The 115,343-nt window shown below is 42.6% G+C and carries 91 protein-coding genes and 1 tRNA gene (1 of these 92 running past the window's edge); 47 read left to right on the forward strand and 45 right to left on the reverse strand.

The features are described 5' to 3' along the window. Window positions 1–126: 126 nt before the first annotated feature. From P2W82_RS22920 to P2W82_RS22935, 4 genes are read right to left on the reverse strand one after another with little or no spacing between them, the layout of a single operon-like run. A complete protein-coding gene (locus P2W82_RS22920) occupies window positions 127–1,242 on the reverse strand; it encodes an NADH-quinone oxidoreductase subunit D (protein WP_336518291.1) in 1,116 nt (371 codons plus the stop codon). 52 nt (window positions 1,243–1,294) lie between these two features. Beyond that, on the reverse strand, window positions 1,295–1,750 hold the full coding sequence (locus P2W82_RS22925; protein WP_336518292.1) for an NADH-quinone oxidoreductase subunit C: 456 nt from the start codon (window positions 1,748–1,750) through the stop codon (window positions 1,295–1,297). A gap of 23 nt (window positions 1,751–1,773) precedes the next feature. Further along, on the reverse strand, window positions 1,774–2,322 hold the full coding sequence (locus tag P2W82_RS22930; RefSeq protein ID WP_336518293.1) for an NADH-quinone oxidoreductase subunit B: 549 nt from the start codon (window positions 2,320–2,322) through the stop codon (window positions 1,774–1,776). A 28-nt stretch (window positions 2,323–2,350) separates the two neighbouring features. Then, entirely contained in the window at window positions 2,351–2,701 is a 351-nt protein-coding gene (locus P2W82_RS22935) for an NADH-quinone oxidoreductase subunit A (RefSeq protein WP_336518294.1), read from the reverse strand. A gap of 138 nt (window positions 2,702–2,839) precedes the next feature. Between P2W82_RS22935 and P2W82_RS22940 the strand changes: the two genes are divergently transcribed. Next, on the forward strand, window positions 2,840–3,940 hold the full coding sequence (locus P2W82_RS22940) for an aminotransferase class I/II-fold pyridoxal phosphate-dependent enzyme (RefSeq protein WP_336518295.1): 1,101 nt from the start codon (window positions 2,840–2,842) through the stop codon (window positions 3,938–3,940). Window positions 3,941–4,089: 149 nt separating this feature from the next. On the opposite strand, the gene P2W82_RS22945 is transcribed toward P2W82_RS22940, so the two are convergent. The 3 genes from P2W82_RS22945 to P2W82_RS22955 form a co-directional block, all read right to left on the reverse strand. Further along, window positions 4,090–6,381 carry a family 20 glycosylhydrolase gene (locus P2W82_RS22945; protein ID WP_336518296.1) on the reverse strand — a complete coding sequence of 764 codons (2,292 nt, stop codon included), beginning with the start codon at window positions 6,379–6,381 and terminating at the stop codon, window positions 4,090–4,092. Window positions 6,382–6,453: 72 nt separating this feature from the next. After that, window positions 6,454–6,897, reverse strand: coding sequence for a DinB family protein (locus P2W82_RS22950; protein WP_336518297.1), 444 nt, complete (start codon window positions 6,895–6,897; stop codon window positions 6,454–6,456). A 29-nt stretch (window positions 6,898–6,926) separates the two neighbouring features. After that, a complete protein-coding gene (locus P2W82_RS22955) occupies window positions 6,927–7,280 on the reverse strand; it encodes a hypothetical protein (RefSeq protein WP_336518298.1) in 354 nt (117 codons plus the stop codon). Between the two features lie 452 nt (window positions 7,281–7,732). Here P2W82_RS22955 and P2W82_RS22960 point away from each other — a divergent pair, with 452 nt between their 5' ends. Next, window positions 7,733–9,061: a Xaa-Pro dipeptidase gene (locus tag P2W82_RS22960; RefSeq protein WP_336518299.1), complete on the forward strand. Its 1,329-nt coding sequence runs from the start codon at window positions 7,733–7,735 to the stop codon at window positions 9,059–9,061. A 253-nt stretch (window positions 9,062–9,314) separates the two neighbouring features. On the opposite strand, the gene P2W82_RS22965 is transcribed toward P2W82_RS22960, so the two are convergent. Together P2W82_RS22965 and P2W82_RS22970 are read right to left on the reverse strand one after the other, a co-directional pair. After that, window positions 9,315–9,749: a VOC family protein gene (locus P2W82_RS22965; RefSeq protein WP_336518300.1), complete on the reverse strand. Its 435-nt coding sequence runs from the start codon at window positions 9,747–9,749 to the stop codon at window positions 9,315–9,317. Window positions 9,750–9,954: 205 nt separating this feature from the next. After that, window positions 9,955–10,878, reverse strand: coding sequence for an alpha/beta hydrolase (locus tag P2W82_RS22970; protein WP_336518301.1), 924 nt, complete (start codon window positions 10,876–10,878; stop codon window positions 9,955–9,957). A 99-nt stretch (window positions 10,879–10,977) separates the two neighbouring features. Between P2W82_RS22970 and P2W82_RS22975 the strand changes: the two genes are divergently transcribed. Genes P2W82_RS22975 through P2W82_RS22985 form a run of 3 tightly spaced genes read left to right on the forward strand, consistent with a single transcriptional unit; the run spans window position 10,978 to window position 12,515 of the window. Next, complete coding sequence (locus tag P2W82_RS22975) at window positions 10,978–11,628, forward strand: SGNH/GDSL hydrolase family protein (RefSeq protein ID WP_336518302.1); 651 nt, start codon at window positions 10,978–10,980, stop codon at window positions 11,626–11,628. A gap of 3 nt (window positions 11,629–11,631) precedes the next feature. After that, entirely contained in the window at window positions 11,632–12,012 is a 381-nt protein-coding gene (locus tag P2W82_RS22980; protein WP_336518303.1) for an SRPBCC domain-containing protein, read from the forward strand. 5 nt (window positions 12,013–12,017) lie between these two features. Further along, entirely contained in the window at window positions 12,018–12,515 is a 498-nt protein-coding gene (locus P2W82_RS22985) for a hypothetical protein (RefSeq protein ID WP_336518304.1), read from the forward strand. A gap of 296 nt (window positions 12,516–12,811) precedes the next feature. On the opposite strand, the gene P2W82_RS22990 is transcribed toward P2W82_RS22985, so the two are convergent. Together P2W82_RS22990 and P2W82_RS22995 are read right to left on the reverse strand one after the other, a co-directional pair. Further along, complete coding sequence (locus P2W82_RS22990; protein ID WP_336518305.1) at window positions 12,812–13,693, reverse strand: alpha/beta fold hydrolase; 882 nt, start codon at window positions 13,691–13,693, stop codon at window positions 12,812–12,814. A 378-nt stretch (window positions 13,694–14,071) separates the two neighbouring features. Next, window positions 14,072–15,754: a glucosidase family protein gene (locus P2W82_RS22995; protein WP_336518306.1), complete on the reverse strand. Its 1,683-nt coding sequence runs from the start codon at window positions 15,752–15,754 to the stop codon at window positions 14,072–14,074. A gap of 352 nt (window positions 15,755–16,106) precedes the next feature. Between P2W82_RS22995 and P2W82_RS23000 the strand changes: the two genes are divergently transcribed. The 5 genes from P2W82_RS23000 (at window position 16,107) to P2W82_RS23020 (ending at window position 23,945) form a co-directional block, all read left to right on the forward strand. Then, complete coding sequence (locus P2W82_RS23000; protein WP_336518307.1) at window positions 16,107–17,558, forward strand: gluconokinase; 1,452 nt, start codon at window positions 16,107–16,109, stop codon at window positions 17,556–17,558. 575 nt (window positions 17,559–18,133) lie between these two features. Then, complete coding sequence (locus P2W82_RS23005; RefSeq protein ID WP_336518308.1) at window positions 18,134–18,925, forward strand: hypothetical protein; 792 nt, start codon at window positions 18,134–18,136, stop codon at window positions 18,923–18,925. Window positions 18,926–19,157: 232 nt separating this feature from the next. Beyond that, window positions 19,158–19,940, forward strand: a complete 783-nt coding sequence (locus P2W82_RS23010; RefSeq protein ID WP_336518309.1) for a hypothetical protein — start codon at window positions 19,158–19,160, stop codon at window positions 19,938–19,940. A 238-nt stretch (window positions 19,941–20,178) separates the two neighbouring features. Continuing rightward, window positions 20,179–23,241: a sensor histidine kinase gene (locus P2W82_RS23015; RefSeq protein ID WP_336518310.1), complete on the forward strand. Its 3,063-nt coding sequence runs from the start codon at window positions 20,179–20,181 to the stop codon at window positions 23,239–23,241. A gap of 56 nt (window positions 23,242–23,297) precedes the next feature. After that, window positions 23,298–23,945, forward strand: a complete 648-nt coding sequence (locus P2W82_RS23020; protein ID WP_336518311.1) for a response regulator transcription factor — start codon at window positions 23,298–23,300, stop codon at window positions 23,943–23,945. A 316-nt stretch (window positions 23,946–24,261) separates the two neighbouring features. On the opposite strand, the gene P2W82_RS23025 is transcribed toward P2W82_RS23020, so the two are convergent. Together P2W82_RS23025 and P2W82_RS23030 are read right to left on the reverse strand one after the other, a co-directional pair. Continuing rightward, a complete protein-coding gene (locus tag P2W82_RS23025; RefSeq protein WP_336518312.1) occupies window positions 24,262–25,428 on the reverse strand; it encodes an FG-GAP-like repeat-containing protein in 1,167 nt (388 codons plus the stop codon). 20 nt (window positions 25,429–25,448) lie between these two features. Continuing rightward, complete coding sequence (locus P2W82_RS23030; RefSeq protein WP_336518313.1) at window positions 25,449–25,652, reverse strand: hypothetical protein; 204 nt, start codon at window positions 25,650–25,652, stop codon at window positions 25,449–25,451. A 111-nt stretch (window positions 25,653–25,763) separates the two neighbouring features. Here P2W82_RS23030 and P2W82_RS23035 point away from each other — a divergent pair, with 111 nt between their 5' ends. Continuing rightward, window positions 25,764–26,147: a VOC family protein gene (locus tag P2W82_RS23035; protein ID WP_336518314.1), complete on the forward strand. Its 384-nt coding sequence runs from the start codon at window positions 25,764–25,766 to the stop codon at window positions 26,145–26,147. A 344-nt stretch (window positions 26,148–26,491) separates the two neighbouring features. Here P2W82_RS23035 and P2W82_RS23040 read toward each other — a convergent pair whose 3' ends face one another. Further along, on the reverse strand, window positions 26,492–27,388 hold the full coding sequence (locus P2W82_RS23040; protein ID WP_336518315.1) for a Nif3-like dinuclear metal center hexameric protein: 897 nt from the start codon (window positions 27,386–27,388) through the stop codon (window positions 26,492–26,494). 1,231 nt (window positions 27,389–28,619) lie between these two features. Here P2W82_RS23040 and P2W82_RS23045 point away from each other — a divergent pair. The 6 genes from P2W82_RS23045 to P2W82_RS23070 all read left to right on the forward strand — a co-directional run bounded on the left by P2W82_RS23045 (window position 28,620) and on the right by P2W82_RS23070 (window position 38,926). Next, window positions 28,620–29,582, forward strand: a complete 963-nt coding sequence (locus P2W82_RS23045) for an FHA domain-containing protein (RefSeq protein ID WP_336518316.1) — start codon at window positions 28,620–28,622, stop codon at window positions 29,580–29,582. Between the two features lie 99 nt (window positions 29,583–29,681). Further along, window positions 29,682–31,070 carry a PP2C family protein-serine/threonine phosphatase gene (locus tag P2W82_RS23050; protein WP_336518317.1) on the forward strand — a complete coding sequence of 463 codons (1,389 nt, stop codon included), beginning with the start codon at window positions 29,682–29,684 and terminating at the stop codon, window positions 31,068–31,070. A 5-nt stretch (window positions 31,071–31,075) separates the two neighbouring features. Next, entirely contained in the window at window positions 31,076–32,896 is a 1,821-nt protein-coding gene (locus tag P2W82_RS23055) for a serine/threonine-protein kinase (protein ID WP_336518318.1), read from the forward strand. Between the two features lie 16 nt (window positions 32,897–32,912). Beyond that, on the forward strand, window positions 32,913–36,926 hold the full coding sequence (locus tag P2W82_RS23060; RefSeq protein ID WP_336518319.1) for an FtsW/RodA/SpoVE family cell cycle protein: 4,014 nt from the start codon (window positions 32,913–32,915) through the stop codon (window positions 36,924–36,926). A 23-nt stretch (window positions 36,927–36,949) separates the two neighbouring features. Next, window positions 36,950–38,011 (forward strand): FHA domain-containing protein, encoded by a 1,062-nt coding sequence (locus P2W82_RS23065; RefSeq protein ID WP_336518320.1) that lies wholly within the window; start codon window positions 36,950–36,952, stop codon window positions 38,009–38,011. Window positions 38,012–38,353: 342 nt separating this feature from the next. Further along, window positions 38,354–38,926, forward strand: coding sequence for a DUF4136 domain-containing protein (locus P2W82_RS23070; protein ID WP_336518321.1), 573 nt, complete (start codon window positions 38,354–38,356; stop codon window positions 38,924–38,926). Window positions 38,927–39,016: 90 nt separating this feature from the next. Here the strand turns inward: P2W82_RS23070 and P2W82_RS23075 are convergent, their stop codons facing one another. Next, window positions 39,017–39,991 (reverse strand): GlxA family transcriptional regulator, encoded by a 975-nt coding sequence (locus tag P2W82_RS23075; protein ID WP_336518322.1) that lies wholly within the window; start codon window positions 39,989–39,991, stop codon window positions 39,017–39,019. Between the two features lie 131 nt (window positions 39,992–40,122). Here P2W82_RS23075 and P2W82_RS23080 point away from each other — a divergent pair, with 131 nt between their 5' ends. The 7 genes from P2W82_RS23080 (at window position 40,123) to P2W82_RS23110 (ending at window position 44,846) form a co-directional block, all read left to right on the forward strand. Then, on the forward strand, window positions 40,123–40,530 hold the full coding sequence (locus P2W82_RS23080; protein ID WP_336518323.1) for a VOC family protein: 408 nt from the start codon (window positions 40,123–40,125) through the stop codon (window positions 40,528–40,530). Between the two features lie 21 nt (window positions 40,531–40,551). Further along, a complete protein-coding gene (locus P2W82_RS23085; protein WP_336518324.1) occupies window positions 40,552–40,971 on the forward strand; it encodes a DoxX family protein in 420 nt (139 codons plus the stop codon). After that, window positions 40,968–41,375: a DUF4440 domain-containing protein gene (locus P2W82_RS23090; RefSeq protein WP_336518325.1), complete on the forward strand. Its 408-nt coding sequence runs from the start codon at window positions 40,968–40,970 to the stop codon at window positions 41,373–41,375. Before P2W82_RS23085 ends, P2W82_RS23090 begins: the two co-directional genes overlap by 4 nt. 28 nt (window positions 41,376–41,403) lie before the next feature. Then, window positions 41,404–41,877, forward strand: coding sequence for an iron chaperone (locus P2W82_RS23095; RefSeq protein WP_336518326.1), 474 nt, complete (start codon window positions 41,404–41,406; stop codon window positions 41,875–41,877). A gap of 361 nt (window positions 41,878–42,238) precedes the next feature. Next, complete coding sequence (locus P2W82_RS23100) at window positions 42,239–43,243, forward strand: aspartyl protease family protein (protein WP_336518327.1); 1,005 nt, start codon at window positions 42,239–42,241, stop codon at window positions 43,241–43,243. A 35-nt stretch (window positions 43,244–43,278) separates the two neighbouring features. Beyond that, window positions 43,279–44,685 (forward strand): early set domain-containing protein, encoded by a 1,407-nt coding sequence (locus P2W82_RS23105; RefSeq protein WP_336518328.1) that lies wholly within the window; start codon window positions 43,279–43,281, stop codon window positions 44,683–44,685. Between the two features lie 88 nt (window positions 44,686–44,773). After that, window positions 44,774–44,846, forward strand: a tRNA-Gly gene (locus P2W82_RS23110). Between the two features lie 152 nt (window positions 44,847–44,998). Here the strand turns inward: P2W82_RS23110 and P2W82_RS23115 are convergent. Beyond that, window positions 44,999–45,475, reverse strand: a complete 477-nt coding sequence (locus P2W82_RS23115; protein WP_336518329.1) for a DUF6265 family protein — start codon at window positions 45,473–45,475, stop codon at window positions 44,999–45,001. Window positions 45,476–45,500: 25 nt separating this feature from the next. Beyond that, window positions 45,501–46,820, reverse strand: a complete 1,320-nt coding sequence (locus tag P2W82_RS23120; protein ID WP_336518330.1) for an NAD(P)/FAD-dependent oxidoreductase — start codon at window positions 46,818–46,820, stop codon at window positions 45,501–45,503. 167 nt (window positions 46,821–46,987) lie between these two features. Here P2W82_RS23120 and P2W82_RS23125 point away from each other — a divergent pair, with 167 nt between their 5' ends. Then, the gene (locus tag P2W82_RS23125; RefSeq protein WP_336518331.1) at window positions 46,988–47,416 is read left to right on the forward strand and encodes a hypothetical protein; all 429 of its coding nucleotides are present in this window, start codon (window positions 46,988–46,990) and stop codon (window positions 47,414–47,416) included. A gap of 8 nt (window positions 47,417–47,424) precedes the next feature. On the opposite strand, the gene P2W82_RS23130 is transcribed toward P2W82_RS23125, so the two are convergent. The 7 genes from P2W82_RS23130 to P2W82_RS23160 all read right to left on the reverse strand — a co-directional run bounded on the left by P2W82_RS23130 (window position 47,425) and on the right by P2W82_RS23160 (window position 58,894). Then, window positions 47,425–49,293: a M61 family metallopeptidase gene (locus P2W82_RS23130; RefSeq protein ID WP_336518332.1), complete on the reverse strand. Its 1,869-nt coding sequence runs from the start codon at window positions 49,291–49,293 to the stop codon at window positions 47,425–47,427. A gap of 268 nt (window positions 49,294–49,561) precedes the next feature. Continuing rightward, the gene (locus P2W82_RS23135) at window positions 49,562–51,646 is read right to left on the reverse strand and encodes a carboxy terminal-processing peptidase (protein ID WP_336518333.1); all 2,085 of its coding nucleotides are present in this window, start codon (window positions 51,644–51,646) and stop codon (window positions 49,562–49,564) included. Between the two features lie 138 nt (window positions 51,647–51,784). Continuing rightward, complete coding sequence (gene pgl, locus P2W82_RS23140) at window positions 51,785–52,513, reverse strand: 6-phosphogluconolactonase (RefSeq protein ID WP_336518334.1); 729 nt, start codon at window positions 52,511–52,513, stop codon at window positions 51,785–51,787. Between the two features lie 2 nt (window positions 52,514–52,515). Next, on the reverse strand, window positions 52,516–54,024 hold the full coding sequence (zwf, locus tag P2W82_RS23145; RefSeq protein ID WP_336518335.1) for a glucose-6-phosphate dehydrogenase: 1,509 nt from the start codon (window positions 54,022–54,024) through the stop codon (window positions 52,516–52,518). Window positions 54,025–54,063: 39 nt separating this feature from the next. Beyond that, window positions 54,064–55,491: an NADP-dependent phosphogluconate dehydrogenase gene (gndA, locus tag P2W82_RS23150; protein ID WP_336518336.1), complete on the reverse strand. Its 1,428-nt coding sequence runs from the start codon at window positions 55,489–55,491 to the stop codon at window positions 54,064–54,066. A 208-nt stretch (window positions 55,492–55,699) separates the two neighbouring features. After that, window positions 55,700–56,146: an RpiB/LacA/LacB family sugar-phosphate isomerase gene (locus tag P2W82_RS23155; RefSeq protein ID WP_336518337.1), complete on the reverse strand. Its 447-nt coding sequence runs from the start codon at window positions 56,144–56,146 to the stop codon at window positions 55,700–55,702. Between the two features lie 96 nt (window positions 56,147–56,242). Continuing rightward, the gene (locus P2W82_RS23160; protein WP_336518338.1) at window positions 56,243–58,894 is read right to left on the reverse strand and encodes an MGH1-like glycoside hydrolase domain-containing protein; all 2,652 of its coding nucleotides are present in this window, start codon (window positions 58,892–58,894) and stop codon (window positions 56,243–56,245) included. Between the two features lie 237 nt (window positions 58,895–59,131). On the opposite strand from P2W82_RS23160, the gene P2W82_RS23165 reads away from it, so the two are divergent. Then, a complete protein-coding gene (locus P2W82_RS23165; protein ID WP_336518339.1) occupies window positions 59,132–62,566 on the forward strand; it encodes a transglutaminase family protein in 3,435 nt (1,144 codons plus the stop codon). Window positions 62,567–62,775: 209 nt separating this feature from the next. Here the strand turns inward: P2W82_RS23165 and P2W82_RS23170 are convergent, their stop codons facing one another. The 8 genes from P2W82_RS23170 to P2W82_RS23205 form a co-directional block, all read right to left on the reverse strand. After that, on the reverse strand, window positions 62,776–63,915 hold the full coding sequence (locus P2W82_RS23170) for a zinc-binding metallopeptidase family protein (RefSeq protein ID WP_336518340.1): 1,140 nt from the start codon (window positions 63,913–63,915) through the stop codon (window positions 62,776–62,778). A 124-nt stretch (window positions 63,916–64,039) separates the two neighbouring features. Further along, the gene (locus P2W82_RS23175) at window positions 64,040–64,918 is read right to left on the reverse strand and encodes a transglutaminase family protein (RefSeq protein WP_336518341.1); all 879 of its coding nucleotides are present in this window, start codon (window positions 64,916–64,918) and stop codon (window positions 64,040–64,042) included. A 7-nt stretch (window positions 64,919–64,925) separates the two neighbouring features. Then, entirely contained in the window at window positions 64,926–67,478 is a 2,553-nt protein-coding gene (locus P2W82_RS23180; RefSeq protein ID WP_336518342.1) for a circularly permuted type 2 ATP-grasp protein, read from the reverse strand. A gap of 146 nt (window positions 67,479–67,624) precedes the next feature. Next, window positions 67,625–68,221 (reverse strand): mobile mystery protein B, encoded by a 597-nt coding sequence (locus tag P2W82_RS23185; RefSeq protein ID WP_336518343.1) that lies wholly within the window; start codon window positions 68,219–68,221, stop codon window positions 67,625–67,627. Further along, complete coding sequence (locus tag P2W82_RS23190; protein ID WP_336518344.1) at window positions 68,212–68,670, reverse strand: mobile mystery protein A; 459 nt, start codon at window positions 68,668–68,670, stop codon at window positions 68,212–68,214. Before P2W82_RS23190 ends, P2W82_RS23185 begins: the two co-directional genes overlap by 10 nt. A 185-nt stretch (window positions 68,671–68,855) precedes the next feature. After that, window positions 68,856–72,032 carry an efflux RND transporter permease subunit gene (locus P2W82_RS23195; RefSeq protein WP_336518345.1) on the reverse strand — a complete coding sequence of 1,059 codons (3,177 nt, stop codon included), beginning with the start codon at window positions 72,030–72,032 and terminating at the stop codon, window positions 68,856–68,858. A gap of 36 nt (window positions 72,033–72,068) precedes the next feature. Beyond that, window positions 72,069–73,244, reverse strand: coding sequence for an efflux RND transporter periplasmic adaptor subunit (locus tag P2W82_RS23200; RefSeq protein WP_336518346.1), 1,176 nt, complete (start codon window positions 73,242–73,244; stop codon window positions 72,069–72,071). A 20-nt stretch (window positions 73,245–73,264) separates the two neighbouring features. Continuing rightward, window positions 73,265–74,614 carry a TolC family protein gene (locus P2W82_RS23205; protein WP_336518347.1) on the reverse strand — a complete coding sequence of 450 codons (1,350 nt, stop codon included), beginning with the start codon at window positions 74,612–74,614 and terminating at the stop codon, window positions 73,265–73,267. Between the two features lie 484 nt (window positions 74,615–75,098). Between P2W82_RS23205 and P2W82_RS23210 the strand changes: the two genes are divergently transcribed. The 6 genes from P2W82_RS23210 (at window position 75,099) to P2W82_RS23235 (ending at window position 86,437) form a co-directional block, all read left to right on the forward strand. Continuing rightward, entirely contained in the window at window positions 75,099–77,495 is a 2,397-nt protein-coding gene (locus tag P2W82_RS23210; protein WP_336518348.1) for an ABC transporter permease, read from the forward strand. Window positions 77,496–77,881: 386 nt separating this feature from the next. Continuing rightward, on the forward strand, window positions 77,882–78,856 hold the full coding sequence (locus tag P2W82_RS23215) for a carboxylesterase family protein (protein ID WP_336518349.1): 975 nt from the start codon (window positions 77,882–77,884) through the stop codon (window positions 78,854–78,856). A 238-nt stretch (window positions 78,857–79,094) separates the two neighbouring features. Continuing rightward, window positions 79,095–81,515: an FtsX-like permease family protein gene (locus P2W82_RS23220; RefSeq protein WP_336518350.1), complete on the forward strand. Its 2,421-nt coding sequence runs from the start codon at window positions 79,095–79,097 to the stop codon at window positions 81,513–81,515. A gap of 460 nt (window positions 81,516–81,975) precedes the next feature. Further along, window positions 81,976–83,361, forward strand: coding sequence for a phosphatase PAP2 family protein (locus P2W82_RS23225; RefSeq protein ID WP_336518351.1), 1,386 nt, complete (start codon window positions 81,976–81,978; stop codon window positions 83,359–83,361). 218 nt (window positions 83,362–83,579) lie between these two features. Further along, window positions 83,580–84,881, forward strand: coding sequence for a hypothetical protein (locus P2W82_RS23230; protein ID WP_336518352.1), 1,302 nt, complete (start codon window positions 83,580–83,582; stop codon window positions 84,879–84,881). Further along, window positions 84,878–86,437 (forward strand): NAD(P)/FAD-dependent oxidoreductase, encoded by a 1,560-nt coding sequence (locus tag P2W82_RS23235; RefSeq protein ID WP_336518353.1) that lies wholly within the window; start codon window positions 84,878–84,880, stop codon window positions 86,435–86,437. The genes P2W82_RS23230 and P2W82_RS23235 overlap by 4 nt, the downstream gene beginning before the upstream one ends. A 45-nt stretch (window positions 86,438–86,482) precedes the next feature. On the opposite strand, the gene P2W82_RS23240 is transcribed toward P2W82_RS23235, so the two are convergent. From P2W82_RS23240 to P2W82_RS23255, 4 genes are all read right to left on the reverse strand, one after another. Further along, window positions 86,483–87,151: an FAD-binding oxidoreductase gene (locus P2W82_RS23240; RefSeq protein WP_336518354.1), complete on the reverse strand. Its 669-nt coding sequence runs from the start codon at window positions 87,149–87,151 to the stop codon at window positions 86,483–86,485. 12 nt (window positions 87,152–87,163) lie between these two features. Continuing rightward, the gene (locus tag P2W82_RS23245) at window positions 87,164–87,523 is read right to left on the reverse strand and encodes a cupin domain-containing protein (RefSeq protein ID WP_336518355.1); all 360 of its coding nucleotides are present in this window, start codon (window positions 87,521–87,523) and stop codon (window positions 87,164–87,166) included. A gap of 110 nt (window positions 87,524–87,633) precedes the next feature. Continuing rightward, window positions 87,634–88,257: an alpha/beta hydrolase gene (locus P2W82_RS23250; protein ID WP_336518356.1), complete on the reverse strand. Its 624-nt coding sequence runs from the start codon at window positions 88,255–88,257 to the stop codon at window positions 87,634–87,636. A 10-nt stretch (window positions 88,258–88,267) separates the two neighbouring features. After that, complete coding sequence (locus P2W82_RS23255; protein ID WP_336518357.1) at window positions 88,268–89,206, reverse strand: ring-cleaving dioxygenase; 939 nt, start codon at window positions 89,204–89,206, stop codon at window positions 88,268–88,270. A gap of 422 nt (window positions 89,207–89,628) precedes the next feature. On the opposite strand from P2W82_RS23255, the gene P2W82_RS23260 reads away from it, so the two are divergent. After that, window positions 89,629–90,072 (forward strand): hypothetical protein, encoded by a 444-nt coding sequence (locus tag P2W82_RS23260; protein ID WP_336518358.1) that lies wholly within the window; start codon window positions 89,629–89,631, stop codon window positions 90,070–90,072. A 201-nt stretch (window positions 90,073–90,273) separates the two neighbouring features. On the opposite strand, the gene P2W82_RS23265 is transcribed toward P2W82_RS23260, so the two are convergent. Both P2W82_RS23265 and P2W82_RS23270 read right to left on the reverse strand, forming a co-directional pair. Continuing rightward, window positions 90,274–91,530, reverse strand: a complete 1,257-nt coding sequence (locus P2W82_RS23265) for a YeiH family protein (RefSeq protein ID WP_336518359.1) — start codon at window positions 91,528–91,530, stop codon at window positions 90,274–90,276. 9 nt (window positions 91,531–91,539) lie between these two features. Next, on the reverse strand, window positions 91,540–92,988 hold the full coding sequence (locus P2W82_RS23270) for a phytoene desaturase family protein (protein ID WP_336518360.1): 1,449 nt from the start codon (window positions 92,986–92,988) through the stop codon (window positions 91,540–91,542). 774 nt (window positions 92,989–93,762) lie between these two features. Between P2W82_RS23270 and P2W82_RS23275 the strand changes: the two genes are divergently transcribed. The 5 genes from P2W82_RS23275 to P2W82_RS23295 all read left to right on the forward strand — a co-directional run bounded on the left by P2W82_RS23275 (window position 93,763) and on the right by P2W82_RS23295 (window position 97,534). Continuing rightward, entirely contained in the window at window positions 93,763–94,557 is a 795-nt protein-coding gene (locus P2W82_RS23275; protein WP_336518361.1) for an MBL fold metallo-hydrolase, read from the forward strand. A 378-nt stretch (window positions 94,558–94,935) separates the two neighbouring features. Further along, window positions 94,936–95,712, forward strand: coding sequence for an alpha/beta hydrolase (locus tag P2W82_RS23280; RefSeq protein WP_336518362.1), 777 nt, complete (start codon window positions 94,936–94,938; stop codon window positions 95,710–95,712). A 25-nt stretch (window positions 95,713–95,737) separates the two neighbouring features. Continuing rightward, window positions 95,738–96,154 (forward strand): OsmC family protein, encoded by a 417-nt coding sequence (locus P2W82_RS23285; protein WP_336518363.1) that lies wholly within the window; start codon window positions 95,738–95,740, stop codon window positions 96,152–96,154. Between the two features lie 95 nt (window positions 96,155–96,249). Next, window positions 96,250–97,233: an alpha/beta hydrolase gene (locus P2W82_RS23290; protein WP_336518364.1), complete on the forward strand. Its 984-nt coding sequence runs from the start codon at window positions 96,250–96,252 to the stop codon at window positions 97,231–97,233. A gap of 46 nt (window positions 97,234–97,279) precedes the next feature. Further along, on the forward strand, window positions 97,280–97,534 hold the full coding sequence (locus P2W82_RS23295; RefSeq protein ID WP_336518365.1) for a hypothetical protein: 255 nt from the start codon (window positions 97,280–97,282) through the stop codon (window positions 97,532–97,534). A 107-nt stretch (window positions 97,535–97,641) separates the two neighbouring features. Here the strand turns inward: P2W82_RS23295 and P2W82_RS23300 are convergent, their stop codons facing one another. The 4 genes from P2W82_RS23300 to P2W82_RS23315 all read right to left on the reverse strand — a co-directional run bounded on the left by P2W82_RS23300 (window position 97,642) and on the right by P2W82_RS23315 (window position 103,155). After that, window positions 97,642–98,043 carry a hypothetical protein gene (locus tag P2W82_RS23300; RefSeq protein ID WP_336518366.1) on the reverse strand — a complete coding sequence of 134 codons (402 nt, stop codon included), beginning with the start codon at window positions 98,041–98,043 and terminating at the stop codon, window positions 97,642–97,644. A 109-nt stretch (window positions 98,044–98,152) separates the two neighbouring features. Then, on the reverse strand, window positions 98,153–99,943 hold the full coding sequence (locus P2W82_RS23305; RefSeq protein ID WP_336518367.1) for a DUF6377 domain-containing protein: 1,791 nt from the start codon (window positions 99,941–99,943) through the stop codon (window positions 98,153–98,155). Further along, entirely contained in the window at window positions 99,943–101,340 is a 1,398-nt protein-coding gene (locus P2W82_RS23310) for a sigma-54-dependent transcriptional regulator (RefSeq protein WP_336518368.1), read from the reverse strand. Before P2W82_RS23310 ends, P2W82_RS23305 begins: the two co-directional genes overlap by 1 nt. 123 nt (window positions 101,341–101,463) lie before the next feature. Continuing rightward, window positions 101,464–103,155 (reverse strand): sigma-54 interaction domain-containing protein, encoded by a 1,692-nt coding sequence (locus P2W82_RS23315; protein ID WP_336518369.1) that lies wholly within the window; start codon window positions 103,153–103,155, stop codon window positions 101,464–101,466. A gap of 183 nt (window positions 103,156–103,338) precedes the next feature. Between P2W82_RS23315 and P2W82_RS23320 the strand changes: the two genes are divergently transcribed. From P2W82_RS23320 to P2W82_RS23335, 4 genes are all read left to right on the forward strand, one after another. Further along, a complete protein-coding gene (locus P2W82_RS23320) occupies window positions 103,339–104,259 on the forward strand; it encodes a helix-turn-helix transcriptional regulator (RefSeq protein ID WP_336518370.1) in 921 nt (306 codons plus the stop codon). A 133-nt stretch (window positions 104,260–104,392) separates the two neighbouring features. After that, window positions 104,393–104,833 (forward strand): DMT family transporter, encoded by a 441-nt coding sequence (locus tag P2W82_RS23325; protein ID WP_336518371.1) that lies wholly within the window; start codon window positions 104,393–104,395, stop codon window positions 104,831–104,833. A gap of 65 nt (window positions 104,834–104,898) precedes the next feature. Further along, window positions 104,899–107,172 (forward strand): tetratricopeptide repeat-containing sensor histidine kinase, encoded by a 2,274-nt coding sequence (locus P2W82_RS23330; protein ID WP_336518372.1) that lies wholly within the window; start codon window positions 104,899–104,901, stop codon window positions 107,170–107,172. A gap of 89 nt (window positions 107,173–107,261) precedes the next feature. Then, complete coding sequence (locus P2W82_RS23335; RefSeq protein ID WP_336518373.1) at window positions 107,262–107,681, forward strand: hypothetical protein; 420 nt, start codon at window positions 107,262–107,264, stop codon at window positions 107,679–107,681. Window positions 107,682–107,786: 105 nt separating this feature from the next. Here the strand turns inward: P2W82_RS23335 and P2W82_RS23340 are convergent, their stop codons facing one another. Beyond that, window positions 107,787–108,071 (reverse strand): hypothetical protein, encoded by a 285-nt coding sequence (locus tag P2W82_RS23340; RefSeq protein WP_336518374.1) that lies wholly within the window; start codon window positions 108,069–108,071, stop codon window positions 107,787–107,789. A 25-nt stretch (window positions 108,072–108,096) separates the two neighbouring features. Further along, on the reverse strand, window positions 108,097–108,423 hold the full coding sequence (locus P2W82_RS23345; protein WP_336518375.1) for an MliC family protein: 327 nt from the start codon (window positions 108,421–108,423) through the stop codon (window positions 108,097–108,099). 377 nt (window positions 108,424–108,800) lie between these two features. Here P2W82_RS23345 and P2W82_RS23350 point away from each other — a divergent pair, with 377 nt between their 5' ends. Both P2W82_RS23350 and P2W82_RS23355 read left to right on the forward strand, forming a co-directional pair. Beyond that, window positions 108,801–109,706 carry an SMP-30/gluconolactonase/LRE family protein gene (locus tag P2W82_RS23350; RefSeq protein WP_336518376.1) on the forward strand — a complete coding sequence of 302 codons (906 nt, stop codon included), beginning with the start codon at window positions 108,801–108,803 and terminating at the stop codon, window positions 109,704–109,706. 3 nt (window positions 109,707–109,709) lie between these two features. Next, window positions 109,710–110,474, forward strand: coding sequence for an SDR family NAD(P)-dependent oxidoreductase (locus P2W82_RS23355; protein WP_336518377.1), 765 nt, complete (start codon window positions 109,710–109,712; stop codon window positions 110,472–110,474). Window positions 110,475–110,936: 462 nt separating this feature from the next. On the opposite strand, the gene P2W82_RS23360 is transcribed toward P2W82_RS23355, so the two are convergent. After that, window positions 110,937–111,638, reverse strand: a complete 702-nt coding sequence (locus P2W82_RS23360) for a hypothetical protein (protein WP_336518378.1) — start codon at window positions 111,636–111,638, stop codon at window positions 110,937–110,939. A gap of 695 nt (window positions 111,639–112,333) precedes the next feature. On the opposite strand from P2W82_RS23360, the gene P2W82_RS23365 reads away from it, so the two are divergent. The 3 genes from P2W82_RS23365 to P2W82_RS23375 all read left to right on the forward strand — a co-directional run. After that, the gene (locus tag P2W82_RS23365) at window positions 112,334–113,065 is read left to right on the forward strand and encodes an ImuA family protein (RefSeq protein WP_336518379.1); all 732 of its coding nucleotides are present in this window, start codon (window positions 112,334–112,336) and stop codon (window positions 113,063–113,065) included. A gap of 1 nt (window position 113,066) precedes the next feature. After that, window positions 113,067–114,569 (forward strand): Y-family DNA polymerase, encoded by a 1,503-nt coding sequence (locus tag P2W82_RS23370; protein ID WP_336518380.1) that lies wholly within the window; start codon window positions 113,067–113,069, stop codon window positions 114,567–114,569. Between the two features lie 263 nt (window positions 114,570–114,832). Next, a protein-coding gene (locus P2W82_RS23375; protein ID WP_336518381.1) for an error-prone DNA polymerase crosses the window boundary here: on the forward strand, window positions 114,833–115,343 show its 5' end (the start). The gene runs 2,714 nt beyond the window's last position; the window shows 511 of its 3,225 coding nt (coding positions 1–511); it begins with the start codon at window positions 114,833–114,835; its stop codon lies off the right edge, out of view.

A 115,343-nucleotide genomic window follows, 5' to 3' on the forward strand; every position in this document is an offset into this window, starting at 1 on the left:
CAAAATTGACGAAACCTTTAAAAAGGTTATCGTAATAATTGAGTCTGCTTCATGCAAGACTCTTGCAGCACCATGCCTTTTTACATTAAAACTTACTTCTTACTACTTACTGGCTGTTCAACGGCCTTACCTATCTATATCCGGTATCACCAAATCCAAACTCCCCATGATTGCCACAAGGTCTCCGATTTTATGTCCCCTTGAAATCTGGTCGAGGGTATTCAGGTTAGAGAATCCGGGTGAACGGAATTTTATACGATAGGGCGTACTGCCTCCATCACTCACTATAAATACTCCGAATTCGCCTCTGGCTGTCTCTATTCTTGAATAAAACTCACCCTTGGGTAACTTCAATACAGCTTTTGTTTTCGCCTGGAACTCACCTTCCGGAATATTATCAACCAGTTGTTCTACTATTGATAAAGATTGTCTCAGTTCGCGCATGCGTACCAGGTAGCGTGCATATGTGTCGCCGGCCGTTTCCAGCGGCTCTTCAAATTCCAGCTGATTATAAACTTCGTAAGGATACAATTTCCTGATATCACATGAAACGCCGCTACCCCTGGCCGTTGGTCCGCTGCATCCGAAGGAAATGGCGTCTTCTTTTGACAATATTCCGACGCCTACTGTTCTTGCCTTGAAAATCGCATTGTCGGTAACCATCTCATCATACTCATCAATTTTTGATCTGAATTCGCTGATGAATTCTTTTACACGATGTTGAAAATGGGGATGCAGATCAAACATAACACCGCCCGGCACCATATAATTCATCGTAAGCCTCGCACCGCAGGTTTCTTCCATGATGCTGTTGATGAGTTCTCTTTCACGAAAAGCATGAAAGAATGGCGTCAATGCACCAACATCCATCGCCAGCGCGCCCCACCACAATACATGTGATGCAATGCGGGTAAGTTCATCCATAAGTACACGTATCACCTGGGCACGTGGAGGAATTTCTATCTGCATGGCTTTCTCTACCACCATCGCACAACCATGATTATTGATATGTGATGAAAGATAATCCATCCTTGAAGTCACATAGATAAACTGCCTGTAGGAAAGGCTCTCACACATTTTCTCGATCGAACGATGTATATACCCAAGATGCGGCTCAACTTTTTTAATGACCTCTCCATTCAATGTGATGATCAGGTGCAACACCCCATGGGTAGCGGGATGCTGCGGACCCACATTGATGATCAGATCGCCTGTATCTGTTGTACCGACTTCTTCAAACATACATTTAACGCAGGACGTTCAACGTTAAACGTTAAACGTCGCAGCTTGCAATTTATAATTTGATCATGTTTACTGGATCTTCATAATCTTTTCTCAACGGAAACCCGACCCAGTCGTCGGGTAATATCAGTTTTCTCAGATCGGGATGATCTGTAAAATGAACACCAAACAATTCAAACACTTCACGCTCGTGAAAATCTGCTGTTTTCCAGATATCAACAACACTATCTATTACGGGAACATTTCTATCCAGTTTTGATTTGATCACCATGGTATGTCTGAATTCAGTTGAACTGAGATGATACACCATTGTAAGATGAGTTTTCCAATCAATACAGGTCAGGCAAAAAAGATAATCAAACCTGAAAAGAGCATTCCGTTTTAATTCGAATGCCAATGCGTGCCAGTCCTTACTGTCAACGAATAGATTCAGCCATTCTCCGCCCTCCTCTTCGGTGAGCGTCGGATAGATCAATAATAATTCTGATTTCAGTTCTTCCCTGGTCATGTTATAAATAAAAAATGCTGCAATCAGGGCAGCACAGTTTTGTTTTTCTCGTCAATGGAAATTTTTTCTCTTACAGCGCCCGATTTTATTTTCTGTTGCAGAGTAATAAGTGCGTGCAATAATGCTTCGGGTCTTGGAGGGCATCCCGCAATGTATACGTCCACCGGAATAATATGATCAGCACCTTTTACAACAGAATAAGTGTTGTAAAAAAACGGACCACCACTGGTAGCACAAGCCCCCATCGCCACAACATATTTTGGATCGGCCATCTGATCGTACAATCTTTTTAACACGGGCGCCATTTTATTTACGATCGTTCCTGCAATGATGATCACATCGGCCTGCCGCGGCGTAGCCCTTGCCACTTCAAATCCAAATCTCGACCAATCGTATTTTGGTGCGGCAGTGGACATCATTTCAATTGCACAACAACTGGTACCAAAAACCAACGGCCAGAGCGAGTTACTCCTCGCCCAGTTGATCACGTCATCCAAAGCCGTCACCAGCACACCGCCGCCTGGAGTCGGATGTACATCACCGGGAAATGGTTTGTTTTCTGTTGCCGTCATGATTACATAACGTTTTGGGATACACTGACTAGGTCCATTTAAGCGCACCTTTTTTGTGCGCATATAACAGACCAATAAATAATATGAAAAAGAAAATAATGATTTCAACCAATGCAATCCAGCCTACCTGTTTCACGGCCACCGCCCATGGATAGAGAAAGATCAACTCAACGTCAAAAATCAGGAAGATCAATGCAAAGAGGTAATATCCTACATTGAAGCGGACCCAGGTTTTTCCCTGCGTGGGAACACCACATTCATAAGGCTCCCCTTTCTGCTTATTCCGCGTCGCTTTTAATACAAACTTCGACGCAAAAATCGCGATCAGTGAAAAAACTACGGCGGCAATTATAAGTACAATCATTGATGCTGGTCCCATACAAAAAATTTAACCGTGCATCCGGATATTTAAAAAAACAGGAAAGTAATATACGATTTTCGTTACAAAATCGAATGAGCAATTGTGGTTTTGAAATCAAATTATTAACATATTGCCTTCGGAAATATATTTTCGCGTATGGGATATGATGATGGATTTCTGGATAAAAAGCTGAATGAACGGATTGAAGGAAATTTTCTTCGCCGCCTGACGCTATCTTCGGGACTTATTGATTTTTGTTCGAATGATTATTTAGGCATTGCAACAAACCACCTGATCAATAATTCTTTTACAGGCAGGGAAGCACATGGTTCGAAGGGAGCGCGGACCCTTGCTGGTAATTACACGCTTATCGAATTTACCGAAGCAGGAATAGCTCAGTTCCATAGGGCAGAAGCGGCATTGATCTTTAATTCTGGTTATAATGCAAATACGGGCCTGCTTTCAGCGGTGGCGCAAAGAGGTGATGTGATTTATTATGATGCGCTTTCACATGCTTCGATTCGTGATGGGGTACGGCTTTCATTTGCAGAATCTTTTTCTTTCAGGCATAACGATGTTAACGACCTGGAAGAAAAACTGAGATCACGTAATGCTTTTTCCGGGCAGATTTTTGTAGTTACCGAATCAGTTTTCTCAATGGATGGGGATATCGCGCCGATTAGCGAATTGATTTCGGTATGCATGAAATACGGGGCTCATTTGATAGTCGATGAAGCGCATGCTATCGGGGTAATCGGAGATAATGGAGAAGGTGTTGTTCAATCCCTGGGCAGGGAAAATGAGGTTTTCGCCCGGGTGTACACCTACGGAAAGGCGCCTGGCTGCCATGGTGCCGCAATAGCGGGTAGCACAAAATTGAAGTCATATCTTATTAATTTTTCGCGATCCTTTGTATACACCACAGCCCTTCCCGAATCTGCTGTAAAGGCTATCAGCGAGGCCTACTCGATTTTTCCCGTCTTGAAAACAGAGCGTAAACATCTGAGCGAAATGATCTGTCTGTTTCAGTCAGCCGATATGGGATTTGAAAAATTAAAAAGTACTACCCCAGTACAGGGCGTTATCGTTCCGGGAAATTCAGAAGTAAAAAAACTGGCAACCAGGTTGCAGGAAAACAGTCTCGATGTACGTCCCATACTTTATCCCAGCGTGCCAAAAGGAAAAGAGAGGTTAAGAATAAGCATACACAGTTTTAACACAAAAGAGCAGGTGAAGGCCCTGATTGGCTGGTTGTGAAAAAAACCGCCAGGTATCGGATACTTGCAAGTATCCGATACCTGGGAGGTTTTGCAAAAATTCGCACCTTAATCGGATTCTCCAAGTGAATAATCTTCCGGTAAAATGTATTTTTCTGCGGTAATCCCGGTTAAAAACACTTTGTTATTTCACTCAAACCACGAATCCGGAACTTTTTTGCGTGTCTTTGCGCCCGGCTCCTGAACCTCCAGGTTAAGCGTATATCCACCGCCACCTTCAATAAATTTCAATTCAAAAAAATGCATGCCTTTTTGCAATGCGATCTGCCCACTTTTCTCTTTCGCCGAATGCAATCCATCATTATCCACTACCACCTGGTTGGCTATTTTTAACACGGCACCGTCATCAGCAGTGAGATAGAAACTATATACGCCATCCTTCGGAACCCTGATCACCCCTGTGTACACCAATCCGAATACATCAGAATCAATACTGTCTGCATTCACTTCCCAGGATTTCTGGATCCATTGTTTTTTTGCATGTTCAATCTTCAACTCCGCAGCTGTCCTGGTACTGCCAGTAAAATAAAAAACATCAAGACCCGTATGACTTCGCTTAACCATAACCGCTGGAGTCAGATCCTGTTGTTTGAATTCAAGTGAATTCACATCACCACGAACCTTCCCATTGAAAGCCGCGATTTTGATATTTGTGTTTCTGGTAATCGTGAATGGCTTGTCCAGCACCGGAGATGAAGCATTAGGCGATTTCCCATCAGTAGTATATCGCAACACCAGGCCAGGCGCGGGAGGCTTCGGAGAAAATGTCGCAGACTTCACGAAAACATTTTCCTGGACAAGACCTTCAATATCCGGTAACCTGTATTTTGTCTTTAGTGCATCAAGTCTTTTGTATTGCATCATTACTCTCCTCTGAAAACCTTCATAGTCGTTATGTCTGTTTGTCCATAACACCTCCGGCAGAGCGAGCATTCTTGGCATCGTCATGTATTCCAGCCTGGCTTCGGTGGGGATCCATTCCGTCCATATATTGGCCTGCGCCCCGATGATATTTGCAGCCTGCTGTTCATTCAAACCAGCAGGTACAGGATTAAACTGGTATACATTCCGCATCGAATTCTGATCAGGTACCGCATCAAAATAAAGGGGATTACCGGGTGTCATGATCACCTTATTTCCATTCTTCGCTGCTTCCACCGGCGCTTTTGGTACCCAGCTGCGCCAGTACATAACATAGGCCGTAGAACTAACTCCTCCTTCAAGTATCTCGTCCCAACCGATCAGTTTTTTTCCATGGGCGTTGAAAAATTTTCCCATGCGCTTTACAAAATAACTTTGCAGCTCTTCAACACTTCCAATATTTTCCTTCTTCATAAAATCTGCGCAGCCTGCATAATCTTTCCAACTCGTTTTATTCACTTCGTCAGCACCGAGGTGTACATATTCATAGGGAAAGATGTCGAAAATTTCCTTGTACACATTTTCTGCAAATTCATAAGTCGTTTCCTTACATGGACAAATCGGAACAGTGAACGGCCCACCTTTCCATCCACCATCCGTACAGGATAAAAACGGATATAGTTGAATGGCTGCATCCATATGCCCGGGCATATCGATTTCGGGAATAATATCAATATGTCTTGCTGCTGCATATTGAACCAAAGAGCGCATTTCTTCCTGTGTATAGAATCCGCCGTAGCGCATTTGGCCATCAATGATTTTAATGAACCTTGGATCGATGTTCATGTCGGGATTATCCTGGTCCTTAGCCATGTTCATGCAGATCGTATCCTGGTTGTTGAATTTTCGCCATGCAGCTTTTTCTGTCAGCAACGGGTATCTCTTTATTTCGATTCGCCAGCCCTGGTCGTCGGTAAGGTGAAGATGAAACTTGTTGAATTTGTAGAGCGCAAGACGATCAACAAATATTCTGAGGTAATCCATAGAGAAAAAATGACGTGACACGTCAAGATGCATTCCGCGATACGCGTATACAGGATAATCTTTTATATATGCACAGGGAATCGATATTGATGCAGTCGATTTCCTTTCCTCCAGGAAAACGGGTGTAAGCTGTCTCAAAGATTGCAGCGCACGAAAAAGACCTGTGGGCGAAGATACCTTTATAATAATCCGACCGGTACTGATATCCAGCGAGTACCCTTCTTCATTTGCAATCGTCGGATCCGATTCGAATGAGATATAATTTGATTCTGGGTGAGCCGCACCAGGCGATTGCATTTTCAAATTAAGCAAAAGAATTTCTTTTAACTGCTGAATTTCATTTGAGAACACTTTTTGATCAGCAACCAACACCGTATTTGATGTAATATTAAAATGGCCCTTTCGCGGTATCAACTCCTGCGGATATGGAATCAACGGATACAGTGAAGAACTCTGGGCAAATGAGGAAGTAAACAGAATCGAACAAACAAATAGTGCAGCACAAACAATTTTCATATTGAAACATTTCAGTCGTGTTGCAAAGCTAATCTTTCAGAAAATGATCAACAGCGTTGAAACAAATAGCAGCTAATATTCGACGATTTGCCGGAGATGATGTTCAAGATGAGTAACATAATCATTGACCAGAAATTCAAGAGTTACGACTGAGCCATCTTTCATCACGCATCTTCTTTGAAGCATTTCCAAAGGAATGGTTCTTAACAACACCGCAAGGTACCTGTTATATGTTTCCCAGAAGGAGATCAACTGATTTGTATCTATCTGCTGATGATAACTGAATTCAACCCACTGATCCTGTTTGTACCAGATAGAAGGCTCGTTTTCAAACTGGACCCTGACAAAACGCTGGTGATTGTTTGTAGCACTATCGATCAGGTGGCCAAGAATTTCTTTCCTGCTCCATTTTTTTGCAGACGGTTTTTCAGAAAATTGAACGCGATCGATTTTCAAAAGCAATGGTGGGATGAATTCACATAAGTAAATGAGTCTATCTATAGTTTCGGCAATCATAGTAGCGAAAATAATTATTCCTGATTAGCTCAGTGTACACGTTTCTGTGCATCATCGACATTTTCATTTGCTGCTGCCACGATCCACTTCGTTGCTTTGTATTTTGGAAGAAGCCCATCCACTTTCATTTTAATCCATTTGGAAATGATCTCAAAAACGACAAAACCAATGATGATCGCAATCATCCATTCAAAGGCATGGAATGTCTGCTTATCGACGACTGTTTTTTTTGCTGTCAGACCCCAAAGATTTTTAATGCTGCGTGTAGTAAAAAAATTGCCTACCAGTTTTGTCGAAGCCATACCGATGATGAATCCGAGAAAATTACCGATAAAATTGCTATACAGGTAAGCGACGAATTTAGATGTGACGTTGGTTTTCATTTGATTCGGATTGGATAGTGTATAACGTTTGGGGCTGGATGAAATTGCAGATGGCAGTAAGTAGTAAGTAGCCCGCCTGCCGGCCGGCAGGTAAGTAGTAAGTAGGGAACAGCCAGCGCAAGCGGTGGGTAACGGTTTTTATTTAAAAACAGCTTTTCTTCAAAACAGCACGCAACAGATAATTTTAATCAACGATCACTTTCCGCAATATTATAAAAACAAAATAATCTTTGTTGCTGCGGTTTCCACTTTAAAGTTTTGATAGCCTTGATCTATTGCCCGTTCCCCTTTCTTTGACAATCGTAGAGACGCGATGCATCGCCTCTCTGCGATTGTCAACGACCAGAACAGGACATGCATGTTATTTAACTTAGTCTAACACACAAGAATTATAAACCGGCTGTTCCTGAACAACGAAAACCGACACTGGCAACCTCTGTGAACTGCAGACTATGAACTATCTTAGAATTCTTCAAAACTCACTTCAACATATGCGCATAAAAATTTTCTTCTTAGCCGTTTTTATTTTTCAATTTTTGAATTCTTTCGCACAACCCAGATACAAAGCAATCAAAGCTGGTAAACTGATCGATGTGGTCAGTGGAACCGTACTCACTAACCAGATTATCCTTATAGAAAGTGATACCATCGTGGACATCGGTCCATCCGTTAAAATTCCGTCTGATGCAGAAATTATTGACCTCAGCAAATCAACCGTGTTGCCTGGTCTGATTGATTGTCATACCCATCTGACCAGCGAACCCAGTGGTGACTATTATGCAGATCTTTTCAGAAAGACGCCGGTTGATTATGCCGTACTCGCACCAACTTTTGCGAAACGCACTTTGGAGGCCGGCTTCACCACATGCAGGGATGTTGGCGCCGCAGCATTCGTCGATGTCGCACTGAGAAATGCGATCAACGAGAAGAAAATTCCGGGCCCAAGAATTCTTGCTGCTACCATTTTTATTGGTTCTACCGGAAGTCATGGTGATATCAGTGGGTTTTCGCCTTATTTGCACTGGCAGATGCCGGAGAACATGAGCGGTGTAGCGAACGGTGTTGAAGGTGTTCGCAAACAGGTTCGGTATAATGTTAAGTATGGCGCTGATCTGATCAAGTTCGGAGCTGGAGCAGGCGTGCTGAGTGAAGAAGAAAGTGTCGGAGCTCCGCAATACACACAGGAAGAAATGAATGCTATTGTTGAAGAAGCTGCGATGTGGGGACGGAAAACATGTGCACATGCTCATGGAACCGAATCGATAAAAATGGCCGTAAAAGCCGGTGTCGCTTCTGTAGAACATGGATCTTTTCTTGATGATGAAGCCATCAGGATGATGCGGGAAAAAGGTACCTACCTGGTCGCTGATATTTACAACGACGACTATATCATGAGTGAATACAAAAGACTTGGCTATCCGGATAAAATTCTTGAAAAAGAAAGACTGGTCGGTAAAACGCAGAGAGAAAGCTTTGCAAAGGCTGTCAAAGCCGGAGTAAAAATCGCGTTCGGTACTGACGCTGGCGTATACCCGCACGGCTGGAACGCAAAACAATTCAAATACATGGTGCAATATGGTCTTACACCAATTCAGGCCATTCAGGCCGCAACTGTACAGGCTGCAGATTTGCTGGGCTGGACTGCAAAAGTAGGATCCATCAGCAAAGGAAAATATGCAGATATTATAGCCGTTCCATCAAACCCGCTGGACAATATACAGGTACTCGAGACTGTGAGTTTTGTGATGAAAGGAGGAGAAATAATATTAAGTAAGAAGTGAGAGGTAAGAGGTAAGAAGTGCTGGAGGTTTAGGATGTTTGACGAATGGCAGTCAACATTTTAAAAAAATAGGCTGTAAAAATCTTTCTTAAAATATATTTTTCTAACAGTTATTTTTTGCGAAACGAGCGCCAAATGTCTTTTGTAGGGAAAACGCATGCGTTTTCCCTACAAAAGACAAAAATGAATTTCATAATTTTGAAAGCATCAAGCGTTCGCAACTGCCGGCTGTTTCACCTCCCACCTCTTCCCTCTTACTTCTTACTTTCTTGGTAGCTCATCATCCAGTTAATCCCGAACTTATCTGTAAGCATTCCAAAATAATCACCCCAGAAAGTATTGTTTAATGGCATGGTTACTCTGCCACCAGCGGCAAGGCCGTTAAAGATTCTGTCGGCTTCTTCTTTTGAATCGGTACCAACGGAGATAGAGAAATTATTTCCCTGCGAAAAGTTTTTTGCCCATTCCCCACCGGTATCGCTACCCATCAACATGGTTTCTTTGCTTATCGGAAGGGAAACATGCATTATTTTTTCTCCGTCTGCCGTGGAAATCTCTTTTCCGCCTTCAGAGGGCATGTCCTTGTAGCGACCGATATAGGGAAATTCGCCGCCAAAAACGGATTTGTAAAAATTAAAAGCTTCTTCGCAATTACCATTAAACGTCAGATAAACATTTACGACTGTCATAATCCGGGATTTTCAGTTTAAAATAATTTCAGGAACTCCTTAAAGAATCAATGGGTGGCGCCTAAGGTAGTGGATTGATCAAACCAAAAAAATTCAGTTTTATAAGCGGAAGACGGATTGCCGGATGAAAAACTTCCATAATGTTTTTCTTACTGAAACGTATAGGCTGTATCGTTTTATCTTACGATCAAAGACGATAAAAAAATTACTGTACTATTTTCTCGTTCCACAAAAAAGAAGCAGCAAAATCACCTGCTTCATGCCAGCGACGTTTTGCTTTCGCTCCAAAAAGAAATGGATGAAACGGATTCTGAAGTTCATGTTTTAACGATGGATATGATTTAAGTGCATTTGGAATGCCCAGTTTGTCTGCTTCGCGATGAATAACCGCCGCACCATTGATCGGTCCCTGGAAATTGAACGGAACAATTTTATCTTTTTCGCCCTGTACACTAACTATCGGAATTTTTGCATTCTTCAGCCAGGTGGAATCAAATATGGCTCCCCAGAAATTAATCAACGCGCTGACATGATATGCATTGTACGGTTTTTTAGCTGATGCAGAATCACTGCGGCCGCCCATGGCTGCCAACCTGTTTTCGTCGGAGTATACAAACTGCATAGCAGCCATGCTTCCGGCTGAGTTTCCACCGAGCATAATTTTTGACGTATCAATGCCAAGTTCCGCAGCATTTATCTTGCAGTAACTGATCACCTGGTTTATATCTTCCATCGTTACAAAACATCCTTCAGCGAGGGTCCGAAAATCATTTTTTGGCAAACCCTTTCCTTTGCGATAGTTCATGGCAATCGACACATATCCGCGTTTGGCAAAATCATTACACCACAAAGGAATTCCGCGACTGGTTTTCTTACCAAGTTTGAAACCACCACCATGCAGCCAGATAATTACCGGGCGCTTTTTTTCATAATCATCTTCGGGCTGATAAATATCCATGAGGTAATCCCGATCCTTACCCTGTGGCATGTCCTTTGTTCCGTAGGATACATTTTTTTTCAGATCTACTTTAGCGAAAACCTTGTCCCTGTACCTGGCACCACCGGATTGAGCAAACATGCACAAGGGAAGTAAGAAATGGATCAGTAAAAAACAGGATCGTCTATTCATATTATCGGTTGAAATTAAAAGGTACGCAAATGTCGATGCTTCGGATGCGTATACAACTGATTCGATGATTTGGTTTAATTTGCTGTCAATTCAACACATATGAAAATAAGGCTTGTTCTCCTTTTTTTACTGCTACATGGTTTATATGCCGGTCAGGCACAGGAATCGAATAGATTTCAGAAGGAAGTCGCTGCTATAACTGCAGCAGATAGCAGCTATAAAAACCGCGAAGTAATTATTTTCACCGGAAGTTCGACCATCAGGATGTGGAAAACCCTCCATGAAGATTTTCGCGAATATCCGGTAATCAATCACGGCTTTGGTGGTTCTCAGATGACAGACCTGCTTTTTTTCGATGATGAGCTGATCCTTCAATATAAACCAAAGAAAATATTCATATACGAAGGAGATAATGACATCGCTTCTTCCAAAACAACAGCCCGGATACTCAGTTCTGCAGACAGTCTCGTAAAATCAATTCGTCAGAAATTTCCAAAAACTCCGCTGTATTTTATTTCAGCAAAGCCCAGTATCAGCCGCTGGAATCTGAAAGAAAAATATGTTGAATACAATTCTGCTTTGAAAGCTTTTGCAGCAAATCGGAAAAATGTTTTTTATGTTGATCTGTGGACACCGATGATCGATAAAAACGGGGTTGTGTTCCAGGATATTTTTATTGAAGATGGATTGCATATGAACCCAAAAGGCTATGCGATCTGGAAAAAAACAATTGCACCATATTTAAAATAGATCATGCCTAAAGAATATAAAAAATATTTCATCATACCGGGTACACCTGAAGAAGTGTACAATGCACTCACTAATCCATTGGCAATTCAACTCTGGACAGGCGAGCCGGCGGTGATGTCGACTGAACCGGGTTCAGAATTTTCGCTCTGGAGTGGAAGCATTGAAGGAAAGAACATTTCTTTTGAAGAAGGGAAAAAGATTGTGCAGCAATGGTATTTTGGCGACCAGGAAGAGGAATCCATTGTGACTATCAAATTGCATCCGCATGCGCAGGGAACTTCAGTGGAATTAAGGCAAACCAATATTCCTGATGAAGAATTTGACGATCTGGTAGAAGGATGGAATCAATCCTATTTTATGTCACTGGAAGAATTTTTTGAATAACGATTATGGATACATCCGTGCGCATTGCCACAGTGCATGAGATAAAGGAAGAATTGCAAACTATTCCTGCGCCAAAGCTGATCGAACTTTGTCTCCGTCTGTCAAGATTTAAAAAAGAAAATAAAGAGCTGCTCACTTTTCTACTCTTTGAAGCGCATGATCTTGAAGGCTATACGAAAGCTGTGCAGAAATCAATGGCTGATGGATTTGACGACATGAATAGCTCCAATCTTTATTTTGCCAAAAAAACCATCAGGAAAGTGTTGCGGATTGCCAACCGGCATATTCGTTTCACTGGTTCCAAACAGGTGGAAGTTGAGTTGCTTTTATATTTCTGTGAATTACTTTTTGATTCAGGCCTTCCGCTGAAAAAAAATAATGCGCTCTTTAATCTCTATAGCAATCAGCTCAAAAAAGCAGAAAAAACATCCAAAGCGCTTCACGAAGACCTGCAATATGAATATGCCAGGCAGATTGAAAAACTGAAAGCCGTTCAACGCTGACTAATCCCGGCCTCTCTCCCGCTTCGCCAAAGAGGGGAAGAAATGACGGGATACAATAATCCCAAAAGATTCTTCCTGTATTCCGTATTCTGCCTCCTCAATTTACGGCTAGCGATAACATATCCCCGTCACGATGTTTCTTTTGATGGTGTTTCGCCCTGCCTTTAAACGCTCCATAAACTTCATACACGTTGGTGAACACCCACAAATCTTCGTATCAACAAGGTTGTTGGTGTTCCCCGGGCATCTCTTCATCTGAAACCTCTGATCATAACGGGAACACCAACAACTATTTATTACAGTTCCAAAAGAAAACGGAGTATATCTTTTGCCGTCTGCTTGGGATCTTCCCAGTGTGGTGTGTGACCAACACCTTTGTAGATTATCAACTCGGCATTACTCAGCGAAGATCTCATCAGTTCCGCTTCCTCCTTTGTACTAACCTGGTCCTGCTCGCCGCGGATGATCAGCACCGGCTGATGAATAAATTCAATCAGGTTGGTAAAATCAGTCGCAGCAATCGATTTCATAGTTTGCTGCCATACATGCAATGGTACCTTCATACTTTCATCAACAAACTTTTCGAAATAAACTGAATCCACTTTTCTATAGATGCTACTCCTTTGAAATTCTTCTGCAAACTCACGTGTCACCGTTTTCATTCCAGCGATATAATCAGGCAGCTCCTCAGAAGCAGGACTTCGAGAAAAACTAACGAAGCCGTTCATCAGGACCAGCGCCCTTATTTTCTCAGGATGATCCAATGCAAACCTCTGAGCAATGATTGTCCCCATCGAATGGCCTACGATAACTGCTGAAGGAATGTTCAATTGCGTCATAAATGAAAAAAGGTCTTCTGAAAAATTTTCCATAGCATACCCTTTATCCGGCTTAAAGGAATCACCAAAACCACGCATGCTTATCGCATAGGCGTGCACGGTAGGTGGCAGTTCTCGCATCAACATTTCAAAGGATACTTTCGAATCTGTATATCCATGGATAAATATCACGGGAATTCCCAGGCTGCTCCCCTGCTCGTAATAATTCAACCGGACATTTCCGGCATTGATCCATTTGTTTGATTTCTTCACATCCGGCAGAGCAGAGTAACGGGATTGCGCATATATCCAACCTGTTTGCATCAACAACACCAGCGAGATAAAAATTTTCGATTTCATAGATTTATTTTTTCTTGTGACAGAGCAAAGTTGGAGAGATGACTGCTGGAAAAATCTAACCAAAGAGCAGGTTGCAGTCACCGAAAATGGGGAAATAAACGCTCAGGATGAAGAAGCCGGAAACCAGTCGGTAGCAGGTAGCAAGACCATGCTTTGATCAATTAATACATTGTGAGCATCCTCCGTGATGTTTACCAGCCCTGAAAGGGCGACATCCATCAGGGCGACATCCATCAGGGCGACATCCATCAGCCCAAAGAAATCAGACGTGCAGATAATTTTGATTCAACGATAAATTTTATCATTAATCGTAGGGACGCCATGCATGGGGCGTCTTTTAATTCAACAATAACGATTGCAAAGCATTCATCTGAAATATTATTTGTAACTCAAACCAATTTCCGCACCCCCTGCATTGATCATTTTGTATCGTGCATAAACACTTTCCCGCACTTTTCTTTTCTGGAATTTTACACGCTTACCATTAACTTCCAACTTCACGGGCTCTGCGCCATATGGTATCAAAAGATCCAGCAGACACTCTGCAACATTCCCACGAATATTCAACGTGATATGTTTCTGTGCTTCTTCATGGCGGAATGAATACTGAAACGATCCACCGCCAGCCGGATATTTTAAATTTACGTTCACACTGTCAACACCGGCAGCAATCCATCGCGGACTCAATTCTATCTTATTAAACAACCTTCCCTTGTCAACAACGCCAGCCAGACCTTCAATTAAAGCACTGTATACTGCCGCCTGTCCCCAGTTGTCAGGGATCCCTTCATCAACTTTTCCTTCAGGCGTAAAAGACACCGGCAGATCTCCATTGTACTTCTGCATCAGCGAATCAATCCGATGCAAAATATCAACTCCATATTGTTCATAGCCATGTTGCAAAGCCGCTTTTGCAAGCTCACCGGCAACAATGGTGTTTACACCTCCGTTCATATATGAACCAGGCAGGTAATCAGCAAAATGCGGAACCACAGCGGGATAAATTCCGTACCATTCCGCGAATGAACTATCGGCGGTAGATGTTTTCAAATATTGATACGCGCCGACAATCGATTGCGCCATGGCATCTGTCGGTAAGCCACGATTCACATCGTAAGGATTGGAGAGACTGATGACATGAGCCTGGTCCATCAGGAGGTAAGCAGGTTGTGGATCATCCGGAAGAAAATGTTTGTAGTATGCTCCATTCCATAACTTATCATTGGCACGTTTGCGTATATCCGTTGCGGTTTGATTCCACTGAACGGCCTTTGCTTTATTGCCAACCAATTCATTTAAATAACTCAACTGCCTGGTCGCTGCATATAATCCGCTGTTATCACCGTGCATAATTCCCATCGGTGTCGATGCATCGATATTGAAAATCCCTTTTTGTACATCTCCGCCCTCCTCAACATATTCCTTTCTTGGAAGTGGCAGCTGCATAAAATCCCAGGTATCTAATGTGTACCCTCTTTTTACAAGGCCATATTTTACTGACCAGCGTAAACTGTCCGTCATCATGTAATTGATTCCACGCTCCAATGACGGTAACCACTTTCTCACAAATGCTGTATCCCCGGTCGACTGGTAAACTGCGAAAACACCTTCAACGATCAGGTACTCAAGATCCGCCTCCACAGGAAGCCTGTGCATCTCAATACTATCTTCAGGATATTCCTTCCAATACTTCTGGTCGAAAAGATTTTTTCGTTTTGATATGCCACGAATATTCAGCGGATAATAATAGTCGTAATAAATTCCCTCTGGTGTTTGCCGCTCCATATAAAATTCAAGGAAACTGGTCATATCGGGATGGATGTATTTCATCGCTTTCATCACATGTACATGGTCCCTGATCCATTGAACAAATTCTGTCCTTTCCCGTCCTCCAAACTTTACGATTTTAATTCCTTTTTCTGAAGTCATTCGCTGCTCCAGTGCATTGAGCATCCATGAATATCTTCCTGCGCCGGCACTGAATGATGTTTTTTCCTGCGCCTTCACCTGCAGAATACATGTCAGGAATAAGACAAGAACTGAAGCAAGCCTGTTGATCATATGAGCAGTTTATATACTATAATAAGCATTTTTTTAAATTTCACTATCAGGTTGTGTAGAGAGGATATGGAATACAGGATACAGGAAATCGAAAACTGAAAGTGAAAAAAGTCAAATCTGTAAGTCCGGTCGGGGTTGATCGTAGAGAAGCGATGCATCGCGTCTCTACGATCAACAAAAAACGATGAACGAGAAACGACGAACCGGCTGTGAAAATGGAAACCGAAAACGGAAATCTGAAAAATGGCTGTTCTAACTATGAACTATGAACAATGAACTAACAACTATGAACCAGCAGTCTTTGACAACCACCAACTCCTGTGAACTGTAAACTCTTTCCTACATTTGATCCATGTCATACCACATCGGCGTAGATATCGGAACAACAGCAGTAAAAGTTGTCGGCTTTGATTTCGAAGGAAACGTTCTGGCCATTCACTCCGGCAGTTACGAAATGCAGCATCCCGAACCCGGATGGAGCGAGCAGAATCCGGAGGAAATATTTTTTGCGGTTGTCAGCAATATAAATGCAGTTTATCAACAATTATCACCCGCAGAACCTGTAGCTATTAGTTTCAGTGCAGCGATGCATAGCCTGATTGCTGTTGATGAAAAAGGCACGCCGCTGACGCAATGTATGATCTGGGCCGATAACCGCGCTGATGCAGTTGCCGAGCGCTTTAAACAATCCGGCATAGGAAAGGATTTCTATAAACGTTCAGGCGTTCCGATTCACCCGATGACGCCCCTCTGTAAAATTGTCTGGCTGAAAGAAAAGCAACCGGATGTGTTCGAGGCAACTTTCAAATTCATTGGTATTAAAGAGTATGTTTTATACAGACTCACCGGGAAATTCGTTTGTGATACTGCGATCGCTTCGGCAACAGGCTATCTTAACCTGGCAGAACTTCAATGGGATAAACATATACTGGACCATATCGGGCTGAGCGAAGAAAAACTTCCGCAACTGCTCGATGTAAAAGCGGTTGTGCATCTCAGTAAAACGGACGCCGGAAGCCTTCTGCAGATTCCTGAAAATACGGCGCTGGTTATGGGCGCCAGTGATGGCGCAGCAGCTAACCTGAGTATCGGTGTATTTGATGAGGATGTACTCGTGGTAACGATTGGTACAAGCTCGGCGGTAAGGTTGTTGAGCAATGAGTCGATTATAGACGACCAGATGCGCACATTCAGTTATCACGCAAGAGATGAATACTACATCAATGGCGGTGCATCCAACAATGGCGCAGTGGTATTGAACTGGTTGAAAAATGACCTTATTCAGTCTGGTTCCGAGATGGCACGTTTTCTCGATCAGGCCAGCGAGGTTCCGCCAGGATCAGACGGGTTGATTTTTCTTCCCTTTATTCTTGGTGAACGCGCACCGGTCTGGAATGCGCACGCGCATGCATCTTTTATAGGCCTTACTGTAACACATACCCGGGCCCATCTTATTCGGGCAGCACTGGAAGCAGTGATCTTTGCCACCTACAGTATCGGCAAAATTCTCCTGGAAAGAAAAAAGGTTCGTACCATTTACGCAACCGGAGGTTTTGCACGCAATCGTGATTGGGTACAAATGCTTTCAGATGTTTTTAACTTGCCGGTTATACTGAGCAGCTCCGAAGAAAGTTCCGCATGGGGGGCCGTACTCACCGGTATGCTCGCAACAGGAACGCCAATGCCATCTTCAGAAAAATTTTTCGAGATGTTAACCCCGGATGCAGAGCGACATAAAATTTATTCAGCTTCTTTTGACAAGTACGAGGCGTTGACGGATGCGATGAGGAAGTTTTTTGTTTAGTTGTTCGTTGATCGTTGATCGTTGTTCGTTGTTCGTTGATCGTTGTTAGTTGTTAGTTGTTAGTTGTTAGTTGAACAGCCGTGTCTATACTTGATTGTTTTCTTTGCAATAGCAGTATTGTATACCTCAAACGATAGCAATATATTTCAGGTTTTAATTGTAGAGACGCAATGCCTTGCGTCTCTACAATTAAAACGGTATAATGCTTCGTCTATAACAAGCGCCTGGTTTGTAAATACACCTTAAGTATTTACTCCTGCATTGCATTGAACAAATACGATGCGGACCTCCGATTACAAAATTCAGGTTGAACTATCTTATTAACATCGTATTATTTTACTCTTCAGTAGATTTTACTATTTCTCACCATTCCTTGTTCAGTTTTGACCTCTGGCTTTTCGTTTTTGGCTTTTGATTCCCTGAATCCCCGGAATCAGTGAGGTACCACACACTATCGGCGATGGAAAACACTTTCGCGGAAGAGCATCTTTGTGTTGTTAGACGATCAGCATAGATACTGAGATATGAGTCGCTTTATAATTGCTGAAAAAATTATCACCAATAAAAATTGTTTCATGAAAAAGTTATTATTCTATTCAAGCCTGTTTTTACTAACCCTGATATTTGGTTGCTCAAAAAATGATGACGATTACAACCCGCCTGTAAATGAAGAGCCGCTGATTGAATCCGAAGTTCTGAAGGCTGCCGGTAATGAATCCGCACTCGCCGCGAAAATTGATCAGTTTCGTTTGTTACTTGGAGACCCCGTCAATTCTGCACCCGGCGTTACGGAAGGACGCAGAGAAATCAACTGGGATGGCGTTCCTGCAAGCCTCACGAATAACAACAATTTCCCGGTTGATTTTTTTAATCTGACTGATCCTGCTGGCGCAAACGGCAGAAAGAGAGGTTTGGTTTATCTCAATACCGGATCACCACTTCGTTTGGATAGCAGCTCATTCGCAGAAATAGATCCCAGTTATGCAGACGAATTCATACCCTTCAGTAAAAAGAAAGCAATTATATCTGCAACATCGAATATTACTGAACTGCAGTTTAAACTCGCAGGCACAAACACCGCAGCATTCATAAAAGGATTTGGAATAGTGTTTCTCGATGTTGATGATGCCAACTCAACTTATGTGCAATTTTTCAACGGTACAAAAAGCCTCGGTCAGTTTAAAGCATCAACGGGCGCTTTCTCTTTTCTTGGAGTGAAATTTGACGAGGAAAAAATAACACATATCAAAATAGTGGCAGGCAATGGTGTTCTGGCAGCAGGTGTGAAAGATATCAGTGATGGAGGTAATAAAGATCTTGTAGCGTTTGATGATCTGTTTTACGATGAGCCGAAACAGAGTAATTAATAACAATGAAAGCCTTGCTAAACCCCTCAATGTCAGGCTGCGCAAATCCGCGCCCTCTGCGGGAGATAAAATTTTCAGTTTGGTTTTTTAATCGTTGAATTCAGCCCTGGCTTCTGCCGGGGTTTTTTCTATCCCCGAAATCGGGGACAGCTTTTATATTTCTGGTGATAGACAAATATGGCTCATCAACAGACATTCGCCGTTGATTTTAAAACCTCTAAAAACATCTGGTATGAAAATGAGCAATCTGTTGATCGTGGCTGTATTCAGTTTTTCATTTACGCTTTTTACTTCCTCGTGCAGCAAAGACAATGAAGACCCTCAGGATCAGAATTCGTATCGGTTATTCTCCAAAAGCGGCGATCTGACGAATACAATTGCCGAGTTTCGTTCGCTTGTGGGTGATCAGCTGAACACCACGCCAGGTGCCACCTCAGGCCGTCGCGAGATAAATTGGGATGGCATACCTGACAACCTGTTGAATGCAAAAATTCCTGATGACTTTTTTAACCCGACAGGACCAGGCGCTCCCGTACAAAACCAGCGCGGACTTGTGTACACCTCTGCAGGCCAATTCCAGGCGAGTAAGACGGGATTTTTCGAAGTAAATGAAGAAGCTGCAGGCGAGTTTCACTCGTTTAGCGGAAACAAAGTTTTTGCCAACATCAGCAGTAAAGTATGGGATGTTGAATTTCGTGTTGCAGGTCAAACACAACCTGCGAAAGTGAATGGCTTCGGAGTAGTTTTTTCCGATGTTGACATCGCCACGAGTACATCACTGGAGTTTTTTGACGGAAATACCAGTCTTGGAAAATTCTTCGTAATTCCACATGACGCCGGAAGCAGTTTTTCATTCCTGGGTATTCATTTCAACGCTCCAAGAATTTCCAGGATACGAGTTTCTCATGATGGGAAACTTGATGATGGGAATAAGGATATCAGCGCAGGCGGGCCATCAGACCTGGCAGTGATGGATGATTTCATTTACAGTGAACCTGTGAAAGTTGAACGTTGAACGTAGAACGTAGAACGTATGCCTAAGCTATAGCAATAGTGTTTCGAAAGTTATGGTTTTTCAAAGAGAGCATTCAGAACTTAAAGAATCAATTTTCAAAGCACAGAACTGAGTTTAATGAGTAGAGTCAGTTATTCAAATATACTTTTTGCTCAATCGGGACACAGATATTGATATCAGAAGCGTACGTTTTACCTTCAACGTTCCACCTTAAACCTTTAACTTACCTTTAGTTGCTATGCGGAAGCTGCTTACACTGTTTTGTCTGCTCAATGTTTCATTTGCATTTGCGCAGTCGCAGGCATTGTATTTCCGCAACCTGAATACTGATAATGGACTTTCAAATAATAAAGTCAATTGCATTCTACAGGATCGGCGCGGATTTATGTGGATCGGAACGGATGATGGTCTTAACCGCTATGATGGTTTTCGTTTTGAAGTATACAGACATGATGCTGCCGTTCCTTCAACCATTTCCGGCAATATCATAACAGATCTTCTGGAAGATAAAGATGGCGTAATTTGGATTGCAACCGCCGATGGAGGCCTTACCAGATTCGATTACAGAAAATCACCTGCCGAAAAATTTCGCCAGTTCAAACACAAAAGCAGTGATAGCAGCTCTATCCCCGGTAATATTGTCAATAGCATACTGGAAGATAAACTGGGCTATCTCTGGCTTGCAACCAGTGGCCAGGGCATTATACGTTTCAATAAATCCAAGGAAATTTTTGACGAGCCCGTCCGCAGCAGATCAAGAACAGTACTCGATCTTGAGCTTGATCATCTCGGCAGAATATGGGCCGGACGTCAGGGAGGTGGAATGATTACCATTGATCCACACAATTTTAAGACTGAAGAAGACGCCCGTTACGGAAACGTATACGCGAAACTTCCGCATATGGCGGTGGCGACCATATTTCGTGATAGTCGGAATATGTTGTGGCTCGGATCCTGGGATAAAGTAATCTATCAGCTCAACCCTGTAAACAAAACAGAAACAGTGATCACCCCGGAAAATCAACCCGGCAGTTATGATGGTGATGATCCACTTTCGTTTGCGGAAGACAGCCGTCAGCAGTTGTGGATCGGAGGCAAGCGAAATGGTTTGCATGTATACAATTACAACACTGGTACATTCAAGCATTACAAACATGATCCCGCCGCAGAAGGGACTATTGCAGGGAACATCGTGTACAAAGTATATATCGACAGATCGGGAATGATCTGGTTGGGGACGAATAAAGGATTAAGCATTCATGATCCCTCAGATCAACAGTTCACACAGCAATTTCTTCCTGCAGAAAAAGATGAAAATATCGCTGTGTATGATGTGATGAATAATAACTCCGAATCGCTTTGGCTGGGCACAAGTATGGGAATTTATGAAATGAATCGTGATGGACAATTCCGTAACATTCCCATGCAATTCAATGGTGAAGCACTGCACATCACAAATTTTCTTCAGCCTGATGAAAATACTTTATTCCTCGGCAGCCAGGTTTCACTATTTCTGTTTTCAAAAGAAAACGGAAAACTGCAAAGATTACCCAATACGGAGAAAGATGTGGTGATGAACAGGATCATCGAGTCGCGCGTAGTATCGATGATGATGGATACGCTGGACAATCATCCGGTGCTCATTACGCTTCCCTATGGACATTATTTAACTTATTATGACTTCACCTTAAAACAGTGGGTAAACCGACAGGATAGTATCCGGAGAATCATCAGTCGGTACAATATCCGCGATAACCTCTTAAGAAAACTTTACAAAACAAGTGACGGGAAGATCTGGGTAGCAACATCAAAAATGGGTCTGGGAGAATGGCAGCGGGGTGTTGATCCGAAATTTCATTACTACATCAACAATCCCGGCGACGAAAAAAGCATCAGCAATAATAATGTCTATGATATAGCAGAGGACAGATACGGAAACCTGTGGATCAGTACCTATGGTGGCGGGCTTCATTATTTCGATCTCCGCACCAGATCATTTCAACATATCCGGAACTCCGACAATCTTACTGAAGGTTTAAGAATTGATCTTTCAGGAAATGTTTGGGTGATTGCGAATGGCAACCTGCACAAATACGATCCGGTTCAAAAAACATATACGAGCTTTCACTTACCTGATATTGAAAAATCAGGTGGTGTACAAGGACAAATCTTTGCGGGAAAAAATGGAAAGATGATTGTGGCAGGCACGAATTATATTATTGCATTTCATCCTGATTCGATCCGGGAAGCAAATGTTCAACCAAAAGTGTTTCTGACTGACTTCAGCATATTCAATGAATCGAATAACCAGCGTCTGTACGAAAAAGAAATTGAGCTGAATTATAATCAGAATTTTTTCACGCTTGCATTTTCAGCGCCTTCGTTCCAGGCCGGAAAACCGGTTCACTATGCGCACAAGCTGGAAGGGGTAGACGAAGATTGGGTGGAGGATGGCACAAGGAATACGGTGAACTATACCAATCTTGATGGAGGGCATTACCGGTTTATGGTGAAAGCTTCCGTCAAGCCTGGTATATGGAGTACAGAAACCACTATAATTCCCATCAGGATCAATCCACCCTATTGGAAAACATTCTGGTTTTATGCCATCTGTGCTGCTTTTGTTTCATTCGCTATCTATGGAATCTATCTGTACAGGATCAATGAAATTATTCGTCGCCAGGATATCCGGAATAAAATTGCGCAGGACCTTCACGATAATGTCGGATCAACTTTGAGTTCGATTTCCGTGTACAGCCAGGTAGCAAAAATTTATAAGCAGCAACAAAAACAAGATCAGTTACAGGATACGCTTGAAAAGATTTCTTCAACTTCCAGTGAAATGATCTCGGAGATGAATGATATTGTGTGGGCAATTAATCCGCGCAACGACAATATGGAAACCATCCTCCAAAGGATGGATTCTTTCGCCCGGCCACTATTGGTAACAAAGGATATCTTTTTTCATTTTGATTTTGATCCCGATGTAAAGCATCTCAACCTGGAGATGACCAAACGCAAAAATTTCTATCTTATATTTAAGGAAGCAATCAATAACATTCTTAAATACTCCGAAGCACAAAACGTGTGGGTGGAAGTGAGACATGATCGCGATCTTGAACTGACCGTGAAGGATGATGGCAAAGGCATGGACCTGAACAGACCTACGCAGGCAAATCCCATGTCGGGCAATGGGTTACAGAATATGTACCGTCGCGCTGCTGAAATGAAAGGTGTGTGTATGATTGACTCCGGTCCCGGCCAAGGGATGACAATAAAACTACGTTTCTCCATCCCCTGATTTGGGGATTGTATACGATCCCGGAATTACTGACCTTTACCAGACAATCAAACATTATGGGACTTCGGATTGCCATTTTCGACGATAATAAGAATATAAGGGAGAGTATAAGCATGCTGTTGGCAACCGAACCCCAGTTTGATGTGGTGGGATCATTTAGTCATGTACTTGATTGCATAGATGATGTAAAGGCATGCAAGCCTGACATTGTGCTCATGGATATCGAAATGCCGGGAATGTCGGGAATTGATGCCGTGGCGCAGATCAAAAAAGAATTTCCGCACATACAGGTACTGATGCAGACGGTTTTTGAAGATGATGATCGTGTGTTTGATTCCATCTGCGCCGGGGCATCAGGATATATTCTGAAAAACTATTTAAACACTCGTCTTGTAGAAGCAATTAGTGAATTGCAATATGGTGGCTCGCCCATGAGTCCGTCTATTGCAAGAAAAGTGTTGAACAAGATGCAATCAGCAGCAAACGTGATTCGCCCACAGGAAGCCACCGATTATCAATTGACGCCTCGTGAAAAAGAAGTATTGAGTTGCCTGGTGAACGGATTAAGTTACAAGATGATTGTTGCAGAACTCAATATCAGTTACGAAACCGTGCGCTCGCACGTGAAGAAAATTTATGAGAAATTACATGTGGCCTCGCTGACGGAAGTGGTAGCGAAGGCGATACACCAGAGGATTGTTTAAACGGTAGTGGTTAAACAGCAGAATTAGCAGTAAGTAGTTAATGGTATCAAGTGAAAGTAAAAACTAATACCGATATTTTGCGTGCTCCATACGAAAAAGAAATTTCAAACCCTGATGTTGGAAACTCGTATAAGAGTGAGAATTTGGAGACCAACAATGTCGAAAATTTGCTCAGCCCTGATGGCGCAACAGACCATAAAATTGCTTTTAAATTCATTTAAGCTTTTCAAAAAAATTTCGCGAGCACTACATTCATTCGATATCCCACACCCGCAAACGCCGGTTGTCCTACTTACTACTTACTACTTACTACGTACTACTTACTTGATTTATTCCAATACACCTTCACATTCTTTGTCGCTCTTCCGGAAGCAACGATATCCGGTTTGCCATCTGCATTAAGATCAGCTACCTGGATATCTTCACAGGCAATTCCATTCTGATCGACCCAGGCGGTTATCCAGTTTCGGGTATCCTTTCCTGTGAGGTAATACATCCTGATACCTGTCTCGTTGGTTCCATTCGGGCCACGCCAGCCGGCAACGATCTGCTCTGATCCGGTACCAAGAAAATCTGCAACACCCAGCGCATGACCTTCTTTGATATTCGTGTCCAGCACTAATCTTTCCATTTTGTTTCCCGGGTGATACACAACGATATTGTTACCATGCATTGGCTCTACTGTTGCTACAAAATTTGCATTTCCACCTGCCTCTCCTACTTTAATTTCTCCTGCACCATGATCTATTCCTGAAAACATTTTTGCGTCATACCACTTTCTTCTCGGTATCGTATCGCCTATAAACCGCACCCCTTCTGCTGAAGCAATATAAATTCCCGTTGCCTGTTTGTTCTTTGCAGATATGTATGGATGAAAGTTGTGCGTCATATGATGCGATGAATCGAGAAGATACAAAGGCCAGTCGCTGTCTTTTTGAACAGGCACACTATAGGCAAGAAATTTTACACCCGCACCCTTGCCTGACACATTACCGCGCCCATGCAAGGGAAGTACAAGCAGAAAATACTTTCCATCATTTGCCTTTACCCACCGCATACGATGCACAGTTGGCTCATGCGCCAGCCTGATAGGCGTCCAGCTCTTCGTAAGATCAGCCGGACGTTGCAGATAAAAAACAGCACCAGACTCCTCGGCATTCGAAGTCTCTCCGGGATTCCATTGTGCACCTACAGCAACTTCTGCTTTTCCATCGCCATCAATATCGGCAGCAGCAATGCAGACATTATCATATTTTGTGAGATTTTCCGCCATCACCGTTTTCTTCCAGTCCGGATTGCGATACCAGACAATCTGTTTTTTATCGGCTAACAAAATATCGGTTCTGCCATCACCGTCCACATCCGCTAATGCCAGACCATAACCGATGCTGATACTGGAATCAATTGTCTGTGCTTTAAATGTTGGTCGTGGCTGCGCATTCATCAATGAACCAAGCCAGAAAATCAAAGGGAGGCAAAACATATCAATGTTGTTTTTGGTAATTAAAGTCTTTCCTGACCGGGATCTTCTGTCGAGTCCGATCTTCTGCGAACACGTTGTGGTGATTCGCTTTTGTTGAGATTCTCTTCCAGGATTTTCTTATCCTTCCGGTTAGCACGAAGAAACCAAATCAATCCAATAATAAATGCAATCATTACTACACCAATCATTATAATGGCCTTAAAATTCAGTCCCGATTCTTCCATCATCCCCGTTTTATGTGGTTCAACCGGCTAATTTCCGATTTCATCATGATTTCATACGGCATTGACGTGACAGCAACCGGATATTTTTACCTTTCCTTAAAATTATCATTTATGGACAGCAATACCAACAGTATCAACTGGTTTGAAATTCCAGTGAAAGACATGGCCAGAGCAAAACATTTTTATCAGACCATCTTTGGCATCCATATGGAGGAAATGGAAATGGGCGGAATGTTAATGGCAATGTTTCCATATAATAATGGTAGCGGGAAAGTGTCAGGCGCATTGGTGAAAAGCGATTATCAACATCCTTCACTTGATGGAACCCTGGTGTATCTGAATGCCAATCCTGCCATGGATGATATTATTGAAAGAATCAAAAATGAACATGGTGAAATCATCATGGATAAAACGCTGATCACTCCTGAGATTGGCTATATGGCTTATTTTTTAGATACGGAAGGAAACAGGATGGCGTTGCATTCTCAGCAGTAAGTAGAGAGTGGTAAGTAGTAAGTAGGGACAACTTTTTTTAGGACGTGACAGACAGCCGGCGCTTGTGTGAAAAATCAGAGATCTTTGTTAGTGTTCCAGTCAGAGTCAGATTATGATGATCATTGATACTTGGAACACCAACAGAAATGAAGATTGAACGCCTTTTTGTTTCGAATGATATTAATGCCCGGTTTTAGTAGAGACAACGCCTGCGTTGTCTCTACTAAAAACATCTACCAGGAATGTTTCCACCTTCGAATACTTGCTACTAAATCCTGCAAACTATTTCTCCTGCCCTGCCGGCCTGCAGGCGGGCTCCCCCACTCCCACCTTATGCCATTCTTCTACAACCACTGAAACGGATCCGGCGTAGGAATATGTTTCACCGGAACTCCCGGTGCTTTGCCCGGCAACCATCCAGCGAGCCATTCCATTCCCGGTTCTTCACTCACCGCGTGCCCCAATAAAATCAATGACATTTTTTTTCCCAGCGCTTCGGCATCGCGGATATATTCTGCAGTTTCCCATTCACGCAATTCACCACAAACAATGACATCCGGTTGTAAAGACTCTGCAGCGCTCATTTGCCGCTGACCACCCGGAGCTCCTGGTAATACCGCAATTTTTGAACAGGATTGTTTCTGATCACCAATTACCCGGAGATGTTTGATTTTTAATTTCGATTTGAAATCGGCCACCAGTTGCGCAAGATTTGTCGAAGGAATATTGATCAGCCCATTGCTTTGCGGATCATATTTTTCCCATCCCATTTTTTTCACAACGCCATACCTTACACTATCCGGCTTGAACGAGTGCAGGTAATCATGCAAACGCCAGACGGCAATTTTATTTTCATTCAATAACGCGAGCTTCTTCTGCGCAACATCATTATTTCCCGCCCAATCCAGCTCATCTGCATGATTATAAAATGTAGGTTCGTGCGCAATGATGAAATTTGATTTCAACGCGATCGATTGCCTTATAATATCGACAGTAGCGAACATTGTTGTAACAATTCCGGTTACCTGTTGATCTGCATTCCCGCTTTTCAATGTATCTACCGTCTGACTAAACGGCGCACCGGGAATTTCTTTATAAATGATATTCATGATGTCACCAACAGTAAATGATTTACTGTTGGAACGCAGTTGATCATCTTTTGCAATCGCTGGTATTGCAATTATTCCTGCCGTTGCATTCACGGAAAGATTTATCATCTGCCGACGGGTGAGGTTAGTCATGTTTTAGATTTCATTTGAAGTTAGTGTTTAAAATATTTAGGGAGAAATAAGCCTTCGGCTTCGATTAACAGCTGTAACGCAGAGTGCGTGGAGGAATACAAGCAGAGGATGCAGAGGAAAATCACCTTTTTGATTGGAGCTTGAATACAATTAAGAGCAGGAAACCAAAGGCATTTTCAATAAATGTTTTTTTTTTGATTGCCACTTTATTCTTCACCGCGAAACTCCGTGGGCTGTTCTCCGAGTCCTCCGTGTCCTGCATTTCAAATCTCGCCGCAGGCGATCATCACTTTGTAAATTCAATAGCAGAGATTTATTAGCTATTTGCACCAAAGAATTTCCTTCATTCACATTTTGTTTTGGAAATATTCTCCGAAACTCTCCGCGGGCTGTTTCTCCGCGTCCTCCGCGTCCTGCATTTCAAATCTCGCCGCAGGCGATCATCACTTTGTAAATTCAATAGCAGAGATCTATTAGCTATTTGCACCAAAGAATTTCCTTCATTCACATTTTGTTTTGGAAATATTCTCCGAAGCACTCCGCGGGCTGTTTCTCCGCGTCCTCCGTCCTGCATTTCAAATCTCGCCGCAGGCGATCATCACTTTGTAAATTCAATAGCAGAGATCTATTAGCTATTTGCACCAAAGAATTTCCTTCATTCACATTTTGTTTTGGAAATATTCTCCGAAACTCTCCGCGGGCTGTTTCTCCGCGTCCTCCGTGTCCTGCATTTCAAATCTCGCCGTAGGCGATCGTCAACATTGTCAATTGATTAGCAAATACCCAGTTATTTATTTTAATCAATAAATTTTTCTCATTCACACTTCATCTTTAAAACATTCTCCGCGCCCTCTGCGGGCTGCTCCTCCGCGATCTCCGCGCTATGGCTGTTTACAAAGGCCGCAGGCCCCACAACCACATTAACAAATTCTTCTCACTCTCATAAAGCACATTAACAATTGCCATCAGTCCGATAGCAAACAAGCATATCGTTTACGTGCAGGAGATGAATTCTTTAAAGTTTTGTTATTAGAAAAATGTGTTACAATAAAACATTCGTTTTGGAATTTATAGAAAGCAGAGGCTGCAAAAAAAGTATCCTGTGAAAATTGAAACTCTGATTCGTTAAGGAAAACCCAACAGCCGATCCTATACCATCTTTCTAAGAAAAACCAACTGTTTCTCCGGCCCGGAAGATTCGTTAATCTGATTAAGAAAAGAAAGATTTTTTATGAAACGAAAACCGGCAAATTTTTTTGAAAGCCTCAGGTCCTTTATCATTCCTGAAAACCGAATCCAGTCAGCGCCCGTTACAAATAAAGATATCCTCGAAGAACTGGTGGCGTGTTTTGATCATTCATGCCATACCGAACCCGTTGGAAGCTGTCTGATGTTCAACATGCATTATGTGATCATCCTCCATCCTGATATCTATGAACAACGACTTGCTTCTATGCCCGTCATTGTGAAGGAGACGGTGAAAGTTTTCTACAGCCGTATCCAGCAACTGCAGAAAAAGTACAGTGATATTTCACCGGTCTCCTCGCAATGGCATTTTCGTTTTGGTCCAGGAGCAGAATTTTTTCAGGACAAAATAAATCCGTCCGACATACGCGTGATCGGTATGCTCACCGGCGCAAAGCCAGGCGGGGCATCAATTTCAGAGCGTCAGTCTACCGCGCGCGTAACCATGAAAGTGAAGGCCACCAACGTCTTTGACAAAATGGATATCAATATAGACCTGCTCCGTCACATTCATTTTATTGAAAACGGACATTTCACTGTCAGGTACCAGCCAGATTTCAGTATCCCTTCTACAACTGCTCCTGCTATTGCAAGAACAATGTTGCAGGACCTTGCGAAAATTGAAATTTTCAATGCAGGAAGCAATCGATCTGATACCTATATTATGCGTGACAAAGAAATTGTGATCGCGCGAAAAGAAGACAGTAACACGGGATACAATAATTATTTACTTATCGATTCCGGTTTTGTTTCCAATCCTCATGCACGCATAAGATTCAACGACCGATCGGGACAGTTCCAGATCGCTTCTTTCAGCGGACAGGAAACCCGTGTAGACGAAACCGTTATCGAACGCAGTGAAGCAGGATCGCCGCAATGGATCGATCTGAAAGACAAATGCCAGATACTGCTCAACGGAATGATCACGCTCGATTTTAAAAAGTCTTAACAAAATGACGGATATCCTTCTTTCCATTGCCCTGTTCTCATTTGCTGCTGTACTCCTGATACGCCATTTTAAAAATTTACCCAGGTAAAAATTCGGCATATGCATTTCAACGGAAATACCCATCCGGGAAAAAGAAGAAAAGAAAACCAGGACGCCTATGGCTGCAAACTGTTGTGGGACCGGGACAAGGTTTTACTGATCGTGGTAGATGGAGTCGGTGGCTACGCAGGTGGTGAAAGGGCAGCAGAAATTGCCAGAGAATCGATAGAAGAATATATGATTTCTCCGAAAGGAGATTTGCTGACTATGCTTCGCGAAGCAGTTTTACACGCGAACAACCGCATTTTTGAAGAGAGAAAAATTAATCCTGAGTTTTTTGAGATGTGTTGTGTGCTGACAGCTGTGGTGACTGACATGCATGCCGGCTGTTTTCATTACGTACACGTAGGTGACACTAGGCTTTATCGCTTCAGGAATGGGTCTCTTCAAAAAATAACCAGGGATCATTCATTTGTGGGTATTCGTGAAGATGCAGGAGAACTGACTGAAGCGGAGGCAATGAAACATCCGCAACGCAACGAGATCCTTCGCGAAGCAGGCTCTACCATTCATCGGATGGATGATGAAGATTTTCTAGACTATGGAAGTGGAGATTTTATCTATGGTGATCAGCTGTTACTATGCAGTGACGGCCTTACAGATATGTTACCCGCAAGCCAGATAACGGAGGTTCTCAACACTCATCGCCCCGTTGGAGAAAAAGTGAATGAACTTATTCAGAAAGCCAACGAAATGGGCGGCTTTGACAATATCACAGTGGTGATGATCCGTCATAACCGGAAGACAGAAAAAAAACAAATGCCTAAGCCGCCAGCCGATGAAGCAAACAAAAAAGAAAAGTTCACTGAGATTACTGAAAATGAAAACAAATCAGTACTGAGTAAATTTTCAATGAAAAGGATCCTGCTTCGCTCAGCTTTATTGTTGATTTTTTTCGCGGGAACCAGCTGGTATTTTTTTGCATTTGAAGAAGAACCTGAGCAAGCAGTAATCACGCTACCACACCAGGAAATCAAGGTTCGCGACAGTGTAAGAGAAAATATGCTGTACACAATACGTAGCAGTCATCCGGCTTTGCCCGGACCTGTTGATTCCATGCGGAGTGATACGATACGGATCTCAGAAACAAAACACCTGGTCGATCTGCAAAAGCAGGCTGATAGTTCAAATGTGTTGTTGGTGGTTGTGCCGGCAAAAGCAAAACCAAAATTTCCGGCTGCATCTGTATCGGCAAACGAAGCTGACTCCGGATCAGTTGTAACCGTGAAGAATATTCATTTCCATGATTTCGAAACTGCCATCCAGCTTTCCGTACCCGTTACCATCCAACTGGAAAACGTTCTCTTCGATAATATAGCCAATCCTATAAAAAATAACCGACCCGGAACTAAGAATAAACAATTATTACTCACCCTTTCGAATCCTTAAATCCAATGGCTACGTCAGTGTTCAGAGATTATTTCAGGGGGTATGAGATTCTTGGAGAACTGGGCCGTGGTAACGCGCGGGTTCTCAAAGCCAGGCACACCGAAACAGGAAAACTGGTCGCTATAAAACATTTCAGCTTCAACTCTGATGAAGAATTGCTGCGTCGTTTTCAGCAGGAGTCTGCTATTATGAAATCCCTGCAACATCCCAATGTTGTAAAAATCATCGATGTTCAGCTGAATGCAGATCTTCCCTTTATCGTTATGGAACTGATTGAAGGTGGTGATCTCAGAAGTCTTTTAAAAACTTACGGTTCACTCAAAACGGAAGAAGTGGTATTGCTCGCGCGACATATGACAGACGCGCTGGAATTGATTCACTCTAATAACATCATACACCGGGATATCAAACCGGAAAATATCATGTACCGGAGAACGGAAAACGGCGAACTGCTTTTTCTGCTCACCGATTTCGGAATCGCTAAAGTGCGTGAACAGAGCGACAGGATTACCGTTACAGGAGCTTCCATGCTGACTTATGAATACGCATCCCCTGAGCAATTCAACCATGCAAAAAAAGTATCTACCCCGGCGGATTTCTATTCACTGGGCGTGGTACTGTATGAATGCATAACCGGTTCTGTACCCTTCGACTATCATGAAGAAGAGCTCCTGCCCTATATTCACAGGGTGCTGAGTTCTCCCGTACCCATTCCTTTTAAACCTGGTGGTCGCGGAATACCCAATGCGTTAAGACAATTGCTTCATGGCTTGCTCGAAAAAAGTACCCGTGAAAGAATTGCTGATGTAGCACTCATCAAGAATCTGCTTTACCAGGCTTCGATCGAAAATGAACAGGAAGTGTTGCCGGTATCCACATCATCATCTGTAAATAAAACAATTCCATTCACCCAACTGTCAGCAAAAACAATAAAATATCAGACGGAAAACAAAGTCCCGAAATCGAATGGTTCAAAAATTCTGAAGACATCATTGATCCTTTTCGCAGGAATGGTGGTTTTCTGGATATTAAAAGCAGGGCAGACCATACTCGGTTTTGAAATTGATAATGGCAGAAAACAAAACAGCGACATCACCTTACCTGCTTCGCAAAAAAAAGATGTACTGGCAGATGTAAATAAAAGTCTGGCATCATTAACACAGGGTGAAAACAATGGGCATGAAAACGACGCATCAAATCTTTACAACACCAGGTCCGCAAACCATCTGCCATTCGGAGCTTCTTCTCAACAGCCCGATGACAGCGGCATTCAGATGAACAATGACATTTATTATAATGACTTCGCAGATTCAGACGATACTATCTGGAAAAGTGAAGAAGCTGAATCAGAATTCCGCCTTGAAAATGGTAAGTATATTATCAAAGGAACTGCGGATACATTCACTTATCATTCTTCAGTGAAAATAAACCTGGATACAAAAAAAGATTTCAGCATAACTGCCACGGCAACCCGCATAGAAGGAGAAACATCGTATGGATATGGCCTGAATTTCTGCGGTGATACAGACCAGGACAGCTACCATGTTTTTTATATTTCCTCCAATGGATATTTCTCCATCCGATCGTGGGAAAAAGATCACTGGAACGTAATGGTCGACTGGACCAAATCAAATTTTATAAGGCCGGGACGCGAAATGAATACGCTCGGCATCGAAAAACACGACAACAATATCATTTTTCTGATCAATGATCAACCCGAGAAAATCATCCCTTTCCATGGTGCATTCGGAAATTATTTCGGATTTCGTGTGGATGGAAACCAAACTGTTGCATTTGATCAATTGCTTGTAAAAGGAAGTTTATAACCCTAAAGATTTTATCATGTCGGTAAGGGAAAGAAATAACAGGATTCACAACGGCCGTGAAGCATTCCTGATGCTCACAGGTTCCGCTGTCATACTAATGCTCTTATTCTACAGACTCTATCTCACGATCATACCATCGCTTGAACGTACGGAGTCTGAAATGCAGAAAAACAATGCAGTTCTGCTGGATGAAAACGTACAGCCGGAAACCATCTATCTCGCTTTAAAAAAAGGAAACTATTTCCGTGATGAAAATGATATGCGGCTGGTTTCCGATTCACTTGCTGCAAAATTGAAATCAGGACTTGAACTGCCAAACCTTGGCGCGCTTAATAAATCACAATTTCAGGTCCGTGTACCAGCAGTGACAGACTCATCAAAAACAGGGTCTTCTCTTCGTGAAAGATTACTTGCATCCAGGATCAGGCTTGGATTTGATTCCGCCCTTTTTGAATCAGAATTATATAGACCGATAACTCATCCTTCATCAGTAAAAATCGCGGATGGTGATAAATCGATCCGTGGAAACATCAGCGCGGGAAATAAAAGTCTGAATGGTGTATTGGTTCAATTGAAAGAACATTTTGGCGATCCGGCGCTGGATTCATCACGATTGCGCAACTGGTTTGCAAGAACCGGAGCAAATGGTGAATATGAGTTTACCGGTCTTCATACCGATTCGGGCTATAGCGTACTTCCGCTAAAACCTGGCTTTGAATTCGGTGCCAGGAAAGGCAGTGCCTGGTTAAAGAAAAATGCCAGTTACGACTTCAATGGAAAACCACATACAATCCCGCTTTTGGGAACTGCTGCTTATGGGCAAATCAGGGAGGATGGCGTATTCATGGTAAGAACACCGGAAAGTTTCCGCACCATCTATTGGCTGATTGCGGGCTCCCTGATCTTTTCTTTTTTTATCGCACAGCTTGTTGCTGTTTTTAGAAAACAGCAACCTGACCCGTTTTTATTACCCGTACTCCTTCTGTTATGCGGTATTTCCATTTTGCTGATGTTCAGTATCCAGGATCCCCTGGCTGATACGCTTTATGCATCACAGGTTCTGCAAGGCGTGATTGTTGGACTGTTTGCTTACAGCATTTTTTCTGCTGTCAACATCAGCCGTATGCACAGCAAATGGTGGTTTGATTTTCTGTTTAACTTCAAACAAAAGCAGACCTATGCCTTGCGTGGCTGGACCTGGCTCGCGCTTGCTGTCTTACTTTCTCTGGTGACATTATTTTTTGGAACCGGACCCGAAGGAAGTGGTGTTAAAGTAAATCTCCGTCTTGGACCACTGTTGTTTCAACCAGGAGAGATCACCAAATATCTGCTGCTGATTTTTCTCGCGGCATTTTTTGCATCAAACTTTGAAAAGCTCCGTAATTTTTCGGATATCCGTTGGCGTTTTTTAACCAGCTGGACAGTATTGATATCCATCGCTGCGATTCTTTTTATTTACCTGTTGATGGGTGATATGGGTCCGGCGCTCGTCGTGTGCTTTACGTTCCTGTTTTTCTATTGTATAGCGCGGGGGAATCTTCTGTTCACGTTGCTCACGGGACTCGTATATGGTGTTTTATTATGGTTAATGCCACCACTTGTAGCAACAGCTGCCTGCTTCGCCTGGGTGATTGTTATATCGTTTCTGCTTGGGCATATGAAATCCATGCGCTGGTACGGTTTCGCTGCGGTAATTGCTGATGCACCAGTAATCATCATGCTGGTAATTGCAGCATTCGTTTTTGGCGAACAGGTTCCCGGTATCGGCAGCAGGCTAGCCGATCGTAAGGCGATCTGGCAAAGTCCCTGGGACAATGATGTGTATGGTGGAGATCACGTAGCTCATAGTTACTGGACGATGGCTTCCGGTGGCCCTTCGGGAACAGGTATCGGTCGTGGCTACCCGAACACCATGCCGGCAGCGCATACCGATATGATCCTTCCTTCTATTGGCGAAGAACTGGGCTGGACCGGGCTGGTTGCCATATTCCTTTTATTTGGCATTCTTATTCATCGCATATTTCTTTTTGCAAGAAAATCGGGACATCCATTTTCATTTTATCTCTCCGCAGGGATCGGTATCGCATTAGGGCTACAGCTTCTTTTAATCGCAGGTGGTTCTATAGGGCTTCTTCCGCTCACAGGTATCACCGCACCATTCCTTAGCTACGGCAAAATATCGCTGATCATCAATCTTGCTGCGCTGGGTATAGTTGCAGGAATTTCTGCAAGACCGGGTAAACAAAAACAGCAGGAATTCATCAGCAAACATCATGATCCGGTTTTGATCACAGGAATCAGTTTCTTCCTGATTGGGATATTGATATTGTCAGTACAGTTATTTAGAATACAGATTTCATCACGGGATGAATTTCTTGCAAAGCCGTCGCGTGTCATCATGAAAAATGGATTGCCGATTTACAGCTACAATCCGAGGATTAACAAACTGATGAACCTGGTCGCTGCCGGAAATATCTATGACAGGAATGGAGTACTGGTAGCAACCAGTGAAAAACAGGATCTGATCAGGTCGCTGGATGCTCTACATAAAGCAGGTATCCCTGAAAAACAATTGGAAGAACTCAGCCATTCCCGAGTAAAAAGATATTATCCGTTTGAAGAAGATCTTTTTTATTGGACGGGGGACTATAATAGCAAAATTTTCTGGGGACAGAATAATGGCTATTTCGCCGAAGCCCGACATCTCACTGCGTTGCGTGGTTATGGCGTGAGCAGAATTAAAATTGATTCAGTCCATGTAAATTATCAACCCGACAGATTTACAAAACCATTTTTGCAGGGAAATCAGTTGCTGAGATATGATTTCGCATCGCTGGTCAATGGATTGAAACATCCTATCGATAGTACAAATCCTGATGTGATTGAAATCAGATCCAAAGACAGGAATATTCAGCTTGCCGTCGATGCCTCACTCCAAAAAGAAATACAGGACTCTCTACAGCAAAGCAGGTTCAACAACAAAAGGATGTCAGTTGTTGTACTCGATGCATCTACTGGTGATCTTCTGAGTTCAGCCATGAATCCCTTACCCAATCTGCAATCACCGGAGCTGATGGATCTTCCTGAACGTGAAAAATTATTACTCCCCACTCCGATTTCCGATCGTGATCCGGGAATGACATATGCCACTGCACCAGGATCGACTGTAAAAATTCTTACAGCGCTTGCAGGCCTCAACAAACTGGGAACAGATGCTGCCGCGGTGAAATACAATGATATCAGTCGCAATGAAATTTTTCGCGACAATCCAACCGAGCAGGAACCATTTGTGCCGAAAGTAAAATTTGTGGACATGCACGAAGCCATCGTGCATTCGAGTAATATCTTTTTCATCCGTCTCGCCAACGATTACGATCTCGAGGACCATATGGCGGCGTTGTACAAAGCCACAGGCATGAATCTGCATCAAACAGGAGGTTACAATTATCGTCCAACGGAAGATCATCAGCAGGAAGAAGCATCCTATGCGATATGGAGAAACGGTGCATTGAAGAAAGATCGTCGCGCATACCTTAATCCAGAATACAAAGGAAAAACGAAAAGATACCGCAGTGATTTTTCCGGTCTTGCCTGGGGACAAAGTGTTCTCACCTCAACCCCTGCATCGATGGCGCGTATGGCGGGAGCAATTGCCAACGAAGGAATGCTGATGCCGTCAAGATATACACTTGTCGAAGCGGGTCAGACCAATGTTCCTGCAAAAGGTGTGATGGTAGCGGCTGATTCATCGTATGCAGGCATCATCAAAAAATTCATGTACGAACAATCGAACGCAGGTAAACAAAAAATTAAGAGTGTTAAAGTAGCGGGTAAAACAGGCACACCTGAAAGGATCATTCGTGGTGAACGAATGTCGGATGGCTGGTATGTTTTCTTCGCGCCAACACCAGAGAAAAAATCAAATACAGTAGTATGTATCCGAATCGAAGAAGGTTTAAGTTCTGCCAATGCTGTGTTGGTTGCAAATACTGTAGCAGACATTCTTGCGAAAAGAAAATACATGGAATAACCAATTAAAATAAATCCTGGATCATGAAAAATATATTGGACGGACTAAAAAAAAGTTTTGGCTTCACTTCAGAAGAAGAACAAGTGAATGTGCCACCAGCGCCGGAAAAAGTGACAGTTGAAAAAAAGAGGGATGATGGAGTACCGGATATCATAAAGTATGGAACGCCTCCGGGGTCAACTCCCATTGATACTCCTGCTGCAGAAAAAACATCTGCTCCGTCAACAAATCGTGCTTCCGCATCTGTGAAGGAACCTGGTGCTTCATCCATCCCCGTTTCACACACTGTTTCCGCTTCTCCTTCTGTTTCTACTTTCTCCAGGCCAGCTGCATATGCAAAACGCGAGGAGCTGATCAGGTTTATCCTGAAAGGTTTGTTGCCTTATGTCGATGAGAAAACAAGGCCCATTGCTGGTCTCAGGGTATACTACAAAATATCAGATGCTTTGGAAATGCAGATCAGGAAAGTGGCGCTGCATCTTGATGAACCAGTAGTATTTCAACAGGAATATCTTGAAAGAAAATTACAGAATCATTTCATACCACTTGATCATGTTTGGTTGTATGAATATGCAGCAGTAAAAGACGACTTTCCTGAAAATATCTTTATCGAAAATGATTTTGGACTGGAAGTATTGCATCGTGGACAAGTTGGAACAGGTCCTTATCTAACCGCAAAGCTTACCATCTTGCGCGGACTGGCAGAGAAAAAAGTGTACCAGCTTAACCCCGCAGAGCAACTGAGATTTAATATTGGAAGATCAAAAAATCCAAAGTTGCCGTCAGGAAAGATTCAGCATAACGACATTGCATTTCTAGAGAAATCAGAGATAGCCGCCGAGAATGAACAGGGCAGATACAATCAGCACATCAGTCGCAATCACGCATATATCCGCTTCAATCCGCAATCGAATAAATACATGCTTTATCCTGACAACGGCGGCTTGCCTGAGAATGGCAATAAAGTCAAAATTCATTCCGGCGACAATATCAAGTGGTTATCAATCGCCAATGTTGGGCATGAGTTGCACAATGGAGATCAGATTGAGCTGGGAGGAGAAGCCTTAATACAGTTTAACGTTTAAAGTAGAACCTAAAACCAGGGCCAGGACGTAAAACGTTGAACGTTGAACGTGAGATGGTGTGATATGCTGATGAATTGTTAAATCCTACGAAACGCTTTAACTATTCATTTTGTTGAATGTCCATCACAGATGCAAACGTCAAACATTGAAGGTAAACACAGGCGCAAGTAGTGTAATTAACAATGAACAATAAAATCCAATAAAAGCTTTAACTGTTCATTTTGAATTACCATTATCGGAGGCTTACGTTAAACTTTTAACGTTAAACCTTTTGCCTTTTCGCTTTTCCTTAACCAATTTTTGTATCGTTTATCCGTCTAAGTAAGTATAAAACAAACAACAATGAAACAGTTAACAGCAATCTTATCCCTGGTTGTGGGTTTGATTTTTCTGAACAGCTGTTCAAGCGTTGCACATATAGAAAAAGACCCATCAGTAGATATGGGCAGATACAATTCCTTCACCTGGCTTGACACCCAGGAAGAAGGCGACAAGTATCTGAAGGATCTGACCAAACAGAACCTGCGTGCGGCGGTTGAAGCTGAACTGAACGACATCAACTGGAAAAAGGATAACCGAAAACCGGACGTCATTATCAAACATGATCTCCTCGTGGAAAAGAAAGTGAAACAAACAAGTGATCCGTTGTATTCACAGCCTTACATCCGTCGATACTATAATCCATACACGAGGCGATTCGGGTCTATATATTTTCCGTCTGAGTTCATGGGTTATGATTCACGACAGTATGATGTGAAAGAAGGAACATTGACGATCACGATGATTGATGCAAAAACCGATAAGGTAATCTGGCAGGGCTGGGTTACTGATGAACTGAAAAACCAGAATCCTACCAGTAAAGAAATCCAGGCCGGTGTAAAATCACTCTTTAAAAAATTCGATCCTAAGAGTTAACAGGTGGTGGTATATATCAAGGGCAAATGGGTAGCTCCCGTTTGCCTTTTTTTTTAGTTGGGAGGCAGGAGTTGGGAGCCCGCCTGCCACTCAAGCCACTTCCTTATTATACCTGTTCCTGTAATCAATCGGCGACATCGATGTTACTTTCTTAAATACTTCACGAAAAGCTTTCGTATCAGTATAACCAACTTCGTACATGACTTCATTCACCGTTTTTCTTCCTGTTTCAAGCTCCTTTTTTGCAGCCTCAATTTTTACTCTTTGCAGATATTCGAGAACGGTATTATGTGTTGCTTTTTTGAAACGTCTTTCAAATGTCCTTCTGCCGATTCCGAATTTTGAACACAGTTCATCGACGGTAATTTTCTCCTGGTAATTAGCTTCTATGAATTCCTGCACTTGTACAATTTCAGGATCGTTATGAATTTTTTGTCCTTTGAAAATTGTAAATGGCGACTGACTGACTCTTCCGATATCAAGTACAAAAAACTTTGACGCAAGTATCGCCATTTCACGACTGGTGTATTTTTCCACCAGATGCAATAATAAATTCCAGTAACTGTTGGCTCCGCCGCTGGTGTACAAACCCTTATTTTCCGTAACAATCTTATCATCGATCAGTTGCACCTCAGGAAATAATCTCCTGAACTCATTTGCAAAGAGCCAATGTGTTGAACATGTTTTTCCATCGAGTAATCCGGATGAAGCAAAAATGAAAGCACCAAGACACAAGCTCGCAACTTCACATCCCTGCTTATAATTCTGGATAATCCAGGGAACAAAATCTTTATTCAACCTAATAGCATTTTCCATATTGCCGCTGATGGCTGGAATGATGATCAGATCAGGTTTCCGTGCGTTGGCAATTGTTGCGTCTGTATGTATGGAGAATATTCCTTCAGCAACTTTCACTTCGGATCTCAATCCCACCATTTGTATATTGAACATGGGTTGCCTTCCGTCGCTTTTTAAAAATTCATTCACTGCCGAAAAGAGATAACGGGGATCAGCAACCGCTTCCACTACTGCTGTTTCGGGAACGAGAATGGCAATCTGTTTCATACTGCGATGCTATTTTTTGATGAATAAAGGTAAAAAGGTTTACTGTCGTAAACAACCCTCGCTATTGACGTAATTGCACAACTTAAATTTCATTTTGCGCGGATAGTTTTGTATCAGAAAATGGAACTGTTATGGTACAGGTCAACCCCTACCTCAATTTCAACGGAAAGTGTCGCGAAGCAATGGAGTTTTACAGGGATTGCCTGGGCGGGGAATTGTACCTCCATAAACTGGGAGAATCGCCGATGGCGGCGCAGATGTCGTCTGCTTCCGCAGATCGCATCCTGCACAGTCATCTCTTTAATGGGGCTTATACGCTGATGGCTTCTGATATGATGGGAACCAGGCTTGAACCTGGTAATTCTATAACGCTCTGCTTAAACTGCAGTTCCGATGCTGAGCTTTTCGAGTACTTCGCCAAACTCGGCGCTGGTGGAAAAATTATCCTGGATCTCCACCAGACTTTCTGGGGATCTACGTACGGTGAACTGAAAGACAAATTCGGAATGCAATGGATGCTTAGTCTTCAAAAAAGATAATAACCTTAAAAATTGAACATTATGAAACGAGATCGTATCATCTTCTGGATTACAACATCAATTATTTTCCTCTGGGAATCTGCTATGCCGGCTTTCACTTCAAATACGCAAATCGCAATTGACGGCATCCGGTCACTGGGATACCCTGATTATTTCCGGGTTTGGCTTACCATATTCAAAGTTGCAGGCGGACTCATACTCATTCTACCGGTTTTTAAAGGAAGAATAAAAGAATGGGCATACGCGGGCTTCACTTTTGATTTTCTTTTTGCATTTATTTCACACGCAGCAGTGAACGGATTTAATCCTTTATCGTTTTTCCCTTTAATCGTACTTGCAATTCTGGGCTTGTCGTACATTTTCTATCACCGCGCTTATGGAGTGCATGCAAAAACTGTTGTACCTTCTCGTAAAGCGCAAACAAATATCGCGTTAGCATGAGAAATCCGGAGCAGATTATACAATTATTGGATATAGAAAAAAAATTGTGGACCAACGATCCGGAATTTTATCACATGGCATTGCGTGAAGACGCGATTCTGGTGTTTAGGGAGACTGGTGTAATCGGACGTGATTTTGCGGTCGATGCGATTCGTAAAGAAAAAGCCGAAAACCGCGTCTGGGAAGAGGTTGCACTGGATGATGTTCAACATACCTGGATAACGGATGATGTTGTCGTTATCACCTATCGTGCTGCGGCAAAATGGAAAAATGAATTGCAATGGCATCATGCGCTGGCAAGTAGTGTTTACAACCGTAACCCGGAAGGATGGAAAATGGTCTTCCATCAGCAAACAACTATTGAAAAACCAACCGCTCCGGCTGAAGACGTTGAACTATCCTGAATTCATCTTATAAATATTTTAGTTAACTATGGCAACCTCCACCAAAACAAAAACGCCTGCAAAAAATGTTGCGGAAAAGAAATCTGCTTCAAAAAAGCCGGCAACAAAAAAAACCACAATTAAGAAATCTTCATTGCCTAAAGCACAACCGGTAAAACCCAAAGGGATAACTGTTGAAGACTATATACTCGCTCAACCACCGGATTCATTTAAAGCACTTACGGAAGTAAGAAAACGAATTAGGAAAGTGATTCCGAAAGCAGAAGAAGTCATCTGGTACAATATTCCCACTTATAAAATTGATGGCAAAGCACTATTGTGTTTTGCAGGTTTTAAACAGCATTGCAGTATTGTTACCATGAATCATGACGTAACAAAAATCCTCAAAGAAGATCTGAAAGATTTCAAAAAATCCGGCACAACTATTCACTTCACTTCTGCGAATGTTCCCACAGTGGCATTGATCAGTAAGATTGTTAATATCAGACTGAAGCAGGTGTGAGAATACAAAATACTGGATACAGGAAGAAAATACAGCGACAGAAACAGGAAGAAAAATCGAAAACTGGAAGAAATACTGAGGCAATAGTAAGAAGGCAATAGCTTGTCTGCCGCTAAGCAGGGCATTAGAAAACAGCCCTCTATTCAGCATTTCGTATTCTGTATTCTGCATTTTCCCAGTATTCTGTATGCGGCCTCACGCAACATTTCCCCCGACCTCAGGTCTTTTTAAAAATCGTCTTTCGATTTTCCGTTCAAAACTTTGCATCGCCATTCAATAAGTTCTGGCTTGCAGAATCTTTTGAATAGGCTTAGTTTGAATTGGATTTATTATCGGGCAGGGTCTGCGAATAAAACTGGAAATGGGATTGTTACACCTGATCAGGCGGGTAATGATTGTTGGATTTTTTGTATTTGTATATAAGCAAGCTGGAGCAATTGAGGAACCGGGAGAGCGATTAACTGTATACAATACCAATCTGTCAATCACCATTGACGCTCTTAAAATTAAGGGCGCTGCATCGAATGCAAACTCCTGTATAATCCCCTTCACGCTTGCGGGTAAATTAATTGTAGTTCAGGGCCGCGCTGATACCGTACAGGGAAATTTTATTCTTGATACAGGCGCACCTGACCTCGTTTTAAACAATACCTATTTCAGGAACTATATTGTAAGTACTTCCAATACGGAACAGGAAGCATCTATCACCGGCATCGGCGAACAATCAAAAAGAATTACGGTAAAACAATTTCAACTGGGCACGCTCTCCTACTCTAAAACATATGCGGATGTGTTAAGTCTCGGTCACCTGGAAGATGCGCGGGGACTGAAAATACTGGGTCTGCTGGGTATTTCTCTCTTCAAGGATTGCGAACTGATGATTGATTTTGAAAACAGGCAGATCCACCTTTACCGCATTTCAAAAAAGGAAAAAGAAACCTATATTCATCCATTGCTGGCTACGCATCCGAGGGTAAGTGTCATGCCTTTTGAATTGCGCGAGAACCGGATATTGGTGGACACAAAAATCGGAAACAAGGAATTGCAGTTTGTAATCGACTATGCGGCTGAATCCAATGTAATTGACAGCCGTTTGCCGGAAAAAGTCCTGGACAGTGTGCGCGTTACCGGTAGAGTGCTGCTGACTGGCACTGGTTCAAAAAAAATTGAAGCGGCAACGGGAGATCTTTCTGCAATCACCATCGGTCCGATGCAGTTTAAAAAATTACCGGTGATCATTACCAACCTGGAAAATACCTGTTTTGGAACATTAAATTGTATTAACGGTGTATTAGGACATGATTTCCTTTCGGGGTATACATTAGTGTTTAATTTTGTGACGAGAAAACTTTATATACTGTATTGACGAGTTTGAAGCATATCTGTAAAAAAGGCCTTTTGATGGCTGCCTTGATTGCTCCGGGATTACTGGAAGGTTCCCTTTATGCCCAACAGGGAAAAGATACCCCGGTCATACAGGTGAGGAATAATATTATTTTATTAAGTCTTTCAAAATCGACTTCCCCGGAAGAACTTATTGCATTCACTCATCGGTATAATTTAAAAGATATTGGTTTATACCAGTTAATCAATCGTGGTAAGAATGATTCACTGAAACAAAGTGGCTGGGAAACTATTCAGTCGGACTCAAAATACACGGTCTCAAAAAAACTGACCAGTGGTGGAAAATTTATCAATCCATCAGACAAAATGATTTTCTATGCCATCCCTACTCCTGACAACTGGCGTGTCCAGGGAGGTAACCGGGTGGTTTATGGAATGAATGATCTTAAGAAAGACGGTGGACCTGTGAGGCACCAGGACTTTGTAGAATTCAGACTGAAAGGATTTTCACGCGCGCAGAGGGTCCGACTGGCTGGAAATTTTTCAAACTGGCAGCATGGTGCATTTCCGATGGAGCGTGATGGCGACGACTGGGTTGTTCGTGTCAGCCTTAAACCTGGTGCCTGGTATTATAAATATATCCTGAATGAAAGTGACTGGATAACTGATCCGGAAAATAACCTGGAAGAAAGTGATGGTCGGGGAAATATCAATTCTGTTTTCTATGTCACGAACAAATCGATAAAGCTTAAAGGATATACCAATGCCGATGAAGTTTTTATTTCTGGGACTTTTAATAATTGGGTGAAGGATCAACTACCGATGAGGCGAAGGAAAGATGGCTGGGAGCTGGATTTATTTCTGGAACCAGGTACTCACCGTTATCAATATATCATCAACGGCAAGGCACTTGAATTTGAAAAGCCACCAAGAGAAACTGCAGAAATCGGCGCTCCGCATATCTTTAAACTGAATGGTTTCAAGAACGCAAAATCTGTTATACTAACCGGAAATTTCAATGACTGGAACCCTGACCAGTTATGGATGAAACCTACTGCCGAAGGTTGGGAATTAGCTTACGTACTTGGCCCTGGAAACTACCTGTACAATTTTATTGTCGATGGCAAATGGATTGCCGATCCGAAAGCCACAGGATCAGTCAATGATAACAAAGGAAAAAGCCCTCAGAATTCATTCCTCGTCGTTCAACCCAATCACCGGTTTACACTACCGGGTTTCTCAAAAGCAAAAAATGTTTTTCTTGCAGGTGATTTTAACGACTGGAATCCCGAGGTACTTCCAATGAAAAAAATCGAGGGTGGTTGGTCGGCAGAAGTTTTTCTCGGTCGTGGAAAGCACAAATACAAATTCATTGTCGATGGCAAATGGATTACTGATCCATCCAATGAACTGGTGGAGGATAACGAATTTAATTCGGGAAATTCCATCATCTGGATCGAATAATTTCGCGAAAAACTTTCAGGAAAGTGAAAATTCACTTGGAAACTTCAAAAATATTTTCAAATTTGCCGGAAGACATCTGGCGGTTTTCGCGGAAGTAGCTCACCTGGTAGAGCGATAGCTTCCCAAGCTATAGGTAGCGGGTTCGAGTCCCGTCTTCCGCTCTAACGTAAAACGTTAAACGTAACTCGTTAAACGCAGGTCGCTGCGGAAATTATATTTTTTTCTTCGTCCGGAATTTTCCAGTGAATATGGAATGACTGTATACGACTAGGCCAGCGTTTTACATTCTGCGTTTCCCGTTCTGCGTTCAATCTCATCTTACTTTTTTATAAGGAAAATCACTCCCCACCCATTTCCCATCGCGCGTGCCTTCTATTCTGGCATCCAGATGATCTGCATCTGTCAATTTATAAATCACCCGTTGAGGATAATCGTGTTCTCTATTTTCAAAAACGAACGAACCGTTCACAACAGGTTGCAACTGGAAATAAACCGGTTTACCCTGGTTCTGACCGCTAACAACCGGAATATAATAAACAGCTGAGCCGCTATCAACCAGTCTTACTTTTTCGAGAAACACCGTGTCATTTCCACTCAATCGATAGCTGCTGCTGATCATCTCCGTCGCACTAACTGGTTTCCAGGTCTCATAAAGCAAGCCTTTCTTTGTTTCCATTGACCATAACCCTGACAGCTTTTGCAACTGCTTAAAGTGATCTGCGTTCGTTTGAGAATAACTCTTATCCGGTAGAACGAACAACAACAGCACGATGAGCCATGGCGTGTACATGAGCGTTAGTTAAGGTTTGTTCAGATCAAACAACAGATTTTTCCACAGGCGTTGCTTTGATAGCAGGTTTTATTTCCGACTTCGACGCTTCTTCCCTGTCAGCATCCGGCCTGATGATCAGTCTCAAAGTCGGATCATTGGTAACAAATGCCCAGAACCAGTTGTATAAAATCTTTGCCTTATTTCTGAAACCAGCCAGAGGAATGATGTGAATGAACAACCAGGTTAACCAGGCAAGAAATCCTTTGTAAAATGCCTTAGGTAAGTCAACGACTGCCTTATACTTCGATATAATCGCCATTGAACCCTTATTCCAGTATTTGAATGGAGCCAGAGGTTTACCTGAAAGTTTTGCCTGGAGATTTCTTGACAGCAATTTCGCCTGTTGCATAGCCACCTGCGCCAACTGCGGATGACCGTCAGGATAATACTTATCCGATGTCTGTAAGCAGAGATCGCCCAGCGCATACACATTCCCAGTGCCCTTAACAAGATTATGCTCATCCACCAGCAATCTTCTACCGCGGCCGACGCTTTCTGCAGGTAAACCCGGCACCTGGCGCGCAACGACACCGGAAGTCCAGATAAGTGTTCCGGCATTGATTACTTCACCCGAAGAGAGATATACCTTATTTCCCTGATAATCTTTAACCGCGGTATTCAGGATAATTTTTACTCCGAGTTTCTGCAATGACTTATATGCCTCTGCCTGGGATTTTTCACTCATCGCAGCAAGAACTTTCGGTGCCGCATCAACTAGAATAATCGCACCCCTGACATATTTAAGTTCCGGGTAATCCTTATTCTTGATTCTTCGACTCATTTCTGCGAGCATCCCGGCAACTTCCACGCCGGTAGGTCCGCCGCCGGCAACAACAATGGTCGTCAACAATTCCTGTTTGCTTTTGTCTTCTTCTCTGGTCGCTTCTTCAATATTCAGCAACAAACGATTTCTCAGGTTTAATGCATCATCGATGGTTTTCATCGGTAAAGCATTTTCCATAACATTCGTCATTCCGAAATAATTCGTCTCGGTACCCAGTGCAAGCACGAGATAATCATAGCTGACGTTTCCGTTTGTCGTTTCAATATAATTTCCGCTCGTGACAACATTCAGCAATTTTCCCTGGAAAAAACGGATATTATGCTGATGCTGGAACATCTTTCGAAACGGATAACAAATATTTGATGCTTCGATAAATGATGTGGCAACCTGGTACAAAAGTGGCGGGAAAAAATGATAGTTATGCTGATCAACTATTACGACTTCAAAAGGCGATTTTTTTGCAAGAGATTTTGCAAGGTTCATTCCTGCAAACCCGCCACCTACAATTACAACCTTCATAATGGTTTTTTTAATTGAGTGGGAACAAGATGATTTGTAAAATTAATCATTCCTGAACCTCTATCCTATTTTCTATGCAAACATCGAACCCTGCGATAGCAGTTTTTTGGCTGCAACCGTTTTATTCCTCCGGTCGTCTCCAGTTTCTGCGACATAATAAACTGGCAATGAGAAAATTCATAACACCACCTGTAGAAAGGATTAAAAAAATCGGACTGATTTCCATTATTTCACTATTGCTCATTGCAGCAATATTCGGGTATGCGGGAGATCCATTTGTTCAACTTTTGCTGATGGTTTTTCTGCTGGTATTTATTGCTTATCAATTCTATATCACTGCTTTTCTCAGTTTTGACACGAATCTGCTCTATTTCACTTGTTTCAGGATAAAAAAGAAAATCCCCCTCAGAGATGTTACGCGCATTGTGGCAGCAACATGGACTGAAGGGGAAAGAAGAATCCGTTTTACGATCAGCTTCAAAGAAAATGAAAAGGAGAGTCAGATCCAGGCGCTGATCAATCCAAAATCAAAACGCTGGCGCCAGTTCAGGTTTTATACGATGAATGAAAATCCTCAACTGGATTATCAGGTCTGAACACTCTTTTATTCAGTTGCTTTTAACCAATACTCCCTGAGCTTTTTCTGCTCATCGGTAGCGTCCGGTTTAAACGCAAGTACATTGAATCTCCTGATGGGAATTTTTTGCATCTGGCTGGCGAGCGAAACGGTTTTTGCAACACCTCCATCGTCTTTTCTTTCAATCACAATTTCTATCGGATCACCAACTTTAGCGGTCTTATAAAGTTCACCCACAGACGCACTGAAATTCTGCGCGGTTATTGGTTTGCCATTTAGGGTTTGAATAATATCACCTTTCTGATATCCGATTTTTTTACCAAACTCGTTCATTTTGCCAATATTGGTTACCGTTAGCTTTCCATCACTTTCATTTGGCATCAAACTTACTCCTCCAAGTGTGAAAACACTGTCCTTACTTTCCTGTACAGGAACGTAATCGACTCCTGCCATAGCGAAGGACTCAATTAAGGGAAGGGGGTGATTTCCAGCTACAAATGAATCCAGGAATGATCTTATCTGCGGGTAGGTCAGCTTTTCAATTTCATCAAAAAGTTCTGCATCTTTAAATGGTTTATCCTTTCCGTATTTCTGCGATAGATCATTTACAAGATCAATAATACCATACTTGCCGCCCGATAAATTTCTCAACCGAAGATCCATTACCATTGAAATCAATGCGCCTTTCTCATACACGTTTCCATATTGTTCTTTATACGCTTTGTCAAGAACATTTGCACTCATCACAGTAAACGGCATGGTATCATTATAACGATCTCGGGAGTTGGTGATTTTCTCCTGCATCTTTTTCAAAAAAGTTTCCTGGGTTGTCAGTCCGTAACGGACCTGTACAAGATGCGCATGGTATTCTGTCGATCCCTCATACAGCCACAAATGTTTTGACATTTTGGGATCATTAAAATCGAAATACTGTATCTCTTCAGAATGGATACTCAATGGCGTGAGAATATGAAAAAATTCATGCGCAGCTACATCCATAAAAAATTGTGTCAGCTGTCCGGGATCTGTTTCCGGAAGAAAATATACTGAAGAGTAAGAATGTTCAAGCGCACCCATACCTCCGGAAACGCCTGCACCATCGGTGAGATAAATTAAAAATGCATATTTCTGCACCGGTAATTTTCCACCGAGATATTTCCCCTGCGCCTGCAATAATTTATCGAGGTTTTCTGCGAGATAAGACGAAGTCACTTTTTTATTCGGCGAATACACCGAGATCAATACTTCTGAATTGCCCACATGTAATGTCGAAGTATCCGGTACAGAGTACATAATCGGGTTATCAACAATACGGTTGTAGGTATCTGCAATGAACTTATCCGACTCTGCACTTTTATCAGTATCTGTCAGCGGACTGCTGCCATACATACCCGGCTTATGCAATACCGTTAGTTCATATGGAAATTCTTTCATTCCGTCGAAGTATCCAAGAAAACAATGGTTATTGATCAGGTAATTTTTATCTGTTTCAATATTGCTTCCGGTAGGCTCAAATACTTTTTTACCAGGCAGGGTATCATCAAAGGTATCGTTGATGCTGTAAGTGATTTTGCCCAGTGTTTTGGCCTTGAAAATTTTCCATCCATTCAAATCCGCTTTTTCTGTTTTGAGTGGCTTTCCCTGTTTATCGAAAGCCTTAAAATTTTCGAGATATCTTCCATAATCATCTACTGAATATGTGCCGGGCACCGTTTTCGGAAGATAAAAAATGATCTCATCTTTTTGTATTGCGGGAGGCACGAGTTCAACCTTCACTTTGTCATTTGCTGTATTCTTCAAGTCAACCTTGTATTTATACGCAGGTTTCGATTGGGCAAACGACATCAAAGAAATAAAAAGCGAGGTAACCAGAACAACCATTCGGGGTTTGTACATAAACATCAAATTATTTTTAGAGACAAAAAAACATCACCGGCAGCCATATCCGGCGCCGATTTATAAAAGTAAACGGACAAGTGCAATAATCCTGCCTGAAGGTAGAGGAACGGCAACTGGAAGTTATAAGTAATATGTTTGAAGTAGGAAGTTAGTTGCGGACATTATGATCGGTCTTACAAAAGCAAGTCCTTGCAGTTTTTTTATGTGCTGCAAAATTCGCTTAGGCAGACTTACAACCTATAACCTATAACCTACAACCTAAAACTTAACGTTTTACGATGCTGGAGTTATGATTTCTGATGAGATCTCCTGAAATATGAACCGCTTCCGCCAGATAGGCATCCTTTTTCAAAGATTTCAACCAGCGATCATTGCGTTCGGCGCTGCGACCGTCGGCGATACTTGTGTCTACCGGTTTGATATCAAGCGAATCATTCAGTTGCATCAGTTTCCGCGTTTCTTCTACCTTCTGCCGGATTTCCTGCTCCTTTTTCTCATAAGCATTCAGTGAAAGGTAGCGTGTGCCCTTGCTCTGACCGGCGAGCCAGGCAACGTTATTCTTGATTTTGTTAAGATTAAGACTGTGTCTTTTGGTGACACCGTTGGTTAAGGAATCCATAAATGGTTGCTGATCCCAGGTGGTATAGTTGAGTTTTTTCAGCTCATCCCATTCAAGCGCAGAAGGATTGTCTTTTTCCTTCATCTTAAAATACTCGTAATATCCAGGCAACACGATATCCGGCTCAACCCCCTTCAATTGTGTAGAAGAACCATTGATGCGATAATATTTCTGAATCGTAAGATGAATCGTTCCGAGATCTTCTGTTTCAGGATGATCACTTAATGGGATAGGTCTCTGTACTGTTCCTTTGCCATAAGTGGATGAACTTCCTATCACCACTCCGCGATGATAATCCTGGATGGCAGCAGCGAAAATTTCGGATGCTGACGCGCTGAATTCATTCACCATCACAACGAGCGGACCGTCATACAGCACGCGGCCATCATTATCCCCATGAGTTGAAAATCTTCCATCACCATTTTTCACCTGAACCACCGGACCTTTTGGAATAAACAACCCAACCATGCGGATCACTTCATACAAACTTCCGCCGCCATTATCACGGATATCGATAATTACAGATTCAACATTTTCTTTTTTCAGTTTTATCAACTCGCGCGCAATGTCTTCGGAGCAGTTTCTTCCGGTTTCTTCACCAAGTGATGTATAAAACTTAGGGAGATAGATATAACCGGTTTTATGGCCATTGTCATTGATCACAGTGCTCTTTGCAAATACTTCATCAAGCTTCATTTCCTCACGTTCGATGGCCACGGTTTTACTGGTACCATCTGCTTTTTTTAGTGTCAGCTTTACTACAGAACCTTTCGCACCTCTGATCAGTTTGATTGCATCAGGCACATCGTATCCGGCAACATCAACTGCATCACCATTGCCCTGGGCAATTTTTGTGATCAGGTCACCATCATTTACTTCGCCTGTTTTCCACGCTGGTCCGCCGGGAGCTACACTGTAAATTTTCGGATAGCCGTTCTCTTCAGTAATCGTAGCACCAATACCATAAAATTTCCCGCTCAGATCCTCATCCCATGACCTCTTTTCAACAGGCATAAAGAAATCTGTATGCGGGTCCATCATATTGGTGACGGCATTGATAAAAAGACTGAAACGATCATCGTCTGTGGTTCTTCCAATCTGGCGGTCGAAATATTTTTTAACCACATTTGTTGTAAGTCTCCTTGATTCCGCTTCCAGCTCAGCGTCGGTTTTTTTTGCCATAGCTTCATCCGTTCCTTTCTTTTTATCATCCAGCAAATCAGCATATCGCTCGAGCGACATGTACTTTAATTTTTTGTACCATGCTTTTTTCTGATCGGCAACATTTGCGGGCCATTCTGAATTATTGGCAATGATGCTATCCTCTATATTGAAATTGTAAGGCTTTGCCAATGCATCAAGCGCAACAGTATTAACCTCTTTTAATCTCTTTTTGTACAGATCATTCACTTCGAAAAAGAAGCCGACGGGCTTTCCACGAAGTTCATCATCGATTCTGTCTTCAAATTTTTTGAGATACTGTATATCTTCTTTTAGAAAAATATTTTTTTCCGGATCAAGCCTGTCGATATAATCTGCAAAAACCTTTGCAGAAAACTGATCGTTTAAAGACTGCGGACTGAAATGTGCCTGGGTTAAAACTTTTGCAACTTCATGCAGGATTTTGTCGTAACGCGGATTGGTACTCGCACCATCGCCTGCAAAAAGGGAAGAAAAAAGAACTAATGCTGCTGACAGCATGCAGATTTTTGTGATTGAAACTTTGTTCATAGCCACGATTTGTTAGACCTCGCCGTTAATGTGACAAGTAAGATACTTCGCGGATTTGATATTTAAAAGCCAAATATACCCGCGAACCGCCGCTTATGTTTTAGCCGCGGAATTTAGTACCCATAAGCAGTAGAAGGGTCAGTCGTTCTTCAAAAGTGTAGATGCTGCTTCGTCCAAAAACCAATGAACAACTGCATTTTCAGGCCTGATCAGCTGAGCCGGATAATTGTCCGGATCTCCTGATCCATTCAACACATGATGAACAGCTTCAGCTTTTGTCTGGCCATATACCAGGAACGCAATTGCCTCAGCATCATTGATCATCGGAGCGGTCATAGTCAAACGCCATTGATCCTGATCTTCCAAAAATACGGCCTTTACGGTTTTTTCTTTCTCTTTTAACACAGCCGTATGAGGGAAAAGCGAAGCCGTATGAGCGTTATCTCCCAGGCCGAGTAATATGAGATCAAAAGCTACCGGCTTCTCTCCAAAAAATTCTCTAATGCGCTGATCATATTCACGGGCGGACTCCTCCGGAGAAACGCTGGTATTGAAATAGAACATATTAGCTTCCGGAACGTTCAGTGGATCAGCAAAAAACTTTTTGATCATTCCGCCATTACTGGCTTCATCTTCAAAAGGGACGTATCGTTCATCGCCTATAAAAAAATACATTTTTGACCAGTCGAGCTGATCGCAGTATGCTGATGAATTCAACAGGTTATAGAAATTCTTCGGTGATTTTCCGCCTGACAGAACAACTGTACAACTGCCATTATCGGTAATCTGCGAATGCAGATGCTGAACAAAATAATCTGCAAGACTTGTAATCGCTTCATCAACATTCCTGAAAATGTGTAGTTCCATGTTTAATGTTTTCCGTTAACCGGTAATGAAAACCAATGATATCCATCGCCGGCAATCATCGCTTCTGCAAGTTCCGGGCCCCAGGATCCTGCGCTGTAATTAGGGAAATTAACTGACGGCTTGTTCGTCCACATATTAATTACCGGCATCAGCAGATCCCACGCTGCTTCCACCTGGTCGCCACGCATGAACAAGGTCTGGTCACCAGTCATTGTATCGAGCAACAAAGTCTCATAGGCCTCAGGTGTATAGCTTGAATAAGAGGTTTTATAATCAAAAACCATGTCAACCGTATTCAGCAACATATCGAGACCAGGTCTTTTACCCTGTAACTGTAAGCGAATACTCATCTCAGGCTGAATGCTGATGATCAGGCGGTTCTGTTGCCAGCTGTCGATAGCCTCCGGAGGAAATACAAAATGCGGAAGATCGCGGAACTGGATGCTGATCAGCGATGAAGATTCGGCCAGCCTTTTTCCCGTCCTGATATAAAAAGGCACACCCTGCCATCGCCAGTTATCTATAAAAAATTTGATAGCGGTGAAAGTCTCCGTATTGGAACTCGGGTTCACATCCGGCTCTTCCCGATATCCCGGAACCTCTTTTCCTTTCAGCCAACCGCCACCATACTGACCGCGGACCACGGTCGAGCGCAATGCTTCAGGACTGAACCTCCGCATGGCCGTGAGGACATCCAGTTTCCGGTTATGCACTTCTGCTGCACGGAAACTTACCGGTGGCTCCATTGCAATAAGACAAAGCAACTGAAGAATATGATTCTGCACCATATCCCGCAATGCACCCGAACCTTCATAATATCCGCCCCTGCCTTCCACGCCGAGTTGTTCAGTTACAGAAATCTGAATATGCTGGATATAGTTCCGGTTCCACAATGGTTCAAGAATCGAATTTGCAAAACGGAAGGCCATGATGTTTTGTACCGTCTCTTTGCCGAGATAATGATCTATGCGATAGATCTGTTCTTCGCGATAATTTTCATTGAGCAACTGATTCAATGCGCGCGCTGATTCAAGATCATGACCGAATGGTTTTTCGATAACGATCCTGCACAAGCCTTCATCATTGAGTTTATTAGCCGCAATATTTTTTGCGATGACCGGAAAAAGTGTGGGTGCAACGGCCAGATAATGGATTACATAAGGCTTCGCGTTCCATTCTTTTGAATTGCTTTCAACGATCTCGCAGATATTACTGTAACCTTCCGGTTTGTTGACATCACCTGCGGTGTACCTCACATGCCCGGCGAACAATTGCCATTGTGGCTCTGCGGCTTTGCCTGATCTTGAAAAGTTGTTGATCCCCTCGAGCATTTTATTTCTGAAATCATCATCAGATAAAGGTGTCCGACCTGTTCCGATAATGGTAAATTTTTCCGGCATCCATCCATCAAGAAAAAGATTGAACAGCGCGGGTGCCAGTTTTCTCCAGCAGAGATCGCCCGTTGCACCGTATATGATGAAAATGGTGGGTTGTGATTTTATTGATTTCAAACCTGTCTGTTTAAATTGATTTTACAAAAATGTTTTCGGCTATACCGGTATGTTACCAGAGGGGTGTGCCCAATCCGTATGAAAAACACCGGATTTTCCAATCAGTTCATAGGTATGCGCACCAAAATAATCCCGCTGAGCCTGTATAAGATTTGATGGAAGTTCCGCGCTCCTGATGGCATCATAATAACCTATGGTATTTGCGTATGCTGGTACAGATACTCCGCTGGTGATGCATTGTGCAACAAGCGTGCGAACAGATTGTTCAGTATATTTCAGAATTGAACTTACCTCAGGATCCAGGAAAAGATGAGCAAGACCAGCCTCCCGTTCAAAACCTTTGCGAATCAGTTCAAGAAAAGAAGACCTGATGATACATCCTCCGCGCCATATCCTTGCAATCTCATTTAGCTTAAGCTGATAATTATATACTTCAGAAGCTCTCGACAAAAGATGAATTCCCTGCGAGTATATTGTCACCAGTCCGAAAGTATAAGACTGCTTTAATAAATCCTTGAAAGCTGCGTCTTTGAAAACTGGCTTATCATTTTTCTGTCTTTCAAATACAGTACTGAGTTTTTCACGTAGTGTTTTATATTTTGAAAGATCACGCAGTGCCACTGCAAGGTCGATTGTCGGAATCGGTAACTCAAGATCTGTCGATATCTGCGTTGTCCATTTACCTGTTCCCTTTGATTTGGCTTCGTCTTTAATTTTATCGACCAGCAGGGTGCCATCAGTATCCTTATAAGCGAATATATCTGCTGTGATTTCCAGCAGGTAAGATTTCAGATCGTCTTTGTTCCATTCTGCAAATGTCTCCTGTATTTTATCTTCACCCCAGTTTTGTGCAACGCGCATAATCTCATAGGTATCTGCAATCAATTGCATGATCGCATATTCGATACCGTTATGTACCATTTTTACGAAATGACCTGAAGCACCCGGACCGATATAGGTAACGCAAGGTTCACCATCCACCTGGGCAGCGATCGCTTCGAGAACAGGTTGTACATACTGGTAAGCTTCTTTATCTCCGCCCGGCATCATACTCGGACCATATCTTGCACCTTCTTCACCACCGGAAACGCCCATGCCAAAGAAGTGCAGTCCGACGGCCTCGAGCTGATCAACTCTTTTAGTTGTATCTGTGAAATGCGAATTTCCACCGTCAATGATAATATCTCCTTTTGCAAGAAGCGGTTGCAATTCCACAATTACATCATCAACAATTTTTCCGGCAGGTACAAGCAGGATGATGACTGCTGGTTTTTCAAGACTATCAATGAATGCAGTAACATCAACAAATCCTTTCACCTGCATTCCCGCACCTTCCTGTTCCAGCAACCGGACTTTTGTTGCATCTTTATCAAATCCTGCTCCTGAAAAACCATGAGAAGCAATATTCAACAGCAGATTCCTGCCCATCGTTCCCATGCCAACTATTCCGATTCTGTATTTGTCCATTGTTTTATTTTACGGTTCGTTTGTTGTTGTTCGTTGTTCGTTGTTCGTTGTTCGAAACAGCCGGGTGTTGAACTATGAACATTTGGCGATCTGGCAACCAGCTTTTATCTCTATTGTTGTAATCCATAATAAATGAATCTAACTTATAACCTATCACCTTTAATTTTCAACTCCTACATACGACTTACTTCTTACTACTTACTCCCTATTACCTCTTCTCCAGCGCCTCAATCTTATCCAACCTCCGCTGATATTTCTCCCCTCCCGAATATTTCGCTTCTAAAAAAGCTTTCACCAACTCTTTGGCAACCGCAAATCCTGTGATTCTCCCACCCAGACAAATCAGGTTCATATTATCATCTTCAACACCCTGGTGGGCGGAAAAATGATCGGTGATCAATGAAGAACGAACACCGGCGATTTTATTGGAAACGATGGCAGCACCTACGCCACTTCCGCAAATGGCAATGCCACGTTCTGCAGTCCCTTTTGCAACTGCCTCGCTGAGTGGAATAATAAAATCCGGGTAATCATCCAGTTTGTCGAGTTCAAATGCACCAAAATCAACTACTTCATGATTCAATTCTCCCAGATAATCTTTGATGATCTGTTTAAGTTCGAAGCCACCATGATCTGCGGCAATTCCCACTATCATATTCGATCTCTGTTTTTCGGTTGTTCTAAGCTATATAAAAAATTCCATCGGGCATGTCAGCGGATTACCTCGCGTGAAATCTGTAAACACAAAACTTCATTTTTTATACAATGCAAGGTATTTCATCATTACTGCAATAAGACTTGTCCAACCAGTCTGATGCGAAGCGCCGAGGCCTTCACCTGTCTCACCATGAAAAAATTCATTAAACAGAACGAGATTCCGGTTTTCGGGTAGCTGATAAAACCAGGACGAACGACCCTGAACTGTGCGGGTGAAGTCCGGTTTCATTAAAAATGCGCTTACTATCCGCTCAGTCAGTGCCACCGACACTTCATGAAGTGTGTGTTTATTGCCGGAATGCGCAGGAAAATCCACCTTCGTTTCTTCACCAAAAAATCCGTGCAGTTGATAGATTGTCTGAATGATTAAGTAATTCAGAGGCATCCATACGGGTCCACGCCAGTTACTGTTACCTCCAAAAACGGCATCATCACTGTCGCCGGGGCAATAGGAAATGGTGTAGCTGACATGATCGTAATGTAATGAGTACGGGTGCGCGGCATGAAATTTTGAAAGAGAACGTATACCAGTAGGCGCGAGGAATTCATTTTCATCGAGAACGATGTCTATCAAACGCATCATTCTATCTTTCTGAACAAGTGAAATAAGAATATTCCCATTCGCATCTACCTGCTCAAAAGGCACAAACTTATTACGTGATGTCCGGTAGTGCTTGAAGAAATCCATCCGCTTTTTAAAATCTGTAAGCTGATCCATCGCCTCGCGTGGAATAATGCCCACGTTGAACAATACACTAAGACCAACCAGCGAACGAACTTTGAGCCTTATGCGGTCACCTTCTGCAGTGTGGAGGAGATCATAAAAAAACTTTTCCTCATCATCCCACAGGAGATCATTCAACGATGCAGCGATCAGTGAAAAATGCTCATAAAATTTCGTCACTACATCTTCAAAATTCCTGTCCACCAGCGCTATCTCCATCGCCATATCCATCATATTCAATGCATACATGCCCATCCAGGCTGTAGCATCTGCCTGTTCGAGGTAAGTTCCATAGGGCAGCTTATTACGATCGATGACGCCGATATTATCCATTCCCAGGAAGCCGCCGGTAAAAACATTTCTTTCATTTTCGTCTTCCCTGTTTGCCCACCAGGTGAAATTGAGCATGAGTTTCTGGAAAATGCGTTTCAGGAAGTCTATGTCACTGATTCCGTGAACTTCTTTTTCAATCCGGTAAACCTGCAAAGCAGCCCAGGCCTGGATCGGGGGATTCACATCACCAAAATTCCATTCGTATGCAGGGATATGAGCTGCCGGACTCATGTACCATTCGCGGCACAGCAGGATCAACTGATTTTTTGCAAAAACGGGATCAATCATGGCCATTGGAATGCACTGAAAACAAAGATCCCATGCAGCAAACCAGGGGTATTCCCATTTATCCGGCATCATCAGTACATCGGCCACTTTCAGGTGTTTCCATTGAGCATTGCGCCCGTTTAATCGTTCCTCCGGCGGATTCCTGTTCAGCGCATCGCCCTCCAGCCATTGCTCAATATCGAAATGATAAAATTGTTTGTTCCAAAGTAAACCGGTAAGTGCCTGTCGCTGTATCAATGCCTCATCTGCCGAACAGCTTTGCGGAGTAAATGCTTTGAAGAATTCATCTGTCTCTGCTTTTCGTTTTTTGAAAGTTTCATCCCATACACTTCCAAAAGGATCGTTCTGTACCGAAGCAGACAAACGGAGTTTTATTATTTGTGATTTCCCTGCAGGTATCCGTAACCGGTATACAGGCGAAAACCGCGTCCCCGCTTGTTTTTCCCGGAGCTGCTGAACAAGGCCAGCATCATTCCCCGTAATTGCATCGCAAATCGCATCTTTTACAAACGGGGTGCTGTTGGCAATGCCGTACAACTTCTGCATATTGTTTTCATTCTCCGTCATAAAAGCGGCATCCGCACCGGAATAGCATAACTGGTATGTTTCCAGCCGGTCGTGGGAAGCGTTTACGGACGAAAAACCATTGCCGTCAGGGTTGCGTATGATCTGTGGCTTCTGCATGGTTTCATGGTTCAGCCAGCGGTTACGGAACCAGAACATTGCGGCAACGGTCAGGTCAGCATCGGCTTTACTCCGGTTGGTTATCTCCAGGGATATGCAGATGTCAAAGCTGTCAGCCTTGGCGTAAGTGACGAGGATATCAAAATAATTATTGTCGTTAAAAACGCCTGTATCCAGAATTTCATATTCAGGCTGCAAACGGTTTCGCTGCTGATTTGTTTGCAGTAATTGTGAATAAGGGAAAGTATTGATCGGATACTTGTACAGGTACTGCATGTAATAATGCGTCGGGAGATTGTCCAGGTAGTAATACAATTCCTTTACATCTTCTCCATGATTTCCTTGTCCATTGGTCAGACCAAATAATCTTTCTTTAACGATAGGATCTTTGTGATTCCAGAATGCGGGTGCAAAACAAAGATTCTGGTGCACGTCACTTAATCCGGCGATACCATCTTCGCCCCATCGGTACACCCGACTGTGTGCATGATCAAACGGTACATAATTCCATGCGTCGCCGTTGGCGCTGTAATCTTCTCTCACAGTCCCCCATTGCCGTTCACTCAGGTACGGACCCCATAATTCCAGTGGTACTGACTTCTGTGCATTTGCTTTCAATCGCTGTACTTCCGCAAGCGTGTCCCTGTTTAGTTCCATTCTTTTCTATGCCGGTATCGGTTGATGTAATATTCAGTTTTCAGTTACGGTCACCTATGATCGCAAAATAATCTGACGTGTCGGTTAAGTACCGGAGGCAGAATCTTAAAATTAATGATTCCACGGAAACAGCCCTGTTAATGATACAATTGCCGACCTGTGAAACAAGGTATTTTTCCTTATCTTCAGTTTGATATTTTTCAAACGATTGTTTGCTATTCAAAATGAAGTTTCATTATGGCTATAAGGGTAGCAATCAACCATCACACTTCTTATCATTACGACCGGACGGTTTCACTTTCGCCGCATATTTTCAGATTGAGGCCTGCTGTTCATTCGAGGACGCCGATTGAAGCCTATTCCTTTAAAATAAAACCGGCCAATCATTTTATTAACTGGCAACAGGACCCGTTTGGTAATTACCAGGCCAGGGTTGTATTCCCGGAGCCTGCAAAAGAGCTGGTGATCGATGTGGAAGTAATTGCCAACCTTACCGTTATCAATCCCTTCGATTTTTTTGTAGAGGAATATGCGGAGAAATTTCCGTTTAAATATCGTGAGCAACTTGCATCAGAACTGACACCTTACCTCGAGATTAAAGAGAACGGGCCATCATTAATGCAATGGCTGGTAGGAATCAATAAGAATGAGCAGGGAATAATTGATTTCCTGGTGTACATCAATCAGAAACTCAATAAGGACATTCGATACAGCATCCGCATGGAAGCGGGCGTACAATCGTGTGAAGAAACGCTTGTTAAAACCTTAGGTTCCTGCAGAGACAGTGCATGGTTACTCGTACAGGTTCTCCGTCATCTCGGGCTGGCAGCGCGTTTTGTTTCCGGTTATCTTGTACAATTGACCCCGGATATAAAATCACTCGACGGACCGTCAGGGCCTGAATCCGATTTTACAGATCTGCATGCATGGACCGAAGTATACATACCCGGCGCAGGATGGGTTGGTCTTGATCCTACATCGGGATTGTTTGCGGGTGAAGGTCATATACCGCTGGCATGTACACCGCACTATGTAAGCGCTGCTCCGGTTGTTGGTGCAACCGATGTTTGCGAAACCACATTTTCGTTTGCCAATACTGTTACGCGTGTGCATGAAATTCCCCGTGTAACCAAGCCCTATTCTGATGAAGAAGTAACGGCTATACATGCCACCGGTATGTTGATCGATGATGATCTCCGGAATGGTGATGTAAGGATGACTATGGGTGGAGAACCTACTTTTGTTTCCATAGACGATATGGAATCGGCACAATGGAACACGGCTGCCGATGGACCGGAAAAACGGTTACGCGCACACGATCTTATTTACAGGCTGAGGGAAAAATTCGGACCTGATGGAATGATCCATTATGGCCAGGGCAAATGGTATCCCGGCGAAGCAATTCCGCGCTGGCAGTATGGCCTGTACTGGAGAAAAGATCTATACCCAGTCTGGAAAGACGCCAGCCTGATTGCTAAAGAAAACCAGGAAAAGAAATATTCGTGGTCCGATGCAGAGATATTCGCAAAAGAACTTGCGAAATTTCTTGCCGTAAGTGAAACAAATGTATCAGAGGCATATGAAGATGTATTCTACTTTTTATGGACAGAAGGAAAAATTCCGGATAATATAGATCCGCTTTCTGTCAATTTAAAAGATCCTGCAGAAAGAAGAACGCTTGCAGAATTGCTTGACCGCGGATTGAATAATCCGGCGGGTTATGTTCTCCCATTGCGGTGGAACTATGATAACTCACGTTGGAAAAGTCTGCGATGGGAGATGAAAAGGAAATTGATTTTTCTCATTCCCGGAAATTCGCCTATGGGCCTGCGTTTGCCACTGGATTCGATTCCGGCCATTAAGAAAGATAACGAACTGCAAAAAGTGGAAGCGGGCTTATTTGATGAGTTGCCGGAGCTTGAACCTTATCATGAAAATATTTCTGCACGATATGGAGAGATCACATTACATCCGCCGCCCGTTCCAAAAGTAAAACTGCAGCAAACAGGAAAAGACGATAAAGAAAAGAAAAAGCCAAAGGACGAAGAAGAATTACTGAGTCAAAAATTGCTTTATGAAACTGAAGTAATTAAAACAGCCATTTGTATTGAGTCACGGGAAGGGATACTGTATATTTTCCTCCCTCCTGTCGATTACCTTGAACACTACCTGGATCTCGTTGCTTCGGTAGAGGCAACGGCCGCGAAGTTACAGATGCCTGTGCGTATCGAAGGATACGAGCCACCAAGGGATTACCGGATGGAGAGACTTGTTGTTTCTCCTGATCCAGGTGTTATCGAAGTAAACATTCATCCGTCGAAAAGCTGGCCGGAGCTGGTAGACAATATCGATGCCTTGTATGAGCAGGCTTTTTATGCAAGACTCGGAACGGAAAAGTTCATGCTTGATGGAAAGCATACCGGTACCGGTGGAGGAAATCATATTACGATCGGAGGTGAGAAGCCAGCAGATAGTCCCCTCCTTCGAAGACCTGATCTTCTCCGGAGCCTTATTACTTACTGGCAACATCATCCTGGTCTTTCGTACTTATTCTCCAGTGCGTTCATCGGGCCAACGAGCCAGGCACCAAGAGTAGATGAAGGTCGCGATGAAAAATTATATGAGTTGGAAATTGCATTCAGCCAGGTTCCCGAACATGGCAATGTTCCATTCTGGTTGGTGGATCGGCTGTTCAGACATCTGTTAACGGATATCACCGGAAACACGCACAGATCCGAATTTTGTATTGACAAATTATATTCACCGGATAGTTCATCGGGAAGACTTGGTATTCTTGAGTTCCGCGCCTTTGATATGCCGCCACATAAACAGATGAGTCTTGTACAGATGTTACTCATCCGCGGACTTATCGCTGCTTTCTGGCGTAAACCTTATAAGCATGACCTTGTACGCTGGGGAACTGAATTGCATGATAAGTTCATGCTTCCGCATTATGTATATGGTGATCTGGAACAGGTGGTAAAAGATCTCAACGCTGCTGGATATCCTTTCCGGATGAGTTGGTTTGATGCGTTCTTTGAATTTCGTTTTCCCTTATACGGCACCGTTATGGTGCAGGGAATTGAGATTGAAATCAGGATGGGCATTGAACCCTGGCACGTACTTGGTGAAGAAATGTCCAGTTCGGGAACAGCAAGATTTGTTGATTCATCCCTGGAAAGAATTCAGGTAAAACTGAAAGGATGGAACAACAACAGGTTTGTTTTGCTTTGCAATGGCAGCAGGGTGCCACTGAATTTTACCGGAACAAAAGAGGAATATGTTTGTGGTATCCGTTATCGTGCGTGGCAGCCACCCTCTGCACTTCATCCAACAATTGGTGTTGACACGCCACTGGTTTTTGATGTTATCGACACATGGAATAACAGATCGATTGGCGGATGTACTTACTACGTTTCACATCCCGGAGGACGCAGTTATGAAACTTTCCCTATTAACAGTTACGAAGCAGAATCCCGCCGTATCAGCAGGTTTGGAAATACATCGCATACACAGGAGGTGTTGCGCCCGGCACCGTATATGGCAGATATTTCACATTATATCGAAGCCAGCAATCCATCGGCATTTTTTGATCCGCCTCCGATAGAGATCAATAAGGAATATCCTTATACATTGGATTTGAGGAAGTCGAAGAAGAGGATGAATTTTTGAAGTACGTTTTTCGTTGTTCGTTGTTCGTTGATCGTTTTTCGTTCTGAAATTCAGACCCGGTGAATGGAAAACAACCTGAATTAAATGAAGGCAGGCTGAGAGATCATCCTCAAATTTTAAAATTTTTGTCGGCATCGTTAACTGCAGAGACAATGCATGCGTTGTCTCTGCAAATGAAACTGTTTATAACTCCGAAGTTCAATTGAATCTTATTGGCTGATTTTTGAATTTGGATTCAGGCTTTCAATTGCTGCTACAGACCCCGGACTTATACTTCTTCTCCTGATTGCCATCTCCTTACTCCTCACTACCTCATGAATAAACGCGAGCTTCTCCACCACCTTTGGTGAAATAACAAAGGGATAAAAATCCTGGTGACCCATACTGCGATTGAGACTATTCACTGCAAAACTAAGTGGCAACCACAATTGCATGATCTGGTTGAAATCGCTGATCTCATAAGGATCTTCCTTTACAGATGCTTTCGATAATTCCTCCCCGGAAGCAGGCCGCGGACGTACGCGGATGCTGAAATAATAGGCGGTTTCCAACGTGTCCATCATGTGCAGGTAATGTGACCACGTTTCTGCCCAGTCTTCCCAGGGGTGCGCTGTTGCGTAGGGACTGATATATTCATTCATCCAATTAAATGATAAGCCCTGCTGATAATATTTTTCCAGCGCCTTCCCGTAATCTGCTCTCTCATCGCCAAACAATTCGCGGAATTTTTCCAGCGGAGACTGGTTGTTGATGAGCAACTCCCAGTAATAGTGCCCAATCTCATGGCGGAAATGCCCCAGCAATGTTCTGTAGCGTTCTCCGAGATTCATCAGGTTGCGCATTCGTACATCGTCATCCGCTTCTTCAATGTTTAATGTGATTATCCCGGAGTCATGACCTGTTGTAACACGTTCTCCTTCCGGCTCATCGGCAAGAAAATCAAACCAGATGCCGCGATCCTCTTTTTCAACCTTTACATCCATGGGAAGTTGTAATCGCAACAATGAAAAAACCAGGCGATGTTTTGCGATTTCAATCTTCTTCCAGCGGACCTGGTTCTGTTCAATACTCAAATCGGGAATTGTATGATTGAGTTCGCAGGCTTTACAGAATTCTGCGTCTGCATTTTCCGGAATTATCCAGTTGCACGTGCCAAAGGCAAAATTTGAACAATACCTGAACCTGCGGCTTGCATTGCCTGTTTCTGAAAACAAATTATCTCCTGATGGCACCAGGGCGATCATCGATAAACTTTCTGCGTCAAAACCAATGGCATGATTACAATTCAGGCAAACCGAATTTTCGAAATACAGAAGGTTATTGCAGTTGCTGCAGGTATAGAGTTTCATAATTGATTATGCTGCGCTGAGCAAGAACCATACCATGGGGTTTAAGGTTGTACGTTTAAGGTTGAACGTTGGCTCTTGCGGGTGGAAATTTCCTTAAAATGTGGACGCAGCTACGGTTTACGTTTTACGTTGTACGTTCAACGTCCACCGCCACTGCCAGATCATGCGTTCCGCTACTCAAAATAATTCCGCGAAATGGAGCGATATCGGCATAGTCGCGGCCCCAGCCGATGGTGATGTGCTGGTCTCCAGGAATCTGGTTATTGGTTGGGTCGAAATCAACCCATCCCATTCCTGGAATATAAACACTGAACCATGCATGCGATGCATCTGCACCTACGAGCTTTTCACGACCTTTTGGCGAGATGGTTTCAATATAGCCGCTTATATATCGTACAGCAAGACCCACTGAACGTAAACATGAAATACCCAGGTGGGCAAAATCCTGGCAGACGCCCTTACGCTGTTTCATTACTTCCGAAACGGGAGTAGCAATGGTTGTAATTCCCGAGGAGAAAGTGAAATCCAGATGTATGCGATTCATCAAATCAAAACTTCCTTCAAGGACTGTGCGACCGTCGGGAAACGATTCAGCGGCATAGGCAGCAATTTCATCATTCCATTGGGTCATAGGTGTCGCAAATGCAAACTGCCTGATGGTTGCCGTTTCCAGACCTGGCTGCTGCATCTCTTCAATTGTTTCCTCAACACTTACATGCGAAACAGATTCTGGTGTCGGATCCAACGTCCTGGTTTTCTCTACCTCAGTATTTACAGTCACTACGAGCTTGCTATGCTCCTTATCGACAGAAAAATATATCACATGATTTCCGAAAAAATCGATGAACTCATTCATCATCGAAGGTTCAGGACTTATGCTGATCTCCCTTTTGGTGCAGTTCTGATGCGCGGTATTGCGGGGGATCAAACGGGCAATATTGTGACAGATACCAACGGGTTCGTGGTATGTATAAGACGTTGTATGGCGTATTGAGTAATTCATTCCCTATTTAACGAAGCATTACCATCGGTTGCGTGGTTACTTCGTGTTTGAAATATGTTTTGGAAACCATGCCTGGAATTGCGGAGAGCAGGTCGTATAGCTTCTCAAGAAACTCATTGAGTTTTTTGTAAGTGCGGGTTTGATTATCCGGTTCAGTAAGTTCTTTCTTCTGCACCAGCTTCATCAACGTGTCTGCTTCGAGAATCAGTCTTTCATAGTCGGTGAGCGCATGGCCCGGAATATTTTTGGGGAGATTCTGTAAATGCGCCCTTAGCCTTTCAATCTGGTATGTCAGTGATCGTGGATTGTTAGGATCAAATAACATCAGATCCAGCACCAGCGTGTTCTGCACCGGCAACCTGTATTTATACCTGTAGTTAATAAGGTTTTCATTACTCATCAACACAGCCTGCATAAGGTTATACTCCAGCTGTTCGCTGGAATATCCTGTCATCGTAGCCTTCAGCATGTTAATGAGCAAAAGACTTTGTTCAATCTTTCTCCCCAGGTCGAGCATAATCCATCCCTGCTCTCGCGAAATGCTTTCGCGGTTTAGGCCGATGAATGCTACCATCGAAGTAATCAGGTCGTCAAGCGTGTGCAGCATTTGTAAATGAGTTTGCTGCGTTCCCGGCTCGGGATGCAGTTCCTCTTCCACAGCCCTGATCACACGCCAGGTATCCGTGGACCAATGATCCCTTACTTCATAAATAGCGCGGTGGAAAGATTTAAAGGTATTACTGATCCCACCAATTCTTTTTTCATTGAAAAGAATATCACGGATTTCTTTCCATGGCTCTGCAAATTTTTCTTCTTTTTCTTTACCGGTAAATCCAGGGAACGTATAACTGTAACGCGTAAACGCTTCCAGGAGATTGCGTTCCGTTTGTTCATTGTTGTATGTCTTGAGTTTGTTTCCTTCTGCAAGAAACTGCATCACCGTCCGCAGAAAACGACAATTACCCAACACTCTTTCTGTATACCTGCCGACCCAGAATAAGTTTTCAGCTGCATGACTTGGCAGCATACTGTTGAATGTGGTCGTAGTTGTATCCGACACTTCCTTCAATGAATGAATCACCCTTCCCGGTTCAGGAGAAATCACCCAGGCATCTTTACTAAACCCACCCAGTTGATTGGAGATCAGGAAATTTCCGGCTTCAGAAGAAGTCCGGCAAAGGCCGCCAGCCATCGCTGTATAGCTGTCCCCGTTACTGACGAGAAAATTTCTGAAAAGAACTTTGCGGGGTTCAATCTTTCCATTGATGAGTGAAGGAGTGTAAGAAATTTCAACTTTCTCCTGCCCTACATATAATGTTGGATTTGCCCTGATTTGTTGTTGTAACCCTTTCAGTTGATCAGCACTCAACGCAGCGCCATCTATTGCGGAACTGCCTGCAGAACTTCGGTTGATCCGTTTTACAACCAGCGTCGACAGATGATTCAGCACATAGTTCATTTCATCTGGCTGACCGCACCACCAGGATGCGATGGTAGGCAGGATGAGATCTTCAGAAAAATGAAATCGTGCTATCTGCTGAAGAAAGGGCATCAGACCCGGGTTTTCAAGGATGCCGCTGCCTAATGGATTTGCAATTCCCACATTTCCTTTCCTGACCACCTGCAATAAACCGGGTATCCCTAACTGTGAGTCTTCACGAAGCTCTACCGGATCACAAAAAACATCATCCACGCGACGCAATATCACGTCTACTTTTTCCAGTCCACCTAATGTCTTCAGCCAGACATAATTTTCTTTTACAATCAGGTCATTTCCATGCACGAGCGTAAATCCGAGATACGAGGAAAGAAAACTGTGTTCAAAATAAGTTTCGTTGCTTGCACCGGGAGTAAGAATAACAATACGTGGGTTTCTCGCCTGCGAAGGCGCGGTAGATGCTAATCCCTCACGCAGAGCATTGAAATATGGGGAAAGATGACGCACCTTCAGTCCGTCAAAAAGTTCCGGTATCACTCGCGTCATTGTAGTTCGGTTCTCTAATGCATATCCGGAGCCTGAAGGAGCCTGCGTTCTGTCATTAACCACCCAAAGACTTCCATCTGTACTGCGGGCAAGATCCGCCGAATATAGTACCAGACTTTTTTTGCTGTTGAGTTTTATCCCGGCACATTCCCGCAGAAATCCCGGATGATTGTATACCAGCTCCATCGGAACAATGCCATTTTTTATGAGGCTCTGCTCGCCATAGATATCTGTCAGAATAAAATTCATCAGCTCCGTCCGTTGGCGCAAACCAGCTTCAATTTTATTCCATTCATTTCTGTTGATAAGAAACGGAATGATATCAATTTTCCATGGTCTGTTCAGACCAGAAGGATCGCCGTGTATGTTGTATGTTACTCCGTTCTCACGAAGAAGCCGCAGGATATCATTATTCCTGCTGACAATCTCATCTTCACCCAGCCTGAAATAGGAAGTAAAAAAAGTTGACCAATGCGGATCGGGTTGACCATTTTCAAGCAGCATCTGCTGAAATGCCGGACTGTTCCCCAGGTATTCACGGAATTGCGGATGAGAAAATGGATCAGTATTCTGCATAAGGGTTGTTAGAATTGCCAGGCGCATCTAATGCCAGCACTAAAAATAATATTATTGTCAACAACTCCATAAAATCCAGTCGGGAATACCGATAAACTTCTACAATGATTTTTCACTTAAACATTCGCCAGGATAAATGTGAAAGGCTATGATCTCGCAAATTGAATCAACGATTCAAATATTCCTTTATCTGCGTTTCTTAAAGCAGACAAATAAATATTCCTTATGTCTCCCTTTTTTACCAGGTTTGCAGCTCCCCAGCTAAATACTGGCTGTTTAAATATCTTTTCAATAATGATATCCGCCATTAATCTGCTGTGTCTTCCGTTACCGTTTGGAAAACAATGAATACTTACCAGCCGATGTTTGAACCGTAGCGCAGTTTCATCGGGTTGGTATGTTTTGTTGGCAGTCCAGAATTTCACGTCATCTAACAGATTGCGCAGGTCTGTTGGAATATTCCATTTATTTACCCCTATATTTTTGTCGGTTCTCCTGAATTCGCCGGACCATTTCCAGACTTTTCCATACATGCGTTTGTGGAGGTTGCGGATAAATTTTTCAGTTAATATACTTTCCGCTTTTAACGACCTCCCGATCGTCCACAAAATGGCCTCTTCGATATTCAGTTGTTCAAATTCGTCAAGTTCACCTCGTGTCGAAATAGTTGATATCAATAACCCTTCCTTTTCGTCGTCATCCAACGGAGTCTGTCCTTCGCTGAATTCAATCTCTAATCCCATAAAGTTCTGGGCATTTCATTTTTTATTGCGGTCGTTCTTTCCTCTATGGCTTTCTCAATTCTTTGCTGTGAGTTCTCCTGATCCTCAAGCTTCATCGTATTGGAAGTGCGCATAACAATTTGCTTCGCCAATTCCTTCGCTTTTCGCTCTATTAAATCATTCAATGATCCATCTTTTGGAATAAGTGCATAAAAAAGTTGCATATCCAGTGCATCTGCAGCTTCGCGGAGAGATTTCAAAGTTATTGTGCCGTTCCTTTCCCGTTCTTCAATCTCGGTTACGCTCTGTTTTGTTATTGACAATTTACGGCCGAGCTGATCCAGTGAAATTCCTAAAGCCTCCCTAATGGCTTTTAACCAGCCGGAAGGAGGAACGGTGATTTTAGTGAGCCCGCCCAACAACCTGAACTTATTATCCAGTTGCTGCACCTGAAGATGTTTCTTTTTCATCATGCCTGGTTATAGCCATTTTTAGTCAGGAAAGTAAGGCTATAACCTTACAAAAGTAATAATTTGTCAGGCTATAACCTTACTTTTAGCTAAAATTTGTCAGGTTATAACCTGATTTGGATAAAAAAATGTCAGGTTAAAGCCTGACATATATTAATTAAACTATTGAAAATCAGCCAATTTTTTTACTCGCCCGCCATCTTCGTATCACCTCCGGCAGCTTCCCGTATTTGCTTCAGTTTAGAACCATAACTGATCTTGGTGATCAGTACAAACAATACCGGTACCACAAAGATCGCCAGCGTGGTTGCAGCAAGCATTCCACCAAAGACTGTCCAACCAATGGTACGGCGACTTACCGATGCTGCCCCTGTTGCAAATGCCAGCGGAAGTACACCAAGAATGAATGCGAGTGATGTCATCACGATCGGGCGCAAACGCAGTCGAACCGCCTGGATGGTTGCTGCAACGATATCAATACCCCTGTCCACACGCTCTTTTGCAAACTCTACAATCAGGATCGCATTTTTTGCTGCAAGCCCAATCAAAGTGATCAAACCGATCTGCGCATATACATTGTTGTTCAGTTCAGGAATAAATGTCAACGTAAGAATCGAACCAAATGCCCCGATCGGTACTGCGAACAAAACTGAAAATGGCACCGACCAGCTTTCGTACAATGCGGCAAGGAAAAGAAATACGAATACCAACGAGATCGCAAAGATTTTGGTCTGCTGATCACCCGCAAGAATTTCCTCGCGGCTCATACCGGAAAAAGCATAACTGTATCCGTCAGGCAATTCCGCATCAGCAACTTCGCGCAATGCCTGGATAGCCTGTCCGCTACTGTAACCTTCTTTTGGTGTACCGTTGATTTCAATATTCCTGTAGATATTATAATGGGTAATCACCGAAGGAGCTTCTATCACTTTTGATTGAATCAAAGTATTCAGCGGAATCATTGTGCCCTGGGAATTTCGAACATAATATTTATTCAGATCTGCCAGCTTACCGCGGAAGGATGTATCGGCCTGGGCAACTACGCGGAAATTTCTTCCATAAATATTAAAGTCGTTTACGTAACTGCTGCCGAGTAAAGTCGATAACGTTGAATATACATCTGAAACCTGTACTCCCAGTTTTTTTGCTTTTTCGCGATCAACATCTACCTGGTAACCCGGTGTATGAGAATTGAAGAAAGTGAATGCCGTTCCGATTTCCGGGCGTTGCATCAGTTTGCCAAGGAACTGCCGTGTTACGGCTTCAAATTTCTGGATATCATCCTGGCTGCCGGTTTGCTGCAATTCAAATGTAAAACCTGAAGTTGCGCCCAGGCCCGGGATTGCAGGTGGAGCGATCGCGAGAATTCTCGCTTCCTTTATATCTCCGGTTATTTGTCTTATTCTTCCGATCAACGCCTGAACCGTATGATCTTTTCCTTTTCGCTGATCCCATGGTTTCAGATTGACGAAGATGGTACCAACGTTTGCTTTATTTGAGAAGCTCACAATATTCAATCCGGCGATACCCCCCGCCACTTTCACTTCGGGCATTTTCATAATGCGACCCATCACTTCTTTCATCATTGCAACACTTCGTGACGTGGATGCTGCTTCCGGTAGTTCGTAGGTAACAAAAAAGCGACCTTCATCTTCCACAGGTATAAACCCGGTTGGCTTATTTTTAAATAGAAAGAACAGTCCAACAAAAAGGCAGGCCATCATCACCAGCACATAAGGTGTCTTTCGTATCCAGCCACCCACTCCCCGGGTATAGCTTCCTGTTAGTGCATTGAACTTGTTATTAAAGCCGGAAAAAAATTTCTCCAGCAGGTTCTTTCTCGCATTGGGATCTTTTGCCGGACGAAGCATGATCGAACAGAGTGCCGGAGTAAGCGACAGCGCAACGAATGCGGAGATAACAACAGATACTGCAATCGTAATAGCAAACTGCTGGTACAAACGACCTACAAGTCCGGGTATGAAACCCACCGGAACGAATACCGCTGCAAGAATCAATGCAATCGCGATGACCGGTGCGGAAATTTCTTTCATTGCCTTACGCGTGGCTTCTATCGGCGATAACTTATCGTGATCAATATTATGTTGTACTGCTTCCACCACAACGATCGCATCATCCACCACAATACCAATCGCAAGTACGAATGCGAAAAGAGTGAGCGTATTGATCGTGAAACCCAATGTACTGAATAATACAAACGTTGCGATCAATGAAACCGGGATTGCGAGTACCGGAATCAGTGTGGCTCTCCAGCTCTGCAGGAATAGGAATACCACCAACACTACCAGCGCTAACGCTTCCAATAAGGTATGTAAAACTTCGGTAATTGATACATCAACGACAGTTGCAGTCTCCAATGGAACGAGATAGTCAACATCCTTTGGAAAATTTTTTTTCATTTGCGCGAGCGCCTGGTTGATGCCTTCGTATGTGGCGAGCGTGTTTGCACCCGGAGCCTGGTACACCAACACAAAAGTTGCCGGCTTTCCGTTAACGAACGCATTTGACGAATAATCGAACTTCCCGAGTTCAACACGAGCAACATCCCGCAGGTAAACTATACTACCGTCATTGGGTCTCGTTCTGACGATAATATTTTCAAACTGACTGACAGTATTCAGTCGACTGTTTGTAATGATACTGTATTCAAATGCCTGAACACCCGCCTGTGGAGAACCCCCGATATTACCAGCAGCAATCTGTAAGTTTTGTTCCTGCAAAGAAGCTGTTACTTCCGCCGCCGTCATATTCAGGGCAGCCAGCTTCTCCGGGTTTAACCAGATACGCATACTGAAGTTATCCGCAACAGCGAAAATGTCGCCTACGCCTTTCACCCTCAATAATGCATCCTTCACATACAGGTTCACATAGTTGCCTATAAAATTGATATCGTGCGTTCCGTTCGGTGAATAAAACGAAAGCGCCATCATGATACTCGGATTACGCTTCCTAACGGTTAACCCTAATCGTTTTACAGCATCCGGTAATGTCGGCTCAGCCACACTTACGCGGTTCTGCACGTCAAGCATGGCAATATTGATGTCAGTACCTACATCAAAGTTCACAGTAACGTTACTCTGTCCGCTGCTGGTACTGTTGGAAGTTAAGTAAGTCATGCCCGGAGTACCATTGATCTGGGTCTCCATCGCTGTCGTAGTAGTCTGCTCGACTGTCTGAGCATCGGCACCAATAAAGTTTCCGGATACGTTCACCGTAGGCGGTGTAATATCAGGATACTGAGCTACCGGCAAATTCAACAATGAAATTATACCGACAAGCACAAGTACAACCGATATAACTATCGCGGTGACCGGTCTTCTGATAAATACTTCTGAAATCATAGCTAATCCCGAATTTCAAGTAACACCTGTCTGAACTTATTTTTTCTGCTGCGGTTGTTGTGCACCAGGCGCTCCGCCAGGAGTTCCTTTGGTGATCATAGCGCCTTCGCGCAGGTTCTGAATCCCCTGCACAACAATCTCTTCGTCTTTCTCCAAACCATTTTTCACGATGACATTCGCACCCAGCTGGCGACCCAGCTGAACCTTACGCTGTGATACCTTGCTGCTGTCGCCGACGACATAAACAAAATATTCACCAAGCATTTCTGATACTGCTTTGTATGGGATTACAACAGTAGGAATACCGGCATTATTCAATACACGCACAGTGGCAGTCATCCCGGATTTCAATAAATGTTCATCGTTAGGAAAAGACAATCTCGCTTTGATGGTGCCGGTCTGCGGATCTACAGCGCGATCCAGCAACAACAATTTTCCGTTCTTTGGATATTTCACTCCTGAAAATGCAAGTGTAAATGTTGAATCAGGAAGTTTGGAACCGGACTGCAGCAGCTGTGAATAGCGGTAAACATCATCCTGTCCGATTACAAAATCAACGGCCACAGGATTATCCGTAGAAACCGTATTCAATACTGTTTGACCAGCAACAACGGATGTGCCCATCCTCACCTGCGATATTCCAATAGTACCGTTAAATGGTGCGATGATGTTTGCAAATCCAACATTTGAACGCACGGCGCGCAATTGCGCTCTCGCGGCATCTACCTGCTTTTTTGCAGCTTCGAGCGCAGCATCTGCGTAATCCACCTGCTGGCGGGCTATCGCATCTTTTTTTTCCAGTTCATGATAACGATCGGCATCTTTCTGTGCCTTGACCAGGTTGGTTTCCTGTACCTGTACATTCGCTTCTGCCTGTTGTGCATTTGCGGAGTATACCTCCTGGTCAATAGAATATAAGCGTTGGCCTTTGCGCACCTTATCGCCATCTTTAAAATAGATCCCGGTGATATATCCCGTTACCTGCGCTCTCAGCTCTACCTGGTTCAATGCCACTACTGTTGCAGGATATTCATCATAATATACTACAGCGAGTTGCTCTACTGTGTCGGTTGTCACATTCACAGGTCCACCGGCGCCAAACTGTTGCGGAGCTGCAGATTTTTTATCGCCGCAGGACACCGCAGCCACGGCAACTACAATTACGGCAACGAATGCCCGAAAAAAACTTCTGTTACTCAATATGCATTTCATCTTTCCTGATGTTTCTACTTTTAATATTTCAATTGACCCAAGCTTCGTAATACATCCAGTTTGCTGCTCAGCACAACATACAGCGCATCAAACAGACTGATCTGTGCCGTACGCAGATCCGATTCAGCAACCGTTACTTCGATATAAGCCTTGATACCCGATCTGTATTGCAGATCCACAACTTCATATACCTCTTTTGCGAGATCCACATTCTCCTTCAGGGCGAGGAAATAGGTGAGGCTGTTCTTATATTGTGCGAGTGCTGAACTGTACTCGGCATTCATATTGTTTTTCAGGCTCGTAATGCCATATTCCGTTTTGCGCAACTCCCATTCTGCTTCTTTTACATTGAATTTTCTTTTGCCGCCCTGGAATAATGGGAAGCTTAGTGTTAATCCTGCAAATGAATTGGGAACAGATCGGTTATAAAGTTTGTCAAACTGGTTGTCGAAAAAGTTCATCAGATAAGATCCATTTGCTGTCAGCGATGGCAGATAACTCCACTTATTATATTTCAAGTTTGATTCAAGGAGTCGACGCTGCGTCTCCAGCTGCTGAAACTCAATCCTGTCTGTGTAATCGATCATCTGCAAAGTATCCAGCTCGATTTCTTTCATCAGGGTGGCACTGTCATACAAAAGGTTGAGATATCCGTTCTTCGGATAATTCATCAGCGCACGGAGGTTATCCATTTTTGCTACCAGTTGCTCTTCGTTTGCTTTTTTCTGAGCGCGCGTTGAATTGAGCGAGATCTGTGCCCGTTTGTAATCTGTTTTATCAACCACTCCTGCTTCGTATTGCGCACGCGCATCGTTCAGGCTACGTTCAAGACGTGTAATATTTTCCTGCGCAACGTCGATTTGTTTACGCGTGGCGAGGATATCATAAAATGCTTTTGACACATTTATCGCAACATCAATCTTATTATATGATGTTTGTTGTTTCGCCTGAAGTTCATAATCCTTTCTCGTTTTTGATGCAAAGATTACATCCCGGTTAAATAAGGTTTGTGATGCCGTAAACTGGAGTGACGATGAATTTTTTACGCCAAAGGTCACCAGGTTTCCACCTATGATACTGGCCTGCAGCTGGAAATTGTGCTGGTACAAATAATTGAAATTGACCTGCGGAAGCCATTCGGACAATTTAGCCTTCACCTGCATCCGGGTGATCTCTTCATCTGCCAGCGATTGCCGGATCAACGGCTGATGGCGCAATGCGTAAGCGACAACATTTTCAATCGTTGCTTCATTCAGCAAGCTGTCTTTGGGTGTTTCCTGTGCTTTTAATTCAACAGCAGCAATACAAAACCCGGCAAAAAGTAGAAATATAGATAGCGGTTTTACCGCCTTTTTATACACGATAAGCATAGATCAAATAATAACTTCGTCAGTGTCCGATAAAAAGCAAGCAATCTATAACAAGGCATGGGCAAGAGCCCGGATCAGGGAGTTGGTTGGGGTATCCGGTTCCTTCCAGTCGCATGCAAAATCATACTTTCGGATAACCCGGTGATTTTCGTAGGAAGGAATTTTTATGGAAGGGGCAAATTTAGTGAATATTCATTTGCGGATTATTTAATAAATGTCAAATCAGTTGGAAGTTCTCCACCGAATTCCACAAATCGTTACGATGTTTTGAATGCAGCAGCCATTGAAAATTTAATTATTTCATTGAATCAAAAACACCCGGTACACTTTCGCTGTAAGTGAACAATGCATGTATCAGAACCGGACACAGAAAGTCTTTTTACATGATTTAAATATTTGATTAACAGTCAAGTAGCAATACGGCATTTTTTTAGAAGATATTGTCCGGCAACATGTTCAATTCAGATCTGATAATTTGACAATTATGTTTAAAAATTACCTGAAGATTGCTTTCAGAAACTTAGGCAGGAATAAGATTTACACTTTTATCAATGTAGCCGGCCTCGGAATTGGCCTGGCATGTTCGATGCTGATCATTCTTTATGTTAAGGATGAAGTTAGCTATGACCGTTTCCACGGTGACGTGAACCAGATTTACAGGATCACTACGGAGAATACTGACAAGGATAAAGTCACTCGCAAGGACGGCAATACCGGTTATTTCCAGGGTCCTAAATTTCACGCTAATGTGCCGGACATTGCTTCATATGTGCGTATTCAAAGCGGTACAGAGGATTTTCAGAAAGGAACGGATGTTACATCACACGATGTACTGTATGTAGACAGCAGCTTTTTTGACATGTTTACATTTCCCCTTATTTACGGGAATCCGAAAACCTGCCTGATCGCGCCTGAGTCCGTAGTATTATCAGATGAAGAAGCAAAGAAACAATTCGGGACAACGAATGCTATAGATAAAATCCTGATGGTGAAAAAGGATGGTGTGTTTAAGCCATATAAAGTAACCGGCGTTGCAAAGAAGAGTCCGCAGAACTCTTCCATCAAGTTTAACGTATTGATGCCAATGATCGTGCGTCCTGAAGAATATCAGAATGGTGAAAACTGGTTCAATATGTTTCTGAACACATTTGTGGTGCTGAAACCTGGCTCGAACGTCGCGACAACGGAATCAAAAATCCAGAAATTTTATACCGAAGACTCAAAGGATGCATTAAAGAAACTTACTGAGCAGTTCGGCAATATGGGATGGTCAAGCACATACCATCTGCAACCTTTTACTGACATGCATCTGAGCAAAGAACTTCCGGCCCAGAACGGGCTTTCTGATGCAAGCAACCCGATGTACTCCTATATATTGACCGGCATTGCTATATTCATTTTGCTTATTGCGTGTATCAACTTTGTAAATCTGACTATCGCACGCTCCGTTCGCAGAGCCCGGGAAATCGGTATCAGAAAAGTGATTGGTAGTGATCGCAGACAACTGATCTTTCAGTTCCTCGGTGAATCATTTCTGCTTTGCTTTTTTGCTTTTCTCGGTGCAATCGTTCTCGTTCAACTGGTTCTTCCGATTTTTAATACACTTTCGAACAAGGTTCTGGCTATTTCCTACCTGATGGATGCCAACCTGGTAGGAGGTTATATTCTATTGTTTTTGTGTACAGGTTTACTTGCTGGCTTTTATCCTGCACTGGTTTTATCAGGGTACAACCCTGTGGAAACATTGTACAGTCGTTTTAACCTCAGAGGAAAAAATTATCTGCAGAAATCGCTTGTTGTGTTGCAATTCGCGCTGGCATCTTTTCTAATCATTGGCACGTTGACCATCTACTCGCAGTTTAAATACCTGACCAATGTCGAACTGGGATATGATGACAGTCAACTTGTTCAGGTTGGCAAATACAATCTTACAAGAGCAGAACTTAGCACGTTCAAACAGGAGTTAATGAAGGATCCTTCCATCGTTGGGGTTACAGGAAAGAACGGAGGTTTCTGGGGAACAGCGGCGAAGGTCAATATTGATACGATGATACAGTTCGCCTATGAAACTGTGGACGAAAACTATATTCCGCAGTTTAAGTTAAAACTGAAAGAAGGAAGAAATTTCTCTACTGAATTTCCTTCTGATTCAACTCACTCTGTACTCGTCAATGAAAGTTTCGTTGAAAAGGCAGGATGGAAAAATCCCATTGGACAGGAAGTAAATTTCTGGTATCGGGATAATGAAAAATATACAGTGATCGGTGTAGTAAAGGACTATCATTTTGAATCATTGTCCAAAAAAATCGGACCTCAATTGTTTACCATGAAACCGGCAAATGATTTTGGTGTTGCATTTATCAAAGTAAAACCAGGTTCTGAAACAGCGGCGCTTAAACATATTGAAAAGACTTTCAAACAGATGTTTCGAATGAGCCCCTTCAGTTACACATTTAAAGATGAAGAAAACAGAAGGGCCTATGAAGCCGAGCAAAGATGGAAACAGATCATGCTCTTCAGTGCGATACTCACCATCTTTATTTCCTGTATCGGCTTATTCGGATTATCTGTGCTGGCTGCAGAAAAAAGGACAAAAGAAATCGGCATACGCAAAGTTTTAGGAGCTTCTGTTGGTAGTGTTATTACGATTCTTTCTACTGATTTCCTGAAACTGGTGATGATTTCTTTACTCGTTGCTATACCCATTGCATGGACAGTTTCCAATAAATGGCTTGAAAACTATCCTTACCGTGTACAATTACAATGGCAGTTGTTTGCTATAGCAGCTATCATGGTGATTTGCATTGCGTTGTTTACAGTGAGCTTCCAGGCGATAAGAGCGGCGATAAGAAATCCGGTGAAGAGCCTGAGGACGGAATAAGTTGGACGTTGAAGGTTAAAAGTTGATCGTTACAGGTGTTAGATTATATTATACATTAGCTCTTACGAATGACAGATGTAGCTATTATTTCGACGAGAAAGATGATTGAGCATGGCTGTTTTTTTAATAGCCTCTGGCTTCAGTCAGAGTGGGGTTGAAATATTAGCTCTTCCGGGATCAGATTCAATTTTGTTTGCGACCAGAGGTCACCTTCATTATCCGGAAGCAACATTTTGTTTGTAGCCGCCGAAGGGCGGAAAGGAAAAGATGACAAATTTTTTACAAGGCGTAAAGGAACATTTACAGTTTCTTTACGCCTTGCTGGTATACAGAAGAGCAATTCTGACCTACCTTTCATTGACATAGAAAATTAAAATGAACAGGAGATGTTCTCAAGAAAATGTGTTGTATTATTTTTCCTTATAGTTGGCCTCACGGCAGGTGCACAACAGACAGCGGAAAAATTTCTGCTTGAAACAAAATATCTTTTGTACTTGCCTGATGGTTATGATAGCGATACTTCAAGGAAATGGCCAATGGTAATTTTCCTGCATGGTGCCGGTGAAGCAGGAGATGATCTTAATAAAGTGAAAAAGAATGGCCTGCCGAAACTGGTAGAATCCGGGAAGAAATATCCGTTTATCCTTGTGTCACCACAAGCGCCTCCGGCGACTGGTTGGCAAACAGAAGTTTTGAAGCCGATGCTTGAATCGTTAAAGAAAAGACTTCGCGCAGATCCTGACAGGATCTATTTAACCGGTCTCAGCATGGGTGGATTCGGAACCTGGAACCTGGCTGAAAAATATCCCGATGATTTCGCAGCGATAGCTCCAATCTGCGGTGGCGGCGATAGCTCGCAGGTCTGGAAACTTCGCTACACTCCTGTCTGGTGTTTCCATGGTGCAAAAGATAACGACGTATTACCTCGTGCATCACAGGAAATGGTTGATGCATTACGCAGGTACAGCAGCAATGTGAAATTCACTTTGTATCCGGATGCGAATCACAACAGCTGGGATACCACTTATAATAATGATAGTCTTTACATATGGCTGCTGGCACAGAAGCGTTACAGGTTTGCAGAAAAGACGCTGAACCCATCCTTGCTGCAATCCTACACAGGTGATTATATCAATGCAAAAAAAGATACGGTCCGCATCCAATACAAAGAGGGCAAAATATTTGTTCTGCCTCCAAATGAATCTTTCGAGGTAAAAGCATCAGCCGAAAATCGTTTCTTCTGGGATCCAAACAGTACGCAGGAAATTGTCTTCAACAAAAATAACAAAGGCAAGGTAGTCGGGTTTACAGCTTTTGGGAACAGTAGGGATGAGTTTTTTAAGGTTCGAGGAAAGAAATGAAAGGTGGGAAGTTGTTGGAAGTTTTAAGCGATAAGTTATAGGCTGGAAGTTAGCGTTTGCGGGTGATCGTTATCGGACAAAGGTAAGATGATCAAGCGGGCGTGAGCACGAGGGCAAGGGTGCAACTTTGATTCAGGAAGATACGAATGCACTCCATATTACCTTCCCGCACCCTTACCACCAAAACGGCTTCACTGCAAATCAATCTATAGTTGCTGCAGACAGTTCAAAATATAGTATGAACCTGAACATTTTTAAAACTGCTTTCAGACACTTCAACCATAACCGGCTGTATTTTGTAATCAATATTTCCGGGCTTGCTTTGGCAGCCACCTGTTTATTCCTCGCCATACTTTATGTGCGGCATGAAAACAGTTACGACAATTTTCATCAGCACCAGGACAGATTTTATCGCATAATTACAACGCGTTCGGATAGCAAAGGAATGCGTGCAACAGTGGCAGGAACTGGTCAGCCACAAGGTCCCGCATTCCAGGCGGCGATACCGGAGATTGAAGAGTACACCCGTTTAATGGGAGGCGATATATACGGCACTGTGCTGAGCAACGGAAAGCCCCTCGAACTGCAAATGCTTTTTACTGACAGTAGCTTCTTCAGACTGTTCAATTTCCCTTTGATCGCGGGAGATACTGCAACAGCACTAAAAACAATCAATTCTGTCGTAATAACCGAAACAGTAGCACGAAAATTCTTTAATACTACTGATGTCGTTGGAAAACTACTTGAACAGGATGCGGATCCTTCTGCAGAAAGGCTAAAAAAACCATTGGTAATAGGTGGTGTTGTAAAGGATCTTCCTGATAATTCTTCTATACGTTTTGAAATTCTATTGCCACTAAGCTATATGCAGTTGTCATTTACAGACCAAAACTGGCTGAATCAATACCTGGGTACGTTTATCAGACTTAAACCCGGAGCGGATCTAAAAACAGTTTCCGAAAAATTTGATCGCGTTGCAGCAGCACATGCAAAACAACAGGTTGATGAAAGCATGAAGCTCTATCACTTCGATCCAAAAATCAGTTATGGTCTGCAACCTGTTTCAGAGATGCATATGCATCCAATGCTGACGGGCGATTTCAGGGAAGGCGGCATAGTAAATGAAAGCAACCCGATCTATTGGATTCTCTTCCTCGGGATCTCTGTGTTTATCTTACTCATGGCAGGAATTAACTTCGTTAATATCAGCATAGCAGGTTCTCTGAAACGGGCAAAAGAGGTTGGTGTGAGAAAGATCAGTGGTGGAAGTAAACTGCAAATCATTGTTCAGTTCCTTCTGGAATCAACCATCGTGTGTTCAATTGCAATCGGTCTTGGATTAATGATCACCCATTTTTTACTTCCTGTATTCAATCAGCTTACTGTAAAAAATCTTCATTTGTCTGATAATATCGATCCGGCTACTATCGGAATCTTTTTCCTGGTCCTTATAGTCATTATCCTGTTCACCGGTTTCTATCCCGCCTACATACTTTCCGGTTTCAAGCCGCGGGAAGTGTTGTACAACAAACAAAGATTAAGCGGGAAGAATTGGTTTGGTCGCGGACTAATTGTTTTCCAGTTTGCGATGGCAGTCTTCTTTATTATTTCAACACTGATCTATTATAACCAGATGAATTATATCAGCACAAAAAAACTGGGTTATAATCCTGACTATGTTATCAGAACAAATATTTTCGGCGACAGGCCCGTTGAAGAAATTCAATCGAAACTGCGGGCAGAACTCAGTGATATTCCTTCGATAAAATTTTTATCCTTTGGAGCTGACGGAAGTGAATACGAGGTGAAAGTTGAAGACAAGTTAATTATGGCTGATCATCTCACCATCGATGAATACCGGTTACCTGCACTTGATATCAAACTTAAACTCGGCCGCAATATTGACAGAAATGCATTTCCTGCTGACAAACATCATTCTGTATTGGTAAATGAAGCATTTGTAAGAGCAGCCAGACTTAGCTCACCCATTGGTGTGCGCGTGAGGACCAGCGATTATTATGACAAAGAGGAGAAAACAATCATTGGTGTAGTGGAAGATTTTCATGACAAATCATTACATAAAGTGATTCAACCGATGGTACTTTTTCCCTCCGACTGGAACAGCGGTGGTATCTGGATTAAAATTGAAAAATCGCATCAGCGTGAAGCTATTGCTGCGGTGACCGCAGCATTCAAAAAGGTGATGCCTACGGCTGTCTTTAAGTATCAATATCTCGATGAACTCAATGCGCGAGCGTATTTCCAGGAATTGCGCTGGCAGAAAGTTACATTAACAGCTGCGGTTGTTTCCATCCTGATCTGTTGTATGGGATTGTTCGGTCTTTCGCATCAATCCACGCAGCGACGCATACGTGAAATAGGAATCCGGAAAATTCTTGGTGCGCGCGTCGGCGGAATTGTAGGATTGATTTCGAAAGATTTTCTCCAACTCGTCTCGCTTTCTGTAATTATTGCAGCGCCGTTAGCGTGGATGGTGATGCAGAAATGGCTGGATAATTTTGCATACCGGACGGACATTGGCTGGGGAATATTTGCGGCGGCAGCAGCCATTGCGATTGTACTTTCTTTTTTGACTATTGCATCGCAGACGATCAAGGCAGCGACGGCGAATCCGGTGGAGAGTTTGAAGGAGTTGTGAATAGTTTAATATTAAAGGTGAAATTTTGAAAGTTAAAAGCCTTCGGCTTTATTCAACAGCCATAACGCAGAGGACGCGAAGGAATACACGCAGAGGACGCGGAGGATATTTGAAGTAAGGGTTGCGAATGATCAAGTGAAGACTTCTCTCATCTGCGTCATCTGCTGGAAATTATTTTCTTTCACCACAAACTTGTCTTCAAAATTTCTCCGCGCACTCCGCGGGCTGTTTGCTCGGCGCCCTCCGCGTTATGGCTGTTCCGATCGCCGCAGGCGATCATATTTATTCAACATTACAATTGAACATATACGTTTGTTTTCAACTTCAAACCCTTCGCATTATTACAATGTTCGGCTTTATCAAAATCATTTCAATTGCATCCTTAAAAATTCACGATAATCAGATCTAAAATTACTTTTTCACCTCAGATTAAATGTTATATTTATTTATAATCTGTCTTATGCGTAGATATTTCATTCTTCCTGTTTCCTCATTTTTATTATTCCTGCTGATGCCTGTCACCAGTTTGCTTGCGCAGGTAGCCGACAGCGTAACCGCCGTAGTTCCGAAGCATCATAAAATGACGAAAAAAGAGATCAATGAAATATGGATCGCACCCACGGCACTGTTTGCAGCTTCTGCACTTACCTGGGGTGAACGTGAAGCAATCCGTGAATTCAGAAACAGGTACGTGCCTGCGTTTGAAAATCACTATGACGACTACCTGCAGTACGTACCGCTTGCATTGGTTGTAGGTCTTAATGCGGCAGGTGTTAAAGGAAAACACAAACCTGGCAGGGCACTTGTTTCCTATGCATTCTCCGCCGCAATTATGGCTGCACTGGTAAACGGTATCAAATACACTGCAAAAGTGGAAAGGCCCGATGGGTCTGAAAACAATTCATTTCCTTCCGGTCACTCTGCAAATTCTTTTATGAATGCGACCATCCTGCACAAAGAATACGGACAATACCGTCATCCTTTATACAGTGTTCTGGGTTACACGCTTTCAACAAGTACCGCAGTAGGTCGCGGATTGAACAACAGGCACTGGATTTCGGATGTACTTGCCGGCGCTGGAATTGGTATTTTATCTGCACAACTGGGTTACCTGATCACCGATAAAATTTTTAAGGAACATGGAATAAATGATCCGCTTAAACCATCGCCATACCCAGTAAATGCTAAACCAAACTTTCTGGAAGCAAGATTGGGCTTTGCAGTTACCACAACAAAGGATTTGTTGCGAGCTACGGATCTCGAGGCGCGCCATGGCTACAATATTGGTTTGGAAGGAGCATGGTTTTTTAGCAAACATGTGGGTATTGGAGGCGAATTTGCATTCAGCACTTTTCCGATCAACAGTTCACGACTGTATTTCAATGACCCCCTGTACCAGGAAATTGGTGAAGACATTTATACCGAACCGATGGGTGTGAGATACCTGAACGTCGGACCCTATTTCAGCTTCCCCATGACCAATGGATGGTTTGTTACAGCGAAAGCCAATGCGGGAGTTTCTGCAGGCGCACGCGGTTCCGTTGTGTTAAATCTTAAACCGGAATATGTTGATGAATTCAATGATAATCCAGAACTAACACTGATGTACTATCAGCCTGAACATGCCTTTGCCTGGTCTGTTGGTGCCGGAATTCAAAAAAGAGTATCGAGGAATATTGCCATAAAAGCATATTCCAGCTATTTCGATTCAGACCATGATTTTGACATTGATGAAATCGATGATGTTGACAATGAAGGCAACTACACTTACAAACGGGTGTCATCCGAAAAAGTGAGGTTCAATCATTTTACTTTTGGTTTAGCAGTCACGGCGTTTATCTGGTAGATAGTTGTGGAAGAAAGGAGACAGGAGATGGGAGGCAGGAGATTTAGTTTGTAGTTGTTAGTTGTCATTTGTCATTTGTCATTTGTCAGTCTCCGGCAATGCTGATGATCAAATGCAGGATGGTTTCGTTTTCCTGTATCATGTATTCTGTTTTCTCCTTCCTGTTTCTGTTTCCTGGTATCTGTTTCTGTTTTCACCTTTCTTATCTTTCCGGTCTGATGAGATCGGGATTAATAAAAATTATTGCAGCAGTCTCAGCGGTTGTGGCCATTATCTATTTTCTGAAAAGAGATCTATGGCTGGAAAGTGTGTATACTTACGACTTCAAAAACAGGCAGGTAGGGGCGCGTATTCAGAAGGATAATGGTCTCCCCTATTTCTATATTTGGAAACAGGGCGATACCTCACGGTACTATGACTATTATACCAACACCAATTATTCCAATATTACTGCCACGCCCTTCTTTCATCACCTTATTTATCCATTGGCTGATATATCACATCGCAAGGCTTCATTCATTTGGCTTATCATTGAATATCTGTCATTGATGATCTGCATAGGTATTGCATTTTATTTCAGTCGGACATTTGTACAACGATTCGCAATATTTACATGTGCAGTGGTATTCCTGCTGACTGTAGGATGGAAATACCATATTGCAGCCGGTCAGTATTACATTATCATTCCAGCATTGTTCAGTGTGTTCCTTTTTGTTATAAACAGAAGAAAGACAAATTTAAACGCATTAGCAGCGGGAGCTTTAGTGATGATGCTTGTTTTTATCCGGCCGAACACAATATTCTTTTTTCTCCCGTTTATTTTCCTTTTCAAGCAATTTGGATTGAGATATATCATTTCAGCACTTGTGCCTTCTGTTGTAATGTTCCTCTTTATTTTATCGAATCAATACGAGAAATCGTTATGGAACAATTATAGCGAAGGGATGAAAAAGCAATTGCGATACCATAGCCATCCGGAGTTGCCATTTGTAAAACTGGATAGCATTCACAGATACGCAGCTGCGGATGGATGGGATAGTATAACAGTGCGAAATGACCCGAGAGAGAATATAATAAACAGGTATTCAGAGAATGGTAATTTTTTTGTTATCGCGGAAAAATTAACCGGAAAAAGACCTGGGAATAATTTACTGGCAGCAATGATGATCTTCGCTGCGATTGGTTTTGTGTTGATTATACTGATCCGCCATAAAAAAGAGAAATCCATATCACCTGAACAGATGTTTCTGGCAGGCTGCTGTTTGTATATGATTGTCGATTTACTTTCGCCGGTGTACAGGCATCAATATTACATAGTCCAATGGTTAAGCCCCATATCGATTGTTGCAGCATTGTATAACCGGAATATCCGAACCTGGTTTTTGGTTGTGTTTGCAGGGCTGCTGCTAAATATTGTAAATCTTTCCTGGATGAAAATGGAACATACACTTGGTGAATACCTGATTCTATTTTCATTACTAATGATAACATTCAGATCAAAACCACTCATTAGTAAATGAAAAAAGCAATCATCGTAGGAGCTGGTCCGGCAGGATTGACTGCAGCATATGAATTGCTTCTGCACACCGATATCGTTCCTATTATTCTGGAAGCTGAATCACAGGTGGGCGGACTGTCAAAAACCATCGACTATAAAGGAAACAAAATCGATATCGGCGGGCATCGCTTTTTTTCAAAATCAGATCGTGTTTTGCAATGGTGGTTGAATTTTCTTCCGCTGGAATCGGATGTGCAGAATGGAATCAATATCCGTTACCAGAACCAGAATAAAACTTTTGCAATTGCCCATAAGATTGGAAACTCCGAAGATGATGTGATGTTACTTCGAGCCCGGAAATCGCGGATATATTTTGAACATAAGTTTTTTGATTATCCGCTCCGGCTTAATTTTCCTACAGTGAAAAAACTGGGTGCAGTAAAAATGACAAAGATTGCTGCGACCTACCTTAAAGCGAGGCTCGCTCCCGAATCGAAAGAAGAAAACTTAGCGCAGTTTTATCGCAATCGATTTGGTAGCGAATTGTACAAAACATTTTTCAGGGATTATACTCAAAAAGTGTGGGGAGTGAGTTGTGAGCAGATTCCTGCTTCATGGGGCAAACAAAGAGTAAAAGACCTGGATATTTCAAAGTTGATGAAGCATGCATTGAAATCATTTTTTTCTTCGCCAAAATCGATACAGCAAAAAGATACCAGCACCAGCCTGATCGAACAATTTCTTTATCCCAGGTACGGACCCGGGCAATTATGGGAAAAAGTCGCCAATGAAATAACCAGTCGTGGCGGAACTATTTTACTAAACACGGTTTCAAAAAAAATCAACGGTAATACTGATGGATTGCAGTCGCTGGAAGCAATCGATCTGAAAACAAACAATCATTTTAAAATCGAGGCAGACTACTTTTTCTCTACTATGCCTGTTAAACAGTTGATCAGTCAGCTTAATTTCGAAGTTCCTGAAAATGTAAAACAGGTATCTGCAGCTCTTGAGTACAGGGACTTTATCATTGTCGGCGTACTTGCAGAAAGCCTTAAAGTAAAAGATAACGAAGCTGGTAATGAGTTGATAACAGACAACTGGATCTATATCCAGGATCGCGGTATCCAGGCAGGAAGGATTCAGGTGTTTAACAACTGGAGTCCGCATATGGTCCAGCATGCAGGAGATATCTGGCTGGGAGTGGAGTATTTCTGCAGTGAAAAAGACGCGTTATGGAACCAGTCCGACAGCGAAATAACGGCGATGGCCATACGCGAAATGGAATCCATCGGAATATTACAGGGCAACCAGGTAAAAGACTTGATGGTGGCAAGGATAAAAAAAGCATATCCTTCGTACTATGGATCTTATAGTCGCTTTAATGAGATTCAGACTTTCACTGATTCGATTCCTAATTTATTTCTCATCGGAAGAAACGGGATGCATCGGTATAATAATAGTGATCACAGTATGCTCACAGCAATGACCGCGGTGGAAAATATTATCAGCAGGCGGGCTGACAAAAAAAATATCTGGGAGGTGAATACGGAGGATGATTATCATGAAGAAAAGTGAGAAAGCTGAAACAGTGAACTGAAACAGTGAACTGGCCGTTTAAAACTACTTCTCAAACACCAAACCTTCCTCGCTCGCTCCTTCTTCACGCAACAAATCACTGATCTCCTTTACCATGGCATCGGGGCCGCAGATGTAAAAATGCTTTTTGAAATCTTTGATATTCCTGCGTAAAAATTCCTTATTGAGACGACTATGAGTATATCCTGGCTTCTCATCGCGGGTGAGAATAAAATGAGCATTGTTTCCAAGCATTTCTTTCAGCTCAGATTCATAAATAATATCTTCTGAAGTTTTGTTTGAGAAATACAATTCATTTCCATCTATTTTTCCGCTGTGATAAAGATCTCTCAGTATGGAAATAAATGGTGTAATACCGGCACCGCCCGCAATAAAATAGCCGGGTCCCTTATAATTGATGGCTCCCCAAACATCGTGAATTATGATCTCCTCTCCTACCCTCAGATTATGCAGATGATCAGTGATTCCTTTATGCTCTGGATAACGTTTGATTGTAAACTCGAGATAGGGCTTTTCATTCAAAGCAGTGAATGTAAACGGGCGCAGTTCTGTTTCAAGGCCAGCCTGGTGAATAGAAACATCTGTTGCCTGCCCGGGTATGAATGTATACCCTTCAGGCTTTTCTATCCTGAAACATTTCACATCGTGTGTAACATTTTTTGTCTCGAGAATTTTGACAATATGGGATTCCATTGCCCGAACAGATTATATAGTGATGAATACTGATTTGCGTTTTGCTTTTGTCAGGTTCCTACTCCGATGCCCTTTACCCGTTACGTCTTCAACAAGCAGTACCTGCCCTGGTGAAAAAATTCTTTTCACTCCCAACGAAGTCTCAATCTCAATTTCGCCATCGAGTAACATGATAAACTGTCGTTGCGGTGCATTATGAAATTCATAATCGTAATCTTCCACAACTTCACGAAAGATTATGGATTTTGCAACGAGCGGATCTGATAATGCGCCGATTTTTCCTGCGTCATTCAGTTCAATACCCAGTTCCTCAAAATGTGTATCACCATTGATATCGCTGTAAATTCTTGTTACGGGAAAACTGTGTTCCATGTTGCCTGATAATTTATACCTATATGAACTGATATAGTGAAAAAGAAAACATTTAACAGATGCCTTCGAAAAACAAAGCTGCATAAAATTTATACAGCTTTGCATAGTTTTTACCTGGCACCAAATATCTTTTCATTTGCAATCCGGATTTCATCACCAGAAATCGTATGTCCCATCCCCGGGTATATTTTAAAAATGACATCCGCACCCATCGATTTCACTAATTCCGCACTTGCTGCTGCTCTTGCTACAGGCACATGCGGGTCAGGATCGCTGGTCCCGATAAAAACCGGGGTGCCGCCAAAATCACCGGAATAGTTTTCATAATAAATCTGATCGCCTATCAATCCCCCGGTAAAAGCAACAATCCCTCCATAGCGCTTAGCATTGCGTGTAGTATATTCCAATGTTAAACAAGCGCCTTGTGAAAATCCCAGGAAGTAGATGTCTTCATCTCTAATGCCTTTCTTATTGAGCTCGTCCGTCAATTCTTTTAGGTTTGCCAACGCAGAACTAAGGAATGGCTCATTCTGTTTTGGTGGCGCAAGAAATGAATAAGGGTACCACGTATTGTTCGTCGCTTCCGGCGCAATCAGACTGAAATCATTTACATTGAGATGTTCAGCGATTGAAAGAATATCATCCGCACCCGCACCGCGACCATGAATCATCACAAGAACTTTTATTCCGGGTCCGGGTTTTACACCCGCCTGTTTCCAATTTTTTGTATGCATAATGCTTATATTATTGTACGAGTGGCGGTAATACCTGTTCGATTGCAGACCGCTGATCCTCATATTGCTCAGGCAATTTCAGATTTAATCCCAATTCCTCAGGAGATTCATCGATAGCAAAGCCCGGATTATCGGTAGCGATTTCAAAAAGAACTCCTCCCGGCTCGCGGAAATACAAAGAATAAAAATAGTTGCGATCAATTTTTGGTGTAATATTAAATCCTTTTTTCACCACCTTATCACGGAAATGCATCAGGGTGTTTTCATCAGGAACCCGGAAAGCCACGTGGTGATTTGTACCACCTGCCACCTGTCCCCTTTTCCCATCAGGAATTTCTATGATGTTGACCAGTGCCGCCTCCTTTACCGCATCTGTTTTGTACTGGTAAAAACGACCTTCCTGTTTGTACAATTTGTATCCGAAGATATCCGTCAATATCGCACCGGTTGGCTTGACATCATTTAATGTCAATGTAACACTGTGAAAACCCTGGATAGCCGCATTATCAGGAATATCATTCGTATGCCACCCTTTTCTTGCATCCGGACCGTCAGGCATGATCAGTTCGAGGCTAAGACCGTCGGGATCTTTGAAAGGAAGATATACTTCTCCAAAACGATTACCGGGTTTGCCAAAAATCACATTGTTTTCCTGGAATCTTTTAGTCCAGAAATTAAGACTACCTACCGGTATCGAATACCCGATCGCAGTGGCCATTCCAGTACCTTCAACACCGGGCCTTACGTTTGTCCATGGGAAAAAGGTAAGTATTGTTCCCGGACTTCCTTTATCATCTCCATAGTACAAATGGTAAGTACCCGGATCATCAAAATTCACGGTTTTCTTCACCAGTCTTAAGCCGAGTACTTTCGTATAAAAATCATAGTTTTTCTGGGTGTCACCTGCAATTGCCGTGATATGATGTAAACCCAAAATTCTTTCTTCCATATATCTTTTGTTTAGTCTGTTACCGTTGTTCGTTGTTCGTTGTTCGTTGTTCGTTGTTCGTTGTTCGTTGTTCGTTGTTCGTTGTTCGTAGAGACGCGATACATCGCGTCTCTACGAACAACCAGATCCCGGTTTCTGTTTTCAGTTCCAATTCTCTTTCTGTATTCTGTATCCTGTATTCCGTATTCTCTCTTTTCCTTCACAAAGATCGTAAGATACATTCCCTCGTGCGTTGTCAAATTCAGGGTTATGCATGTATTATTCCGGGGATTCACGGGGAAAACACGTTGTTTATGTGGCCCGTTAACATTATGGGGCAAGGGTACGAACCAGGTCCTGGGCTTCCCAGGAAAGGTGGCGTTCGGATCGAACATAATCAGTACCTTACCAGACAACCTATTCACATCCAAACTGCTATTTTTATGGACCTCACTGATTTAAAAATCGGCGTTTCCGATATGCTCAATGCCGGAGCAGATAAACTAAAAGATTCCATTTCCTACCTGGGAGATCTGAAAGACGCCGGCGTAGACAAATTAAATTCCCTGGTGACTGACATTCTTGGGTTAACACCCCTGATTGAAGTGACTGGTTTCAGCCTGGCAGATATCAGCGTCGATGTTGGCATTCCACCCGGCATAACACTTTCTTTCTCCAAAGTCAGGGATGTTGACAAAGCCACTATCGATCAGATGCTGGCGGAAAATGAAGACAAGAATTTATTACAGGTGATCGTAAAGTCCCTGGAAAAAGCAGATGAATTGCAGAAACAGATGAATCTTGCCAACTACAAATTCCGCGGCCTTTCTATGAAGATCGGATTACCGCCGGATGTTAGTTTGAAATTTACAAAAATTGAAGGATAGAAAACAGAGAATACCGTATACAGAATACAGGACACAGCAACTAAAAGATTGCAGAGGCGTCGTGCGTGATGTCTCTACAATTTTATAAATGTTTCGCCGGCAATTTGTACCGGAATTAATCATCGTCAAACATGCAGGAACACCATGCATGGCGTCGCTACATTTTTACAACAACTACAGTCAACAAACCCAGTTCAACGACTATTTAAAAAGCAAATAAGCAATCAGCAACGTGATCAATATATTGAATCCTTGCGCCGTCAGAAATGCGATCATCGGTTTGCGACTACCCGAACTTATCAGATCACGGAAATTTGTTTCAAGTCCGATGCTGGTGAAAGCAAGAGCAAACCATAGCCCCTGAATGGCTTTCAATCCATCTTTTACTTCTGCAACTTTTTCGGTAGAAAGAAAAAATGAAAATAATACAGAAGCGGCAACAAATCCAAGAACGAATTTTGGAAAGCGATCCCAGATCACTTTTCCTGTAGGTTTCTGATCGGCTTCGCCGGGTTTTTTATTTGTGTATGTCCAGTATATCGAAATAGCGAAAGCTGCCAGTCCTAACAACACATTCTGCGAAAATTTTACGATCGTACTGATCTTTAACGCTGTCTCTCCGACAAGAGAACCTGAAGCTACCACGGCACCGGTGGTATCAATCGTACCTCCCAGCCATGCGCCTGTTACTTCTTCCGATAATCCCAACCATTTTGCAACAACAGGCATGAGTATCATCATAGGAATCGCTGTAATCAATACAAGCGAGATAACATATGATAGTTTTTTTGAATCGCCCTTGATCGCACCTGCAGTAGCAATTGCTGCAGACACACCACAGATCGATACTGCACTCGACAGCATCATTGTTAGTTCATTATCGATCTTCAGTTTTTTACAGATCCAGTAAGCGAAGTACCATACAGAAATTACTACTACCAATGCCTGTATCAATCCAAGCGAGCCTGCTTTCAGTACATCAGCAAAAATTACTGTTGTTCCCAGTAATACTAAACCAATCTTTACAAACAACTCACCATTCAATGCAGAACGAAATGAAGCCGGAAGTTTAACAGTATTCCCTATCAGCAGACCGATACCTAAACTAAAGATCACTGCTTCAAGATTTAATCCTTTTATAGTGCTGTTTCCTGCCAGCAATAACGCTATCAGTGTAAGAATGAAAATCACCGGAAATAGGGTAACGATCTTCTTTACAGACTTACCGGTTAAGAAAGCAACAATGATTGCCGCTACCAATGTGAACAGGAACTGACCTAAAATTTTTATCGCATTCTGCTGAGTGAAAACTTTCGAAGAAAGATCAGCACTATTGCTCCATCCGAATTGTGCTACCGGCGATTGCAAACCCGCCAGCGCAGCAATAATAATTAAGAAACCTGCGACAACAACTGCCCAATCTTCATGAATCAAAACCTTATTTTCCTTAGTCGACATACTGTTTTTTTAAACCGGTGGTAAATTGATTTTAAAAATATCCTTCAATGCCCGTTTTGCTGCATGCCATCCGTTCATCCCGTGCACACCTCCCCCAGGTGGTGTAGACGATGAGCAAACATAAATACCTTTTGCGGAAGTTCTGTAGGGTGAATAACGAAGTGCTGGTCTTGTGAACAACTGACTTATTATCGCAGCACCTCCATTGATATCTCCACCAATATAATTCGGATTGTACTGCTCGAGCTCTTTACTATTCATGGTATGCCTTCCCGAGATCAGATCTCTGAAACCAGGCGCAAATCTTTCCACCTGTTGTTCGATGATGTCCGTCATATTTTTATCAGACCCGGATGGAACATGACAATAAGCCCAGGCCGTGTGCTTTCCGGAAGGTGCTCTTGTTTTGTCAAACACACTTTGCTGTGCAAGTAATACAAAAGGTTTCCGGGAATGAATACCCTTCCAGCTCTGCTGTTCCGAATGTGCGATCTCATTCCAGGTGCCACCAATATGCACAGTTCCCGCCTTGCTGCAATCCTTTGCTGTAAATGGAATCGGACTATCAAGTGCCCAATCAATTTTGAAAACACCCATACCATAACGGTAACGACTAAGCTGAGATCGATATATGGTTGAAAATTTCTGACCGGCAATTTTTAACAACTGTCTGGGCGTAACATCTAACAGCACTGCCCGCGATGAAGGCAATTGGTAAAGCGAACTGATCATGTTACCTGTTTCAATCTGTCCCCCAATCGATACAAAGTAATCTGCCAACGCATTCGCTAAAGATTGTGAACCGCCTCCCGGAATCGGCCATCCGTCAGCATGGGCGGCAGTCATTAGTACAAGACCTATCGCAGCACTCGCCATCTTATCCAGTGGCAAAATGGAATGAGCAGCCATGCCAGCAAACAGCGCCTTTGCTTTTTCTGTTTTGAATGTTCGTGAAAGTAGTTTTGCCGATTGCAATCCTTTTAACCCAAATCCAGCCATAGCAAAGGGCTTCCCGGGAAAATGCAGCGGCGCCAGCAAATCCTTGACAAAAGCCGGCCAGTTTTTTAAAATCGGGCCGATCAGATTTTTGTAAGCCGCTGCATCGCTTCCCAGTTGTTCCGCGGTGTCGAAAATATGATGTGTTAAGATTGCCGCCTCGCCATTATCCAAAGGATGAGCAGCTGCTACCGGAGGATAGATCCACTCCAGACCAAATTCATGCAATGGCAATGTTTTGAAAAATGGAGAACCCGCAGCCATCGGGTGAATTGCAGAACAAACATCATGCTTGAACCCTGGCAACGTGAGTTCAGCGGTACGCATTCCTCCACCGATCTGGTCTTTTCCTTCGATCAGCAAAACAGAAAGCCCCTGCTGCTGAATGGTGATCGCAGCCGCAAGTCCATTCGGACCGGAGCCCACTACTATTGCATCAAAATCCTTTTTTTCCTTCTTCAATATCCTTCGATATATTTTTAAAAACGGGCTATGATTATGGCTTGATGGGTCTCAGTTTTTTCCATTTCTCAATAAATACAACTGCTTATTCTGTGCATCAAAAATATGCTTATTGCACGGTTGGCACACCATTCAGAAAATCTGTACCAAGATGCAAATAGTGGTCGTCTTGTTCTGACTCAGTGATAGGAATAACAACTATGTTCTTTTTTTAGTGTGCAGATTATATATGATTTCCACTCTTGATTTATACGATCACAAGTCCCGTCTTTTATATAGCATATTAGATTAAATAGTGTATGCAATAATTTACTCTCGATTTGGGCTGGAGTCGGATTATTTTTATAGCTCACAATCTGCTTGTATATCGTCCACTTTTCTTCCCCCGTCGTCGCTGAACTATTCTCGCAGGCGTTATTCCGGGTTTTAGTCTAATATGATCGCTGTTGCTATTAAAAACACATGGACAGTAAGGCGGTAAAGCACCCGCCCGATTAGCGATGCGACGGTGGGGAATGAAGAAACAGTAAATATGTTGCCTGATGAATTACGTAAATCCGTATGCAAAGCGATGTATCGGTAATCTATCTAATTCTATTTAGCATACTCCAAATAGGCAACAAAAAGCACGTTTTAATCATTGAATAAATCCAGGTTGATAAATAGCTTTGAAAATAAATAATCAGTATTAAGATAATTCGCACACCGTACTAAGGGAAATATAAACTAACTATAACCTCCTACCCGCTTCGTTTACCGTCTATCGTCTGAAAAATGTCCATCCACATCACCCATATCGATACCGCCTGTGTTCTCCTGGAAATAAATAATTTTCGCATACTCACTGATCCTACGCTCGATGACGCCGGTGGGTGGTATTATCATGGTTCAGGATCCTTCAGTAAAAAAACAACAAGTCCTGCTGTACCTGTTTCGGAATTAAAAGATATCGATCTCATATTGCTCAGTCATCATCAGCATAAAGACAATTTTGATCACAAAGGGAAGGCGTTCACAAAAAATGTTTCTAAAGTAATCTCCACAAAAGCCGCAGCAAAACTAATTCCCGGGATCACCGGACTTGATAATTGGGAATCCCTTTCGATCCATTCAAGCAAATTGCCTGGCCTGAAAATCACTGCAACGCCTGCACAACACCATCCCTGGTGGATCCCTGAATTCGTTACAGGAAAAGTAATTGGTTTCTTAATTGAATTTGAAGATGATTACAAACAATGTATTTATATCTCTGGTGACACCGTTTATTTCAAAGGCATTGAAGAAGTAGCCAAACGCTTTACGGTTGATATAGGCATATTCCATGTAGGCAGTGTTCAGTTCAGGTACCTCACCGGTTTTGGACAATATACCATGAATAGTAGCGATCTCCTGAAATCAGTACAGGTCATTCAACCTGGAACGATCATTCCGATTCATCATAAAGGCTGGTCGCATTTCAAAGAAAAAGAATCTCACCTGCAGAAGGTAGTTAATGAACATCCGGAGATCAGGAGAAAAACAGTATTTCTTGTATCGGGGGAGCGGGTGGCACTTAAAAAGCAGAAGTAAGAAGGCAGCAGATAGTACGCAAGAAATCCGTTTTTCGTTTTTCGTTTTTCGTTTTTCGTAGAGCCGCGATGCATCGCGTCTCTACGAAAAAAAACCACATCCCGTTTTTCAGTTCTATTTCGGTTTTGTTACTGAATTCTGCATTCCATATTCTGAATCCTGTTCAGGTAACAGGCAATATCACTATTAGCAAATGGCCGATTTTTTTTAGCAACAAACTATTCTGGCCTGGAACTTCCTACTACTCAATGCCTGCTCGCACTGTCTCCCGTCCACCGTCTACTGTCTGATTATACAACACTACTCCCCATATAGCAATTGACTTCATGCTCGCGCAAATCTAATTTCACTTCTCATTAAATTTAAAAAATACAAACAATGAAAGAACAAAACAAAAACATGATGCGAAGAATTGCATACATGTTTCTCGCGATTACGTTTCTTGGAGTATCATTTCAGAAAACAAATGCACAGATTAAAAACATTGTATTGGTACATGGCGCATTTGCTGACGGTTCCGGCTGGGAACCTGTTTACCAGATTTTAAAAAAGAAAGGCTACAATGTCAGTGTTGTCGGTAATCCCAATACCGGAATGGCGGAAGATGTGGCTGCTACAAAACGGGTAATTGCACGACAGGATGGGCCCGTCCTTTTAGTGGGCCACTCGTACGGTGGCGCTATCATTACCGAAGCAGGCAACGATCCAAAAGTCGCGGGCCTGGTGTATATCGCAGCATTTGCACCCGATGCAAATGAGACATTGCTTCAGCTTTTACAATCAGGACCACCCGCACCACATTCGGGTATTCTTCCTCCCGACGAAGCAGGATTTGTATGGTATGATATGAAGAAATATCATTCCGGTTTTTGTGCTGACCTGCCCAAAGCGCAGGCCGACTTTCTCGCCGCTTCGCAGATACCTGTTTCCGCGTCGGTTTTCGGTTACGCTATTACGTCACCGGCCTGGAAGGCAAAACCCAGCTGGTATATTGTTGCGCAGGAAGATCAGACTATTCCTCCCGATGCAGAAAGATTCATGGCAAAACGAGCCAATATGAAAGTAACGGAAATCAAAGCAAGTCATCTTGTTTTCATGTCGAAACCAGCTCCGGTGTGCGACGTTATTGAAACTGCCGCCAAAACTGCGAAATAGAGACAACAGAAAAAAACTTAAAAAGATGAAAAGAAAAGCAATTGCCGTGTGGAACGGTGATGGAAAAGACGGTAACGGATTTCTAACAACACAGAGTCTGACTTTAAACAATACACCATACTCTTTCAGGAGTCGCTTTGCAGAGGGAACGGGGACGAATCCGGAAGAATTGCTGGCCGCTGCACATGCCGGTTGCTTTACTATGAAACTCAGCTTCGTATTGGGGGAGGCCGGTTTCGTTCCTGAACAACTGGAGACGTCGTCAGTTATCAATTTCGAAAACGGAACAACAATCACAGCATCACATCTTATCATCCAGGCGAAAGTGCCCGGAATTTCTGAAGAAATATTTTCTGCATGTGTAAAAGATGCTGAGAAAAATTGCCCGGTCAGCAAAGTGTTGAATGCTGCCATCAGCTCAGAATTCACACTCAACAGTTAATCAAAAGTCTTTTCAAAATAAAAATACTGTGCATCATAAAAAATGCAGACACGGAATCATTTGAATATTCAAATAAATTTTCTAAAGATCAAACGATGAAACAGGAGAATATCATAACAGACTATTTCGATGACCCATCGATCGAAGTGGAGACAAAAGCTTTTCTCAAAGCATTAAACACCAGTGGCGGGAAACCTATGGAAACCATGCAACCCGCAGAAGCAAGAAAAGTGCTGGAAGGTGCGCAGGCTTCCGTTACTGTTGATGAGTCGGGTGTTGATGTTACAGAAAAAACGATCACCGAAGACGGAATTACCGTAAAGCTTATCATCATGAAACCGGAGAATAACTCAGATACTTTACCAGCATTTATGTTTTTTCATGGTGGGGGTTGGGTGATCGGCGATTTTCCAACTCATAAGCGTTTTATTCGCGATCTCGTTGTTAATTCCGGTGCGGCTGCAGTGTATGTTGACTACACCCGCTCACCAGAAGCAAAATTTCCAACAGCACTTATCGAGGGTTATGCAGCAACGAAATGGGTTGCGCAGCATGGACATGAAATCGGAATAGACGGATCTCTGCTTGCTGTCGTTGGCAATAGTGCCGGAGGCAATCTTGCCGCAGCTGTTGCATTGAAGGCAAAAGCCAATAAAGGACCGGTACTAAGACTCCAGGTACTCTTCTGGCCGGTCACGAATGCGAATTTTGACACTACGTCTTACCATAGTTTTGCTAAGGATCGTTTCCTGACCAGGAATATGATGAAGTGGTTCTGGGACAATTACACTTCTGATCCTGCACAGCGTGACGATATTTACGCATCACCTTTGCAGGCCGGTATTGAAGAACTTAAAGGACTACCGCCGGCCCTGGTTCAGACTGCAGAAAACGATGTACTTCGTGATGAGGGTGAAGCTTATGCAAGAAAAATGAATAACGCAGGTGTTGATGTTACCCTGGTCAGGTACCAGGGGTTGATTCATGATTATGGATTGCTTAATCCGCTCGCAACAATACCGGCAGTTCAATCCGCATTACTGTATGCTTCCGCCGTCATTAAAAAAGCACTGCAATAGATTTCATAAATTGCCTATTGTTCTGAATCGAAATAACACTTAGACTATGGAAAATGATGTGCGGCAAACGATCGGGGTAAATGCAACCTTTTTACCAATAGTTCAGGAACTTTTTACCTCGCGTCAGAAAGCTGCTCTTTTGTTTGAAGACAGTGGCGTTACGAGGGCGAATGGATTTATAAAGGAACTGTATGAAAAAGATGGGAACCAGGTGATCAGGCTTGATAATGACCTGGAGATCGCTTTGAAAGATATCTACGCGGTTAATGGAACTTTTGCATCTGATTATTCCGAGTGTTGATTTTGTATATCTTAGCCTCTTTTTGTATTTCTATGTTTCCTATGTGTCTTTGTGGTGCAAAAAAATACCGACAAATCTGTACCGCAAAGGCACAAAGGGCACGTAGTTTATAACATCTGCCGACCTGCAATATCAATAGATAAATCACTCTTATCAACGTTCCATAATACGCTGCAAAAAGTATCAATACAATTTCTCTCTCGAAAAAGAAACGCCAGCTTTAAAATCTTCTCGTCCTTACTGACACCGAAAAATGACCTGATATCAGGAATGGTATATGCCCATTTGTTTTTGCCGATTTCAATAGCTCCTGCCCTTTCTTCCATTGATCCCCATTTGAATTTCACATAACGCCATTCATTCGGATATTCCGAACTGTCCGTTATCAACCCCGTATGAACAAATACGGGTCCATTAAAATCTGATAAACCTTTGTTGCCTGCTTCTGCATCGACAATGATTACTACTCTGCCGGTATCGCTAACCATACCAGGTTCTGTCTCAATCAATTTTGTTCTACATGAATGGATCACTGTTAAGGATATCCATGAATAAGAACACACAAAGTTTTACGTAACATAACTGTTATTTTTTTTTGTTGCCGATCAAGTAAGGGGACTAAACAACCGGCATTGCATTTAAATAACCCATGCTCTTCCCGATATCCAATTCAAGTTTGATGCTGACCCCATTATTGCCAGTAATATCAATCGTAGCTGCGATATCGTCACTAAGTCCTTTCATCAATCGAATTCCAAGTGTTCGCGAAAAAATTTCATTATTCTTTGCTGACAAACCATTGCCATTGTCAGACACTATCATCTCCAATGCGTTATTTCCGATCTTTCGCAGTAATATCCGGGTGATGCCTGGCGTTCGTCCACGGAAGGCGTGACGAACCGCGTTGGTTATCGCCTCATTACATATCAACCCCAGAGGAACCGCCAAAGCAATATCAAGAATCACCGGATCGATAAACAATTCAAATTCGGGAATTACAGCATCTTCAAAACTATCTTTCAGATGCTTCACCAGTTCGGTAATATACATCTGCATGTCTATTCCTTCTCCATTCGTTTCCGGATTGTACAGTTTCTGATGAATGAGCGACATGGCGTACACCCGGTGCTGGCTCTGCCTGATGGCCAGCAACGCGTCCCCATTCAAAAAAGCGGCCTGTGATTCCAGCAAACTGTTTATGGTATGCAGGTTATTTTTGACGCGATGATGCGCTTCTTTCAGCAGCCATTCCTTCTCTTTTATCAGATGGTGCAGGGAAAAATTTTTGTTATTGATTAATTCCTGCTGTGCCTTCAGTTTTTTAACCTGACGCACCACAATAAAAATCAACCCGCTGAGGAAAAGAAAAAGAACCGTAATGATTAGAGCATAACGTGTGATATTGATCTTCTCACGTTCCATTACCGAAAGCCGTTCGGCTTCAATCATCGGCAGAATGGTACTGAGTTGAATCATTCTTTGTTTTGCTCCATAAATTCTCGCATCATCGGACGCTTTTTGAATGAATATGGACGCATTCTGCAGATCCCCCGACTTAAAAAGCAGTGTGGCCAGATTGAAAATGGCCGATGTTTCTTTGGTTGAAGATTGTATGTCAGCAATTGCAGCCTTTGCGAGCAGGATAATTGCAGAATCGTTTTTCCCTTTCCTGATATGAATATCGCCGTAAGTGGAATTGAGTATTGCCTGCTCACGCAAAGTCAATTTTTCTGAATTAATCAATTGATTAAAATAAGCGGTTGCAGATTTAATATTATTTGATCGGATACTTTTCAATCCGTTGTAATACAAAAATGAAAAGGTATCGCTATCGGAGTAATACAATGCCGAATCCAGTACCCGGGAAGCAATCAGGTTATATTCATTTGTATAGTACTTTTCCTTTGCGAAATCAGCCAGGTCAAAATAATTGCGGGCTTTCAGAATGAAATAATCTTTTCGGCAATTATTTTCGAGTTCAGACACATCCAGGCTGTCCAGGATGTCAAAGACTTCTTTATACATGCCTGTTGAAAGCAGGATCATAGCGGTTTTGATTGACGCAACTGCTTTCTCACTGGCTGTAACAGCGTTTTCTGACATCTCCTTTGCGTAGTAATATGCAGAATCAAAACTGTTGGAAGCAAACTCCGTGTACAACAACTTCCCCTGATCAAATGCAGACATTTTTCCTGTGCCTGCTTGCTGCCGTATGTTCTGAATCCTTGTTAATTTTTCCCGGTCGTACTCGTTCGTCCTGGAAATTTCCTTTCTTAATTGAGTCAGCCATTTTTTTACATCAGATTGTGACTTTACATTATTCGGGAGAACTACAGTTCCCAGTGTGAGAAACAAATACAACAGCGCGGGTCTTCTCAATAAATAAATATGACGGTAGTTCTTCGACATCAGGAATTATGCCTGGTGATCACGTAATAGTGTTCTTTGAGAATACCTAGTTTTTTGATTTTTGAATTGAGCGTCGATACATTGATATTCAGCAACTCCGCCGCGCCGCCTTCACCAGAAATCTTTCCGTTGCATTGCTTTAATATTTCCACGATATGATCACGTTCATTTTCCTCGATCGTTTTAATTACCGGGGGAGATGTACCAGGTATGCCGATAACTTTATTTTCAGGTAAAATAACTTCTTCAATAACGGCTCCCCTAGCCAGGAGGATTGTGCGTTCCATGATATTTTCCAGCTCACGGATATTTCCTGGCCATGAATAATTCACCAATTGATTCATTGCATGAGCCGTCACCGATTGAATTTCCCTACCGACTCGTTTCGCAAACTGCTTCATAAAATAATTTACAAGCAGGGGGATATCATCCTTCCTTTCCCGTAATGATGGCAGTACCAACGGAAAAACATTCAATCGATAATACAAATCCAAACGGAACCTGTTTTCCGCAACTTCTTTCTCCAGGTTCCTGTTGGTGGCTGCGATGATCCGGATATTCACTTTTATAGGTGTTCCACCGCCCAGACGCTCAATCTCCTTTTCCTGCAATACACGGAGCAATTTTGCTTGCGTTTCCAGAGGGATCTCGCCTATCTCATCGAGGAAAATCGTACCGCCATCTGCTGATTCAAATCGTCCTATCCGTCTATCAGCAGCGCCTGTAAATGCGCCACGTTCATGACCGAAAAGTTCAGATTCGATTAACGTAAAAGGAAGGGCAGCACAATTCGTTTTTATAAAAGGCTTTTGTGCCCTCGGTGAAATATGATGTATGGCTTCTGCAATTTTTTCCTTTCCAGTGCCACTTTCTCCAAGAAGCAACACTGAAGTTTCCGTGCGGGCAACTGTGAGAACCTGTTCAAGCACTTTTTTCCATGATGCGCTTTCACCAATAATATTTTTAAACTCCGGGATCCTGGTGGTTAACACTTCACTGATGATTCTCGATCTGTTGGATTCAATATGTTGCTCATGCAGGTACCATGCGATGTCCAGAGTTACAAGTACATCTTTCTCCCTGAATGGTTTCACCAGGAATCCATAGGGCCTGGTCACTTTAGCTTCATCCAGCGTTTTTTTATTGGAGTTGGCAGACAGATAAACAAAGCCGATGCTCCTTTCATTCAGCCTTCTCGCAAGATCAATACCGGTAAGATTTCCCTGCAGAAATATATCCAGCAACACAAGATCAGGAATTTCATTTTCTATAATTTCCAGCGCCAACGGGACCGACCTGGCAATTCCTGTTACGGTATATCCTGCCCTCTCCAAAATCATTTGCAGATTATTGGCTTCAATAAACTGATCTTCTACAATTAAAATTTTTTTCTTCATTTTTTGTCCTGGTCAGGACTCCGATCATTTTTCTGTTGCCTATTGCAGCGGGCAACGTGGAAATGTAGACAAGCGTGTGAACTTATCTTCATACAAATCGGAACAAAATTTATACATTTCATTCTATCTTGCAGAACCCTGGCTTTGTGAAACTCCAAACTGATGCTTTTTTTGTATTCCCAGTTTTTTCATTTTCGAATTCAGCGTTGAAACCCGTAACCCCAGGATCTCTGCGGCACCACCAGGTCCATATATCTTTCCTTTACAAATAGACAATACCCTGAGAATATGGTCCCTTTCATTCTCCTCATGAGTTTTCAGGTATTCATCCTCAAGTACTTTCTTCAGCACCAGTTTATTATGAACGGGGAGTTCAATATCATTTATACGGGTACCCGTTGCTGTGAGTACACTTCGCTCCACGAGGTATTCAAGTTCGCGGACATTGCCCGGCCAGCTGTAACTCATCAGTTCCTTTAACGCTTTCGCCGAGATGCTGTCCACCCTTCTGCCAGTTGATTTTGCATATTTGATGATAAATGAATTGACCAGACGGGGAATATCTTCTTTTCTTTCCCGCAAAGGAGGCATGGTAATCGGAAATACATTAAGTCGATAAAAAAGATCAGAACGAAAACGCCCCTCTTCTACTTCCTTCAGAAGATTACGATTGGTTGCGGCAATTATTCTCACATTCACTTTTATTGTTGCCTTACCACCAATTCTTTCTATTTCTCTTTCCTGTATTGCGCGTAGCAGTTTAACCTGGAGCTCGATGGGCATTTCCCCGATCTCATCCAGGAACAATGTTCCATCCTGTGCCAATTCAAATTTGCCAATTCTTCTTTCAGTTGCACCGGTAAAACTTCCTTTCTCATGACCAAACAATTCACTTTCGATCAGGTTGGCCGGCATCGCCGCGCAGTTGATCTTGACCATAAGCTTGTCTTTTCTTGGCGATTGATTGTGAATCGCTCTGGCTACAAGCTCTTTCCCCGTACCCGTCTCTCCAAGCAACAAAACTGTACTGTTTGCAAACGCGACTTTTGAAAGCTGGAGGAAAACATTGTTCATGGACTTACTGGCTCCGATGATATCAGCATAGCTATACCCGCTGCTGACTTCCTCCTGTAAATAAGATTTCTCTTCTTCAAGTTGTTCCTTGTACCTGCTGATCTCCTCCAGTTGTTTTGTAATTTTTTTACTTACACGCAAATTTTCCTCTTCACGCTTTCGAACCAATTCGAAATCGGCAAGATTCATAATCATCAGTGAAACCTGGTCAGCAACCCGCTGTAATAAATGTTCATGATGTTCGGTAAATAAACCAACCTTATCTCTCCAGATCGTAACCTGGCCTACCGGTTTGCTATTGATTATGATTGACCGGCTCATCCCTTCCTTGATTCCCGCAGCAAGAAGACAAGGAACGTAAGCGGGGACCGATTTCCTCTTCGAGATTTTCTCCAGTTCAATGATACCATGACCGGTGGAAAAAAGAATCTGACTCAGCACGCCATCATCTATTGGAATATCAGTTTGAATAAGTTGCTTCCAGCCATCATTTTTACTTCTGTCCATATCGCCTATGCGTAACAGTGGCGAAATACATCGAAGGCTTTCATTGAGTGTGCAAATAAACACATTTTCGGATCCGAACAATCTTTTCAATTTGGGCCTGGCTTCATCAAGCGATCCACCGCGATGACGGAACTGCGCAAAATCCTGGGAAAGCGAAAGCAAAACCTCATTTTCCTCCAATGAGTTTTGCAGTGTTTTCAAACTTTCTCTCAAGTCTTTTTCGGAAGATGCCATTTGCGGAATTATATCCCTATAAAAATAGTGATTAGGGTTATTGAAAAGTCGCTGCCTGCTTCGCTAATTAGCGAAATAACGCAAATTTTCTATCCCTGACTTTCAGCTAAGTGTATAATTTTCAATATATTGTAAATATGGCATCCGAATTGGCTTATTAAGGTCATCACCAATCTTTCTGTTATGAAAGCCTACACGGGTAACCAGCCAGAACATCTGTCATCGTTTTACAACCCAGGAAATGCGATAAGTTCAGGATTTTGTTCCCAGTTTAATATCTCCGGCCTGGATACGCGGGAGCATCCTGCACTAACTGAAACCAGCAACCGAAATAGCAAACTGGCGGTATTTGAACTTTACTGGATTAAACACGGGAATGCAACACTGATTCTTGATGGTGGTGAGCATCCGCTCAGCAAAAACCATATCTATTGCATATCGCCTGGCCATTGCAGGCTGTATTATCCTGAACCGGGTCTGGAAGGCTTTTATATTTCCTTTTCCCCTGAATTTATACGGATATACTCAGCAGGAATTACAGTCAATTCTTTTAATGATGATCTCAACGATTTAGCGGGGGTCATCTCTGTAAACACAGAACCTGAAATGCATGCGGGGCTGGATACGATTGCGCAACGTATGCTCAGGGAATTTACAAACGATTATAACAGGAAAACAGAATTGCTCAGAGCATTACTCAATGTGTTTCTTTTATATTTTTCAAGAAACCAATCGTCGTCGTCAAATGCTGCTGGATATAACAGGGAAACGGAACTCGTCAGAAAATTCCTGCAGTTGCTGAGGAAAAATTTCACAAGTACAAAAATGGTAAGCGACTATGCATCTATACTTTGTGTTACGCCAAATTATCTCAACCGGACAGTAAAAAGAACGACAGGCCTCACGGCAAGTCAACATATACAAAGACATATCATTTCCGAAGCAAAAAAACAGGCGAGGTCAGTCGCTGTAAGTATGAAAGAAATAGCCTATAATCTCGGGTTTGATAATATCGCTCACTTCAGTAAGTTTTTTAAAATCAATTGCGGAATGAATTTCACCGATTACAAACGACAGCAACTCGCCGAAATGATTGCGTCATAATTCAAAAATATCCGGCTTTTACAAGTCTGCCCGTCTCGCGCGAAAGACAAAATTTCCATTTGTGATTGCGAATTCAGTTTATTTGCAGGGTTGATTCCTGTTTACCAGGTGAAGAAAACAGCAAAACATTCGTATGAAAGAGTTATGGATTTTTATCGCGTTAATATCCGGTGCCATTCTTCCGATCCAGGCAGGCCTGAACGCAAGAATGGGGAAATCGCTGGAAAGCCCGGTACACGCTTCCATCATTTCGTTTGCGATCGGCCTGGCCGGATTGCTGATTTATAATATTATTTCGAAAAATCAGATTTCCTGGGCAGGCATAAGATCTGCACCCTGGTACGCCTGGACACCAGGGATCCTGGGGGCCTTTTATGTTACGGCAATCATCATGGCCTTTCCGCGAATCGGCGCCGCATTGACGTTTGGGCTCGTAGTTGCGGGGCAGATGCTGATTGCCATATTACTTGATCATTTCAATGTGCTGGTTGCTCAACAACACAGCATGAATATCTGGCGTTTTTTTGGTGTGATGCTCATTATTGCCGGAGTAATCATCATCAGGAAATTCTGAGTTTTCAACTATTTTATCTACCACTTGAAAACCGGATTTTTTGTTTCAACATGATATAAATCTTTATGCGCATCTCTTTCATCTGGGTGGTAACACTTTCTCTATCATTAAGTACAACAGCAAAAGCTCAGAAACTCGCCGGTAATGAGCATTCAGTCACGAAAGGAAAATCTATTATCACACCAACCGATACCGCAGTCATTAATGCAGTATTGCAAAAGTCAAGGTCATTTATATTAAAGCCTGGTGAAGATCATAAAGATCTTGACAGCGCAATATTTCTTGCCAACCAGGCAGAAGCATCCAGCAGACAAACATCATACGCTGCAGGAATTGCGCACGCCATGATACTATCAGGGATGGCTACACGGGAAAAAGGTAACACAGACAAAGGGAAGACACTTGCAGTGCGGGCAATCCAATATTGTTCGGAACAGAAAGAATACGACTGGCTGGGTGAGGCTTATTTGCAATTGATGCATTATTACTCTCCATGGGTACCCGGGGAAATGACGGAACGCATCAGGATCATTAAGATGGCGGATTCTGCCTACCAGAAATCCGGGAACAAACAACAGCGTGGATATGCTCTTCAGAATCTTGGAGATTGCTACCAGGTCATTGGTCAGCCGCACGAAGCCCTGAAATACCTTAAACAGGCGCAGCTGATGTATGAGTCTATTGGCTACAAAGAAATTCACGGCCTCTATGATTTGATGGGTTTTTGCTACGCGGCTTATTTTAACGATCACCAGACCGGTCTTAAATACGCACTAATGGCCGCTTCACGCGCTGAAGAGTTAAATGATACCACGTCCCAGCGAGGCACTATCTACAGCAGACTTGGTCAGGTCTACTCCTACCTTTCCGACTATAAAAAGGCAGACGAATATTACGGTAAGGCATACCAGCTCTTTAAAAAATACCATGAGACCGGCAATATGTACATCGTGGGTATCAATTCTGCTTCGAATTTCGAATACAGTAATAATTTCGATTTAACAATGAAGTACCTGCTGGAAGTCGATCAGACGGAAACAGTGCCTGACTTCCTGCGTGCAGATTACGAAGCAGTGCTTTTGCAAGTGTACAATAAAACCAGGAACAGAAACAAGACCGACATCTTACTAAATTCCATTTTGAAAAGACCCACATCAAAAGAACATCCTATTTCCATCTCAAGCCTGATTACCTATTACACAGATGCGGGCCAGTTCAACGAAGCTGAAAACTGGTTAAAGACATTTAAAACTTTCGCTGACAGAATGCCATCGGGAAAACTTGTTTTTTATGCCAGGTACTTTCAGCTTTCCACTAAAATCAGTGAAAAGAAAGGAAATTTTAAAGAGGCACTGGAAAAATTCAAGCAGTATAAAATCCATAACGATTCATTGTATAATAACAGGAAGACGAACCAGATTGCAGCTTTGCAAACCGAATTTGAGACTGAAAAAAAAGACCAGGACATCAGGCTTCATGAGCAATCAATTGAACTGCTCAACACACGAAATGTGGCGCAACAACAGGAGATCAGACAAACTAAATTAACCCGTAATGCCATTCTGTACGGATCCGCCATTTTATTGATCGTACTTGGTATGTTGTACAACCAGTACCGCCAGAAACAAAAATCAAATAAAGAGATCAACAGCAAAAATATTGAACTGCGCCGGCTGGTGGAAGAGAAGGAATGGTTACTGAAAGAGGTTCATCACCGGGTGAAAAATAATTTACAAACGGTAGTGAGTCTCTTAGAGTCACAGTCCGCTTACCTGAAAGATGATGCACTATTTGCGATCCAGGAAAGTCAGAACAGGATATTCGCCATGTCACTTATCCATCAGAAATTATATCAGACAGAAAATACTTCTTCTATTAAAATGGCTGAGTACCTTCCTGAATTGATCGGGCATTTGCGGGATATGCTCGATCCAAATAGAAAGATACTTTTTGATCTCAACATTGATAAGGTGGACATGGATGTATCGCAGGCTGTGCCTGTAGGTCTGGTGTTAAACGAAGCGATCACCAATGCTATGAAGTATGCCTTTGGTGATAACAGCGCTGGTAAGGCTGTTTTAGTGTCACTTACATGCAATGCTGAAAGCGATATTCAAATCACTATTGAAGACAACGGCCTGGGACTGCCCGCCGGTTTTGATTATAACCGCAGCAGTGGCCTTGGTTTCAAACTAATGAAAGGATTGACGGAAGACCTTGGAGGAATTTTCGGTATCAGCTCGTTCAATGGAACCAGGATAACTATTCTTTTCAAACTTAACACACCGCTAAATAAAATTGCTCCGGCATCTGAGCATTTACCTGCATATACAATTTGATACTCACCTGTATCGGGCACTCCAGTTTGCTTTTTGGTGACTGATTGAACAAACAGTGCGGTCGAAATTGCACCATAAAAGCAAGAATAATGATACTCAAAATTGTAATAGCAACTGCCGCCACAATAATTGTCCTCAGCTGTGATAAAGAGGCACAAGAAACCAATCCTGAAAAACTACTTACCCAGGAAGCCTGGATACTTTTTGCCGCAGGATACGACTACAATCAAAACGGCGTTATTGATCAAAATGAAAATATCCTGGATTTTTGTCAGCAGGACAACCGTTACCATTTTCTGAAAAATGGAACAGGTACAATTGCAGAGGGCATTCACCTGTGCGATCCTGCAACACATCACACCTTCAATTGGAAGTTTGAAAATGCGGAATCAGAAATTATAATCAATTATCAACCTTTTTCCATTTCGAAACTTAATAATGAGCGATTGCAGCTCATTACCAAGGCCCCCCCGCTTAATTCCGTCTTTTTCACAGAATACAAACATTGATTTGATCTGACAATGTAAATAGCACAAACCACAATTAAAAAAATTACCAGGTAATTATCACATTATGAGGTGTTTCAAACTTTGTGACCACAAATCAAATAACTATTATGGCCTCACAAAGCTGATCAGGAGAATGGTAATAACGGAAAGGAGTAACGAGAAGAGATAAGCTGATTTCAGTTTGAATTTTTCACCAGCCCAGATGATGAAAGAAAATACCGGAATGATAAATGTGAGTAATAATGTTGGCAGCCAGAGAATTTCATAAATGGCGTCCAGAATTTTCAGACTGTACACATTGGTAAAAAAAGCAACTACCCAGTACAATGCAATGATGATTGCCAGTATAATGAATACATTTTTTACGCCCTTCTGTTGAAAGATTTCCATATGCAAATGTTAAGGGAGATCGTGATTACTCACTACATTCAAAACCCTGACCATCTCCGGGATCAATCTGTGCTGATTTACCCTTTGACCAAACCTGGAGTTTTCCATCGGAATACCTGATGCCTGATGCGGCCTCCACCTGTGGCAATGACCAATTCACATCAATACCATTTATCGATCCTTTCACCACGGCAGAATCTTTATAATAACTTACTGTCAGTTTCGAACCATTGCCACAGGAGTATTCAACTGTTGAAATTGCTTTTGTTGTTTCGCTGTTGCATGAAATGACCATGAACGATGGGAGCAGTAATAAGAAGATATTATACCTTAACAAAACAGACTTGCCCATACACCTGTTTTTTAAAAATGAGAGGCTCTCTAAAGTTAATTCAAATTTTCTTTTAATCCAGGATGAATGATATAGTTGTACTGCAAAACCCAGGTAACAGGATTGTTCTGTCCTGAAACCATGTCTTATGGTTACATAAAACGGGATCAGCTGTCGTAATCGATTTTCTGATACCGGGAATTACTAAAGTCCCGCCATTAAACCTCCTTCAACTGTTATCCCTGCTTGTTTGCCGTGGGTCTCTACAACTCATAGGTTGCGCAAAGATCTGGTTCGGGCTGCCTTTCGAACAACGAAGAACGATCAACGATGAACGCCGCGAGTTCTCACTTCATCTGCAATCCCCATTTAACCATCCTGCTTGTATATACATGTTAATGGCTTTATTAAAAAATTCCGCTATTTTCATGATGAATTATAATGAATTCAACATGAGTGATCTATTCAAAAAGACAAAAGTTTTTGCTGAAGGTCTCGATCATCCTGAAGGCATCGCTGCTCATCCGGACGGATCAGTATGGGCAGGCGGTGAAGCAGGTCAGGTATATCGAATTTCGCCTGAAGCCAAAGTAAATATCATGGCCGATACCGGCGGATTTGTACTGGGACTTGCGTTTAGCCCTGGCAGTGAGTGGCTGGCGCTTTGCGACAATGGAAAGAAATGTGTATGGAAACTGGACATGCGTTCCATGGAACTGGAGAAATATACTGAAGGAATTGCAGGTTCAGGGTTTATGCTTCCCAACTACCCCGTATTTGACAGTACAGGGAATCTTTATGTATCCGACAGTGGAAACTTCAACGAAGTCAACGGAAGAATTTTTAAAATTCATTCGAATGGTGATTCTGAAATTTGGCATAACGGGCCTTTCAGTTTTACAAATGGAATGGCACTTGATCAGAAACAGGAATGGTTGTATGTTGTCAGTTCCTGGTTGCCTGGTGTTGAAAGGATCAGGATTAATGCTGATGGATCAGCAGGTATGAAAGAACTTTTTTGCACACTTCCAAAAACGGTGCCTGACGGTATCGCATTTGATGTTGATGGAAATCTTTATGTTACCTGTTATACGCCAAATGTGATTTATAAAGTCACGCCTGATAGATTTACAACAGCAATCGTCGAAGACTGGGAATCACATACGCTTTCAAACCCAACGAATATCGCATTTGGAGGAAAGGAGCTGGATCAGTTATTTACGGCTAATCTTGGCCGTTGGCATATTACAAAAATCGATATCGGTGTAAAGGGTTTACCTCTTGTTTCACATCACAAAAGATAAATAATGAATTTCGAAAATAAAACGGTGATCATCACCGGTGGTGCTAAAGGCATTGGTGCTGCCTGCGTAAAAAACTTTCGTCGAAAAAATGCAAATGTTGTCATCCTGGATATCGATGAACAGGGTGCTGAACTGGCATCGGCAGCTGACGACCATGTGTTGTTTTTGAAGACTGATATTACTGTTGAAGCAGAAGTAAAAAATGCCATTGACTATGCTGCAAAAATATTTGGCGGTATTGATGTGCTGGTGAATAACGCAGCGATCCAGTATTATGCAAGGGTGACAGAGTGTACCGTTGAGCAGTGGGATAAAACATTTGCTGTCAATGTTCGGGGCGGATTTCTCTGCGCGAAATATGCGATACCGTACATGCAGAACCGCGGCGCTGGTGTTGTGATTAACATGTCAAGTGTACAGGCGATAGTATCTCAATCACAGGTGGCGGCTTATGCATCATCAAAAGAGGCGCAGTTAGGTTTAACAAGATGTATTGCGATAGACTATGCGCCGGAGATCCGATCGGTAGCCATTTGTCCCGGTTCAGTAAATACTCCATTATTTCAAAGTCTGATAGCTCAATCAGCTGATCCTGCATCCAGCCTAAGAGAAAGCGAGGAAATGCATCTTGCAAAAAGATTGGCCGATCCGGATGAAATTGCAGAATTCGTTGCCTGGCTATCCTCCGATCACGCAAAATTTATTACCGGTCAGGCATTCAGGATTGACGGAGGATTGGGGATAATGATTCCGGGAAGCAAGAAGTAGTCAGCGTGCATTTTTGCCTATTAAACTGAATCAGTTTCTAACAAACCTGGGAGGTCTTAGACCTGCCAGGTCTATAAAACCTGGCTGGTTTAGAAGAGCTGCCAGGTTTAGAAGAGCTGCCAGGTCTTACATGCTAAAAAGTCCAGCCCCGGGGGGCAAAATTCCTTTTGAAAGCGACAACTGACATAGTATTTCATCCGCGGATTAAGACCGGGAGTGCAAAAACCATAGTGGTAATAACTAAATCGCTTCGAAAATGCCAACCTGGGAGGTCTAAGACCTCCCAGGTCTATAAAACCTGCCAGGTTTAGAAGAGCTGCCAGGTTTCTGAAACCTGCCAGGTTTTGAAAACCAAGCGGTAGTAATTTGCTTAGGAAAGGACAACCACAACAGGTAAAATTTGCCGGCTGTTTAAGCCTGTGAAGCGTTCTCATAAAAGTTAGAAACCTGCCAGGTTTAAAATCATTTCATCGCCTTGAGCCTGGTCTTTTTCGCATCCTCAACTTCCTCCATCAGCATTTTTGTATACAGCTTGCTCGATTTCTGGATACTCTTGGGCTCATCAGATTTGGACTGGATCGACATCAGAATTTCTTCTGTATTGGCATCGTATAAATTGCTCTCAACGAAATAGGTCTTCTCCGTTTCATAATAACCGGGGGAATAATAAGTTGATGCATATCCCCAGTAAGAACCAAATGTCCCGTAGTGAACATAGGAAGGATAAACAGCATAGGGAGAGTAAATTCCGCCGCTTGCAGGGATATACCGTGTTTCAGATTTCTGATCAACTAATGCAACGGTCAGAATTGCGTCACAACCCAGGTTTTTCATTTTTTGAAGAAAATAAGCTTTATCTGGGATATTGGTAAACCCCGGCAATGGTCCGAAAGTAGCAATACTGGTATGGGCTGTAAGACCTTTCGCTCTTGCTGCATCCAATAAATCACTTTCCAATGCCTGTTTCATTTCCATATTATTCAGTAAAACCACTATGAATACATTTTTATATGGTTGCTCTATTTTCTTTTCTTTATTTACCCAAACACCCGTGGTTTTAATACCTGGCTTACATGCAGTGAACATCACGATCATCACTACAATCAATAATGGATACTTTATTAAATCATTTTTTCTAGTCAATCTTACAAAAGCAGAAATCATCCTGGTAAATTTTGATGCCCGAAATTCAGTGATTTAAATGAATGTTGAATAAAAAAATACAATTCAGCTATTGATAAAGTCAGAAAACAATACGCTTAAACCATTGAAACTGTCCATACAATTACACAAACAGACTGGATTTACTCATCCCATCCCCCTTATTTCTATAGGGCATGGCATTTGATTTATAGAAGCTGAACAGAACAGTTAATCAGATCTGTATTCAGAACAGATCGGTATTTAACTGTAAAATTTAAATATATCTGATTTAGAAGAAAGCAAATCCAAAGATCTGTACACTTTAAGAAAAATCCACACCCTTCTATATAGCGGAAACTTCTTTAAGTAACTCCGTATAGGGCTTCGCCCAAAGCACCTGATTTTTCAGGTGCTTTTTTTTAGTGGGGAGTAAGGAGATGGGAGGCAGGAGAAATAGTGAGAAGCATTTAGCCTACCGCACCTTAGAATTATAAATAAGATCTCAAATCATTTAGGGTATAGCTGGGTATATAAATTCAACTCAAATAATCAGAAAACGCATTCTCGATTGCCTGACGCTTTCCTCTAATACCTAGCTCTCCTGCCTCCATACTCCTGCTCTCCACTCTAACAGAATTTATTTCGAAAATATTTTATTTACTAAATATTTTAGTATATTTACTAAATAATTAAGCACTGATTTTTATCAGGGCCTTATGCCAGCAGACAAAGCACATATCATTTCAAAATTGCAGAAAGAGATCTTACCCTTGCAGGGTATCAGACATGCTCAAAAAAATATTCCTCTGAATATGGCTTTGGGTGAAATGAAATATGCTTTTCCGGAGGATCACTTTCCCTTAGGTGCCGTGCATGAATTTATTTGCGATTCGACAGGAGATCATGCCTGTACTACTGCATTTATTTCTGTGATTGTTTCACACCTCATGAATAAAAATAATATCGCAATCTGGATTGGTCAGCGCCGCACTTTATTTCCGCCAGCACTGAAGTTTTATAATATCGATCCTGACAGAATCATTTTTATCGATCTGAAAAAAGACAAAGAAATTTTATGGGCGATAGAAGAAAGTTTGAAATGCAATAGTATTGCTACCGTGATCGGAGAGATTCCGGAAATCAATTTTACTGCATCAAGAAGATTGCAATTGGCTGTTGAAGAAAGTAAGGTTACAGGTTTTATCATTCGTAAGAATCCCCGCAACCTGAATACAACTGCCTGTGTAACCCGCTGGAAGATAAGTTCATTGCCAGGCCTGATAGCGGGTGATATGCCAGGCGTTGGTTTTCCCTGCTGGAATGTAAATCTGCAGAAAGTCAGGAACGGGAAACCCGGCGTTTGGCAAATCGCCTGGGCATGGGGTCGATTCAGGTATCTGACTTCAACTCCGGAACAATCAATACCTCTTCAAAAGAAAACGGGTTAGTATGGCAGGGAGATTTGTGTCGATATGGTTCCGTTATCTGAAAACGGATTGTTTCACCATCCGTAATCCTTTACAAAAAGACAAATTACTTGTATTTGTATTACCCGATCATGGGCGTATGGTGATCAGTACAGCGAATGCATTGGCCAATGAAAAAGGTATTGTTCAGGGGATGGTACTTGCAGATGCGCGGGCTGTTTATCCCTCAATTGAAGTCATAAATGATAATCCTTCGAGTGCAGAAAAATTATTAAAAAAACTTGCACAGTGGTGTATCCGTTATTCACCTTCAGTGGCTGTAGATCTTCCGGATGGAATTATTCTTGACGCAAAAGGTTGCGCTCATTTATGGGGAGGTGAAGAAGAATACCTTAAAGATATCGTCAGCAAACTGAAGGAAAGGGGATACCAGGTTCGTGTAGGCATGGCCGATACAATTGGTGCTGCATGGGCATTAGCAAGATATGGACTGGAATCACCCATTGCCGCGCCAGCTCAGCAACAAACAATGTTACTCCCGTTGCCCGCAATCGCATTGCGCCTGGAAGAAGATGCAGTGGAAAAACTGAACAAACTTGGACTACGAAGGGTAAAAGATTTCATGCATATTCCTTCGAATACATTGCGTAGAAGGTTCGGAAAGCAGTTCATAAAGAAAATCAACCAGGCGCTGGGATATGAAATTGAAATGATCATTCCTGAAATTCCTGTGGTTACCTACCAGGAAAGATTACCCTGCCTGGAACCAATATCAACCGCTACAGGAATTGAGATTGCATTAAAAAAATTAATCGAAAATATTTGCAGCCGATTGATCAAAGAGGAAAAAGGGCTGCGCAAAGCAAAATTCAAAGCCTTTCGTATCGATAATAAAATCGAAGAGATTGAAATCGGTACCAACAGACCTTCATCAAATACAAAACATCTTTTTAAACTTTTTGAGAACAAGCTGACAGAAATTGAACCAGCATTGGGCATCGAACTTTTTATTCTTGAAGCACCGGTTGTGGAAGATATTTCAATACTGCAGGAAAATTTATGGCTTACATCTCCTGGCCTGAATGATGTAGCGATTCCAGAACTGCTCGATCGTATATCAGGAAAGCTTTGCAATAGCGTGATTCGAAGGTTTGTACCTGACGAACATTATTGGCCGGAGCGTTCCTGTAAAGCTGTTGTTAGTCTTGATGAAAAACCAGCATCCGAATGGCCTACACATAAACCGCGACCAATTCAATTACTATCGCCTCCGGAACTGATCGAAGTAACAGCACCTATTCCGGATTATCCACCTATGTTATTCCGGCACAAGAGTGTATTGCATAAAATAGTTAAGGCGGACGGACCTGAAAGGATTGAACAGGAATGGTGGTTGCAGGACGGACAGCATCGGGATTATTATTATGTTGAAAATGAAACAGGACATCGCTTCTGGCTATTCCGGCTTGGACATTATAATGAAGAAAAGAATTATCAATGGTTTTTGCATGGATACTTTGCTTAGTTGGAGGCAGGAGATTGGAGGCAGAGATTTAGTAAACAGTAATTAGTGACAAGTTTAAAGGAAAATGATTTTCAGATGTACAATCGACTATTCTTAGGTAAAATTGTTCGATTACTCTTGTATAAAGCCAAACACTTTCTTCACAGAATACATTACAGGATTAATGTTACAGGTAATCAAAAGTTGAAACTGATGCCTGTAACTTTTTCCCTAACACCTAATTCTCCTGCCTCCAATCTCCTGCCTCCCCACTCCTGCTCACTATGAAATACACTGAACTCCAGATCACTTCCAATTTCAGTTTCCTGCGTGGGGCATCACATCCCCATGAACTGGCGGAACAGGCCTGGGGACTGGGGTACAAGGAACTGGCAGTAACTGACAGAAACACACTTGCTGGTATTGTACGTGCGCACGCAACAGCAAAATCATCGGGCATCAGACTTATTACGGGATGCCGGCTGGATTTACTGGATGGATTGAGTCTGCTGGTTTATCCTGCTAATATCAAGGCTTATTCGCAATTGTGTGAGTTGCTGAGCAAAGGAAATTTAAGGGCAGAAAAAGGAGAATGTCATTTATACAAACAAGACGTATACGAATATATCAAAGACTTCAAATGCATAGTTATTCCTCCCGATAAGTTGAATGCAAATTTTGAATTCGACTCATCTTTTATCACTCAGCTGAATGAATACCGCGATGTATTAAATAAAAATCTGTACCTGGCTGCAACAAGGAAATACCAGGGCAATGATGCAAAATATTTATACC

The organism is Pollutibacter soli (genome assembly GCA_029269725.1).
GTDB lineage: Bacteria > Bacteroidota > Bacteroidia > Chitinophagales > Chitinophagaceae > Pollutibacter > Pollutibacter soli.

Coding starts and splice junctions, on each gene's coding strand:
- P2W82_RS23340 (WP_336518374.1), bottom strand. CDS start 108,071: ATGGAAATCTTTCAACAGAAGGGCGTAAAAAATGTATTCATTATACTG.
- P2W82_RS23235 (WP_336518353.1), top strand. CDS start 84,878: ATGAAAAAAGCAATCATCGTAGGAGCTGGTCCGGCAGGATTGACTGCA.
- P2W82_RS22975 (WP_336518302.1), top strand. CDS start 10,978: ATGAAAATAAGGCTTGTTCTCCTTTTTTTACTGCTACATGGTTTATAT.
- P2W82_RS23135 (WP_336518333.1), bottom strand. CDS start 51,646: ATGAACAAAGTTTCAATCACAAAAATCTGCATGCTGTCAGCAGCATTA.
- P2W82_RS23035 (WP_336518314.1), top strand. CDS start 25,764: ATGGACAGCAATACCAACAGTATCAACTGGTTTGAAATTCCAGTGAAA.
- P2W82_RS23250 (WP_336518356.1), bottom strand. CDS start 88,257: ATGCATACAAAAAATTGGAAACAGGCGGGTGTAAAACCCGGACCCGGA.
- P2W82_RS23195 (WP_336518345.1), bottom strand. CDS start 72,032: ATGATTTCAGAAGTATTTATCAGAAGACCGGTCACCGCGATAGTTATA.
- P2W82_RS23320 (WP_336518370.1), top strand. CDS start 103,339: ATGAAAGCCTACACGGGTAACCAGCCAGAACATCTGTCATCGTTTTAC.
- P2W82_RS22930 (WP_336518293.1), bottom strand. CDS start 2,322: ATGACGGCAACAGAAAACAAACCATTTCCCGGTGATGTACATCCGACT.
- P2W82_RS22935 (WP_336518294.1), bottom strand. CDS start 2,701: ATGGGACCAGCATCAATGATTGTACTTATAATTGCCGCCGTAGTTTTT.
- P2W82_RS23200 (WP_336518346.1), bottom strand. CDS start 73,244: ATGAAATGCATATTGAGTAACAGAAGTTTTTTTCGGGCATTCGTTGCC.
- P2W82_RS23175 (WP_336518341.1), bottom strand. CDS start 64,918: ATGAATTACTCAATACGCCATACAACGTCTTATACATACCACGAACCC.
- P2W82_RS23160 (WP_336518338.1), bottom strand. CDS start 58,894: ATGGAACTAAACAGGGACACGCTTGCGGAAGTACAGCGATTGAAAGCA.
- P2W82_RS23370 (WP_336518380.1), top strand. CDS start 113,067: ATGGCAGGGAGATTTGTGTCGATATGGTTCCGTTATCTGAAAACGGAT.
- P2W82_RS23005 (WP_336518308.1), top strand. CDS start 18,134: ATGAAAAAGTTATTATTCTATTCAAGCCTGTTTTTACTAACCCTGATA.
- P2W82_RS23170 (WP_336518340.1), bottom strand. CDS start 63,915: ATGAAACTCTATACCTGCAGCAACTGCAATAACCTTCTGTATTTCGAA.
- P2W82_RS23245 (WP_336518355.1), bottom strand. CDS start 87,523: ATGGAACACAGTTTTCCCGTAACAAGAATTTACAGCGATATCAATGGT.
- P2W82_RS23260 (WP_336518358.1), top strand. CDS start 89,629: ATGGACCTCACTGATTTAAAAATCGGCGTTTCCGATATGCTCAATGCC.
- P2W82_RS22960 (WP_336518299.1), top strand. CDS start 7,733: ATGAACTATCTTAGAATTCTTCAAAACTCACTTCAACATATGCGCATA.
- P2W82_RS23055 (WP_336518318.1), top strand. CDS start 31,076: ATGGCTACGTCAGTGTTCAGAGATTATTTCAGGGGGTATGAGATTCTT.
- P2W82_RS23185 (WP_336518343.1), bottom strand. CDS start 68,221: ATGGGATTAGAGATTGAATTCAGCGAAGGACAGACTCCGTTGGATGAC.
- P2W82_RS23125 (WP_336518331.1), top strand. CDS start 46,988: ATGAGAAAATTCATAACACCACCTGTAGAAAGGATTAAAAAAATCGGA.
- P2W82_RS23070 (WP_336518321.1), top strand. CDS start 38,354: ATGAAACAGTTAACAGCAATCTTATCCCTGGTTGTGGGTTTGATTTTT.
- P2W82_RS23085 (WP_336518324.1), top strand. CDS start 40,552: ATGAAACGAGATCGTATCATCTTCTGGATTACAACATCAATTATTTTC.
- P2W82_RS23310 (WP_336518368.1), bottom strand. CDS start 101,340: ATGAAGAAAAAAATTTTAATTGTAGAAGATCAGTTTATTGAAGCCAAT.
- P2W82_RS23295 (WP_336518365.1), top strand. CDS start 97,280: ATGGAAAATGATGTGCGGCAAACGATCGGGGTAAATGCAACCTTTTTA.
- P2W82_RS22920 (WP_336518291.1), bottom strand. CDS start 1,242: ATGTTTGAAGAAGTCGGTACAACAGATACAGGCGATCTGATCATCAAT.
- P2W82_RS23230 (WP_336518352.1), top strand. CDS start 83,580: ATGAGATCGGGATTAATAAAAATTATTGCAGCAGTCTCAGCGGTTGTG.
- P2W82_RS23330 (WP_336518372.1), top strand. CDS start 104,899: ATGCGCATCTCTTTCATCTGGGTGGTAACACTTTCTCTATCATTAAGT.
- P2W82_RS23305 (WP_336518367.1), bottom strand. CDS start 99,943: ATGTCGAAGAACTACCGTCATATTTATTTATTGAGAAGACCCGCGCTG.
- P2W82_RS22990 (WP_336518305.1), bottom strand. CDS start 13,693: ATGAAATCGAAAATTTTTATCTCGCTGGTGTTGTTGATGCAAACAGGT.
- P2W82_RS23075 (WP_336518322.1), bottom strand. CDS start 39,991: ATGAAACAGATTGCCATTCTCGTTCCCGAAACAGCAGTAGTGGAAGCG.
- P2W82_RS22955 (WP_336518298.1), bottom strand. CDS start 7,280: ATGAAAACCAACGTCACATCTAAATTCGTCGCTTACCTGTATAGCAAT.
- P2W82_RS23225 (WP_336518351.1), top strand. CDS start 81,976: ATGCGTAGATATTTCATTCTTCCTGTTTCCTCATTTTTATTATTCCTG.
- P2W82_RS23130 (WP_336518332.1), bottom strand. CDS start 49,293: ATGTACAAACCCCGAATGGTTGTTCTGGTTACCTCGCTTTTTATTTCT.
- P2W82_RS23345 (WP_336518375.1), bottom strand. CDS start 108,423: ATGGGCAAGTCTGTTTTGTTAAGGTATAATATCTTCTTATTACTGCTC.
- P2W82_RS23060 (WP_336518319.1), top strand. CDS start 32,913: ATGTCGGTAAGGGAAAGAAATAACAGGATTCACAACGGCCGTGAAGCA.
- P2W82_RS23115 (WP_336518329.1), bottom strand. CDS start 45,475: ATGTACACGCCATGGCTCATCGTGCTGTTGTTGTTCGTTCTACCGGAT.
- P2W82_RS23020 (WP_336518311.1), top strand. CDS start 23,298: ATGGGACTTCGGATTGCCATTTTCGACGATAATAAGAATATAAGGGAG.
- P2W82_RS23355 (WP_336518377.1), top strand. CDS start 109,710: ATGAATTTCGAAAATAAAACGGTGATCATCACCGGTGGTGCTAAAGGC.
- P2W82_RS22970 (WP_336518301.1), bottom strand. CDS start 10,878: ATGAATAGACGATCCTGTTTTTTACTGATCCATTTCTTACTTCCCTTG.
- P2W82_RS23000 (WP_336518307.1), top strand. CDS start 16,107: ATGTCATACCACATCGGCGTAGATATCGGAACAACAGCAGTAAAAGTT.
- P2W82_RS23265 (WP_336518359.1), bottom strand. CDS start 91,530: ATGTCGACTAAGGAAAATAAGGTTTTGATTCATGAAGATTGGGCAGTT.
- P2W82_RS23050 (WP_336518317.1), top strand. CDS start 29,682: ATGCATTTCAACGGAAATACCCATCCGGGAAAAAGAAGAAAAGAAAAC.
- P2W82_RS23080 (WP_336518323.1), top strand. CDS start 40,123: ATGGTACAGGTCAACCCCTACCTCAATTTCAACGGAAAGTGTCGCGAA.
- P2W82_RS23180 (WP_336518342.1), bottom strand. CDS start 67,478: ATGCAGAATACTGATCCATTTTCTCATCCGCAATTCCGTGAATACCTG.
- P2W82_RS23325 (WP_336518371.1), top strand. CDS start 104,393: ATGAAAGAGTTATGGATTTTTATCGCGTTAATATCCGGTGCCATTCTT.
- P2W82_RS22940 (WP_336518295.1), top strand. CDS start 2,840: ATGGGATATGATGATGGATTTCTGGATAAAAAGCTGAATGAACGGATT.
- P2W82_RS23045 (WP_336518316.1), top strand. CDS start 28,620: ATGAAACGAAAACCGGCAAATTTTTTTGAAAGCCTCAGGTCCTTTATC.
- P2W82_RS23090 (WP_336518325.1), top strand. CDS start 40,968: ATGAGAAATCCGGAGCAGATTATACAATTATTGGATATAGAAAAAAAA.
- P2W82_RS23030 (WP_336518313.1), bottom strand. CDS start 25,652: ATGGAAGAATCGGGACTGAATTTTAAGGCCATTATAATGATTGGTGTA.
- P2W82_RS23100 (WP_336518327.1), top strand. CDS start 42,239: ATGGGATTGTTACACCTGATCAGGCGGGTAATGATTGTTGGATTTTTT.
- P2W82_RS23190 (WP_336518344.1), bottom strand. CDS start 68,670: ATGAAAAAGAAACATCTTCAGGTGCAGCAACTGGATAATAAGTTCAGG.
- P2W82_RS23105 (WP_336518328.1), top strand. CDS start 43,279: ATGGCTGCCTTGATTGCTCCGGGATTACTGGAAGGTTCCCTTTATGCC.
- P2W82_RS23065 (WP_336518320.1), top strand. CDS start 36,950: ATGAAAAATATATTGGACGGACTAAAAAAAAGTTTTGGCTTCACTTCA.
- P2W82_RS23275 (WP_336518361.1), top strand. CDS start 93,763: ATGTCCATCCACATCACCCATATCGATACCGCCTGTGTTCTCCTGGAA.
- P2W82_RS23360 (WP_336518378.1), bottom strand. CDS start 111,638: ATGATTTCTGCTTTTGTAAGATTGACTAGAAAAAATGATTTAATAAAG.
- P2W82_RS23280 (WP_336518362.1), top strand. CDS start 94,936: ATGAAAGAACAAAACAAAAACATGATGCGAAGAATTGCATACATGTTT.
- P2W82_RS23015 (WP_336518310.1), top strand. CDS start 20,179: ATGCGGAAGCTGCTTACACTGTTTTGTCTGCTCAATGTTTCATTTGCA.
- P2W82_RS23240 (WP_336518354.1), bottom strand. CDS start 87,151: ATGGAATCCCATATTGTCAAAATTCTCGAGACAAAAAATGTTACACAC.
- P2W82_RS23290 (WP_336518364.1), top strand. CDS start 96,250: ATGAAACAGGAGAATATCATAACAGACTATTTCGATGACCCATCGATC.
- P2W82_RS23220 (WP_336518350.1), top strand. CDS start 79,095: ATGAACCTGAACATTTTTAAAACTGCTTTCAGACACTTCAACCATAAC.
- P2W82_RS23025 (WP_336518312.1), bottom strand. CDS start 25,428: ATGTTTTGCCTCCCTTTGATTTTCTGGCTTGGTTCATTGATGAATGCG.
- P2W82_RS23315 (WP_336518369.1), bottom strand. CDS start 103,155: ATGGCATCTTCCGAAAAAGACTTGAGAGAAAGTTTGAAAACACTGCAA.
- P2W82_RS23210 (WP_336518348.1), top strand. CDS start 75,099: ATGTTTAAAAATTACCTGAAGATTGCTTTCAGAAACTTAGGCAGGAAT.
- P2W82_RS22950 (WP_336518297.1), bottom strand. CDS start 6,897: ATGATTGCCGAAACTATAGATAGACTCATTTACTTATGTGAATTCATC.
- P2W82_RS23120 (WP_336518330.1), bottom strand. CDS start 46,820: ATGAAGGTTGTAATTGTAGGTGGCGGGTTTGCAGGAATGAACCTTGCA.
- P2W82_RS23165 (WP_336518339.1), top strand. CDS start 59,132: ATGGCTATAAGGGTAGCAATCAACCATCACACTTCTTATCATTACGAC.
- P2W82_RS22925 (WP_336518292.1), bottom strand. CDS start 1,750: ATGACCAGGGAAGAACTGAAATCAGAATTATTATTGATCTATCCGACG.
- P2W82_RS22995 (WP_336518306.1), bottom strand. CDS start 15,754: ATGATCAACAGGCTTGCTTCAGTTCTTGTCTTATTCCTGACATGTATT.
- gndA (WP_336518336.1), bottom strand. CDS start 55,491: ATGGACAAATACAGAATCGGAATAGTTGGCATGGGAACGATGGGCAGG.
- P2W82_RS22980 (WP_336518303.1), top strand. CDS start 11,632: ATGCCTAAAGAATATAAAAAATATTTCATCATACCGGGTACACCTGAA.
- P2W82_RS22965 (WP_336518300.1), bottom strand. CDS start 9,749: ATGACAGTCGTAAATGTTTATCTGACGTTTAATGGTAATTGCGAAGAA.
- P2W82_RS23215 (WP_336518349.1), top strand. CDS start 77,882: ATGTTCTCAAGAAAATGTGTTGTATTATTTTTCCTTATAGTTGGCCTC.
- P2W82_RS23255 (WP_336518357.1), bottom strand. CDS start 89,206: ATGGAAGAAAGAATTTTGGGTTTACATCATATCACGGCAATTGCAGGT.
- pgl (WP_336518334.1), bottom strand. CDS start 52,513: ATGGAACTACACATTTTCAGGAATGTTGATGAAGCGATTACAAGTCTT.
- P2W82_RS22945 (WP_336518296.1), bottom strand. CDS start 6,381: ATGAAAATTGTTTGTGCTGCACTATTTGTTTGTTCGATTCTGTTTACT.
- P2W82_RS23155 (WP_336518337.1), bottom strand. CDS start 56,146: ATGATAGTGGGAATTGCCGCAGATCATGGTGGCTTCGAACTTAAACAG.
- P2W82_RS23205 (WP_336518347.1), bottom strand. CDS start 74,614: ATGCTTATCGTGTATAAAAAGGCGGTAAAACCGCTATCTATATTTCTA.
- P2W82_RS23095 (WP_336518326.1), top strand. CDS start 41,404: ATGGCAACCTCCACCAAAACAAAAACGCCTGCAAAAAATGTTGCGGAA.
- P2W82_RS22985 (WP_336518304.1), top strand. CDS start 12,018: ATGGATACATCCGTGCGCATTGCCACAGTGCATGAGATAAAGGAAGAA.
- P2W82_RS23335 (WP_336518373.1), top strand. CDS start 107,262: ATGATACTCAAAATTGTAATAGCAACTGCCGCCACAATAATTGTCCTC.
- P2W82_RS23285 (WP_336518363.1), top strand. CDS start 95,738: ATGAAAAGAAAAGCAATTGCCGTGTGGAACGGTGATGGAAAAGACGGT.
- P2W82_RS23365 (WP_336518379.1), top strand. CDS start 112,334: ATGCCAGCAGACAAAGCACATATCATTTCAAAATTGCAGAAAGAGATC.
- P2W82_RS23040 (WP_336518315.1), bottom strand. CDS start 27,388: ATGACTAACCTCACCCGTCGGCAGATGATAAATCTTTCCGTGAATGCA.
- P2W82_RS23010 (WP_336518309.1), top strand. CDS start 19,158: ATGAAAATGAGCAATCTGTTGATCGTGGCTGTATTCAGTTTTTCATTT.
- P2W82_RS23350 (WP_336518376.1), top strand. CDS start 108,801: ATGGCTTTATTAAAAAATTCCGCTATTTTCATGATGAATTATAATGAA.